The sequence below is a fragment of the Winogradskyella flava genome (assembly GCF_014243395.1).
GTDB classification, from domain to species: domain Bacteria; phylum Bacteroidota; class Bacteroidia; order Flavobacteriales; family Flavobacteriaceae; genus Winogradskyella; species Winogradskyella flava.
This window is the reverse complement of sequence record NZ_JACLCP010000001.1, coordinates 173,014-288,356: the sequence shown is the minus strand read 5'-3', so window position 1 is coordinate 288,356 and position 115,343 is coordinate 173,014. Positions and strand designations below refer to the sequence as shown.

The window sequence follows — 115,343 nt, the reverse complement described above, 5'->3', positions numbered from 1 at the left end:
AAACTATAGTTTAGGACATTTTACAATAACGATTCCAACATTCCTCAGTAAAAAAAAGCTTCCTTTATCAAAATTCTTGTAAAAGAATACAAATATTCTACTTTATAACAAATTATAGAAGTATCAAATTTTAATCTTTCAAAATGAACAAGTTACAAACAGTATTTTTTTCGGCAGTAATTACATGTTTTAGCATTATATTTTCGAGTGATGCACAATCAAAATCAATACAATTTGAAGATTATGCTGGTTTATGGAAAGGAAATGTACCTGACTATAATCCATTTCAAGTAAATATTACCATAGCTGATTTAGGAAATTCAAAAGCTTCTTTTGTTTTATCAAACGATAAAGAACTCATCCGTAAAGAATTTACTCTAAAAGACACGCTGCATATTGAGCTTGATAAAAAACTATATTTTGAAGGTGTCGTAAATCAAGATAAGTCTCAAATTAATGGTTTTATAAAACTTGGTAATGATTTTTACCCTACACAACTTCAAAAAAAGAATAAAGCATATAAAGGCATATTAAACCTTTCAGCGAATCATTTCTTACAACCTGAATCACATTACTTAGAAATAAGAAAAGTTTATAATTCTGTTGAAGGATATGGAGCCTATCCACTCTTAGGTGCTTGGGTAGATGATTTAAGAATAACGAATAACAATATTTATTTTGAAGAATTTAAAACAGGATTAATATTTCAAGGTGAACTTAAAGAGTCTCAAATTATCTTGAGCGTAGGTCTAGACTCTATAGAATTCGCTAAAATAAATTACATAAAAGTAGATAAAAAAGGAAAAACAGAAACAATAGAAATAGAAGACGGTTGGACTTATGCAAAAGACAAACTCTCACTTAAAGACTTGGAACATGATATCGATCAAAATTCACTAAAAGGTGTTGAAAGTGTTTTAGTAGCACAAGATGGTAAAATACGCTACGAAAACTACTTTAATGGTTCAAATAGCACAACAACTAATGATTTACGCTCGGCAGGAAAAAGTATTGGTTCCGCTATAATTGGTTTAGCTATAGATGATGAAATCATAACGAGTACTCAAGAAAAAGTATATGATTACTTACCTCAATCATACCAATACACCAAAGACGAAGAAAAATCTAAAATTACAATTGAACACCTCTTGACCATGAGTTCTGGTATTGGCGTTTATGAAAATGATTATCAAGAAACGGACGATTGGCTAAAAACTGTTTTAGAACCAAAGCTTAAATATAAGGCTGGTGAACGCACTAATTATATGTCCTCAGATCCATTTTTATTGAGTGTAAACTTGAGTGAACGTTTATCGTATCCCTTAGAGTTTTATATGGAGAAAAAATTGTTCGGTCCTTTAGGGATTACTAACTATATTTTAAATACCGACGATAAAGGAAATCCTTATTTCGCTGGTGGGCTTTGTATGACACCTAGAGATATGCTAAAATTTGGTCAATTATATTTAGATAAAGGAGTGTGGAATGGCAAACGCATTCTTTCCGAAAAATGGATAAACACTTCTTTTAAAAAACACACTAATTTAGAAAACACGTCTAAAAAGAATGCGTATGGGTACTTTTGGTGGCACGATACCTATACAGTTAATGGGAAATCTATTTCTACTATGGAAGCTAGAGGAAACGGAGGACAATACATTAGTATTATTCCTGAATTAAATACTGTAATCGTTGTGACCACTGAAAACTATAATAAAAGAGGAGCTGCCCAACAAACAGAAAAAATCATCGAAGCATACGTGCTTTCTACTTTAATGGAAGAGTAAATTTAGGTTACATATCACAAATTTTGGTGTCTCGAATTGTAATAACTCTTCTAATTTGAAGGTTGTATAATCTCTCTTATTGTTGCCCATCCTGTTGGGCTATCGGCATATTTTATATAAGTCACTATCGTTCTTCCGGAAAAAATAAAAGACTCACCTCCTTGTTTTGGTGTTCCTTTTATTGAGAATTTGGTTTGTTCAATGGCTATATTGCCTTCAACTAAAATATTTTCAATCTCGTTTTCTATAAACTCTAAATTGTAATTTGACAGCGTGTCTCGTAATGAGCTTACAACAGCTTCTCTTCCATTTTTTATATCATTATAGCCTAATGCTTTGATAACTTCGGGATGATGCAGAGACCTTATTGTTTCAATATCTGCTTTAGAAAATGCCTCTCTAATTATTTCCCCATGTTTTAAGACTTCTCTTTTTATATCATCCCCAGGTACTTTAACACGAATAAAGTTGCCAGCATAAAACAAACCAGTTGGCTTATCATTTTTATCGAATTGTTCAGATTTTAACTCGTACTCATCATTAGTAAGCCATGTATATGTATAGACTCTATAAGTACCTTTTGGTTCTCCTTCAAAAGACAATTTTAATCTTAGGTTTCCATTATCATCAATAGTTCCTTTACCATGCCCAGCCCTTATGTCTCCAAAGCTAGACAGATGGTATACTTCTTTGGTATTTGGATTATAGGACCAAAAGATATGACCATTTGGTTCAGGACCATCAATTATGGATATTAAAGTATTCTTAGTATTGATTCCGGCTGAAACCGTATGATGCTTTGGAATTTTAATATATTCCGTTTCCCCTCCCCAATTTTGACGCCAATCATCATCCTTTAGCGTCCATTCTCCAAAAAATTTTGCAAATGGATTGCTTGACCTTAGAGTCGTGGTTTTTCCGTTGGATTCATATTTAATTGAAGCTTCTTGCGCATAAATACTAATTGATGTGAATACCAAAAAGAAAGCTATTAGCAAAAGATATTTTTTCATTTAGATTGATATATTTATTAAAGAATAAAGTTCAATTTAATACAAAACGCCACAACAAACACTTTAATAGCGTTAATTAACTTCCTCTAGAATCTTATGGGATAATTCCTTTCCATTCTCGTCAATAGAAACAAACCAAACACTAGTAGTACAGGTTCTATTAAAAACATCTGTATTGGAAGTGCAATTTTGAATGGTTCCTTTTATTAAATATCCTGAGTTAGTCTTTTCAGCTAAATAACCATATTCATTGTAGAAGTTTCCATAAGTGTTTTGCCATAGTTTTTTTCCTTTTTTATCGGTTTTAATGACAAACATATCATAGTTGCCATTTCCGTAAGAGCTTGTAGAACCTATAATGAGATAGCCATCTTCCGTTGCTAGAATAGAGCTGGCCTTATCATAGCTATTTCCACCAAATTGTGTGGACCAAATTTCATTGCCACTAGGGTAGTTTTTAGTTAATAAAATGTCTGAAGCATCACCATTTCTAGATCCAATAGTCGTCACTTGAATAGAGCCATCTTCTGTTTTTATTTTTGGTTGAAATTTTAAATTTGTTTTCTTTTTAAACCTATTATTTTTAGCTCTACCTAAACTTAATAGTATGTCAGTGACTCTATCGAATTGATCTCTTTGAACTTTCATAATAAAATTAGAAGCTAATAATTCATTTCTATTGAACACTTCTACATCCAATTCGCCTTTTCTATTCGATGAAGACACTAGAAGTTTATTTTCTGCGGTTAATCTAAGTTCAAAACTCATATCTAATTCACTGCTTTCGTAGGAGCCAACTAAAGCTTCTAAATCAGCATAAGAAGCAGGTGGTGTTGAACTTCTTTTATATATGAATATTTCACCAGATGGTTCAAATAAAGCCATTTCTCGGTCATAAAAGACCAACTTTGATTTAGAGTCATAATCGAGATGAAATTTGTTCTTTGCTTCTGGAATGAGTTCAATACGAAGATTTTGTCCTTGTCTAAAATATGTTTTACCCTCTTCCTTTACAATTCTTGTTAAATAACCACTTTTGCTATGATACTGCCCTATTATTTGTGCTTTGCCAGTGCTATTTATGGTTTCAAATAGTCGACTATTATATTGGCCTTTCTGCTTTATTTCAGGAAGAAGAACATGTGCAATTTCTTGAGTAATTACGTTAGTTGAGATATTACCATTATTACTCATCGCAAAAATGGTTAATTTTTCATCTAGAAATCGAACCATTTGAGAATTATATCCGCCAGTTCCTCCGCTGTGATGTACTGCTTTTCTGTCTAAAAAATTATCGAGTTTTAGCCCAAAACCATAGGTTTTTATTTCACTATTAAGAATAGATTGTTGACTTTTAATTAGTAGAATATTATTGTCTTGATTTGCATTTTGTATTGCTTGTTCAAAAATTAATTGATCTTTTAAGGTCGTGTATAAAAAGCCTTCTCCAGCAGTTTTTGTTACTGTCGGTGTTTGTAGCCAAACGCCATCTCCCCAATCAGCATAAGGTTCTGCTCTATAGGGAATCACACCAGCGTAACGTTCAATAAATAATGTTTCTTTCATTCCTAAATCACGGAAAAACTGTTTTGAGTAATCTGTAAATTTTTGTCCAGAGACTCTCTCTATGATTTCTGCCAGTATATTATAACCTGAGTTACTATATGTGTATTGCGAGCCAGGTTTAAAAGCTAAATCTTCTTGTTTTTCTAACAAGTCAATAATATCATCATTTTTTAAACCTACTTGTTTCCACCATACCTTGTTTTGTAAACTCATTAATTCGACATAGTCTCTAATGCCGCTGGTATGATTAAGAACGTGCCTAATTTTTATTTTTTCTTCCACTTTTTTATAAAGTGTAGGAAGATATGTTCTAATATCGTCTTCTAAGTTTACTTGATCTTTTAAGGCTAAATCCAAAATCATTAATGCTGTATATTGTTTGGCAATAGACGCAATATTAGACTTGGTCTTTTGGTCCATTTTCATTTGATATGGTAAATAAGCTAGTCCACGATATTTTTCATAAATGATAGTTCCATCTTTAACAATGCCGATCATTAAACCAGGATCGTTGTCTTCAATCTTGGAGTTAACAATTGAGTCGATTATTTGTATTTTATTTTGTGCGAAAAGAGAAGCTGAAATAACTGAAATAAAAAGAGCAGCTAAAGCAATGCGTTTTTTCATGATGATTAATAATTTGAATCAAAAATGAAGTAAAAACTTATAAAAAACGCTTCAAATCTTGATTTGAGACCTCTTTTAAGATAATTTTTCGATATAATCTTTAGGTGAAAGTGATGTACTTTTTTTAAAGGCTCTATTAAATGTAGCCTTGCTATTAAAGCCGCAATCTAAGGCGATTCCTAAAAGGGTAGAGGTGTTTTGTTCGCCTTTTTCTAACTTGTCTTTTACGGCTTCAATCCTGTAATGGTTCACAAAATCATTAAAATTCATGTTGAAACCAGAATTGACAACCGAAGATATGGTTTTTGTAGTGGTGCCTAATTCACCAGCAACATCAGAAAGTGTCAAACGCGGATTTTCAAATAGGTGTTTTTCAGTCATTAATCTAGAAAGTTTGTCTTTCCAAATTGACGTATCGAACTCAGTAGTAACTGTCTTAGTATCATTACTTGAAATTGAATACTCATCATCAAAAACATTAACGACCTTTAGCTTTTCACTCCTTAACGTTGTTTGCTTTATAACATTACTATATCCAGTTATCGCGATGTAGTAGAAAACAAACGAAAACGCAATATAGTGCCAAAACTGGCTTCCAAAATTACCCCATTCAGGATTCAATATAAAGAACAAGACTCTTAAAATTAGAATGCTTAAAAATGCAACCATAAAATTACGAATCCACTTGAACAATAATGTGTCTGCATAACTTACCTTATCAAATACTAATTTTCTGTATTCAAAATAATAGCGCAGACTTAAAACCAAGTAAAATGCCATAGATACTAAGCCTGTTGCTTGATACCAATTTGCTAAATCTTTATCTCTATCATCTGCATAGAAATAAAATTCATCTAAAATTAATTTATCGGTAACAAAAACAACCAAACTATATAGCGTATATAATAGAGCTGGGATAAAATGAATACAGTCTTTTTTTGAAACTTTGAAACTAGTATTTAATAAGCTTTTGGTATAAAAGTAAACTACTGGCCCAATCAATAAAATCTGCATAAAGGGAACAAAAAAAAGAATTTCTTTAGTTAATTTTTCTGCATACCAATTTGCATAACCTAACATGTAAGGTGTAATATACATGGCGTAAAGGAAAAGTAATAGACTTAACCATTTACTTGCTTTATTATTATGAATTATGCTCTTCCGCAATAGTAAGTACGAAAAGACTATTCCATGAAAAAAGAATATTAATAATAAAGAACTTTTTTGACCAAAGCTAAATGGAAAGTCAAATATTGAATTGATGAGTCCAGGTGTTTTTTTACGATTTAAATGTAATACTATTTTTGATTTTGATTTATTACTTTAAGAAAATCATTTATCTCTTTTTCGCAGTCCTTAAATTTCTTGATTTTTAAATCTAGTGCAAAGCGATAAGTAGATAAGGCATTTGAAAATGTCTTTGAATAATAAATTTCAGGGTCTTGGACCATACTGGTAACTAAATCAAAATTCTCCTTTACATAGGGAAAAAAATCATCAAAGTATGCCGCTCTGCAACCTTGGTCTAGGGATTCTGTCCAAGTATAATATTCATACATGTTAATGATGTTTTTCTTTTCCTCGAATGACTTTATAAAACGGATATCGCCAGAATTAACCAAAGAATTGTATGCATTTCTCCTTATGTATAAATAACCCACATTAAATATTTCAAAAGAGAGTTTATTTATGGTTGAAACATCACCCTTTTTTGAAATTAAATTTATGATAGAGTCTATTTTTGCAAAGTTAGATTCTGATAATTGAATACTATATTTAAGATTTAAGACATTGAGCCTTGTTTCTTCCTTTATATAGTTTACATGTTCATCAACTAGCTTTTGCTTGTTGTTATCTGATGCACAACGGTCTAGCTGAAACGCTAATAATATACCAAAGACAACGACTACAAATTCTCTGATATGATTTTTCCAATTAACCTTTGCCATTTTATTTAAGATTATACTTCTAAATATAAGAAGTTTTTAAAACTTCTTATACTAAAAAGGAAGCATAATAAAAAAGCCTCAGATAGTTTTAAAACCAAATGAGGCTCAACCATTTCAACCATTTAAATTTAGATAATAATCTTTTTTGTTACTTTTTTATCATTTTGAACGCAATGCAATATGTATGTGCCTTCATGCCAAGTTGATGTTGATATATTTAAGGATAATTCAGAATCATCTATCGTAAAGCTTTTTTGATATATAATCTTTCCTTTAATATCTATTATTTGAATTTCTAATGGATCGAGAATGTTTAACTTCATTTCTATTTTTAGATTGTCTTTTACAGGATTAGGAAATGCCTGAAGTTTAAATGAGTCTGCCGTAAAATCTTCTACAGATAAAAAAGCGTTTTCTATGATTCTAAGATTTTTAACAGGACCAGAACTACCAGCATCTGACACATAGATTTTACCTGTCGATTCATCTACAATGATGCCATTAGGGCCATTGAATGTTGCTATTGAAATTTCACCATCTTGCCCACCTTGACTAGACCCTGCGAACAAATTGACTTCACCTGTCATTGGGTTAATGGTATATATTGAATTTAAGCCAAAATGAGTAGCATAAAGGAGTCCATTTGCAGAAGTTAAAAATCCTAAGAAATCAGTTTGAGGATTGTTACTGCTTGGAAGTTGGGCAACTTCAGTTAAAATACTATTTTGAAATCTAAATATTTTACGATCGTTAAAATTAGCGATATAGGGAGTGTCTCCAATAAATGCAATACCTGCGGGTCCGTTAAGAGGCGCTCCTGAAAAAAGAGTGGTTACAGTACCATCTGCTGACAACTGTTTTATTTTTCTACCAGTATTATTATTGTATTCAACAACTAACATATCTAAGGTATTTGGTATGGGTTTAATGCCAGCTGGAGTAGTAAATTGCCCTATGGTTGTAGTCATTAGTAAAGTGCCGTCACTCGAAAACTTCTTAATATTATTTGCAAAATGATCACATACATATACTTCATCTTGACTATTAATGCCAATACCATTTGGACTTACAAATCCAGTTGCGAAAACAGTTACATTTCCACTAGTATCATATTTGTAAACATTTTTTATAGGATTAGGAAAAGGAGCAACAGGAGGAAAATCTGATCCATAAACGTTGCCTTGGGAGTCTACAGCGAGGCCATCATGAAAATTGCCTTCAGTAACTGTAGATACGGTTTGTGAAACGATGCTATAAGAGCATAGAATAAGAGATAAAAGTAAAACTTTTTTACACATAGTTTTTTATTTAAGATTTAAGTAAAACTATATGGTATAAAAGGGTTAATCGACTAATTGTATACTATCAGACTTATTTTTAGAAATAGTATTTTTTATATAATTTACTGGTGTGTCATTTACAATAGTTCTAAAAGATTTATTAAAGGTAGATTTTGTATTAAAACCAACCTCGAAAGCTAAAGCAAGTAAAGTTTTTTCTTGATGTTCGTTATTCTGTACTTTTTTAATAAAGGCGTTTATTCTGTGTTCATTTATAAAGCGATAAAACGTTTTATTTTCAATTTTGTTTAAGTACCATGAAAGATTATTAGAGGATGTATTTGCATATGTTGCCAACATTGATAAACTTAAATTTGGTTTTAAATATAAGTTCTCTTTGTTCATTGCAACGATCAACTTAGATTTTAAGTCCTCAATATCTCTTTCAGACATTCGATCTCTTGCTGCTTTTCTAACGGTTAATTTAATTGGTAATCTAAAAATTTCTGGTTGTGTTAGGCTATAAAAACCAATAAAATACATGAAAATTGAAATAGATAGCCACATCATGTTATAGTTAAATAATGGGTGATAGTACCTAAAAATATATCCAGATACAAAACTAAACACCCAAATACTAATAAAAATGCTAATAGCAATTATTATGCGCTTAATATAGTTGGTAATATTTTGATTATAAGCAATTTGAGATTGTTCGTATTTTTTGTAAGTGCTTGTTAGTTGTGTTAGTTTGTAGGTGTAAAATAGCATTGAACAAAGCCCTGTTAATTCAATTAAAAGAAATAGTTTTCGTAAGTCTCCGTTGTTAAGATTTGTTTTAATCTCATCTTGGCTTAGAGTAAAGGTCCATACCGCATAAATCCCAAAAAGACAAATAAGTATATAGTGTTTGAAGGATAATTTATAAGCTTCCTTATCTCTAAATAGTAAACGTCTAAAATAAAGGTAGAGTAGAGGTCCAAATAAATAAATGGTGCCATCTATGAGTGTGCCAATTCTTAAAATAAGAAATGAGTTATATTTATATGCTAAAACCCGACCTGCACAAATTACAGACGCAATTAATAAAATAACAGAAAGTACATTATTGGCAGTTTTATTTCTTTTAGGTATTAGTTGTAAAACAATAGCTAAGAATAGGCCTTGACTTACTATAACAATAAGAAGTATATCGAATAAAGAAAAGCTCATTTTTATTTTCAAAAATAAGGTATTGATGAGCTTAAAAGGACAGTTTGGGTACAAAAAGACCCTTTGTTGAAGAGTTTTAACGTAATTTTATATATCATTAAATTATGGCGCAACACAACGAATTAGGCAAAAAAGGGGAACAATTAGCTGTAGAGTTTTTAATTAAAAATGGTTATGGAATTCTACAGCGTAACTACCGTTTCGATAAAGCTGAAGTAGATATTATTGCTCAAAAAAATGATATTCTAGCGATTGTTGAGGTAAAAACGCGCTCTAAAACAGATTTTGGTAATCCGCAAGATTTTGTGAAGCCAAAGCAAATTAAAAACCTTGTAAAGGCCGTAGACGAATACGTGACTGAAAGGGAGTTAGATGTAGAGGTTCGCTTTGATGTTATTGCGATAGTAAAAGAAAAGACAGGCTTTGACATAGAGCATTTAGAAAATGCGTTTTATCATTTTTAATAATTTTTGTCATTCTGTCCAGAATGACACTATACTATTTATAAAAATTCATTTCATCGACATATTCCCAAACATGCTCAGGTAGCATAGGTCGAATATTTTTTCCCGCTTTAATAGATTTTCTAATGAATGTAGAAGACAATTCCATTATTGGTGCATCGACATGATGTATTTTAGGATGGTCATTAAATTGTGTTTCAATCTTCCCTTTAGACAATCTAGGATATACGTAAATGTTGTGATTGTTTAAAATCAACTCATAGTTTTTCCACTTGTGGAAACTCTTTAAATTATCTTCTCCCATGATTAATGAAAACTCATATTCAGGAAATTTCTCTTCAAGATAAGTTAAGGTATCGATAGTGTAGTTCGGTTGTTTTAAACCAAATTCTATATCACTAGGTCTTAATTTTGTATAGTCTTTTGTAGCGCGATAGACCATTTCCAAACGTTGATGATCATCCAGCAGTGTGCTTTTCTTTTTAAATGGACTTTGAGGCGTAACTACAAACCAAACTTGGTCTAAATCACTATGTTCTGCCAGATGATTAGCAATGGTTAAATGGCCAATATGTATTGGGTTAAAAGTGCCAAAATACAATCCGATTTTCATAACTAGTCGTTTATAAAATCCGAAACTAACCTATATGCATTCTCAAGAGCTTCTTCTAAATTAGAATTAACAACAATTTCATCAAATAAAGGTGCAGTCGCCAATTCAGCTGGTGCCTTAGCAACCCGCATACTAATTTTTTCTTCGCTTTCCTCGCCACGATCTTTCAGACGCCTTACCAATTCATTCAAGTCTGGAGGTTTTACAAAAATAGCCAAGGTTTGCTCAGGGAATTTACGCTTTATACGCAATCCGCCTGAAACATCTATATCGAAAATAACGTGCTTTCCTTTTGCCCAAATACGTTCTATTTCGGTTTTTAAAGTACCGTAGAAATTATCTCTATATACTTCTTCCCATTCTAGGAATTCATCGTTCTTTATTTTGTTTTTAAACGCTTTTAACGACAGATAATAATAATCCTTACCGTCAACTTCATTACCACGTTTGTCACGAGATGTTGCGGAAATGGAAAATTCTAAATTGAGCTCTTCTTGTTTTAGTAAATGACGCACTATAGTTGTTTTTCCTGAACCTGAAGGTGCAGAAAATACAATAAGCTTCCCTGGTTGTTTTATTTCTGTTTCTGACACAGCCTCTAATTTTTAACTAAAGCACATTCAATAACTGTTCCTTAATTTTTTCAAGTTCATCTTTCATCTGTACGACCAACTTTTGCATAGGTGCATAATTAGATTTTGAACCTATGGTGTTGATTTCCCTTCCTATTTCTTGAGAAATAAAACCAAGCTTTTTACCATTGGAGTCTTCCGAATTTAAGGCTTTAGTAAAATAATCTAAATGATTGTCTAGTCTTACTTTCTCTTCGGTAATATCAAATTTCTCGATATAATAGACCAATTCTTGTTCAAAACGATTCTCATCTACTTTTTCCTTGATATCTGCTATACCTTTTTCCAATCGTGCTCTTACACCATCAATACGATCTGGGTCCATTGCTATCACGTCCTCTAACAAACGCTTTAGTACAGTAATTCTATCTAAGAAGTCTTGCTTTAAGATAGCGCCTTCATCTTTTCGGTAGGTTAAAATTTTAGAGACGGCTTCATTAATGCCATTATAGATTAATACCCATTCTTCTTCATCTATATCATCACGTTCTGTAGCAACAGCATCAGGTAACCGAATGGCCATTTTTAAGAGCTCCGTAGTATCACCATCGACAACGTCCTTAAGTTGTTTAATATACTCATTAACAACCGTTTTATTGATTTTAGAACTTGTGTCTTCACCAGTGATTTCAACATAGAGCGAAAAGTCTATTTTCCCTCTCACCAAATGTTTTGCTAGCAGTTTTCTTATATCGAGTTCTTTAGCGCGATACATCGATGGCATACGAGCGTTGACATCTAAGTTCTTACTATTCAGAGATTTTAGTTCTATTGATATTTTTTTGGTTGGGAGCTGAAGTACAGATTTCCCGTAACCAGTCATGGACTGTATCATTAATACGACGTGATTTAAGTTGCGCAAAGGTACAAAAAGGAATGGTTACCCTTTGTTTAAATAGTTTCAAAAGCATGGACAGGACATCATGGACTTTTATAACTTTACATTTCTCATTTTGAATATAACTATGTACAAGAAACAATTTGAAATCCGTTGGAGCGATGTTGATGCTAACGGTCATTTGGCCAATTCGGCTTATACTAACTTTATGAGCCACGCTAGAATGTCGTTTTTTAGCGATAGAGGATTTTCTATGCCAGAAATAAGAAAATATAATGTAGGTCCTGTGGTCTTTTATGAACACATGTATTATTTTAAGGAATCATTTATTGGAGCTCCAATTACCGTGACGATCGAAGTTTCTGGCCTTAGCGAAGACGGAATGCTCTTTAAGTTTGAACATAATTTTTATAACGAGAAAGGAGATAACTTAGCCTATTGCGAAATGCAAGGTGCCTGGATAGATTTAAAAACCAGAAAGTTGACCAGCCTGCCCGAATCTTTATTGCAGCTAGCTAATAAATTCCCAAAATCTAAAAGTTTTAAAGTTCTAACAAAAGAAGATACTCGAAAATACGGTGTACGACCAAAGCCATTAGAAATCTAGACTCTATTTAAAAGGCCGATGCTCTTTAAATGATTTTATTTGTACATTTTTAATAAATGGCTTTAGAATTTGGTTTGGCAAATAATGCTTGTGCTTGCAGTAGCATGTTAAAGTTTTTGGTTGTGCGCCAAGGGTGCTCTTAATTTCTGAAGCAGTTCTGCCTAAATTTATCTGAGTGGATTTCGTTTTGATGCCTAAGCGGACATAATCATTTAAAATTCTGGGATAGATTGCATATTCTTTATTTTTTGAATAGTCTATACCTATAAAATGTGCATCAAGGTGCGTGTCGTTTTGCATAGCAGATAGGAAGCCAACAAGCTTGCTTTCAAGAAAATAACCTTTTACTATAAATTTATCTTTAAACGTATTTTTAAGATGAATATAAGTGTCTAGATTTAGAATTTGGGCGTTAAAGTCGGCATTGTCAATAGTATTTTGATACAAGGCTTGAAGCCCATCCTTGTGACAAATAATATCTTCTTCGGTAAAAATTTTTGCATCAAGATGATTACTTTTAGTATCTGCTCTGTTGGCTTTTACCCTATACTTAGATTTTAATGCTTCAGTATAGTCTTCAAATGATTGCCATTCGGCTTTAAGAGAGATAATCATATTTGGTTCGACATGCATTGAAGCATAGTCAAATGACTTTAAATGATCGGTGATGTAGAGCGATTCGTCTTCAAAATCCTTAACAAATATAGTATGCAGTCGCTTACATCTATATAGTTTCTTCACGGCTTTTGCAATGGCTTTAAAAGTTTCAATTTTTGGTTCGCCATCTTTTAGAAATGTGCCATATTCTCCACTTAAAAACACATTACCGCAAAACAATACTTTTATACTATTGTTACAAAACATGCTATTGACAATTTGCCTAATCTTACTAGACATTTTTATGTTTTTGGTAATTGTTTCGATACCAACAGTAACAATTTGAGTATTAGCAAAAGCAACAGCTTCGTCATTTTTTAAGATAAAGATGTAATTGAAATCTATATCCGTGTTTGACAATTCGAAAGCTCTTAAGAATTCTGGAGAATAGTAGATGTTTGAGGTGCAATTAAGACTTTCCCAATACCTTTGCGGAATTTTATTTACAGCTTTATATACTTCAGAATTGAGATCCAAATTAGTTGGCCTTTTTTGGTTTTTTTATTACGAGATACACTCCTAAAAATATAAATAACATCGCTCCAATTTTAAGCGCGTCAATAAAATCTGCCCCCATGGCCAAGGCAAAAAGTCCGGCTATGACTGGTTGAAGATAAATAAATATACCAACTGTTGAGGCTTTTAACTTGTTTAGGGCCAATGGATTCAAAAGATATGTACCAAAGGTTGCTCCAATAATTACAAATAGTACAGAAAAGGTAATGTAAGGTGTAAACGATTGCCATTGTACCTCTTTCAGATCATTAAAACCAAACGGAACTAATATAATTAGCCCAAACAAAAAGAGCCATTTAATAAATGAAAACGGATGATATTTTGTAGTTAATTTTTTAATCAAGACCACATAGATGCTATAAGATATGGCATTTAGAAAAATAAGTAAGTTACCTAATGGCACATTATCTCCAGCCCGTGCAGATTTACCATATATGGTTAGAACCAATGCGCCAATCAAACCCAAAATAACACCGATAATTTTTAGTGATGTCACCTTTTCTTTTAAGATATAGGCTGAGAGGATTAAAATAATTATTGGCGTAATGGTCATTATTGCAGAGGCATGAATAGGCGAAGTAAACTCTAAGCCTTTAAAGAAGAATAACATATTTATGACAACACCAAATAGAGCAGCTACAAAGAGTTTTAAGAAATCTCTCTTTTCAATCTTTTGTTGAGGAACTATGAGACTTACAAGCCAGAATAAAAGAGTTGCTCCCGCTACCCTTAATAATACAAAACCAAAAGGCTTTATATAGTTCTCGTTCATAACTGCTTTTGCTATGGTATAATTAAGACCGTATAACAATTGTACCATGAACAACGCGAAAATGGCAAAGCCTCTACTATTCATGTATAGCTTTTTTAGCGCCTTCAATTGTTTTTTTTGAGTTACCTATAAAAATTTGGTCATTGCAGATAACTACAGGACGTTTTAAAAAGGTGTAATGCTCTAAAATATAGTTTTTATAATTGTCTTCCGAAAGTGATTTGTCCTTCAGTCCAAGCTCTTTATAAAGTCTAGCGCGTTTGCTAAAAAGGCTTTCATAACTATCTGTTAAGCTTCGCATGTGTTCTATTTGATATTTTGATATTGGTTGTGTTTTTATGTCTTGTAATTCAAAATCGTCGGATAGGTTAAGCGAATGCATTATGCGCTTACAGGTGTCGCAAGTACTTAGGTAGTATATTTTTTTCATCTATAATTATATGATTAATTTAATCACTACAAAGTAACCGCATTTGAATTGAAAATTAGTTACATTTAAGAAAAATATAATTGCATGGAGTACTACTCAATCGCTACGATTCTAATCGTTTTATCAGGTGTTTTTGGATATATAAATGTGAAGTTTATAAAATTACCGATTACTATTGGTTTAATGGTAATTACTATTATGTTTACTGCCATTGTGGTTATTATTGCCCAGTTTGATGATACTTTACTGGTTCAAGAAAGGGCATTTATAAAGAGTATTGATTTTGAAACCGTACTCCTGGATATTATGCTAAGTTTTCTGCTTTTTGCGGGTGCATTGCATACTAACTTTCAACAATTAAAAATCCAAAAAGGACCAATTTTAGCATTTGCCACTTTAGGCGTTCTTATGTCTACATTTCTGGTTGGAATTATTATGTTTTATGTATTACAATGGATGAATTTAAATGTTGAATTTATTTACTGTTTATTATTTGGTGCCCTAATATCACCAACAGATCCTATTGCAGTTTTGGGCATTTTAAAGAAAGCAGGAGCTCCTAAAAAATTAGAAACAAAAATTGTGGGTGAATCACTTTTTAACGATGGTGTTGGCGTTGTTGTTTTCTTAACCATTTTTGCTATTGCAGCTAAACCAGATGCAGCAATAGAGTTTTCGGATATAGCAACATTGTTTGGCCAAGAAGTTATTGGCGGTTTGGTTTTAGGTTTGGTTTTAGGTTGGATAACCTATCGTTTAATGAAATCTATCGACAACTATGAAGTAGAAGTTATTATGACTATTGCTACCGTTATGGGTGGCACTATGTTGGCTCATAAATTTCATTTATCAGCACCTTTAGCTATGGTTACGGCAGGATTGATCGTTGGTACTGATACGGTTAGAAATACGGCTATGTCTGAAACAACAGAAGCTTATGTGGACAAATTCTGGGAACTCATTGATGTACTTTTAAATACCGTTTTATTTGTGATGATTGGTATGGAAATGCTCGTGTTGACTTTAGAGGGAAAATATATTTATGCAGGGCTTTTGGCTATTCCAATTATATTAATGTGTCGTTATATTTCATTATGGTTACCAATAAAGTTTTTTGCAAAGCGCCTAGATTTTGTACCTAAAACCAATTTAATTATGACTTGGGGAGGATTGAGAGGTGGCATATCAATAGCATTGGCATTGAGCCTAACGCAGGAGATGCATAGAGAGTTGTTCTTGGTAATAACTTATATTGTAGTTATTGTGTCTATAGTTGGGCAAGGTTTAACGGTAGAGCCAATTATTAAACGATTGACCAGGAAATAAACTAATGCACTTTAAGAAAAGATGAAGCTTCTTCAAAAGGAATTACAAACTCGGTATAACCTTGGTCATAAGATGCCACTTCATAAACATTATATAACAAGACCAAGCCATCATCAGTAAAACCAATATTTTCTGGTAATTGAAATGGCTTACCAAAGAAAAAATCTTCCATTTTTATTTGATCATTCTCCTTGTCAATTGATTTTATAAAATGTGTTTTCGCTAGTGTTTTAAAGTCAGCCAAATTTTCAATAATGGCATTTTGATTCAGGATTTCACCAGTTTTAGTATTAAGATTTAAAAACTTGATTTTATCATTACCATGAGCACCACCTTTGTATTCATAAGTGCTTATGGCAATAGTTATGACATCTTCAGATTGATAGGTTTTTTCAGTTTCAATATGTAATTCCCATTTAGGCTCTGAAGCATCTGGAAAATCATTTTTAAATTTAAGATACTCCATGTTGAAATCTTTCAGAATGGATTCCAAACTTGTTTTTTTAGTAGCATCACTTAACGTTGTGATTATTGCTTCTTCAATCTTAAAATTTAGGGTTTTGCTTAATTTGTCATTCCCAATTGCTGTATCATACATAGCAGTAATTTCAGCATCGAAAGATGACTCTATTTCGGTAGTCTCAAAAGCTACAGGTTTGACCTCCGAAGTGCATGAGTTAAGTGAGATAAGAAATACTAATTGGAAAAATATACGTTTCAAAAGAAGTAGTATTCGTTAAACATTAGATAAAGGTATTATATAGATTTAAATACAACGAATTATAAATTAAATTTGTTACATCAAAAGCCTTTATGAAAAAATACTTACAAGTATCATCTAAAAAGCTTAGCTAAAATTTACAATATGAAATTTAATACAAAAACGATACATGGAGGGCAAGAACATGATCCAGCTTATGGTGCTGTAATGCCACCAATCTATCAGACCACAACATATGCGCAGTCTGCTCCAGGAGGTCATAAAGGCTATGAATACTCAAGAACGCATAACCCAACTCGTAATGCACTTGAAAACGCTTTTGCTAGTATTGAAAATGGGAAATACGGTTTGGCATTTAGTTCTGGTTTAGCTTCCATTGATGCAGTTTTAAAATTATTACAACCTGGAGATGAAGTCGTTTCAACCAACGATCTATATGGAGGCACCTATCGTTTATTCACAAAGATTTATGAAGATTTTGGAATAAAATTTCATTTCATCGGAATGGGTAATACTAAAAAAATCGAAGAATATATCACTCCAGATACTAAGTTGATTTGGGTGGAAACACCAACTAATCCAATGATGAACATTATAGATATAGTTGCCGTTTCTAAGATAGCGAGAAAGCATGATGTTTTGTTGGCTGTTGATAATACGTTTGCAACACCGTATTTACAAAGGCCATTGGATTTAGGTGCTGATATCGCTATGCATTCGGCGACTAAATATCTTGGAGGTCATAGCGATGTAGTTATGGGAGCCTTGGTGGTTAAAGATCAAGGATTAGCCAATCGCCTCTATTTTATACAAAATGCAAGTGGCGCAATCTGTGGCCCACAAGATGCATTTTTGGTTTTAAGAGGAATTAAAACTTTGCATGTACGCATGCAACGCCATTGCGAAAACGGAAAAGCCGTGGCAGAGTTTTTGGCTAAGCATCCTAAAATTAAAAAAGTGTATTGGCCAGGTTTTGAGACCCACCCAAATCATGATATTGCAAAATCCCAAATGGATGATTTTGGCGGTATGGTGTCATTTACAACAAAAGAGAATAACTATGAAGAAGCAATTAAAATCGTTAAGAAGTTAAAGGTTTTCACACTTGCTGAATCTCTTGGTGGTGTTGAGTCCTTAGCTGGCCATCCTGCGAGCATGACGCATGCGAGTATTCCGAAAGAAGAACGCGAAAAGACAGGAGTTGTAGATGCTCTTATACGCCTGAGTGTTGGTATAGAAGATAAATTCGATTTGATTGAAGACTTAAAAATGGCAATAGAATAGTCTAATCTATATAATAGATATAACCAAAGTTAAGCCATACCAACCAGTCATTATTTTGATTCGAGGGCAATTGATGATTAAGACCGTCTGTCCAGTCACTGAACATGTACTGAAATCTTAAATCGATCATTAAATCAGATAAAATGGATAATTTATATCTTGTTCCAATGCTTCCTACAATAGACCATGTAGTGCCGCTTTGATCAGATATAGAACCAGGTTCCCATAATTGGTAAAAATTGTTTGGATCTTCAATATTACCCACATCATTTGGATTTAAAGGATCTGAACTCACATAGGTGGTAGTGACGCTTGGGTTGTAAGATACATAGTGAGCACCAAGACTCGCAAATGGAGCGAACTTATAAACGCCAGCTGAGAAACCTCTAATACTCCTAGGGAAAAACTCTAATTGCATTCCGATATCCCAATTTTGAGCTTCTCCAGAATGTGTTCTTAAACGTTCCGCATTTTCGGTCAGCTGGTCTTCAGCAACAAATTCGCCAAAATGTTCAAGTTTAGTCTTATTCCATGAAATTTCACTTCTTAACTTAAAATGGTCATTAAAATACTTCTTCGTAGTGTAGCAATTACAATCTGATCTATAAGAAAAATTAATGTAGTGAACTATTCCAATACCAAAGCCTGCATTTCCCGAGTTGGTTTCAAAATCTGATCTGACTCCGAAGTCCGATTGATATGCTACGGGTCCAACAATAACACCTAGTTCGTGAGAAAAACCCAGTTGGGAATAACTTAATTGCATTGCAAGAATAAATACAAATGCAGCGTAAAGTTTTTTAGTGTCTATTGCCATATAGCTTGAAGATAATTCTATGTATTAATGGACAAATATAAAAAATATCGACGAAACACCAAATAAAACGGATAAAATGCATTTTTATTATTAGATTGAAGAATTTTAGCTCAAATTTTGTTTTAAAATCTAATTGAGAATATGAAAAAAATGAAGGCTTATTTTTACAGATAATGTATCTTTGTACCCAATAAATCACAATTTCTTAACAATTTTTTATATGAAAGACAAAATTGAAGCTTTTTTAGATCTTGTAAAGGAGCGCAATGGGCACGAACCTGAATTTCTGCAGGCTGTACAAGAGGTAGCAGAAACGGTTATTCCATATATTGTAGAGCACGATATATATCATGGTAAAAACATTCTATTACGAATGGTAGAGCCAGAAAGATTGATTTCTTTTAGAGTATGTTGGGTTGACGATAGTGGAGAAATACAGGTCAATAGAGGCTATAGAATTCAAATGAACTCGGCTATAGGTCCATATAAGGGAGGTCTTAGGTTCCATCCGACGGTGAATGCTAGTATTCTAAAGTTTTTGGCTTTTGAACAAGTATTTAAAAATGCCTTGACTACTTTACCCATGGGTGGTGGTAAAGGTGGTTCTGATTTTGACCCTAAAGGAAAATCAGATAATGAAATAATGCGATTCTGTCATTCGTTTATGAGTGAATTGTCTAGACATATTGGTCATAATACCGACGTGCCAGCAGGAGATATTGGAGTAGGTGCAAGGGAAATAGGCTTTATGTTTGGAATGTATAAAAAATTAAAAAATAGTTTTACAGGTGTACTAACTGGAAAAGGACAATCTTGGGGTGGATCGTTAATAAGACCAGAAGCAACAGGATATGGAAACGTTTACTTTGCAGAAAACATGCTGAAAACCAAAAATGATTCCTTTGATGGAAAGAAAGTCGTGATTTCTGGTTCTGGTAATGTTGCGCAATATGCTGCCGAAAAAGCTATTGAATTAGGTGCGACTGTTTTAACATTCTCTGATTCAGGAGGGTATATTTTAGATGAGGAAGGCATAGATACTGCGAAACTGGAATTTGTTATGCATCTTAAAAATGATAAACGTGGAAGAATAAGTGAATACGTAGAAAAATATCCTAATGCTAAATATTTTAAAGAAGAAAGGCCCTGGTCTGTTAAATGTGATATTGCTTTACCATGTGCCACTCAAAATGAGTTAAATGGCGATGAAGCCAAACAATTAATAGAAAATGGATGCATGTGTGTTTCTGAAGGAGCCAATATGCCATCTACACCAGAAGCAATTCATGAATTTCAAAATGCGAAAATCTTATTTGCACCAGGAAAAGCGTCAAATGCAGGTGGCGTTGCAACCTCTGGATTAGAAATGAGTCAAAACTCACTTCGTTTAAGCTGGTCAAGAAAAGAAGTTGACGAAAGATTGAAAGATATCATGGAAGATATTCATGACTCGTGCGTAAAATATGGAAAAAGTGAAGATGGCTCTATTGATTACATCAAAGGAGCTAATATTGCTGGCTTCGTTAAAGTTGCTGATGCCATGCTAGCTCAAGGTGTTGTGTAACTGTAATTATCATTAATTCATATAAGCTCCCATGTTTTCATGGGAGTTTTTTTATATCTATTGCATATGATAAATAATATATTATCGTTACTATTAGATATATTTGAGCTACAAAAATTATTAATGAATAAAGCCACTTTTAAAATAATAGTATTCCTTTTGGGATTATCTCTTAAAAGTTATTCTCAGGAATTTTCATCCTTATGGACAGCTCATTACTCTTATAATGATATAGTAGACGTTGTCAGTGGCGATAACAAAATATATACAGCAGCACAAAATGCAATTTTTCAGTACGATGTAGGGACTGATGAACTCAAAACAATTACTACTGTTGATGGGTTGTCAGGAGAGCAGATAACCACCATATACTATAGTGAAGTGTACCAAAACCTACTAGTTGGTTATGAAACCGGCTTAATAGAAGTGTTTTCTGAGACTGACGAATCTGTCTTATCTGTCGTAGATATTTTGGAGAAAGAGAATATTACACCAGCAAACAAGAGAATCAATCATTTTTATGAATATGACGGCTCAGTTTTTATATCTACAGATTTTGGAATTTCAGTTTACGACTTAGATGCCTTAGAGTTTGGAGACACTTATTTTTTGGGTAATGGAGGCACTCAAATTAAAGTGAATCAAGTGGCGGTTTTAAATGAGGAGATATATGCGGCTTGTTCAAGTAATAATGGATTAAAAAAAGCAGACTTAAATAACCCAAATCTTATTGATTTTTCTCAATGGCAAACAATTTTACAAGGTAATTTTATAACAACCACTGCCCTTATTGATAAAGTTTATGCCATAAGAGACAATAGGGCATTGTTTGAAATTGACGGTTCTGTTTTTAATCAATTATTGGTGTTGGATGTATTGCCAGAAGACGCTGAGGTGAATAATTCGAATTTGATTATATCCACTTCAAATACAGTTTATATTTATAATGAGGACATTCTCCTAATTAATAGTTACCAGCCAACCTCAGACTATGCCACAAACTTTACTTCAGCTGCTCAATTGGGGGATTTTGTTTATATAGGTACTCAGGATTTTGGAGTGTTGAGAAGTTCAATTAATGACAATACGTTTTATCAAGAGATAAAACCAAATGGCCCCCTGTTTAATGAAATTTTCAGGATCAACGCAGAGACTGAAACGGTCTGGACTAGTTTTGGAGATTATACAGAATCCTTTAATCCTTCACCAGTAAGGAATAGAGGTTTGAGTTATTTTCGAGATGATGAATGGACTACAATTCCTTATGATAGTGTTTTAGGTGCAAGCAATCTTTCTGAGATTTCTACGAATCCTTTTAATCCAAATCAGGTTTTTGTAAGCTCATTCTTAAATGGCATATTGGAAATAAATGATTTTGAACCTTCAATACTGTACAATCAACAAAATAGTGGTTTAGAGCCCATATCAGACCAAAACTCTAGTATTAGGGTTTCTGCAAATACTTTTGATAGAAATGGGGTACTATGGTCTTTGACATCTCGTGCTCCTAATCCTTTAAAATCGTATGATCCTATTTCTGGAAATTGGCAAGGGTATAATTTTTCTGCTATCATTGAAGATAGTGGAGATGAGTTTGGTTTTTATGACATAGATATAGACAATAATGGTACTAAGTGGATTGGCGGTTATTCTAATGGGCTTTATGCCTACAATGAAAATATTACTGATAGCCCTCTTAGAAATATTTCGTCCGAAGAGCAGAATTTATCATTCCCAAGAGTTACCTCAGTAGCAGTAGATAATAGAAATCAACTGTGGGTCGGTACATTTTTTGGTTTAAGAGTATTATTTAACACTTCTGGATTCTACGATGATCCCAACCCGACATTGAGTTCAATCATAATTTTAGAAGACGGCATACCAAAAGAACTATTAGAAGGACAAACCATAAGGGATATTGAAGTAGATGGTTCTAACAACAAGTGGGTTGGCACTGTGGATTCAGGTGTATTCTATTTCTCACCAGATGGACAAAGAACTATCTATCATTTTACAACAGATAATTCACCCTTACCATCCAATCGAATCAACGACATATCCATAGATCCAAATAATGGAGTGGTTTACATTGCAACCACCAAAGGACTGTTATCATTTAGAGCTGGAGGTTCCAAGCCAGAGGATACCTTAGAAAATGCTTTTATTTATCCAAACCCAGTGCGACCAGAATATGATTTACTTGGATTTAATGATCTGAATGATGTAAACAAAGGTATTAAGATTAGTGGTCTCACAGATAGTGTCAATATAAAGATCACAGATATTGAAGGAAATTTAGTGACCGAAGCACAATCTAATATTAACTTAAGGTCATCTAGTGCTAATTACAATTTTGCCATTGATGGTGGTACTGCTGTTTGGAACGGCAGGAATCTTGCTAATGCTGTGGTAAGATCTGGCGTGTATCTAGTAATGATTTCCGATTTAGACTCTTTTGAAACTAAAGTGCTCAAAGTACTTATAGTAAGATAAATATGCTTACGGAAAACAATATTATCGTACTTTCAAAATTGAAGTATAGAGATTACGATTTAATAGTAAAATGCTACACTCAGAAAAGAGGAGTAGTTAGCTACATATTAAGAGGTGTCTTAAAATCAAAAAAAGGCCAAACAAAAACTGTATATTTTCAGGCTTTATCTCAGTTACAGATAGTAGAAAATTTCAAACCCAACCAGTCTCTTCATGGAGTAAAAGAAGTAAAGCCTAATTACATCTATAAAAGCCTACATACAAATATCTACAAAAGTGCTATCGTATTATTTTTAGCCGAAATACTTTCTAATGTACTCAAGGAAGAGGAAAATAATGATGGACTTTACAACTACATTAAGACGGCCTTGCAATATCTCGATAACGAAGAGCAGTACTCAAATTTTCATTTGTTGTTCCTACTAAAATTAACCCAATATTTAGGATTTCAGCCAGAAAAAAGAACGTCTAACCTTTCTTATTTTAATTTGGAATCTGGCGTTTTTGAAGCTGTTAACACAAGTATATATTCAATTTCTGGGCAAAATTTAACACTATTAAAACGCTTGTTGGGCATAAATTTTGATGCATTACATACTATAAAAGTAAGTGCAAAACAAAGACGCGAGTTTTTAAATATGTTATTGCATTATTTTGAATTACATTTGGATGGTTTTAAAAAACCAAAATCATTACAAGTACTTAATGACGTATTTCATTAAGCAATTCTACGAATAGATTTTAATGAAGATGTGCATAAAATCAAAATGCAATACGATATTTAGCCTTGCTTTATTTCTGTTCTTACAGATTGGGTTTTCTCAGACGGTTACTGTGTTTGAGGGACAGACTAATGAACCAATTCCAGGAGTTACACTATATAATTTTAATAAGACCAAATCTGTTGTTACAGATTTGAATGGTAAAGCAAAATTAGATAGTTTTAACGATAGTGAAACCATCTATTTTCAGAACTTGTTGTATGAAAAAATTCAATTGAAAAAGTCTGAAATTGCTCAAAGAAATTACATCATCTATCTAAGACCAAAAGTGGAGGGTCTAAAGCAAATAGTTATCTCTGCAAGTAAATTCGAACAAAACAAAAGAGATGTTCCGCAAACTATAAAGAGTATAAGTGCCAAAGAAATAGCATTAGCTAATCCACAGACTAGTGCAGATTTGTTGGAAAATACGGGAAATATTTTTGTCCAGAAAAGCCAGCTAGGTGGTGGAAGTCCAATGATTAGAGGTTTTTCTACTAATAGACTTCTAATTACGGTAGATGGTGTTAGAATGAACAATGCTATTTTTAGAGGTGGGAATTTGCAAAATGTCATATCAATTGATCCATTGTCCATAAAAAACACCGAAGTGACCTTAGGCGCAGGTTCTGTGGTTTATGGAAGTGATGCTATTGGTGGTGTTATGAGTTTTTACACTAAGAAACCGCAACTATCTTACAAAGACGATTTATATTTAAATGGTAGTGGCTTAATGAGGTATGCTAGTGCTAATCGAGAGAAAACCGGACATTTTGACCTTAACCTTGGCTATAAAAAATGGGCATTTTTAACCAATGTAAGTTATACGGACTTCAATGATTTAAGAATGGGAAGTCATGGCCCAGATGACTATTTACGAACAGCATATGTCGTTAGAGAGAATGGAGAAGATCTTATTGTTGCCAATTCAGATGATAAATTACAAACACCAACTGCATACAGCCAGATTAACTTGATGCAGAAAGTACGTTATGAGCCTTCCGACAATCTTAATTTTGATTTAGGATTGTATTATACGACAACTTCAGATTATCCAAGATATGATAGGTTACTGAGGCCCCAAGACAATATGCTCCGTTCTGCGGAATGGGAATATGGACCGCAAGAATGGTTTATGGGAAACTTTCAGGTGACCAAAACAAGCAGTAGCTCTAATCTTTACGATAAAATACATGCAGCTGCAGCATTTCAAAATTTTCAAGAAAGTAGAAGTGATAGAGATTTTCAATCACCATTGCGCGAAGTTAGAGCGGAAAATGTGGACGTTATTTCTTTTAATCTCGATTTAGAAAAAAAACTTAATCCAAAAACTAGTATTTTTTATGGCTTGGAATATTTGTATAATACCGTTGGTTCCGAAGGCAAAGAAGAGAATATTGAAACTAATACATCTATTCCCAACGTAACTCGATATCCAAATGGAGCAACTTGGCAATCTTTAGCTGGTTATGCAAGCCTTAAGTATAAGCCCAATCCAAAATTTGTGTTTCAGTCTGGTTTAAGATATAATCAAGTTATCGCTAAAGCAGATTTTACGGAGAACAATACGTTTTTAAATCTACCATTCAATGATGCAGAGATAAATACAGGAGCGTTAACGGGTACCGCTGGTATAACTTGGTCACCAAGTGACATCATGCAATGGAAGTTAAATGCATCAACAGCTTTTAGAGCTCCTAATATAGATGATATAGGTAAGGTGTTTGATTCAGAACCAGGTGCAGTCGTCGTACCTAATAAAGACTTAAAGGCTGAATATGCTTATGGTGGTGAGTTAGGTCTTAAGCTTAATTTTAATGATAAGGTCATTGTAGACATGGCCACTTACTATACTTTTTTGGATAATGCGTTAATTCGCAGGGATTTTGAACTTAACGGGCAAACAGAAATTATTTATGATGGCGAATTGAGTACGGTACAGGCCATACAAAATGCTTCCAAAGCTTGGATTTACGGTTTTGAAGCTGGTGTAGAAATCAATTTTTCAAAAAAACTTAAGTTGAGGTCGCAATACAATATTATAGGTGGCACTGAAGATAATGATGGCCTAGAAGTGCCTATAAGACATGTCGCTCCAAATTTTGGAAGAACTCATTTTATTTGGAAGAATGATAAACTGCTGTTTGATGCTTTTTTAGTTTACAATAACGAATTATCATTTAATCAGCTGGCACCATCAGAATTGTCAAAAGACTATTTGTATGCTAAAGATGAAAACGGAAATCCTTATTCACCATCGTGGCATACTTTAAATTTTAGAACGCAATACAATTTTAAAAATAAATTTACTATTACGGCTAGCTTGGAAAATATTACGGACCAACGCTATAGACCTTATTCTTCTGGTATCGCAGCCGCAGGTAGAAACTTGATTTTAGCACTAAAGTATTCATTCTAAAAAAACCTCACATTGAGGCTTCTAATTATAATATTAGGGATACTATAAAGCAAAGAGCGTAGTTCTTGTTATAGGGATTAATTAACTAAAAACTAATTACAAAGATATATTAAATTCGTTGTTAATCAGGGAGTTGTAAGGTGAGAAATTATAATCAAAATGTTATACTTTCGTACTCATGAATCCGCAAAAAACCTATACTGTCGATGAAGCACAAAAAAAGCTCGAAAATTACTGTGCTTATCAAGAGCGTTGCCATAAAGAGGTGAGGGATAAGCTTTGGGGCATGCGAATGATTCCTGAAGCTATAGATAAAATCACTGTACACCTCATTCAGAACAACTATCTCAATGAAGAACGGTTTGCCAAGGCTTTTATAAGAGGTAAATTCAGGATTAAGAAATGGGGAAAAAATCGTTTGGTTAGAGAACTAAAGTTTAGAGAGATTTCTAAATATAGTATCGATAGTGCTTTAAAAGAAATTGATCAGGGCACTTACCAACAAACCCTTGATGAACTTGTGAGAAAACGTATATCACAAGTGAAAGAAAAAAATATCTACAAGAAAAAAAGAAAAGTAGCCGACTACCTGCTCTATAGAGGTTGGGAGTCTCATTTTATTTACGAAAAACTCAATGAGTATTTATGAAAAAAGCCTTTCCAAATTAATGAAAAGGCTCTAATATCATAGTTGCTTTTAAGTGCTGTTATAGGTTGAAAGTAGCACCGATATTTAAAGTAAACTGGTTATATATATAATAACCAACGTCTGTTTTGTCATCATCATATTTCGCTAATGGAAATGCTGCTTCCGTATATATTCCAAAGCCTTCAGAGAAGAAATAACGTGCGCCTACATGACCGCCAAAATTCTTTAAACTTAAGCTGAGGCCAGGATAAAAATCGAAATTCTCATCAATATTCAATACGCTCCCTAAGTTGGCATTAAAACGACCTTTAATATCAAAACGGTCTCCAAAATCTGCATCCAAACGGTCATCGATACCCAGTGCATAAGAAGAGGATACACCAATGGAAATATTTTCGCCTAAGCCATAGTCGTAAGTGACATTGATTCCTGTGGCTTCATCTTGAAAATTCGCACCAATCTGGAATTTTTGGTCTCCTTTGCCCTCAAACGCTTGTGAGTTGCCAAAACTAAACGCCAATAATGCTGCTATTATAACAATTTTTTTCATGTTCATGATTTTTAAAAATGTGGGCTAATATACAAATTTTAGATTCCTGACGTCATAGCAATTAGAAAGAAATTAAACGAACCTATTCGTGTTGATTATTGCTTTTTCGTTCTTCCAATCGATCCATTTCTGTCCTTGAACGCGTCGCATTAAATTGTCATAATTGCGCATTAAAAATACATTATACAATGCTTTTCCTAAGTTCTTAGGATTTCTAGCTATAGCTCTAAGGCTCATAGAGAAGCCAGGTGTGATATAGCGCATATAATGCCAATAACCCTCTGGCATATATAATACTTCACCATGTTTTAAGTCACAAATCCAACCTTTGGCATGTTTAAGTGCTGGCCATTTTTTAAAATCTGGATTGGCAAAATCTATATCTTCTCGTGTGATTAATGAATGTGGAACTTTATATAAATAGTTGTTCTGTTTCTGATCGAAAAGAATACATTGTTTTTTGCCTTCAAAATGAAAATGAAAGATATTGGCCAAATCAATATCATAGTGCATGAAAGTATAGGAATCTGTACCTCCGAAAAAGAGCATAGGCAAACCTTTCATTAACCGAAGCCCAAAATCTGGATAGCTAAAATCTTTTTGAAGCTCTGGGACCTCCTTTAAAATATTCCAAAGGAAAATCCTGAATTTTGTGGGTTCACGTTTTAATAAATCCACATAGTCACTCATTTTCATGGTAGCATGTGCTTCATTAAAACCATCTTTATAGTCTACAGGCCTATTGTCATAAAGCGGAACAGTTTTATCACCTGCTACTTCCCTCATATACTCCAAACTCCATTTAGAATATGCTGGCCAATGATCTATAAAATGTTCTATCACCACAGGCTTTTGTGGTTTAAAATAGTGTTTTAAAAAATCAGCTTTCGTGATGGTTTCAACACGAGGTATATCTTGAAGATTTAATTGCAATTTCGATTGATTTACTAAGTCAAAGTTAATAAAACGATATAAATGTTAGCATATTGTTATATGAATTAGATGAATGATTAGCTTTTTATTTTAGATTATATTTGACTCAGCCTAAAGTAATTTTAATGAATAGATTCAAAGTTTTTTTAAAAGATCCCAATAAGAAAAGTTTTTTAAAGATTATTAAAGAAGTCGTCATTCTGATTTTTATTAAAAAGGAGATTCCTTTTTATTATTTTAAATATTTGTATCGACAGAATGTGGATAATTATTTAGATTACTTAAGTCTGAAAGAACAAAGAAAACTTCAAGACCATAAAAGGTTACATAATCCCGAATACGTAGAAATTCTAGACAATAAGCTCAAGTTTGCTTTATTTGGTAGATCTAATGACTTAGCAGTACCAAAGATGGTTGGGTATAACTTGAAATCAAAATTATTTTGTGATGCTGCTGAACATCAAATATCTGATTTAAATCAACTGATACTATCTTATAAGAAGTTGTATGAAGATCATAAAGTTAATCAGCTTTTTTTTAGACCACTTTCTGGAAGTGGTGGCAAAGGATGTTTTAAACTTTCAAAATCTAATTTAGAAAGCGAGTTGAAACAAAAAGGCGATACCATTTTAAATTCAGAATATATTTATACTAAAGTAGTTGCGCAACATCAATCCATTAATCAAATACACGAGAAATCCATAAATACCCTAAGACTAGTAACTTTGATAACTTTAGAGGGTACTTGTGAAATCATAAGTGCTTTTATGAGATTTGGTATAGGAACAAGTGTTGTAGACAACGCTTCTTCAGGCGGTTTTTTTGTGGGTATAAATCACGATGATGGGACTTTAAAACCTAAGGGCCATTTTTTACCACAATATGGAGCGCAAGAAATTTATGAGCACCCTGACAGTGGTTTTAAATTTGAAGGTTTTAAAATTCCATTTTATAAAGAAGCTTGCGAAACGGTTATAAATGGAGTTAAAGCCTTACCAAATCGATTTATTGGCTGGGATGTAGCTATAAGTGATAAGGGACCTGTGATTATTGAAGCTAATACAAAACCTCATATGCAAATGAGTAATATCGCTGAAGGAGGTATGCTAAAGAACAAGCATGTAAAAAATGTAATGGCAGAATTATCTTAAAGCTTTTGCATTTTGCTTTGATTCTTCACAATAAGGTCAAACTTATGCTCTTGGTCGCAACAATGCTTGATATTTCGAATCTGACGTCCAACTGTTTCTGGCTACATTTTTTTAACGAATGGTTTTGATCTTCTAGAGGTGTACCGTCAATAGCTACCAAAGAATTGATCGGAACAAATTCTCGTTGTGGGTTTAAAGTTGTTAGCAACTACTAACATGCCTGCTCTTTCCTTTTCTCTCATACCAATTATGCTTCCAGAACAAACCCATCGGGTTTACGGACATTATCAATAATTTTAGTCAGTCATTAAAGCCACATATTGAAATTGCTTCTCCATAATATTTTCCTTAAGAATCTAAATTGTGATTATAATTATATAAACTAGCTTCAGCTAAATGTGGTGCCTGATTTACGGTAAGTTTTAATGGATAATAACGTCGATACTTAAATCATGTTTTTAATCAAGATATTTTCTATGAATTTATGCATTTTCATGGAGTGATTCCATTAAAGATTTTTAATTTATGTTTAGAATTTTTCTTTAGCCCAGTTGCATCTTACTTTGCCTTTATAGGCTCATGTCTTGGTATAGCAAAAATGGTTACAGCCATTTAGATTCTCGCTCCGTGGCATCTAGGATGTCTATATTTAATATAGATGCTATTTCTTTTGCTTTTCTAAAAGCATCATCAACATCATACGTGTTATAGGCTTCAATTTTTTGATTGGTATTATAAAATAAATTTAGTTTTATAATTTGGTTTGTGACATTGGCCTCAGCCGACAACTGTCTTAGGGTGGTGGTTTCATTTGTCCGAAATACTGAAACATATTCAATATTTGGGATAGGTTTCCATTTTCCAAAAGATATCCCTAAAATTGATTTTATCTCACGATACCTGTTATTTTTGAAATCAAATTCAGAACCCTCAACCAAAAGAAAGAAGACGCCCATACCCATAAGAATAAAGCCCTTAAAACTAGATAAAAGAGAGATTATTCCAATTGCTAATGCGGTGCAGCCAAGTATTAACTTCCAAACAGGGAGCTTTCTTTTAAAAATAAATTTGTCCATCTACTATCCAATAGGAAAAGCCCACCATTACAGTGAGCTTTTTCATTTTACTTATCATTTGATTTTTCAATTTCAGCATCATCTGCATCAATCTGTCTTTTGTCTTTACCTTTTAAATACTCAGGTAAATCCATACCAGCCATATTAAACATTTCTTGCAAAGGTGGTACTGACTTATACATGCCAGAGATAAAGTTAGAAGTCGATGATTTGCCATCTTTTCCTCCGCCATTCTCCCAAACGGTTACCTTATCAATCTTAATATTCTTAATAGCTTCTGCTTGAGTTTTCACTAACTCTGGTAATTTATCTGCAATTAATAAGAGTACGGCATCTTTAGAATTGTTACCTGCTGCCTTCACGATTTCATCTAAACCAGCAGCTTGCTTAGTCAAGACTTCGTAAAGTCCTTTTGCCTCTGCCTGAGCTTTGAATAATATAGCATCGGCTTCACCTTTTGCACGTCTTCTAATGCGCTCTGCTTCAGCTTCAGCATCGATTTCTACCTTCTTTTTGTCAATTTCTGCAGGTACAATAACATCAGCCATTTGTGACGAACGCTCACGCTCTGCTCTTGCCAATTCCGCTTGTTGCTCAGCAGCATAAGACTCTTCTAAGGCTTTTGCAGACTGTACTTTCTCTGCTGCAATCGCAACACGCTCAGCTTCAGCTTCGCGCTGACGACGAAGGGAATCTGAATTCGCCACTGCAATTTTCGCTGTATTTTCACCTTCAACGGCCTGCGCATTTGCGGCTGCAACCTGGGTGCGCTCATCTTGCACAGCATTAGCTTCACCAATAGAACCATCTCTTGTTTTTTCGGCAACCGATTTACGTGCTGCATTAATAGCGTGAGCAGCAGCTTCTTTACCAAGCGCCTCTATATAACCAGACTCGTCAACAATATCCGTGATATTTACGTTAATCAATTTTAAACCAACTTTCTTCAGCTCTGATTCTACAGACTGTGAAATATTAGCTAAGAATTTGTCTCTGTCCGAGTTAATTTCTTCAATATCCATAGAAGCCACAACTAAACGTAATTGTCCAAAAATAATTTCTTGAGCCAAATCTTGTATTTCGTTTTGTCCTAAGCCTAATAGACGCTCGGCAGCGTTTTGCATAACGCCTGGCTCAGTAGACACACCAATTGTAAAACGCGATGGTACATTAACACGAATGTTTTGTTTTGATAGCGCATTGACCAAATTCACTTCAATAGAAATGGGTGTTAAGTCCAAAAATTCATAGTCCTGAATAACTGGTAATATAAAAGCCGCACCACCATGTATACATTTGGCAGATTGTCCGCCACCAACTTTACCATAGACGACTAAAATTCGGTCTGAAGGACAGCGTTTGTAACGTTTTATTAAGATGATAATTGTTAAAATAATAAATAAGGCCACAAAAATGAGTAGCATTGGTCCGCCAAAGCCTTCCATATTAATGTTTTCTTGAATGAGTAAGTTGATCATAGGACTTAGATTTTAATAGTTAATATTCAGTATTTTAGTTAGTTTTTTTGATTATTCGTTGCTTAATAGATGCTTTCCGCCTTTATCTAGTTGTTTATTTTGAGACTGATTGGGTTCAATGGGTTTACGCGTATGGTCGACAATGAGAATTCCGTTGGATGTGACATCAACCACTTTAATGATAGTACCTGATTTTAGCTCAGTCATAGCATCCGTGAGGGCGTCGAGTTCGCGAACGGTTCCCTGAACGTTAACACTTACTTTTCCCATTCTAGAGCGATCTGGACCTATTGTTAAATAAACTTCTCCAACGGCATCTAATGCATTTTTATAGTTTAAGGTGCCACTATCCGAGAGTTTATGAATAAAGTAGAATAGTGTTGCCATAATTAGCATCATCAATAAACCACATACAACGGATATGATAATGGTTAATGGTTTTGATAGACCAGCATCGATGCAAGCAATGCCACTCCAGCCAAATATGGTAAAAAAGCCAACGAGATTTTTAAAGCTTATAAATTGAAATCCAGCACCGACATCACCATCAAAATCGCCATCAACATCACCTATATCGTCTGCATCGCCACCAGCAAAAGCCATGAGCATCACTATTATAAACACCAATGAGCCAACAAGAGCAATTGCCCAATATATTTTGGATAAAAATTCTAAGTTTGAAAACCATTCTGCCATAACAATGTAGATTTATAATGCGTTAATAAATATACGACCATTGTAAGAAATCACCACGTAATTTCTGAAAGTAAATCGGACACAAAATCACCACCAAGAAAGACGTTTTAAGTCGTGGTTTTTGAAATCTTTTTTTGAACTATGATTGTTCAAATTAGGAATGTCAATTTGTACTATGATGGTTAGTGTAAAGTACGGTCGTTTCTATACTTTTTTCATCAAATAAGATTTGATATTTGACCTACTTTCAATATATCAGTAGTGATTGAAAGAATTTTGTTACAAGAAATTTAAAATATTTTCTACTAGAAATTATAACGCATTCCGAATAGAACATTACTAGGTGGCATTGGTGTAAACCCAGTTTCAATATAGTCAGCATCAAAAATATTACTCGCTGTAATTGTCAATTCCATTTGTTTTAATCTCCAGACTAATGATGCATCCCAAACATTATAGGTTTGTCCAGTAGTTCGTTCGGCATATTTATAGACAATATTCTGACGCATGTTTTTAAATAGTTGCGTACTGAAGCGCGTTATGTATTGGTGCTTTAGCGTATTTAAGGAATAACGTGACAATTCCTCGTTTTGATCTAAAATATTATCGTCTAAGTTGGCATAACCGAAGGCAAGTGTTTGTGTGAAACCGTTTAATTTAAAGTTATAAGCAGCGTCAAATTCTAACCCTTTAGTATTTACTTCGGTTATATTGGTAGCTGTAAAAATAGTTTCCGTAGCATTAGGTCTAATATAATCTATGAGGTTTTTAGCATCTCTGTTAAAGACAGCAAGAGTAGCTCTAAATTTGGGTGTAATGTACTTGATACCTAATTCTTGGGCGAAAGCTTCTTCAGGTTCTAAATCTGGATTACCATTAGTTCGTGGGTCGCTATAATATAAATCTGTGTAGGTTGGTATTCTGTAGGTATATCCAATATTTCCATAGGCTTTTAAATTTGAAGAAATATCAAAACCAATATCTAAACCAGGAAAGGCATGAAATTTAAAATCTGAAAAGTAAGTCAATGCCACACCAGGCGTAATATCTAATTTGTTTTCTAAAAGAGAGAATCGATGTTCGAGAAAGACGTTAGTCATAAACCGATTTCTATTTCCTAAATTGTTACTTCTCAAATAGATTTTAGATATATCTACGCCAAAGCCTGTAATACCCAATTCTGTAGTGTAAGATGCATTGGCTTCGGCCCCAATTTTATCTGAAATATGAAAGTTTCTAAAAAAGTTAGGTTCAAAACGTTTTAGCAAGAACATATCTTGATTACGCTTCCAATATACTCTTGGTTGAATTTTCAATTTATTCGTTCTGAACGTTGTTGTTAATGCAATGAGGCTATTTTGGGTTTCTTCGTATTCATTCCAATCTGGATTGGTAGTGTAGAAATTTTCAGCACCAAATTTGCGCTCAAAAAATGTAGCTATCATTTCAATGGGCTGTTCTTTCTTGTTAAAAACGCTTTTTAGGAAATAATTTGAATTATCATAATCTGAATTATTTCTGTAACCCTCGGAAGTTACTCTCCCAACATGTACAATATGTGATGAATTTTCCAATGCCGCACCAGCAGTTACATTCCCGTTGAGCTGGCCAAAAGAGCCCGTTTCGACATTTGTTGAGACTGTATTATTCAAGTTCTTCTTGGTGACAATATTAATAGCTCCAGTAAATGCATTTTGTCCAAAAACTCTGGCTGCAGGTCCTTTTATAATCTCTATACGCTCAATAACTTCTATAGGCAGAGCAGCATTCATAGTGTGATGGCCAGTTTGTGCGTCATCCATTTTAATACCATCAATGAGTAAAAGTGTCTGGTCAAAACCACCACCTCTAATGTGTAAATCGGCTTGGCTTCCACCTGTACCACGACGTCTTATATCTACACCTGCCACTTGCTGTAATAAATCAGCAACATTTACTGCAGCACTGTTTTTAATATCAGCTGCTGTGATAATATTTATAGTTCTTGAATTTTCCCTAAAAGGCAAATCGATGCGTGTACCAGTTAATGTAATAGAGTCTAGATCCTGTTGTGGAATATCTTGTGCATTGAGCTGAAAACTAAGTGCAAAAAGTAATGTGGAAAGGCAATATATTTTTCTCATGATATGATTAACGTTTGAATAGGCAAAAGTCGTAACTTTCCGGACGATTTCAATAGGCCACTTTAAAAACGTTGGATAGTCCGGTTAATAACATACTAAAACAACTGATATCATTTGATAAATCCTTGGTGCAACCTGTCTATGTCCAAGTCGCTCAGCAAATTATAAATGCGATTCAACGTGGTTATGTATCAAAAGGCAATAAATTACCAGGTACACGAACCTTAAGCAACTTATTAACTATACACAGAAATACAGCGGTAGCCATATATGATGAGCTAGCATCTCAAGGATGGGTGGATATTGTAGCAAATAAGGGCACTTTTGTTTTAGAGCCAGAGCAGACCACAGCAAAGATAACGGCTACTGGTAAATCCGTGAATCAAGCTTATTCGTATCCTTCGGAAGCTGGTTTTCCTTTTCAAGAATCATTTCATTTGGCGTCTACAGTCCAAGAAACAACTGCAACATTTGTAATGAATGATGGTAAGCCCGACTTACGATTGCATCCAACACATCAGTTTTCGAGATGGTATAGTGCAGCTATGAAACGTAAGTCTTTAGTGCATCATTGGAATCGATCCACTGCTACAACAACTTCAAATTTTAAAGCACAGCTTTGTAATTATTTAAACGCTACGCGGGGATTTCATATACATCCAAATCATATAATGAGTACGCGAAGCACAGAAATGAGTCTTTATATAGTATCTCAATTATTGATTAAACAAAATGATGTGGTTTTGGTAGGGCAATTAAGCTATTATGCTTCAAATACCATTTTTCAAGAGGCTGGTGCAATTATAAAAACAATTCCTGTAGACGAGCATGGTCTCGACGTTGATTATATCAAAAAGCATTTTATTAAAAATAGTATTAGATGTGTTTATGTATGTGCGCATAGACATTATCCAACGACAGAAACTTTAAATGCAGAGCGACGACTGCAGCTATTGCAATTGGCAAAGTCTTATGGCTTTGCAATTATTGAAGATGATTATGATTATGATTTTCAATTTGAGGGTTCTGCTATGTTGCCTATGGCAACTGCAGATGCTGACGGTATGGTTATTTATCTAGGTAAAATGGGTCAATCATTATTTACAAGTTTTCAATCAGGTTTTGTGGTAGCACCAGAAAATCTAATTTCTGAAGCCAATAACTACCTGAGCTTACTCGACGAACAAGGCGATTTAATACAACAGCAAATGTTAGCAGAGTTAATTTCTGAAGGTGAAATTTATAGGCTAGTCAAAAAAAACAATTTGATATATAAACAACGTTGCAACTATTTGTGTGAGCAATTAGAACATTATTTTGAAGACATAGTAGCGTTTAAAAAACCTTCGGGTGGTTTGGCGATTTGGTTACAGTTTCGTAAAACCATTTCACTAGTAAGATTCGCTGAGGAAGCCGAAAAAATCAATTTGTTTCTTCCTAAAACGATTCTTTATCAAGATAAAAGCACTTGTGCTATTCGCTTAGGTTATGGCCACTTAAATGAAGAGGAACTAGAAACTGTCGTGATAAAATTGAAAAGAGCCTATGATAGTGTTGCTAGTCTTCAGTAGTAACTATAGTATCGCAATCGTCACACTTATATTGAAAACGTGCGCTGATAGGCAAAGTTCCTGTAACGAAACCAATTATAAAAGAGAAAAAAGATTTGAAACCAGTTATTGTTGAATATAGGTTCACACTATTGTTATTGCAATTTGGACAAGTAATGGCATTTCCATCGTCATCTAAAGCATAGGTTTTAATAGATTGTAGAATGGCTCTCGCTTGTGCTTCATCCTTGGCAAGCACTTTTAATTTTACGCCACCAATGGCTTGACTTACTAAAGGATCTGTGTCTATAGTAATATTATCTCTCAGAAAAACTTCAATACCATCAGCCTCTAATCGGCCTTTTACAATTTGGGCTTCAGTAGAATATGGAAATCTTGCTATAGTAACGAATGTGTCTTGCATATATCAAAGATAATTAGAGCTATTGGGTTTATAAAACTTAATAACACAGAGTTTTGAAATTACTTATTACAATAAAAAATTATTGTTTATCAATAATTTTTATATATTTGTTATTGTTAAACAATAATAAAATGAAAAAAATTAAGTTCCTACATTATTTTGTGATTGCTCTTCTTTTAATTAATATCATTTGGTTTTTAAGGTATATTTATTATCAACCAAAATTTCACAAACTGTTTTTCAATATAGCGGAGGTTCAAAACTATGCGCCATATAAGGATGTTAATTTTCTTGTAGATATGTTTTTTTATCTATTAACAATAGTTGGTCTTTTTTTTATCCATCTTGGGCTATATGACTTTATTAAGAAAGGATTTTTTAATACTAAAAGCTACTCTAGGTCTAGAAGAGCAGCTTTATTATTTGTTATTTCTGGCTCTTTCAACTTTGTTTTTCATGTAGTGAATCCACTATTTAAAGGCAGAAATTTTTTCGAACTCTTTATTGGAAACGACTTTCTTATTTTGGTTTTGGGTATTGGGCTTTACGTTTTGGCAGATCTTGTCCAAAATGGAAATGTGTTAAAACAAGAAAACGACCTAACCATTTAACAATATAATTATGAAAGACAATACAAAACTATTAACCATCATTACTTATGCTATTTTATTAGGTGCGGTTTCAGTCCTTTTAAATGATATGCGTGAGTTTGATTTTAACCAATTTGAGAAATTTCAAAATTGGGCAAAAACGGCAGATAAAAGTGAACATTGGTTCACTTCAAAAAACGCCATTGAATGGAGTTATTACGCTATAAGCGCGGCTATTTTCTTTTGGCGAGGCTACCTTATATATGGCTTTAGTTATTTCCTGTCTATTCTAAAAGAGGTTGAAAACGGAAATTACTTCAGTGATAAGAATATTAAATACTTCAAAAGGATTGGAAGTATTTTTATCAATTATACAATAAGCATACTAGTCTTAAGGTTTCTCTTAACCGCAATAGATGGCTCTACGTTTAAATTTATTAGAGAGCTTAAAGGAGAATTCACATTTTTAATTCCAGCGGGATTGGCATTTTACATTTTGGCTAAAATTTTTGAAAAGGGTAAAGCAGTAGAAGAAGAAAACGATTTAACTATATAGTTATGCCAATAGTAGTCAACCTAGACCTTATGTTAGTAAAGCGAGACATGAAGAGTAAAGAACTTGCTCAAATTATTGGTATTACCACGGCTAACCTATCTATCTTAAAATCAGGAAAGGCTAAAGCAGTGCGCTTTTCTACTTTAGAAGCTATTTGCGAGGCATTAGATTGCCAACCAGCTGATATTTTAGAGTATGTTGAAGATTGATCTATTAAATTTATATTTGTAAAAAATAAAATATTAAGTGAAAGACTTTATTACAGTGTTAGTTCTAATCATTTCAATATCTACTTATTCTCAAAAGAGAGATTTTAAGGATGATATCGATACTTTGGTTTTGAAAAATGGAAAAGTTTTAACAGGTGTCGTTACAAAATTAAAAGGTGGACGTGTTGGAATTAAGGAAGGAAAAACAAGAAAAGACACGAAAAAGAGTGTTGAATACACCAATGATGAGATAGAGAGATTTGTTATAGGACATACGGTAAGTTTTAAAAAAAGATTTTATTTACAGTTTAAAGAAGAAATAAAACCATATAATTACTACATTCTTGGTTTTAATGACCCTGATAAATATAGGTTGGTTAGTGCTTATATAATACATAAAGGTGAAAACTACGACTTTTACGCTTACAATGTTAATTTTCAATCAACAACGTGGCATTTTTATGTCATTACTAAGAAAAATAGTAAGGAGGCTTTATATAGATATAGAGACAAGGGAAAGAAGAAAAATTTGAAAGCTATTATAGAGAAGTTTACTGATTGTGAACAAATGAAGAAAATATTGGAAGATAAAAGTTACAAGAAAAAAGATTTCAATTTATACAAAGAAATTGATAATCATTGTATTTGAGTAAATCTTCATATATAAATATATTTTAGAGTATGTTGAAGATTGATCTACTGATGTCTATTCGCCAATAAAGGAGGCGGTTCGCCATTAAAAGGGTTCCAACGACTAATCGTTTTAGCTTCCATACCAGCAGCACTCATCACAACCCTATCGCCATAACGTTTACGCATCTTGTCCATGGCATTTGCTAAATTGAGATGCATCTCGTTGTCTTCAAAAAGGTTGACTTGATGACCACCTTCTACCAAATGACTAAACTTTACACCAATTAATCGAACCAATAATCTGCGATTATATAGTTTTTTAAATAGTCCTAAGACCACAGGAATAATATTGTGGTCCATGGCACTATATGGAATTCGCTGTTGTTGTGTGTAGGTTTGAAAATCAGAATATCGAATTTTAAAGGTGACACAAGCTGTGAGCTTATGACCACGACGCAGCTGGAAAGCCAAATTTTCTGCCATAGCAATGACCAAGCCTTTAAGCTTATGCATATCTGTAGTGTCTTGCCCAAAGGTGCGCTCTGTAGAAATAGACTTACGCTCATGGTATTGTATTACAGGACTATTATCAATACCGTTGGCTTTTTTCCAAATAGAAAGGCCGTTTTTACCAAGAACTTTATGCATTAATTCCATGGGCATGTCCTGTACGGTTTTAATACGTTTCACGCCTAAATCGCATAAAGCTTTGTAAGTCACATTACCAACCATTGGAATCTTTTTCACCGAGAGTGGTGCTAAGAATGGCTTTTCGGTACCAGATATAATTCTAATCTCATTATTGGGTTTTGCTTCACCTGTTGCAATTTTTGAAACGGTCTTATTTAATGACAAACCAAATGAAATTGGTAATCCGGTTTCTTTAATGATGCGTTGCCGTAATTCTGAAGCCAACTTGTGGCAACCAAAGAATTTATCCATGCCTGTTAAATCTAGATAAAACTCATCAATGGATGTCTTTTCGTAAAGTGGTACACTTTCTTTTATTACATCTGTGACTTCATTAGAGAATTCGCTGTATAGCCCAGAATTTCCTCTAAGTACAATGGCTTCAGGACATAATTGTTTTGCCATACGCATTGGCATAGCAGAATGGACACCAAAAGTTCTGGCCTCATAACTACAAGAAGCAACAACACCTCTATCACTAGTGCCACCAATAAGTATAGGTTTGTCATTTAGACGACTATCCTTACGTCGTTCACAAGACACAAAAAAGGTGTCTAAATCCATGTGTACTATAGAGCGATTATTATTCATATTGTGCTTTAAGGTCCTTAAAACTTTTCTTCCTTTGAAATGTTGGATTCAAAGAATTGATAGCGTAACGTGGATCTTCAATAATAGCCAAACGTTCTAGCTTTGAAACTTCAATATTCACACAATCAAATTCTACCATCACTTTGCCTATAACTTCATAAATGCCTTTTCCTCTAAATGGGTATTTTACTGCTATAGGAGGAAAGTGAACCGTATCTATAAAATCACCATCACGATCTAGAAACGTCCCAAAGTGCATGAGCTTTCCATTTGCGGTTTTTGTGTTTTTCGTTGTTACTAAATACCCTTCAATTTTTATAAGCTTTCCCTCTAGCTTCAGTAGATGTTTGGCACGTAATCTACTAGTAGATGGTTGCTCTAATAAATAAAACGGATTGCAGAGTGGAAAGCCTAATAGCTCTATTTCGTCAAAAGCATTTTCTAATGCTGTACTTGGTAATTTTGGCGTACTGTAATTAATGCGCTTGGTTTTAAATAGCGTCACAATATGTTCTTGGATAACGGTTTTACTGATTTTTAGATGTGCTTCCCATAACAGCTCACGTTTATTAATTTTAGTAAAGCGAAATGCATTTATTTTTATAAGAATGGTAATCTGTTCTACAGAAATAGGAACACGCTCTATAAAATCATCGAGAGATTTAAACAATCCATAACTTTCGCGTTCCTCAAGAATACGCTCTATGGTTTTAGATTCTAAAGATTGTAAAAACATAAAGCCTAAAAAAATAATGTCACTATTGATAATGGCTTGTGCAAAACTAGTGTTTATACAAGGCGCTTCAATTTTCCCGCCATGCATTCTAGCTTCATGAATATAAAGCTCTGTTCGGTAAAATCCACCAAAATTATTGATAGTGGCCGTCATATATTCCAAAGGATAATAGGCTTTTAAGAACAGGCTTTGATAGCTCTCCACGGCATAGGATGCCGAATGCCCTTTTGCAAAGGCATAGCCAGCAAAACTTTCAATTTGCCGCCAAACGTCAGCCACAAATTCATAGGGTTTTCCATCGTTTATACAGTTATCAAAAAATTGTTGTTTCACTTTTAAAAATTCGTCACGCGAACGAAATTTACCAGACATGCCGCGACGTAACATATCGGCTTCACCCAAATCCAAACCGCCAAAGTGATGTGCCACTTTAATCACATCTTCTTGATAGACCATAACGCCAAAAGTTTCTGGCATCAGTTCTGCTAATACAGGATGTGCCTCTTGTCGTTTTTCGGGATAGCGATAACGTAAAATGTATTGACGCATCATGCCACTTTTGGCGACACCAGGACGAATGACTGAACTTGCAGCTACCAAACCCAAATAATCATCTACTTGTAATTTTTTTAATAGCATACGCATAGCAGGCGATTCTACATAGAAGCAACCAATGGCTTTGGCATTTCGCAATAGATATTTTATGCGTTCATCTTGTTTAAAACGCTTAATATCATGAATATCAAGTTTGGGTTGATGAGGATGGTTATAAGCCACAATGTCTACGGCATCTTTAATTTTTCCTAAGCCGCGCTGACTTAAAATGTCGAATTTGTAGAGGCCAATATCTTCTGCAACGACCATATCAAACTGTGTCGTGGGAAAACCTTTAGGAGGCATAAATGTCGCACCATAATAATGAATTGGCTTTTCTGAAATTAAAATACCACCTGCATGAATGCCTAAGTAGTTAGGAAAACCCTCAATGTATTGGCTGTATTTAAGAACGAGTTGTGAGAGTCTATCCAATTGGCTCACATTAAACTTACCTCGTGTTAGCATATCCATTTCAGACTTTGGTAATCCAAAAACCTTACCTAATTCGCGTACAGAAGCCTTGAATTTAAAAGTGTTATAAACTGTTATTAAAGCTGTGTTCTTGAAGTTGTCGAAAATGAAATGTGTAATATCATCTCTATCTTTCCATGAAAAGTCGATATCGAAATCTGGCGGATTTTGTCGAAAGAGATTGATGAAGCGCTCAAAATACAGATCTAGCTCAATAGGATCTACATCTGTAATACGAAGTAAATACGCAATAATACTATTGGCACCACTTCCGCGACCAACATAGAAATACCCTTTACTGCGTGCGTATTCCAAGATTTTCCAGTTGATTAGAAAATAGGATACAAAGCCTTTCTCTTTTATAATATGAAGTTCCTTGTCTATACGTTGGTAAATTTCTGGTCTAGCATCATTACCATAACGATAAGTGATGCCGTCGTAGGTTAGTTTTTCTAATAGGGCATAGTCTGAAGCTACATTTTCAGTTAGACATTTTTGATTTTTGGGTTCGTTGTTTTCAAAATCGAAATCAATGGTACAATCCTCCAGAAGTTGCTCTGTATTATGTATTAGCTTTGCAAATTCGGAATATGTATGACACAGTTCGTCATAAGGCATCATCATATCATCTGGGTTACCCTCTTCAGTTTTTGGTAGTTTACTCAACAAGGTGTTATTATCAATAGCGCGTAGTAAGCGATGTGTATTAAATCCTTTCTTATTTTGAAAAGAGACCGTTTTCAAGACTACTAATTTATCTCTAAATTGATTCCATTTCGAAAATTTCAAATGATTAAGGTCTTTAGGAGCAATACCTAAAAACTCATTAGGTTTTAAGTTGAAATTCTTGCCTTTTTGGTAAGGATAAATCACGAAACAATCTTCTAAAATAACCTCAGGTCGTTCAGGAATTTTTAAATCACGGTTATGAAGAAATTTAGACAGATAATCATTGATATTTTTAAATCCATTGTTGTTTTTTGCAATGAGAATAAATTCTTGATGCGCCTTGTTTCTAAAATCGACACCAAGAACAGGTTTTACTTTATATTTTTTAGATAGGCGCACAATATCCAAACAGGCTGAGGTGGTATTAATATCAGTAAGCGCTAAAGTCTGAACACCATTTTCTGAAGCAATAGCAAGCAGTTTCTCAGGTTTTATAGTGCCGTAGCGCAGGCTGTAATAGGTGTGACAGTTTAAATACATAGGATTAACAAAATTAGCTATCATATGTAGTTTTTGTTGCTTATATTTGTAGCAAATATTGTTAAATATGAATTTTGATGAAGCCTATACAAGCCAACATAAAACACCTTAGAACTTTAAAGCAATTATCCCAAGAGCGTTTTGCAGATGATCTTAATTGGACACGTTCTGTCGTTGGATCTTATGAGGAGGGAAGAAGTGAGCCACCTATTGAGCGGCTAATAGATTTATCCAATTACTTTGATATTCCTATAGATATTTTGGTGCGTAAAGATTTGCGAAAGGCCAAGGACACCTCGTTTATTGAAGTTGGTAACAAGCGTGTTTTGTTTCCGGTTACGGTAAATGAGAATAACGAAGATCTTATAGAGATTGTACCAGCAAAAGCTTCTGCAGGTTATTTGTCTGGCTACGATGATCCAGAATATATAGAGCAACTCCAAAAAATTAAATTACCGTTTTTACCAACGGGAACGCACAGGGCATTTCCTATAAAAGGCGATTCCATGTTGCCAGTTAAGGATGGATCTTTTATAGTAGCAAAATTTATAGAAGATATTCGCGATATTAAGAGTGGGAGAACTTATGTTGTCTTGACTAAAAATGACGGTTTGGTTTACAAGCGTGTTTATCGTCCTGAAAATGACGAACAGCATCTATTGTTGAGTTCGGATAACAAGGCATATCAACCTTACTTGGTTGCTAAAGACAGCATATTGGAACTTTGGGAATTCACCTGCTGTATCAATACCCAAGAGTACGACGAAAAGGAATTAAAACTCAGTAGCATCATGATGATGTTTCAAGAATTGAAAGTAGAGTTGGAAGCTGTAAGGCAGTTGTAAATTAAATAAATAATTCCATCTCAAACTGATCAACAGTATTTTCCAATCCAACAGCTTCAACAGCTTTCAGTTTATGGGTTAATCTGTCATCAATATTATTGATTCTGATATTTCGATTAACGGATTTGATAGCAGAAAAAAGTATAGTCCATTGTTTAGCTGAATCCTCGAAAACTTCAAATTGTGCTACATAACCACTTTCAGAATTCATAATGAAATAAGATTGTATCTTGTCTTTAATCCACACTTGGTAACAGTCAAAATGTCCTTTTGCTATGCTTTCCTTTTGGTTGTCCCAAGAATAGTAATCTTGATTTGATAATGCATCCCAATCCATATCTTGATGGTTAACCTTTTTTAAGATGAAGTCATTATCAATTTCTGTTGTAACCATACCCTTAAAACATTTGTAGTGTTTACGGATTTTAAAACCAATACCTTGGTATGATTTTATGGCTTTCTCATTTTCTGTAATAACTTCGAGTTGGCACTTTGTAACGCCATGTTCAACTAACTTTGGAAGCGCGTAATCGTAGATGGACTTCACAATGCGTTGTCCTCGATATTCAGGAATAACACCTGTGCCAGAATTATAAGCGGTTAAATGACCTTGACGTTGATCTATGGCACTAATGATAAATCCAACCAATATATCTTCATCAAACATACCAAAAGATAAATCATATTGTACGCCAGCCGCTTTCCAACCTCTCCGATAAAATTCATGATCTGTTGGCATTTTCACAAAGTAATTGTCGAATGCAGAAAGAAAGCATTTCATAATCACATCAAAATTGGTATTGCCTAAATGCCGAACTTCCATTATTTATAGATTGAAATATCTTCTTGTCCGTTAGAAGATCTACAAGCACGATACATACCTTCCGTATTAAAAGGCATTGCTATATTCCCATTAGCATCTACAGCAATCAATCCACCATCACCATTAATCTCTAGAATACGTTTATAAATAACCTCATGAGAGGCTTCCTCCAAAGACAAACCTTTATGTTCCATTATGGAAGACACATCATAAGCCACAACACCACGTATAAAAAATTCACCACTTCCAGTGCAACTTACGGCACAAGTGTTATTATTGGCATAATTCCCTGCGCCTATCATTGGCGAATCGCCAACACGCCCCCATTTTTTATTGGTCATACCACCTGTTGAGGTCGCTGCTGCAACATTACCATATTGATCGCAAGCAACAGCACCAACCGTTCCAAACTTTCCATCTTTTTTTACGGAATGGTCCAACTGAAAACTATCACTATCCTTTATGCCTTGCCATTGTCTATAACGCACCTCGTCGTAAAAATAGTCAGGAGACTCAATTCCATGACCGTGATCTTCTGCAAATTTCATGGCACCTTCTCCTGCTAAAAACACATGATAGCTTTTATCCATAACATCTCTAGCTAATGACACAGGATTTTTGATACCCGTTACAAGTGACACTGCTCCAGCATTTAGTGTTTTTCCGTCCATAATGGCAGCATCCATTTCGTGTGTGCCTTCTGCCGTAAAAACGGAACCTTTCCCAGCATTGAATAAAGGAGAATCTTCCAATAGTTTTACAGCTGTCTCAACAGCATCTATAGCGCTTGCTCCATCTTCTAAAGTGCGATAGCCCTCATCCAAAGCAAGTTTAAGTGCGGCTTTATATTCGTTTTCTAGTTCGGCCGTCATTAATCCTTTTACTAAGGTGCCTGCACCACCATGTATGGCTATTGAGAATGTTTTCATATTAAAAAATTGATTGTGGAAAATTACAAATTGCTTTTCAAATAAACCCTTAAGTTTTCGTAGTTTTATAGACTTCAAAATTTTATTTCATGTCAGACCAAAAACGACTGTTTCTCGTAGACGCTTATGCTTTAATTTTTCGTGGCTACTACGCTTTTATAAAAAACCCAAGAATCAATTCCAAAGGCGAAGATACTTCGGCCATCATGGGGTTTATGAACTCACTTTTGGATGTAATCAAACGTGAGCGGCCAGACCATTTAGCCGTTTGCTTTGATAAAGGTGGGAGCGTCGATCGTGTAGAAATGTATGAAGAGTACAAAGCCAATCGCGATGAAACTCCAGAAGGCATAAAAACAGCCATTCCTTACATCCATGAGATTTTAAAGGCTATGCATATTCCAATTATGGTTAAGGAAGGTTATGAAGCAGATGACGTTATAGGAACCTTATCTAGGCAAGCAGAAAAGGAAGGTTATAAAGTATTTATGGTCACGCCAGATAAGGATTTTGCACAGTTGGTTACGGATAATATTTTTATGTATCGTCCAGTCTTTGGTGGTGGATATGAAACTTGGGGGATTCCTGAAGTACAAAAGAAATTTGAAGTGACTGAGCCAATGCAGGTGATTGACTTTTTGGGTATGATGGGAGATTCATCCGATAATATTCCGGGTCTTCCTGGAGTTGGTGAAAAAACGGCAAAGAAGTTTTTAGCACAATTTGGTAGTATGGAGGGATTGTTGGCCAACACGGATCAGTTGAAAGGTAAAATGAAAGAGAAAGTCGAAGCTAATGGCGAACTTGGATTATTATCTAAGAAATTGGCGACTATAATGCTCGATGTTCCTGTTGAATTCAATGCTAAGAATTTTGAACTCGATCATCCTGATGTCGAAAAAGTAAAACAAATTTTCCAAGATTTAGAATTTAGAAGACTTACCGATAATTTCTTGAAAACGTTTGCCGCAGATACAACATATGATGTGGCTCAAACAGCTGAAAAGAAAGAAGCTCCTAAATCGCCGCCAAAAGAACAAAAATCAGCAGGTGCTGGTCAGTTTTCATTATTTGGTGGAGAGGATGTAACAACTACTGAAACTACATCTGAATATACAAGGAACACAGGTAAAACTACATCGCATTTCTATCAAAGTGTGGCTTCAGGGATGGCAACTAAACTCTTTGTAAAAAATTTACTGAATCAAACTTCGGTATGTTTTGATACAGAAACAACAGGACTTAATCCGCTAACTGCAGAACTTGTAGGTATTGCATTTTCTTGGGAAACAGGGAAAGGATTTTATGTGCCTTTTCCGGAGGATAGAGAAGACGCGCAATTGCTTATTGAAGAGTTAAGACCATTCTTTGAAAATGAAAACATCGAAAAAATCGGACAGAACTTAAAATACGATATCAAGGTTTTGGCAAAATATAATGTTGAGGTAAAAGGCAAGCTTTTTGATACCATGTTAGCGCACTATTTGATTAATCCAGATATGCGTCATAATATGGATGTCTTGGCGGAAACGTATCTCAATTACACACCTATTTCGATTACAGAACTCATTGGTAAAAAAGGAAAGAATCAACTCTCAATGCGAGATGTACCTTTGGACAAGCAAACCGAATATGCAGTTGAAGATGCCGATATCACCTTGCAACTCAAAGAACATTTTGAAAAGGAATTAGGAGAGGCCAATACACAAAAACTATTTAATGATATTGAAGTGCCATTGCTTCGTGTTTTGGCAGCTATGGAATTGGAAGGCATCAATTTAGACAAGGACTTTTTAAATTCACTTTCTGAAGAACTCAATAATGATATTGCCAATCTTGAAAAGAAGATTTATGAAGCGGCAGGAGAAGAGTTCAACATTGCATCGCCCAAACAATTAGGTGTGATTTTGTTTGAAAAATTAAAATTGGTTGACAAACCGAAAAAGACGAAAACTGGACAATATTCAACAGCAGAAGATGTCTTAAGTTACTTAGCTAAAGACCATGACATCATTCAGAATATTTTAGACTATAGAGGACTTTCGAAATTAAAAAGCACGTATGTCGATGCACTTCCATTACAAGTGGAAACATCCACAGGACGCGTACACACGGATTACATGCAAACCGTTGCTGCAACAGGTCGTTTGAGTAGTAATAATCCAAACCTACAGAATATTCCAATCCGAACGGAACGTGGTCGTCAAGTACGTAAAGCCTTTGTTCCTAGAAATGGGGATTACACTTTACTAGCTGCTGATTACTCGCAAATAGAATTGCGAATTATTGCCGCATTAAGTGAAGAGGAAACCATGATTGAAGCGTTTAAAAATGGAGAGGACATTCATGCCTCAACGGCTTCAAGAGTATTTAATGTTCCTATTTCAGACGTCACAAGAGAACAACGTAGCAATGCAAAAACGGTCAACTTCGGAATTATTTATGGTGTTTCCGCATTTGGTTTGAGTAACCAAACCACTTTATCACGTTCTGAATCCAAGGAATTAATAGACACGTATTATGCGACGTATCCTAAACTAAGAAATTACATTCAGGATCAGGTAGATTTTGCTAGAGACAACGGCTATGTTCAAACTGTTTTAGGTCGCCGTCGTTATTTAAAGGATATCAATTCTAGAAATGCGGTTGTTCGTGGAGCTGCAGAACGAAATGCCGTTAATGCACCTATACAAGGTAGTGCTGCTGATATTATTAAAATAGCTATGATTAATATTCATAAAAAATTAAATGAAGGCAGCTACAAAACAAAAATGCTTTTGCAAGTCCATGATGAATTGGTTTTTGACGTATATAAACCTGAATTAGAAGGCTTAAAGAATCTCATAAAAACCGAGATGGAAAATGCTTATCAACTGTCAGTACCCTTGGATGTAGATTTAGATATTGGAAATAATTGGTTGGAGGCGCATTAAGGAGCAGTTTTTTCGCGTTTTATTTTAAATAGAGCTGCACTGAAAATTAAAATTATTGACGCTAATAAAACATAATATACTATGTTAGAAGTTGTATTCACGATAGCTTTATCCTCACCATAAAGTACAAAACCTGCCCAATAATAAGGTTGTTCTAATTTGGTATTTGTATGCTTGTTTTTATAATCGTTTTTTGCATTACTTAATGCTAAAGATTTTGTTTGTCCGTCTTTTAAGTTTTTATAAAAACTGACCATAATTTCCTTCGTAGATTTATCTGGAACTTCCCAAAGACTGGCGACTGTCGCAGGAACACCTGCAAAGGTAAATGCGCGTTGAAAAGATTCAAAACTAACATTTGACTCACTATTATCTACACCTGTATTACAAGCACTCAACACCGCTAAATCTGCATTTAATCTTAAACCGTAGAGCTCTTCTAAATACAAATCATCATTTTGAGACGTTTCATCACCAAACAATAACCGACTTATACCAGATTCCTTTTCATTAATCATGGTATGCATGGCTAAATGCAAAACTTTGTATTTCGATGCTGTTTTAATAAAATCTTGTTTTTTTAAATCTTTTCCATTGTAAAGATTAGATTTGAACAATTGACTAATAAGTTCAGATTCTTTTTGTGCGCCTTCTAAAAAAGTGGATTGACTTCGTACTGATAATTCTCGATTAGAATTAGAATATTCTGGTGCATAAATAGCCAATTCATTGGAGTACTGACCTTTATTGATTTTAGGCATCACAAATACCAAATTAGACGTATAACTAATACTATAGGTTTGCGTGAGAAGTTGATTGTTTTTTGACAAAATCTCAAATGCCAATTTATTTAGAACTGCATCTGGATTTATTATAATATGCTCGATATTATCTTCTATATTTGGAAGTAAAAGATTAGCTATCTCATTAGCTTCTTCAATATTGAATTTTTGAGTCTTTATATTATTAATAAACGTATTTATGCTATTACCATCAGATTTACTCAATGGTTTTAAATCAACTTTTATGGCATTCTGTGATATACTATAAATTGCTATTTGATCTTCAAATACAATATATTTTAGGATAAGCTGATTAGGTTTTAGCTGTTTCCTTAAATCTTCTATTTTAAAACTACTCGTATTAAATAAGCTTAAATTTGGTATTGTTTCTTTTGTGAATTTTTCTGTTTGACTTAACAGTATTTGTAATGAATCTTCAACACTAACTGCTTGTTCTGCTTTAGCACCTGCAATTAAACCTCGTAATCTATAAGTCCGCAATTGCAATGAGTCTAATACTGGAAAACTATTAATCTGTCTATTTTCCTTAAATTTCTGCCATGCCAATAAGTTTTGAATGTTTTCATAACGATTTAAAATGTTAGTTGGGCTTAAATCCTTATTATAACCTAGTTTTTTTGTTTGAAGAACTCCTTGAACAATCTGTTTTAAATAGGTTTTTTGAGTTTTGTTAAACTTTCGCTTATCGTAACTATTTTCAAACTGTAAAAACGCCATTGGATACAATCTCGCCACTAACTTTTTTACGTGTTTATCTTTTGGAAAATACTTTCGTAACTCTTCGGCTATTCTCAGCAACAACTTGGTATGTCCGTAAGTTAAACTTGGCTTAAAATTTTTAAAATCTTGAGTTAATTTAATAGAGTCTGAATGTACCTTTTCAACAGCTTTATAAAAAATAGCAAGAGCACTATCTTTTTGTTTTTGCTTTGCTTTTATAAGTCCTTTTTGTGCTAAAAAAAAGGGTTTCCTACCGTCTGTTTCTGATAATGGCTTTATAAGTCCAGACATTAAAGCTTCAGCTTTATCTAATTCATTAGATAGAACAAGTGCTTTAACCTTGTTGTACTTAAATGTGGATGCGCTTCCCTTATAATCTTTATTTTCAATTAAATCTAATGATTTATCTATGTAATAATGAGCTTTTTCTAAGTCTTGTATTGCAGTTTCTGCTTCGGGTTTATGACTAGCGTACCAATCACCTATATGGTTTAATGCTGTTGTATAATATACGCCATCATGCTCTTTATGAAAATCTGGCATCTTATGTAATACTTCAAACTTATCTATACTTTTTTCTATCTCAATACTATCCTCTACGGTTTTTCCATATTGGTATAGTTGATATATCTTGCTATACAATAATATGATATCATATTTGAACCTGTAGCCGTCAGGTCTTGTAACAGCTACATCAACTTCTTTTTTATTATTTCTATAAAGTGCTTCTGCCTGTCTTAAATACTGTTTAGCGTCATCGAAATTACCATGATAAGCACATTGCTCAGACAAATATCTGTAAGAGGTAATGAGATAATCATAATCAGGTTTTTTAACGCTCCTTAAATATTTAATAGCGTTTAAAGTTGAATTGAAGGTAGCCTTGTCTTTTTCCGTATAATTATAGGCAGATGCTTTATCAGAATATAATTGTCCCTTTAGTAAGCGCCCAGCTTCTGTATCGTTGCAAAATTTAATTGCCTTGTCTAAAACCTTAAGACTCTCCAAATACTCTTCGAGTTGGTAATGCGCTTTATTTTGGTATTTGTAAAGTTCGGCAATTTCTAAACTATCTATTACTGGTACTTTTAAAAGTTTTGGAATTTCTGTTTTGCAAAAAGCAATTAGTTCCTCTTTTTTACCAGATTCTAATAATTGACTTGCTTTATAGCTTGGTTTAATTACTAGTGTGTCTTGTTGAAATTTAAGAGAACTTTTTATTGTAACAGCAGATACTGAACAATTAATAAGTACTACTAATAACAGGGTTAACTTAAAATTCAATGAGGTTATATTTAGGAATTTAAAAATAGGATAATAAGAGCGTTAGTACAAACGCTCTTACTAGTTTATTATTTAGTTTTTCTGTTTTGAAGTAATTTAAATTACTAAATTTTAGTTTGTGCTGAACGAAAACTCTACGGGTTCTACAGCACCTTTAAAATCAACAGACTTTACAGTTAATTGTATTGAATATTTTCCATTTGGCATAACACCCTGATTTCCTTTCTCTTTAGAGATTGATGCTAATATTGCTATAAAATCAAAAGCTTCTGCAGGAATGAACATTTCGCCTGGAAAATATGGTATTGGTTGTTTACGTATTACATTTTTAACAAGTTCACCATCTTTCTTTATTGTGGTAATAAATTCAAAAAAGACAATCTTTTCTTTGTAAATATTGGTCGGAATTTCTTTTCCTTTAAAACCGAATTTTATTTGATATTTTCCTGTTTTAAACTCTTTAAATAATTGCACTGCAGAATTAGATTCTAATTTCAACTCAGTTTCAGATTTTCCGTTTAATGTCAAATTACCAGAAATAGATTGTGCATTACAAAATGAAGAAAAGACTATAAGTAATAGAAGTGTTTTTAAAATTTTCATAATAAGTTGTTTTAAAATAGATTAGTACTTTTTGCAATTGCAATTGCTATATCTTTAACATCAGTGTTATTATCGATTTGATTTTTACCAGACATTTTTGGCGGAACTGTAATCATAGCATCATAGCCTTTCATTTTTATTTCTAGCTTTCTTTGTTTACCATTCCAGATGGCGGCCATTCCTAAATTTTTTACGTATTGAACAGACTTGAAGCGTTTTTTCTTCATTTCCCAACTTTCCTCCCAATTAGCACTATTAGTATTTTCATTAATAAATATTGAGCCCATTATATATTGACTTTGGTCATTAAAAAAGACAACATTAAACTGGCAGTTTTTATTCCCAAAAGAATTTTTACCATTAAAACTTACTGAAGTAGCATTATCGTAACCTTTTAAAATTGAAGCTTCATCCAAAAATTGACATAAGTCTTTTGGTAATTCTGAAAAGTCCTTTTTGTTTCCTTTATAGTTTTCGTTTACAAAACTTGTGTCACCAAAGTCTTCACCAATAATGGTTTTTTGATCGCCAAAACAAGATGTAAGGCAGGTACTAAATGCAAGTACATAAATTGTATGTTTTAAAAATTTCATTTTTTTAGTTTTTAGTTAATAAATCCTGAAGCTTTTACCATTGCAATTGCTATGCTTTTATAGTCTCTATTTTTGGAAGTCTCGGCTTTATTTAATCTGTTTTTTAAGGGATAAACATTAAGTGTATAGCCTTTAAATTTTATTTTAAGTTCTTTGCTTTTATCATTCCAAAGTGCTGCCATACCTATATTTTTAATCCATTCAGAAGATTTAGAAATAGATTTATTTATAGCCCAAGCTTCTTCCCATTCCTCACCATTACCAGCTGCTTTAGCAACGTCGTAGGCAGTTTCGTTTTTACCAATTTCGGGCTGCACATTCATAGAACCTCTTAACCATTCAAAATCACTAGCGCCATCTTTAAGATAAAACATGCATGTTGGTAATGAGTTTGGTACTCTTCTGTCTGATTTTGAAATGTCCTCAAAGACAATCATACTCTCAGAAACATTATATAGTGAGGCAATATCACTGGTGGACATAGTCTCGCAAGCACTCATGTCTTTTGAGTAATTAAGAAGGTTGCCTTTGAAGTTTTTATTGACGAAACTATTATCGTTCATTTCAGCTATGTTTGCTCCTTTTTTATCACCTAAACAAGACGATAAAACAATTGCAATAAGACTAAAGCTTAACATATTTTTAAATTTCATAATTATTATTTATTTGATTAATAGCTTTTTAGAAATGACTGAATTTTCTGTTTGTATTTGAAGAGTATATAATCCTTTAGAAAGGTCTTCAAGATTTAGTATATAAGATTGTTGATTAATACTTTTTATAGTACGAACTTCTTTGCCTGCGATATCAAATAATGACACACCATCAATGTTCGAATTTACTTGAATATTAACCTCTGTATTTGCTGGATTTGGAAATAACGTTATCTCTGAATTTAATGTGTTATTATCAATAGAGAGTGTTGAGCTATCTACCACCTCTATATTAAAGTCACCTACTAGATTAGTGTTTTGTTGCGAACGTCCGTTTGGATTTCCACCTATCCAAATTTGTAGGTAATACGTTTCTCCTGGTACTAAGTTAGTAACCTCAACCGTGCCTGAATCGCAACTAATTGGTTCGACTTCATTACAATTATTATATATGGCAAGATTGATATTTAAACTACTTAAAATAGTACTTGCCACTGCTGTTATAGCTCCTGAACTTGGTGCGGTAAATTGGTACCACACATCAATAAGCACTATAGTATCTTCTTGACAACTAGGGAAGTTAGAAGACGACGTTGCGCTGAACGTAGTTCCCGAAATAAGTGTTGCCAATGTTAATGTACTAGCCTCCAAACAGTCATCATTGGTAGGTGCACAATCGATACCAAAACTAGTTTGAGCATCAAAATTGAATTGTGGTTCTGTATTTAACCAATTTGTATCACTATAATTAATATCATCTACAGTAATGCAGGATAAATCAATATTATTTTGCGCTTCAAAATTTGAAAAATTAGTGTTGTTACCATTATTTACAATTAAAGAAACTAAATCATTATCATTGCAAAAAAGTGAAGTAACATTAGAGTTTTGACTAATATCTAATTCTACAATATTATTAAAACTTAATCCTAAATTCTGAAGATTTACAAGCATTGAAACATCTACTGCATCTAAGTTGTTTTGATTTAGAAATACTTGTGTTAATAGAAGATTATTAGATAAATCAATCTCTTCTAAATTATTCTCATTTAAGCTTAAACTAACAAGGTTAGGATTGTTAAAAAGATCTATTTCGCTTAAATTATTTAAGGCTAAAAGTAGGGTTGTTAATTCTTCATTTTGACTCAGATCTACTGCATTTAAATTATTGTTAAAGGCAGTAAGTACTTCGAGATCCGCAAAAAACTCAATTCCTGAAAGATCAGAAATATTATAACTATTGACATCTAAATCCGTAACACCAAGTGCATCACTCTCTAGCATTTGTCCATTAACAATGCCATCTGAATCGATGTTTAAATCGATTAAAGCTTGCTCAAAGTTTGGATCGGGAATATTAAAATTAGGCAACGAACTACAGTCCAATTGGTCATCTGTGATCGACCAATTATTAGGTGCGGACGTCAGTATTGTTCTAGCAGTATCTGCATTACAATAAATTAAACCGTCTGCACTTAATGAAATCTCAGAATTCACGGTTTGTGCAGCCCAGCCAATCAACGTCGCATCATAATTTGTTACAGTAAGCATTGTATTTGATAACATGCCAAACATGTCTACAACATTATTAATGTCCCAGTTGCCCAGATTCTGGTTAAATACAACTGCATTATTTAACATAAAAGACATGTCAGTGACACTTAAAACATTCCAATCTCCAATATCTTGATTAAACAAAAGAGCATCTGAAAACATAAATGACATATCTAAAACATTACCGACGTTCCAATTATTAATGTTGTTATTAAAGGGTGTCTCTCTAAACATCTCCGACATATCTTGCACATTTCCCACATCCCAGCTACCAATAGGTTGATTAAATACTGGGTTTCGTAAAAACATGCTATTCATATTAGTTACACTACCTACATCCCAACTTCCTATATTTTGATTAAATACTAATGCCTGCTCAAACATCTCACTCATGTCTGTAACATTAGATACATTCCAATTGCCAATATCTTGGTTAAATACAAAAGCGCGTCGAAACATACCGTTCATATTGGTTACGTTACTTACATCCCAAGTTCCTATATCTTGATTAAAAACAGCGGCTTGATAGAACATCCTAGACATACCTATGACATTAGAGACGTCCCAACTACTTATATCAATATTAAAACTATTTGCCTCGCTAAATAGTGAATTCATTTGCGTTACGTTACTTACATCCCAACTGCTAATATCACTATTAAAATTACTTGCTTGATTAAATAATGAATTCATTTGTGTTACATTATTTATGTCCCAATCGCTAAGATCACCTGTTAAATTTGTTGCTTTAAAAAACATGAGACTCATGTCTGTTACCTGACTCAAATCTGGGTTATCTGTTGCAGTTACTGTTAAAAAAGAACATCCAGAAAATGCGTTATTCATACTTAACCATGAATTTGTCCCCCATTGTTCAATTGTTTTAATTCGATTTCTATTAGCTGCTAAGGTTGGGTTAAAAGGACCTGCAGAATTAAAATAGATTGCTGGGAATAATCCTGATATTGATACCGTGTAGGTACCTGAATCAGCGTAAGTATGTTGGGCGTTACCTGTTTCATTTGTTGAAGTTGTTCCATCTCCCCAGTCAATATCATAATTATAGGTATAAACTGAATTAGTTGGTATAATTATAGACTGGTTATTACTTGTAGTTTCCCAAGTTGTGATGAATTGTCCAAAACTTAGCTGAATAGAAACAAGAAGAAAAATTGTGAATATTTTTAATTTCATTTGATTATTTTTTTAAAACATCTTTCGATATTCCTTGGGGTTTATAGTTTTACTGATATTGTCATTTATAGCTATGGTTTCGCTTGTCATATTTCCGTCTTTAGACACAATGGTATATTCCATAATATGTCCCTTGAGCACCTCCCGATTTTGAATAAACCAGTTGGGTAGATTTACCTCTGGCGCAACCCAAAGGTTCATTTTTACATCACTATCTGACATTGTATATTCATAACATTTTGCGCCAAGGATGGTTTTAGTTTCCCCTGTTTTTTCAAGATTTGTATAATCGTAATTTTCCATTTGGTCAGTAGGATTTTGCATTTTTTGACCTCCCATCATATTCTGTGATATTTGCATTTTCATACCTTGCGTTTCTACAAAAATGTGAGAATTACCTTTGTCCATTATTATAATAGATTCGCCAGCAATTTCTTCCTCTGAATAAGCCCCCATATCCACCTTTAATCCAATATACTTTTCACTAGGATTTAACAAATAAGACATGTCATATGAGCGATTTTGCTCTGGGACTGTAACTTTTACTTTAGTTTCAAAAGTGAATTGATAGGTGTCAGGCTCGGCAGTACTAATTGGTGCTTCATTTACAGTATAACCAATACTGTTTTGTGCAGAATCCTCTTTCTTTTTTACTGTTGTGTTATTAATAAACTGTGGTGATGTGCCATCAATGCCACCTTTAATACTAGCTTCATAATAGCGTTCTGAATAGTCTTCAGAATTGTTACTGAGTCTTACTATTTTCCTAAGACTCACACGTCCATTAAACGAAATCTGAATAGCATCTTCGGACAACACATCAATAGTAACTTCTCCTTTTGAAACATCATAAGTTTGGTAGTCATCAGTAACTGCCCTTTTGTAGTCCTCTTTATTTTTATCGTAATGAGGTAGTAAAGGATCGTATGATAGTTTTAAAGTTGCCTCTTCTGGAATTTTAAAAGTTCGTTTAACGGCTTTGTCTTCATTTCTATCGTGCCGTAAATCTTCTGTAGTTTTTACAGAAAGATAAAACCCATCTTGTATGTCGGCATCGTGAGACCACCATGATGTACTAAAATTATAAGAGTCGTTAGTTTGTTCTGCATTTATTTTTTTAACTTCAGGTATATCTACGGATCCATAAATATTAGAATGTGTTAAGAAAACACTACCGAAAGTTGGATTTTTCTCAACCTCTTCTTCAACATTCTTTTTACCAGAAATTACTTTTTCAGCTTTCTCTTTTAGCCTCTTAAATATTTGAGCTTCAGAACCTTGAATAGAACCAAAAATTAATAGAATTAGTAAGAATTTTAAAAGTGTTTTCATTGTGATTTTTAAATTGATTACACCTTTTGTTCTTTCATCTTTTAAAATGTTAACACGTCATCTTAAAAAAATTTATCTTTGACTTTCTTGTTAATGTTTTGCCCTTTTAAATAACTAAATGAAAAACACGGTTAGTGACGACCAATTACAAAAACGTCTTAGAGCTGATGATAAAAAAGCTTTAGAAGAGATTTATGTGGCGTATAAGTCAGAGTTTATAAATTACTCGAAACGCTACAAAATTGAAACTTCGGATGTTTTAGATATTTATCAAGATGCTATTATTGCCATGCATCAAAATTTTGTAATGTCGCGAATTGAATTAAAAACTAGTACTATAAAAACTTATTTGTTCGGTATCGGAAAGAATAAACTATTTAAGAGATTAAAGGAAAAACAACGCTTATTAAGAGTAGAAGTTGAACAACAAAAAGACGAATACACAGAAATAAAACTAGAAAGCAATTTACCTACAGAAAACCAATTGAAACTAGCCAAGCGTTTAAATGAAATCTCGGGAACATGCAAAAAACTTTTACAACTCTTCTATTATAGAAATTTAACGATTGAAGAAATTGTAGAATTAACCCATTACAAGGATGGCAATACAGTGAGAAGTCATAAATCACGATGTTTAAAAAACTTAAAAACGTTATTTAAAGTTAAGTAATGAATAATGAGGAACTCATACAAGATTATATAGCAAATAGGCTTTCTGAAAAAGAAAAAGCTAAAGTTGAGCGTCTATTAGAAACAAATTCAGGTTTTAAAACAGCATTTGAATCTCATAAAGATATAGCAGTGGCTTTTAAAGTTTCTGAGGCTGATAAATTAAAAACTTATTTTAAGCAATTAGAAGATAATCCTGTAAACTCAACATCACTTTTTAATAAATTTAAGTATGTTTATTTAGCAGTTGCAAGTATTATTGCCATTGGTTTTTTCTATAATTCATTTAATACGGTATCTGGTAATGAATTATTCAATTCAAATTTTGAAATTTACCCTAACACCTATCAGCCTGTTACTAGATCTAATGAATCTAGTGCTAATAATGATGCTTTTGTAGCTTATGAGAAAAATGATTTTATAACCGCTGAAAGAGACTTCGAAACACTTTTAAAAACATCAGAGAATCCTAATATTCGATTTTATTATGCATTATCCTTGTTGAATCAATCTAAATTTGATTTGGCCCTAAAGCAATTTGAAATACTTGATGGTAAAGAATATGATTACATAGAAGAGTCACTTTGGTTTTCTGCTTTAATTCAAGTTAAAAAAGAAAATGATATTAAAGCAAAAGAAAAACTAAATCAATTAAAAATACTTAAATCTGCATTTAAATCTGAAGAAAGGAAACTTCTTTTACAGAAATTGAACAATAGATAAATATTAATATTTCTAAACTTAAATGTAAGTGCTTAATATGGTTATGGTGTTTCTAATACTACAATAAGTCTCTAGAGTCAGTAGAACTAAGAATTAATTTGCCATTTCTTATCTTTACACTACATAATTTGAAAATACTTATGGGACAGTTCAAACCCAAAACCTGTGAGCATCTCAATACTATTGATGATGTGAAAAAGTCGAAAAATTATCATTGCGACGACTGTATAAAAACCGGAGATTCTTGGTTACATTTAAGAACTTGTCAAACCTGTGGCACAACATTATGTTGCGATAGTTCACCAAACAAGCACGCAAGTAAACACGCTTCAACGCAAAATCATCCTGTCGCCAGTTCTGCCGAGCCCAATGAAAAATGGCTATGGTGCTATGAACATAAATCTATAAAAACGTATTAAAATTGAAAGACCCAAGATTTCCTGAATTAACACATAATCAAGTTACCAAGCTTAAAGATTATGGCTCCGTAGAAGATTATAAAGATCCTACAAGAGTATTTGCACTTGGTGACAATCTTTATGACTTTTTTGTTATACTTAAGGGAGCCATCAATATTAATGATCCATATAATAAAACCACTATTGTTACTCACGGTAAATACGAATTCTCTGGAGATAGTGGCATGTTATCCAATAGAGCGGCCCAATTTCATGCAGATACCATAGCGAATACGAGCTTATTACGAATAAAACCAAATCGGTTGAAAGAAGCTATATCGAAGAATAGTGATATTAGTGATGTATTATTAAATGCATTTTTATTGCGTCAGCAAACCGTTTTGTCTGAAATATCTGGTGGATTAAAATTAGTAGGGTCAGCCAAATCTAATGCGACTTATGAAATCCGAGATTTTCTTGAAAAGAATCACATTTGGCACAATTTCATTGATACGGATTCTGAAGATGAAGCTTTGGAACTTTTAAAAAGTTTTGATTTAACTGAGCAAGATTTACCAATTTTAATCAATAGTGAATCTAAAGTATGCAAACAACCCTCTGTAGACGAGGTTGCGAGGTACAGCGGTGTTTTAATGGACTTTGAAGATAAAATTTTTGATGTCTTGGTCATTGGAGCAGGCCCAGCAGGATTAGCAGCTAGTGTTTATGCAGCTTCTGAAGGGCTAGAGGTTGTCACTATTGATAGTCAAGCACCGGGGGGACAAGCTGGGAAAAGCTCAAAAATTGAAAATTATTTAGGTTTCCCGACTGGCATATCAGGAGGGGATTTAGCCAACAGAGCTTACATACAAGCGCAAAAATTTGGATGTAATATTTCGATACCACATCGTGCAAAGCGCTTAGAATATAATCAAGATCATTTTATAGTTTATGCAACAAATGATAAGGTTATAAAATCTAAAACCATCATCGTGGCAACTGGTGCTGCCTACAGGCGTTTGCCACTTGAAAATATTGAGGATTATGAAGGAAGTGGCATATATTATTCTGCCACTGGGATGGATGTTAGTAATTGCATTGATCAACCCGTAGTAATTGTTGGTGGTGGAAATTCGGCAGGCCAAGCGGCCATGTTTTTATCTAATCATGCCAAAATGGTTTATGTAATGATTAGAGGAAATGATCTTGGAGCAAAAATGAGTGATTATTTAGTGCAACGTTTGGAAGCTTCTGAAAAAATAGAAATTCTTAGAGAAACAGAAATAACGAAGCTTAGAGGTGACCATCATCTAGAATCCATTACGATTTCGACAAATGGCGAAAATAAAGATATGGAAGTGTCCAATGTATTTTCATTTATTGGTGCGCAGCCCAATACTAGATGGATGGATGGTATAGTAGTAACTAATGATAGAGGGTTTCTTTGTACTGGTACTTCTTTGATTAAAAAGGACTTAACTAAATGCGATATCTATTCTAAGCGCGAACCACAAGCTTTGGAATCGAGTATACCTGGCATATTTGCCGTTGGTGATGTGCGTGCCGACTCAGTGAAACGCGTAGCGTCTGCAGTTGGAGAAGGTTCGGTTGTTGTGAGTATGATTCATCGTTACCTTAGTGAATTGTCATAGATTATTACAGTTTTTTGAAGTAATATTGCAGTCTATTTAGACAATGGGTATTATTTCAAAAAACATATCAAAGGCTGTTACACTTCTTAACAATGAAGAACTAGTTGCCATTCCAACCGAAACGGTTTACGGATTGGCAGGTAATATCTATTCTGAAAAAGCAATCAAATTAATTTTTGAAACTAAAGAGCGTCCGTTTTTTAATCCGCTTATTGTTCATATACCATCAGTGGATTACTTAGAAAACATTGTAGATGAGATTCCTGAAAAAGCAAAGTTGCTGGTAGAAGCCTTTTGGCCAGGACCAATTACTTTGGTCTTAAAAAAGAAGGATATAATTCCTGATTTGATTACTGCAGGAAAAGATACAGTTGCGGTGCGCATGCCTAATCATTCAATGACATTAGAGTTGTTGAGGCAACTCGATTTTCCGTTGGCAGCACCAAGTGCTAATCCATTCAACCGAATAAGCCCAACCAAACCAGAACATGTTGAGCAATATTTTAAGAATAAAATTAAAATGGTTTTGGACGGTGGACCATGTGTGAGTGGTATTGAATCTACTATAATAGGTTTTGAAGATGACCAACCTATTATTTACAGGTTAGGCTCCACACCAATTGAAGTTATAGAAAACGCTATTGGGAAAATAAAAGTTAAGAATAAAAAAGACATATCCCCAAAGGCTCCTGGAATGCTAGCGCGCCATTACGCACCAAAAACAAAAACAATACTTACTAAGTATCTCCTTGAATCTATTAAAGAACATCAAGGAAAACGCATTGGCCTTTTAATTTTTAATGACAATTTTAATATTGAAAATATTGACTTTAAAATTGTATTGTCTCAAGAAAATAATCTTCAAGAGGCGGCATCAAATCTGTATGATGCACTTCATCAATTAGATGAACAAGAATTAGACATCATCATTGCCGAACGTCTGCCAGATTACGGTTTAGGCAAGTCCATAAACGATCGATTAGAGCGTGCCACAAAATAATCTAATTTTTAATCAGTAGTTTTTAACGTTGAGTTGTTCTATATAAAACAACGTATAAAATTATAGTTAAAATATTATTTTTTGACAGCAATAGTAAAAGAAACACCATTATAAATGTCGGTTTTTTTCATCGAAATGTCGGTTTTTTCTGCCTAATTGAAATTATTATGACTTATTTTTATAAAAAATGCTCCAATAGTTAATGAATGCTCTAAAAGTCATCATCTACTTTTCAATCTTTAAATATCCTTTAAAAAAAGAGGAGATATTTTCATTTTCATCTGCAAAAATTATTCAAGATATAGAGTTCGAACTTCGAGAATTAGTTGAAAAGGGTATTATTTTTAAGCATGGTGATTATTATTCAGATGTTAATGATACATCCCTTGTTGAGAGACGGTTAAAGGGTAATAAAATGGCAGAGGAGATTATGCCTAAAGCATTAAAACGCGGAAAATTCATAGCATCATTCCCTTTTGTTGAATCTGTAGCAATATCAGGAAGTTTATCTAAGGGCTATTATGACAATGATGGCGACATTGACTTTTTTATTATCACTAAACCGAAGCGTCTTTGGTTTGCAAGGACACTATTGATTCTTTACAAAAAAATATTCCTGTTAAATTCAAAAAAGTATTTCTGTGTCAATTATTTTATAAGTTCTAGTCGTTTAAATATTTCTGAACAAAACACCTTTACCGCTACTGAATTATTGACCTTGGTGCCAGTTTACGGCAAAATGGTATTTAATGCTTTTTTAGAAAAAAATAAATGGGCGCATGACTTTTACCCTAATAAATTTATAAATAAGGAACATTTACTAGAGCGGAGAAAAAAGCCTATATGGAGTAAAATAATTGAAGTTTTATTTAACAATAAATTTGGCCAAAATATAGAGGTTGTACTAAAAAACCTAACGTTAAAAAAGTGGAAATCTAAATTTAAACATCTCAATAAAGATAATTTTGAAGTTGCTATGAAATCGACTAATGATGTTTCCAAGCATCATCCTCAAGATTTTCAAAATAAGGTAATTTGCAAACTTAATGAATGCTATGACGATAAAAACAAAGCATTCAACCTCAACTTAACTCTAGAAAATGCTTGATGTTGTCTTTTCACATTCATACTATTATAAGTTCGATTCCAAGCAGTGGAAGAACAAAACACCCTATCCACCATTAGGCACTTTATATGCTGCGTCATATCTTAGAGAAAATAATTATAAGGTTGGTGTCTTTGATGCTAATCTTTTAGATAGTCCTTTAGAGATACGACCATATTTAGAAAATACAACACCTAGTATCTTTGTATTATACGATGACGGCTTTAATTATCTCACAAAAATGTGTCTTACAACAATGCGCGAAGCTGCTTTTGAGATGATTAAAATTGCCAAAAACATCAATTGTAAAGTCATAGTTTGTAGCTCTGACTCCACAGATCACTATGAGAAATATTTAGACGCTGGGGCAGATTTTATTATCCAAGGAGAAGGCGAAATTTCTTTAAAAGAACTTGTTGATGCTTTATCAAAAAATGAAGATACTAGGTTAATTAAAGGAATTGTTTTTAAGGATAATGAGGAGATAATAAAAAACCCAAAACATCCTGTTCTAAGAAATTTAGACGAATTACCAATGCCAGCTTGGGACTTAATAGATCTAGAACCTTATCGCGAAATTTGGAGATCAGGTGGCAATGAATTCACGCTAAATATTGCAACAACAAGAGGTTGTCCTTTTAAATGTAATTGGTGTGCAAAACCTATTTACGGAAATAGGTATAACTCGCATTCGCCAGAATATATTACAAGACACGTAAAATACCTTTCAGAGACTTATGGAGTTAATCGTTTTTGGATGTGCGATGACATTTTTGGACTAAAACCAAATTGGGTTCAGAATTTCAACAAGGAACTTAAGAAAGAACAGCTGAATATTAGGTATTATATACAAAGTCGGGTTGATTTATTACTAAAAGAAGACACAATTGAAGCTTTGGCTGAAAGTGGCTTGGAAGAAGTATGGGTTGGTGCAGAGAGTGGCTCACAAGCTATTTTAGATGCCATGGACAAGGAGACAACTGTTGAGCAGATTTATCAAGCAACTAAACTTTTAAAGGAGAAAAATGTGCGTGTTGCTTTTTTTATCCAATTTGGATATCTAGGAGAGACCAAAGCAGATATAGACAAAACGATTGGTATGATTAAGGAATTAGTTCCTGATAATATTGGTGTTTCGGTATCATATCCTTTGCCTGGAACTAAGTTTTATGATAAAGTAAAAGATGATCTTAAATTAAAAGCTAACTGGACAGATTCAGATGATTTGGCTATGATGTTTAAAGGGACCTATAATACAAGCTTTTACAGAAAATTACAGCGTTACGTCCATAAAGAATATAGAATTAGTCAGGCATATGATAATTTAAGAACGTTTTTTAAAAATCCTTTAAAACTATCCAAGCATCAATATAGATCACTTGCTTTACTATGCTATTATTTACCATCGGCATTTTTAGATAAAATGCTCCTAAAAACCATGCAACAAAATAATGACTAATGGTTTTGATATCGCCTCTGTTCAATATGATACCGCTTTCACATTTTCGAAAATTGGTAAAGCACAACGTCAGAGGGTTTTTAAATATCTACGGACAATTATAAATACAACTGAAAAACTATCAATTTTAGAATTAAATTGTGGTACAGGTGAAGATGCTATACAATTTGCTCGATTAGGACATAAAGTCTTAGCAACTGATGTTTCTACTGGTATGATTAAAGTAGCTAAAGCCAAATCACATTCTAAAAATATAGAGTTTAGAATTCAAGACATTAATACCTTAAATGAGACTAATTTTGAAACAAAATTTGATATGGTCTTCTCTAATTTTGGTGGATTTAATTGCTTATCTAAACAACAGCTAGAGGCATTTTTCAACAACATATCTCAACTACTGAACGAAAAAGGTAAAGTTATCTTAGTCATAATGCCAAAACATTGTATATGGGAGCAAATATACTTTACATTAAAAGGGAGATTAAAAAAGGCTAAAAGAAGACATACAGAACAAAGTGTTCCTGCAAATGTTGATGGTCTTACGGTAGATACCTGGTATTACAATCCTGAAGATATTGTATCTTTAGCAGAAAAGGATTTTTTTATTAATCAGATAAGACCAATAGGTTTAACCATACCGCCTTCTTATCTTGAAAGTTCCTTTTTGGCCAATAAACTGTTTGTTTCTATTTATAAAGGTATTGACTCTATTTTGACCAATTCATTTTGGTCTAAATATGCAGATCATTTTCTTATAGAATTAACCAAGAAATCGTAAATGAGTATTCTACTAACACATACCTACTATATTTATGAAGATGTTAAGGAACAATCCATTATGAGGCCATATGCGCCACTTGGTTTGCTCTATATTTCAGCGTATTTAAATGAACACAAGGTAGAAAATCATGTGTTTGATTCTACATTTTATTCAAAAGAAGAACAACTAAATTTTATTAGAGAAAAGCAGCCTAAAGTAGTGGCGATATATACCAATTTAATGACTAAGATCAATGTTATTAAATTGATTAAAACCCTTAAATCTGATGGGCAATATGGCTTTCCTAAAGTCATTCTTGGTGGACCAGATATTACATATAATTGTGAAAACTATCTCAACACTGGTGCAGATTTTTTAATTATTGGAGAGGGTGAGCAAACCACCTTAGAATTGTATTGTGCCATTTTTAAGAATGAGGATTATTCAAATATCACAGGTGTTGCGTATTTGGACAAAGGTAACGTTATCAAAACAGCACCTCGTGTAAAGATGAAAGATCTGTCTGAACTGCCTCTACCAAATAGAGAGGCGATTCCTGTAGAAAAATATTTAGACACATGGAAAACCAATCATGGCATGAGTTCTATGACTGTGAGCACGCAACGTGGTTGTCCTTACACCTGTAAATGGTGCAGCACAGCGGTTTATGGACAAAGCTACAGAAGACGACCTGCTGAAATGGTAGCAAAAGAGTTACGGTTATTGAAAGACACTTATAATCCTGATAGTATTTGGTTTGTAGATGATGTCTTTACAGTGAGTCATAAATGGGTGAAAAGTTTTCATGAAGAGGTTATAAGACAAGATGCTATTATTCCTTTTGAATGTATTACTAGAGCAGAACGTTTAAATGATGAGGTTCTACAATTATTAAAAGAAGCTGGTTGTTACAGAATATGGATTGGTGCAGAAAGTGGTTCTCAAAAAATCATTGATGCTATGGATAGACGTGTTGATGTCGATGTAGTAAAAACAGCTATTCAAAAGACCAATAATTTGGGCATTGAAACAGGTACTTTTATCATGGTAGGTTATCCAGGCGAAGACGAAAAGGATATTAACCAAACCATTAACTATCTTAAAGCTGCGAACCCAACTCATTTCACGATTACAGTTGCCTATCCAATTAAAGGGACATCCTTGTATACTGACATCGAAGACAAAATCACTGTTCAGCCCAATTGGGAAACTTCAACGGACAGAGACATTGATTTTAAAAGAACTTATTCTCGCAAGTTTTATGATTATGCTGTTAGGAAGGTGGTTAATGAAGTGAATTATAGCAAGGAGAAAACAGGTAAAAAGAACATCAAAAAAATGATAAGCTTTAAATTAAAATCTACCTTAGCTGGTACTTTAATGAAATTGTCTAAATAGCATGAAATCATTTCTTAGCGCTTTATGCTTTATCCTTTTTGTAATCTCTTTATCATGCAGCCCTAAAGAAGATTATGAAATTAAATTAAAATGGAATAAAGCCTACCCAGAAGATACATTTGAAAGAAGTGTCACTGGTTTAAAGTGGGCATTATCATATTTAGGGTCTACAATTGCAAACGATTCAACATTAATTAAGTTTAATCCTCAGGATTCCATTATTAATTTAGATATTAAAGTCTTAGGCTTTTCAGATGATGCCAGTAAAACATTGGCTAAGCTTCAATATACATTTAAAGAAACTGAATATTACAAAGAAAATAACAGTTATGATTTGGGGAGATATGTTGCTTTAACTTTCGGGAATCCTAATCATTATTATGCCATTACGGATATCTCTGAAACGTTCAAAAAATTTCATCAGAATTATACTTTTTCTAGTGCAAAAGGCTACATCAATAATTCTAGTGTGTCAAAAGTGCACCGTATTCTTTCTTTCACAAATATATCTGAAGACAATAGTCAAGCTTTTTTATCCGTTGAAATAGACTCTATAACCAAGGATACTTTAGAATATGAAACCACGGAAAGAATGCCTAATGGACAATTAAAATTTGGTATTTATGATAAGGATGGAAAATTGAAGAGTGCTGCCAGTAGCATAGTTACCAAAGCAGGAGCACCGGCAAAATGTATTTGGTGCCATGAAGTTGTCGTACAGCCATTATTTAGAACACAACAGAACTATAAAGGTTACTTAGACTATTTTAAACTTGATGATACCTTGACGTATTTTAATAGAAAACTTCAAAAATATCAGGATTCAATATGGATTGATAAAAGTCTGTCTAATAAAAAGCTCCATACAGAACTAGAGTTGCTTTATATTTCTTTTATGGAACCTTCGGCTGAACGTATCTCAAGAGAATGGAATATGCCCTTAAAGGATGTTAAACAAAAATTATCTGGTTTAGAAACCCATATTTACGAGGAATTTCCTTTTCTAGGAAATCTATATCATAGACAGGATATCGATGCTCTTGCGCCTTATACTGTTCTCGAAGTCTCAGAAAGTATTAGGGAAAAATCCAATAATGATGTCAACCTCCTAAAGTAATGCTTCATCAAAAGAAAATAGTGGTTATTCTTCCTGCCTACAATGCTTCTAAAACATTAGAACAAACGTACAAAGAGATTCCTCTCGATATTGTAGATGATGTTATACTTACTGATGATTTTAGTAGTGATAATACAGTCGAAGTCGCGAAACGCATAGGTATAAGTCACATTATTGAGCACAATATAAATTTAGGATATGGCGCAAATCAAAAGAGTTGTTATGATAAGGCTATTGAACTTAGTGCTGATGTTATTATAATGCTACATCCAGATTATCAGTATAACCCTAAATTAATACCGGCAATGGCTGATTTAGTTGCTAACAACGTTTATGATGTTGTATTAGCCTCTCGTATTCTGGGTAAAAGTGCGCTTTCGGGCGGAATGCCTTTATATAAATATATATCCAATCGCGTATTGACCCTTATCCAGAATTTATTAATGAATCAAAAGCTGTCAGAGTATCATACTGGTTATCGTGCATTTAATGCAGAAGTTCTGAAGTCAATTCCTTTTCAACACAATTCAAACGATTTTATTTTTGATAATCAAATTTTAGCGCAGTGCTGTTACAAAGGCGTTATCATTGGTGAAGTCTCTTGTCCTGCAAAATATGAAAAGGATTCATCTTCTATTAACTTTAAGAGAAGTGTAATTTATGGTTTGGGTGTATTAAGGGTGTCTTTCTCATACTTTTTACATAAACTTAAACTATACAAATTCAAACTGTTTAGATCTATTTCATAATACGATTTTTTAAAATTGAAATTGATTCAACTAGATTATTTGGACTTGATATCTTAAGGGCTTTAGCAATTCTTTTTGTTATATACCAACATGCAGGAAACTATCTGCCTATAGTACTAAAAGAAAAATATAATGTCTTTGTTTTTGATGGCGTATCCATATTTTTTGTTTTAAGTGGGTTTCTAATAGGGAGGATTCTTATTCAACTTTACAGTAAACCTAATTTTAAAACCAAAGATCTATTAGTATTTTGGAATAGGCGCTGGTTGCGCACATTGCCCAATTACTTTTTAGCATTATGTCTTTTAATACTGTTGAATTTCGCTTTTAATCCAAGCTTTACAATAAGAAGTATAACAAAGTATTTATTTTTTCTTCAAAACTTTAATTCACCTCATCCTAGCTTTTTCCCAGAATCTTGGAGTTTAAGTGTAGAAGAGTGGTTTTATTTTATTATCCCGATTGGTCTTTTATTTTTAACTAAAGGCTTAAAATTGAACACTAGAAAATCGGTATTATTAATAGTATTTACCTTAATAATCTTTACTACACTTTTTAGATATTATAAGTTTGCGACTCATGAAATATCTAGTTTGGGAGATTGGGATTTGCTGTTTAGAAAACAAGTCTTAACAAGACTAGATAGTATAATGTACGGTGTTCTTGGATCGTACTTTTTTTATTATCATTCAAAAAATTGGTTTAAGCATCGCTTAAAACTCTTTTGGGTTGGACTACTGTTGATATTATCTGCTAAAATTTTAAGCATTTTCAACTTAAAACCTACCCTAGGAGTCTACAATTTTGTATTTTCTTTTTCGGTATTCGCTATTGGTGTGTTAATGATAATCCCTTATTTGAGCAGTATTAAAAGTGGAAAAGGATTTCTGTCAAAGATAATAATTAGAACAAGTGTCATATCTTATGCTATGTATATTCTTCATTTATCTCTTGTTCAATTTTGGATTATAGATAGAATAAATTGGCAAAATTCATATCTAAATTCAAACTTAATTATAACTGTAAAGTTTCTCTTGTTTTGGGTCTTGACCTTCTTTCTGTCTCATATACTTTATAAGTATTTTGAGCGTCCAATTATGAACTTAAGAAAAGCTAAAACATCTTAATCTTTCAACCACTTTTTAATAGCTAGTTTTCTTTGGATTTCAGTGAGAAAATGTTTGGCGTATTTAGAATTGTAGCATTCTTCAAGATAAGCTTTGTCAAACCTGATAAACTCTTTAAATCTTCTGTACAACTCGCCTGAAGTTCTATTAGCAGTGATATTAGTATTTACAAGTTTGAATTTTGATATCTCACAAAATTTACCAATTAATTTTTCCTTTAAACTATCCTCTAGATAACAATTCATAATCAAGACTTCTATTCCATCTTGGTGAATTATAGTATGGCCTATTTCCGCATTAAACGAATATTTATAAACATCTATTTGGGTGTCATTATGGAAATTATCATCAAACCATTTTAGTGGATATGTATAAGGCAAGTGCTTATGAAATAGATATTCCAAATGTTCTAAATCACCTGCATAAACTTCTGGCTTTGTACCTGCATATAATTCAAAGGCATCAAAAAAAGCTGAAATATTTCGTTCAATGGGGTCTCTAAACATAGAAATAATTTTGTAATCCCTTTGCTTAGAAATAATCTTATCATGAATTAAAGACACTGGACTTCGACTTCCAGGATATATTCCATTATCAAAACAATAGGTGACATCTTTCTTAGCAACTTCAACATCTAAACTATGGGTGTGAAAAACCGACGTTTTTGGCATCAGTCGCTTTATAGAATTATAAACACTCAATGAGCCCACTTTTGCCATAGTATGCACAATGATAGGTGTGTTATGCTTCCAAATATTTAACTGAATTGCTTTTTTACTTAGAACTAGTCTATCATAAATGTGATATTTAAAAAAACGTTTCACTTGTTATTGTTACAGATATTCAATTTCTTAATAGTAAACGCACCTCTTCGAGAGTTGGAATCTGTAAGGTAATACACTTCACATCCATTTACTAAAACCGGCTTTTTCTTTAATGCAGGTGTATTTGTAATCTGCTTACGTTTCATCACGATTTGATTATTTTCAACTTTACATGCTACAACATCAAAACTAGTAATAGCAATCTCTGCATTAACAACTTCGTCACCATTTTTCCCAATTGCACTGTAAACTAACATATTATTTTCAACGTTAAAATCATAAATCATAAAGTGATTTTTATGATCTAGAACATAGGTTGAAGCATGCTTTTCAGGAGTAAAAAACATATCGCGATGCAATGGTAAAAGCAATAAAAATCCTAGAGTAATATACTTATAGTTAATTTTCTTTTTAAAGCTCGTGTAAAAGAGTAGGGCTAAAATTAATGACAACCATAATCTAGAAAATTTAAAAAATAACGGCAATGCTTCTAAACTAGATATTGGGAGGTTGCAAACTAAAAATAAGACACCAAGAAATAGAACTTTTCTGATTAAAGGCAGCGTTGAGGATATCATATAAAATGCTGGAATAATCCATAAAATTTGAGCATAAGTTGCCGTTCTAGATTGAATTAAAAACAGGGTTACTACCCAAATAGAAAGTACTTTAAAGAGTTTATCCTTATGAGAAAAACTTAATGAAATGGCTATACCAACAACCACGGATTTAAAAATCCATTTTAAAGCATAATACCACCGTGCGTTATTAAAAATTGCGTCTGGGTTGTAGTAGGTGTCTTTTATAAATAGGGTCTTTAGGAAGACATCCATAGATTGTGCATTGTACTGAAAATTTACAGTGCTTTTGTTTTTAATGGCATTAGGTATCACATCAAAAATGTAGGCTTCCCAAATAGAAGTACCTGATACCAATAAAGACAGTGACAGCAATGTAATTCCAATGAATATGATTATTATTACCGTTTTCCATTCTTTTTTAAAAAGTAAAGGAAATCCATAAGCAACAGGAAATACTTTTAATAAGGCTGCTATCGCTAACAGACTACTTCCTGAAATTTTCTTATGTTTTTCAAATAATATATAGCTAAGCACTACTAAGGCAAAAACTAAAAAATAAGTCTGCCCAAACAATACCTGATTTCTTAATGGCGCATAGCATATTATAGGAATAGCTACAACTAACCATTTTGATTTCCTGCCATAACGCCTTGCCAAATAAAAAATGGCTAATAAGAACAACACGCAGCTAATAATCGTATAAATAGATTTTGCCAAGTAAGCATCTTCTAGTTTAGCGAAAGGATAGAAAAAAGTCGCATTAAATGGACTATTAAGATAAAAATCTGCTAAAACCTCATCATAGCCTAAATCCCAGATATACTTATTAAAGGCATAAATATCAAATAGCGTTTCCTCTGGTTTATTATCATTAGTAGCGATATGTGCAGGAAAATAACTATTTGAAAAATCGTGTAAAGGAAAAGTTAGAGATTTCCAAAACAAATAGACTAGGATGAGCCCTAATGGTATAATATAAATTAGAGTGTTTTTATTTTGTTTGAAAAAATTTTTCATTGCTTTTGATAAAAGTAATATTAATCGTCGATATAGATTGAATTGTTTTTCAAATAACTTAAATTGTAATTATACTTATAAAACAATAAAATTAATATGGAGTTATATTAAGTAAGTTGTTATATAGGTAACACTGTAAGTATATTAGTTTTTAAACTTGAGAGAAACCTATTCAAATAATTACACGTCTAAAGCTAGAAGTAGAATTTTAGTTAGAGCCTTATTGGCTATTTACAATACTGGTAGAAGATTATTAGTCTCAGCCTTTAGTCTGTTGCTAAATTTTATTTTGATTAATTATTATCCTGAAGATGTCCTAAACACATATGTTTATTTTGTTAGTATTTATGGGTTATTTTATGTGTTTACAAATTGGGGAAGTAAATTTTTTATAACAAAACAGATTAGTAGTAGTCCAAAGGATATTAAACATCTTGTTACTGGTTCTATATCGAGTAAATTACTTTTATGTGTGCTTGCAAGTTTAATTATTATTGTCTTACCTCTAGAACTTGGAGTAAAAATATTAATGATTCTATTTCTTCTATTAAAATCCCTAACACCTATTTTTAATGGTTTAATAATCTATACTAAAACAAGCCAAACAGTTTTTATAGTTGAACTATTTTTTAACGTTCTATTCCTTGCTTATATTTTTTTTAATCAAAATACGATTAGTCCGTTTACGTTTATTCTTTTCTTTGTATTATTAGAATTACTTAAGTCTTTATATTACTTCTATAAATTTTGGGGCGAGTTGTCACTCGAAGTATCTTTACAAAAAGGCCTAACAGTTTTAAAAACATCTATTTATTTTTTTGGTGTCTCTTTTGCAGGTTTTATTGCGTCAAAGTCAGATTTTTATATTGTTGGTATTTTAATTGACCAGAGCACAATGAGTCATTACTTCATTATTTCAAGTTTATCTGCTATTTCTATGGTTATTTATGCATCATTAATCAATACTTTCGAAACAAGTATTTATCGATTTAGTAAATCTGTATTTAAAAAGTTAGAAGACACGCTTAGGAGTTTTGGAATGTTTTTTTCGATACTGTCAACAGCAGGGTTCTATGTGGCTATTAATTATTTCTATAATATTCCCGTAGATATAAAGTTTACGATATTGTTTTTAGTCAATATTTATATTTTCACTCTATTGAATTTTGAAATGTATCGATTTACTAAATTAGAGAAACAGAAGATAATTTTATTGATACTAATATTTGCTGGTATAATTAATCTAGGTCTTTCATTTATCCTAATTAAAAAATATATTTTATTTGGTGCTTTTATGGCCAATACTATTAGTCTACTATGCAACTACGTACTTCTAAGATTATATCTTAAAAAATATCTATGTAATGAAGTTTAGCATTATTACTATAACATATAATAGAGCACATTTAATTGCTCAAACTATTGATAGTGTTTTAAATCAAACTTATCAAAACTATGAGTTAATAATTGTTGATGACGACTCTACGGATAATACTGAAGCTGTTGTTAATACATACCAAAATGAGAATCCAAATAAGATAAAATATATAAAAACCAATAGATTAGGAGCCCCAAGTAAGTTACGGAATATAGGTCTGAAAGCAGCTAAGGGAGATATTATTTCAGTGCTAGATTCTGATGATTTGTGGTTAGAGGAAAAACTAGAAGAAATGCATGCAATTTTCTCAAAGCATAATGATGTAAATTTCATTATGCATAATCTTCAGCGTTTTTCAGAAATTGACAGATTAAATAAGCCATATTATAACTTCAAAACTTCATTTTATAAAGATATAATGCAAGAATTACTAATGTGCAAAATTTTAGCCTTTCCCGTATTTTCAATGCGGATTTCTCTGCTAGATGAGATTGGGTTTTTTGATGAAGAGATTGTTGAGGGACAACATGATTATTATTTGAAAGTGGCATCAAAGCACAAAGTATTTTATTTAAATAAACCCTTAACATTAATGAGGCGACATAAAGGAAACTACACTAAAAGTTACGATGTTATACATTGTTTAGATGCCATTAAATCTTATGACAAATTGTACCATCTTAAAAAATTAGACTTGAAACAGTACAAAGTAGCTTCAAACTTTATGAATTTTAAAATAGCTAATTTTTACTATCAAAATAACGAAAAAGAAAATGCTCGGATATACATCAAACATATTTTAAGTAATTCTTCATTTTTAGATAGATGGTATATTAGAGCTAATCGGTTAATGCTAAAAAATCAGATGAATGAGCGTTTCAGTATTTAAAAGAGTAAACAAGAAATATTTTCCTTCAAATTATATTTTCAATCCAGAGTGGATTGTTCTTGGTGTAAACAATGTTTGCAATCTTCATTGTAAAATGTGTGATGTTGGTACTAAAAATATGGAAAGCAATTTTGCTCAAAATCTTGTAGGTACTCACCCTATAAATATGCCATTAGAGCTAATAAAAAAGATAATCAATCACACCGCTAAATATTACCCTAAAACAAAACTGGGATATGGCTTTACAGAACCACTTGTTTATCCATCATTAATAGAATCATTACATTACGCCAACACAAAAAACTTATTTACTTCAATAACTACGAATGCTTTAACCCTTAAACATAAAGCCAAACAACTTGTTGGTGCCGGTCTTAATGAATTGTATATATCTTTGGATGGGCCGCAAGATATTCATAACGAAATAAGAGGGCATAAAAAGTCCTTTCAAAAAGCATTAGAAGGTATTGAGGAGTTATTAAAATATGAAAACTCACCTAAGATTTCGGTTTTTTGCGTTATTACAGAGTGGAATATTGGTTATTTAAATGAATTTTTAGAGGTTTTCAAAACATATCCATTATCGCAAATTGGATTTATGCATACAAACTTTACGCCTCAAGATATTGCGGATAAACATAATGAAATTTGGGCACATTCTTACCCAGCTACGTCTTCTAATATGGACGAAATCAATATTGATAATTTTGATTTAGAATTACTTTGGGAAGAAATAAAAACTATTAAAAACAGTACTTACAAATTCCCTATTACATTTTCTCCTGAAATAGACTCAAAAGAAAAATTAATTGAGTTTTATCATAGACCTGAAAAAATCATTGGAAGGATGTGCAATGATATTTTTTCTAACATTATGATTAAATCTGATGGATCTGTTATACCAGCTCATGGTCGATGCTATAACATTGATATAGGTAATATTTATGAAAGTAGTTTAAAAGACATTTGGAATGGACAGATTATTAAAAGGTTTCGATCAACTGTATCTAAAAATGGAGGATTTTTACCTGCATGTAGCAGATGCTGTAGTGCATTTAATTAATTTATAAATATGGCAAATAACAAAATCATCATATTTAATCCTCGGAGTGCTAATGCAAAGCATCGCATACCAAATTCTATTTTACAAGTTGGTGCTTCAATCTATGGGCAATTTGATTTTGCATTTGTAGATGGTAATTTAGAAAAAGATCCTTGGAGAAAAATCAGTTCCTATTTTAAAACAGGAGAATATAAATATTTCTGCAGTACGGTTATGCCAGGTCCCCAATTGCGTCAGGCTATTCCATTTACAAAAAAGATAAAAGAAGAATTCCCCGGCACAATAACTATTTGGGGAGGTTATTTCGCATCAAATCAATACAAGGTATCCATTGAAGCACCTTATGTAGATTACATCGTTAATGGCCCTGGTGACGTTACCTTTCCGGAATTATTAAAGACATTAGAGTCTAATAAGTTAAAAGCGTTGCCCAATATTATGAATCTCATCTATCAAGATAAGGATGGTGTAATTATTCGCACTAAAAAGGAGAAATTGCTAGATCAAGATACTTTACCGCAATTGCCCTATACACATTTAAATTCGTTTTATAATCTTGAAAGTTATTTAAGTAAGACGTTCTTAGGACAAAAAACATTCTCTTATCATTCTAGCTTAGGTTGTCCTTTTACATGTTCATTTTGTGCTGTTGTGCCAATTTATGAAGGACGTTGGAAAGCCAAGTCAGCACAAACCGTTTATAATGATGTGAAATACTTTAAAGATAATTATGGTATTGACGCTATAGAATTTCATGACAATAATTTCTTTACGTCTCGAAAACGTGTAGTAGAATTTTCAGAGCTAATCAAAGATGATGGTATTACATGGTGGGGAGAAGGTCGTATTGATACCATTAATAAATATTCTGATGAAGACCTAGAACTCATGAAAGACGCAGGTTGTAAAATGATTTTTCTTGGAGCTGAAACAGGGAATGATGAGATCCTTAAACAAATGAATAAAGGAGGAACGCAAACTGGTCAGGGAATTAAAGATTTTGCTGCACGTTTGTATCCTATAGGCATTATTCCCGAATTCTCTTTTGTCTTAGGCATGCCTGCTGATACATCAGAACAAGTTATGAAACAGATAGAATGGGATATTAATTTTATCAAGGAGATTAAAGAGATCAATCCTGATGCGGAAATTATTATTTATCTATATAGTCCTGTAGCTACTGAAGGCTCTGAGTTGTATGAACAAATTCAAAAGGCTGGCTTTAGTTTTCCAAAACAATTAGATGATTGGTTAGATCCTGCTTGGGAGAATTTTGATTTACGTAAAAACCCGCTTACACCATGGCTCACCCCTAAAATGGTAGACCGTATTATGAATTTTGAAACGGTTTTAAATGGTTATTATCCTACAGCTTCAGATTTTAGAATAAAAGGATTTAAAAAGAAAGTATTGCGATCGATTTCTAGGTTACGCTACAAAACTGGTATTTATAAATATCCTTATGAAATTAAGGTACTACATAAAATTTGGAAATATAGACAACCAGAAATTCAAGGTTTTTATTCAGAATGATAAGAAAAATACTTAAAAAACTCACGCATCCATTTTTAAAATATGGAACAGGAAAGTATTTTTCTAAACCAAGACCTTATAACTATGAAAGTATTGAGGTCATGGTAATGCCAGAAGTTTTTCCGCCACACTATACCTTGAGTACTAAAATACTCTTAGACTATATAAAACCATTAAACTTAAAAGACAAAACAGTCTTAGAATTAGGCTGTGGTTCTGGGATTATTGGATTATTTGCAGCATCGAAAGGAGCAGAAGTAATAGCTTCAGATATTAATGAAGTTGCCATAAAGACTCTAAAACAATCGGCATCCAAAAACAAGTTAGATATTACTATTATTAAATCTGATTTGTTTGAACAAATATTCAAGGATGACTTTGACTATGTTATTATCAACCCACCGTATTATCCTAAAACCCCTAAAAGTGTTAAAGAACGAGCTTGGTTTTGTGGTGAGAATTTTGAATACTTTAAAATACTATTCAAACAGCTCTCAATGCGAAAAGATCATTACATCCTAATGATATTATCTCAAGATTGTGATATAGATAAAATTAGAACTATTGCTACTCATAATAATCTTGAATTTATTTTAGAGCAAGAACGTATGGCTTTAGCCGAGCGTAATTTTATTTTTAGAATTAATAAGAAGTAAGACTAATTTTATCATATTCAAACGATCTAGCAACTTCTCCTTTTTTTAGCCTTAAAAAAACTCAGCTAAGGTTTGTCAATCCAATAGTTTATCGTAAATTTGCAAACTCTTTTTTAAAGAGGAATGTATAATCTTTTGCGCTTTAAAGTGCAATATTAAATCAAATTAGTGTGGATACATTAAGCTACAAAACAGTTTCTGCTAACAAAGCTACCGTTAATAAGGAGTGGGTTTTAGTTGATGCTGAAGGACAAACTTTAGGTCGCTTAGCTTCGAGAGTAGCAATACTTTTAAGAGGTAAGCACAAGCCTAATTTTACGCCACACGTTGATTGCGGTGACAACGTTATTGTTGTAAACGCAGAAAAAATCAACTTAACTGGTAACAAATGGACAGATAAAAGTTATATCCGTCACACAGGTTATCCAGGTGGTCAAAGAAGCTTGACTGCTACTGAGATGTTTGAGAAAGACCCAACCAGATTAGTAGAGAAGTCAGTAAAAGGAATGTTACCTAAGAATAAATTAGGCGCTGTTCTTTTTAGAAACTTAACTGTTGTTGCTGGTACCGAGCACGCTCATGAAGCTCAAAAGCCAAAGGCAACTAATTTAAACGAAATTAACTAATGGAAGTAATTCACAAAATTGGCCGTAGAAAGACGGCTGTTGCTCGTGTGTACGTTGCTAAAGGAAAAGGCAAAATCACAGTGAACAAAAAAGACATGGCGGAATACTTTACTACTGCACCATTGCAGTACAAAGTAAACCAACCTTTAACCATGACTAACAATGATGGCAACTTTGATATTACTGTTAACGTATATGGAGGTGGTATCACCGGCCAGGCAGAAGCAATACGTTTAGCTTTATCCCGTGCAATGTGCGAGTTAGATGCTGAAAACAGACTAGTATTAAAGCCAGAAGGTCTATTAACAAGAGATCCAAGAATGGTAGAGCGCAAGAAATTCGGACAGAAAAAAGCGCGTAAGAAATTCCAGTTCTCTAAACGTTAATATCCAACAACACTTAATTCAGAATCTGAACATTCAGATTCTGAATTATTTTATTTTATTGAAATCGTCGAATAGTTCGGCATAATTAAAACCAGTTATTGTTGTCCACAATGGAAACATTGGGATTTAGTTTAGCATCTAAATGGTTAAGGCAATTCGCTTAATGTGAAGACCACTTAATCATTGCTAATTCAACAGAACGTAAACTATTACAAACATGGAAAAAGTAGAAGTTAAAGAACTACTAGAAGCAGGTGTACACTTCGGTCACCTAACACGTAAGTGGGATCCAAATATGGCTCCTTACATTTATATGGAGCGTAACGGTATCCATATCATTAACCTTTACAAAACAGCAGCTAAGATTGAAGAGACTTGTGCGGCATTAGCAAAAATTGCAGCATCAGGAAAGAAAATCTTATTTGTAGCTACTAAAAAGCAAGCTAAAGACATCGTTGCTGAAAAAGCGGGTGCTGTAAATCAACCTTATATTACTGAGCGTTGGCCAGGTGGAATGTTAACCAACTTCGTCACTATTAGAAAGGCTGTTAAGAAAATGGCTTCGATTGATAGAATGAAGAAAGACGGTACATTCAACTCTTTATCAAAGAAAGAACGTTTGCAAGTAGATCGTCAGCGTGCGAAGTTGGAAAAGAATTTAGGTTCTATTTCTGACATGACACGTTTGCCTGGGGCTTTATTTGTTGTGGATATTAAGCGCGAGCACATTGCGATAAAGGAAGCTCAAAAATTGAACATTCCAATCTTTGCAATGGTAGATACTAACTCTGATCCACGTCAGGTTGATTATCTTATTCCTTCAAATGACGATGCTTCTAAATCCATTAATAAGATTTTATCTATTGTTGCTTCATCTATCCAAGATGGCTTAGACGATAGAAAAGCAGAACGTGCAGAAAAAGACGGAAAAGCTGAAAAGACGGAAGCAAAAGCTGAGGCTAAACCAGCAAAAAAAGCTGAAAAAGCTCCAGTAGCAACGCAAGAAGAAGAATAAATAACATTTATACAATATTAAAAGTCATTTAATTCTTTTCAACTCGAAAATTAATTGAATGACTTTTTAAATTTTAAAAACTATGGAAAATACTGTAAAAATTACAGCAGCAGAAGTTAACAAGCTAAGACAAGCAACTGGTGCTGGTATGATGGATTGTAAAAAAGCTTTAGTTGAAGCTGGTGGTGATTTTGATAAAGCCATTGAAGTTTTACGTAAGAAAGGACAAAAAGTTGCAGAAAAGAGAGCTGACAGAGATTCATCTGAAGGCGCTGCTGTTGCTAAAATAAATGCAGATAACACTTCTGGTGTAGCTATCGTTTTAGGTTGTGAAACTGATTTCGTTGGTAAAAACGAAAACTTTGTGAATCTTGCTAACGAGTTGGGTGAGGCTGCATTAAACTATAACACAAAAGAAGAATTTTTGGCAGGTGATTTCGGTGGAATGACTGTTGCAGAAAAGTTAACTGAACAAACAGGTGTTATTGGAGAAAAATTAGATATTACTGCGTTCGAAAAGTTAGATGCGCCTTTTGTAGGCCAATATGTTCATATTAATAAGATTGCTGCTCTAGTAGGATTATCTGCAAAAGTAGATAACGCTGAAACTTTGGTAAAAGACGTAGCAATGCAAGTAGCTTCTATGGGAGCAACAACGCTATCTTACAAAGATTTTGATCCTGCATATGTGACTTCTGAAACTGAAGCACGTATAGCAGTTATTGAAAAAGATAATATCGAATTAGGACGTTTAGGTAAGACCTTAAAGAATGTTCCCAAATATATCTCTATGGCACAATTAACGCCAGAAGTATTGGCAGAAGCTGAAGAAGCTGCGAAAGCGGAGTTAAAAGCTGAAGGTAAGCCAGAGCAAATCTGGGATAGAATTTTACCAGGTAAAATGGAGCGTTTTATTTCTGATAATACAACTTTAGATCAAGAACAATGTTTGTTAGATCAGAAGTTTATCAAAGATGAAAAGCAAACCGTAGCAGAATATGTTAAAACCTATGGTAACGTTGAGGTTACTGGTTTTAAAAGGGCTACAGTAGGATAATATTCAATAATATAAAATTTAAACCTCCAAGCTAACGTTTGGAGGTTTTTTATTTAATAAGAGTTTGAACTAAGCAAGTATATTCCTATTTTCGTCAAACAACTGAAAGCCATGGAAAAGAACAATAATAAATCGTTTTTAGAAAAATTATGGACTCGTAAAATTCCACAGTATTTAGGGACTTATTTAGCGGTTGGTTTTGGTTTATTTCAATTTATCCAAAGTGTTATTATCCAACGTTATGGCATCAATGATTTATGGCAAGACAGATACTTGTTCATTTGGCTAATTTTGACACCCGCGGTTTTTGTTTTGGTTTATTTTGGATATCAACCAAATGGAAAAGAAGTTTATGAAAAAAAGAAATGGCCAAAATATTTTATAATCACTAATATTATTCTAGGCCTAGGTGCTGGTTTGTTCTTAATAAATGGCAAGGATAATATTACGGATAAAGAAACTGAACTTATCGCTTTGGTAGATGAACAAGGTAAAGAAGTTAAAGCTATAGTACCTGACTTAAGAAAAGTTAAAAGTATTGCTCTATTTCAATTTGAAAACTTAACTAAGAATAAAGAACTAGATTGGATGGGAGTTGCCATGTCCACTCTCCTCGATTTTAATTTGGAGCAACGCCCTGAGTTTTATGTCTCTTCGAGTTTTGAATTAAGCCCACATTATCAAAGATCTGGTGTACCCTTATTTACAGCACCAAATATTGGTGTGCAACGCAATATTGCTAAAAAATCGAGAAACGACTATTTTACCAAAATTTCTTTTGAAAAAACAGATGGTATTTATACATTTTCAGGCGATTTGTACCAAACAAAAAACAATAAAAGTGTTTTAAAAATAAATGTCACTAACGCTGATATATTTTTGGCCCTAGATGCTATAAGGGACCAAATATTTGAGTCTATTTCAACGGATTATGATATAAAGGATAAAGATTTAGCCAATTTTGACAGTAATTTTACGCTTCCTGCATCTGCCTTAGTTACTTCAAATGTAAAAGCATTAGAACATTATATTAAGTCTAGTATAACGCTATTTAAAAATCCAAGTGCTTTAAATGAACTTATTGCAGAAGGTAAAAAGGCTATAGAACTAGACCCTAACTGCTCTATGTGCTATTTGAGTGTTGGTGGCGCATATTTTGGACAAGGAAATCAGACGGAGTCCTTAAAGTATCTTAAAGATGCCATAAAATATGGATCGGCTTTACCAAAGCGTATGCAGTTTTATCCTAAGCAACTGTTTTATAGTTTACAAAACAACAGTGATGCTTTAATGAAGTTATTAGAGTTTCATAAAGACTTATATCCTTACGATTTTAACACCTATAAACTATTACTAACACGCTATACAATTAATGGTGGTGTTGAAAAAGCTAAGGCTTTAATGCAAGAAGCAGTTGAAAACGGCAATAGAGAGCTTGGTCTTCTTGAATTATATAAAATACAATTAAGTAATAATAACTTTGCCGATGCAAAGGGCTCTTTAGATCAACTAACTAAAGAATTTCCAGAACGCGAGCAAAACCGATTACTATATGCCGACTTATATGAAGAGCAAGGAAAAATTAAAGAAGCCAAAACCATTTTACTAAAAGAAGAATCCTTAGACCCTTTTAACACTAGTATTCAAAGACGAATTGCCTATTTAGATTTCATAAACCTTAATTTTGAGGACGCTTTAAAGAGAATAGATAAAGGTCTGTCAGAAGCTACATCTTTATCTGACAGTTTAAGCTATATGAGGTCTAAATACGGTTATGCGCATAGTATGGGCCAAGTAAAGAAGGCTTTAGGTCTTATAAAAGACTATGAAGAATTAGCGATTAAGCAGCAACCCATTATTAATGTAATGTTTTCAAATTATACAAAAAAAACACTACTTTATCAATCTATAGGACAATTAGAAGGTGTTGAGGAAGTTCTAGAGCAGTTAGGGACATTTATGCCTAATAGCTATGACAACTTTAGGTGCGGTATTAATCTCCAAGCTATATATTATGGTTACCCCTTAGTTGGTGATAATTCAGATTATCTTTTGTGTAAAGATTCTGTATTTAAAAGTCAAGGCGAAGGATTTGTGGATTTATTTGATCTTTCTAAAGCCTATATAGAGAAAGACTACTCAAAATGCATTGGAGTTTTTGAAAACAGTAGTGCTGATTTAGAAAAGCTTATAGGCTTTAAGTTTTTTATCGCTGACATTTTTCACAAAAGTGGTAATTCAAAAAGAGCTTTAGAAATAATGAAAAATGAAGTCGCAAAAAAAACTCAAGACCCATTAAATTATCTAAAGCTCGCAGAAATTTTGGAAAAAGAAGACAAAACAGAATCTAAGAAATATTTAGATATAACCCTTGGGTTTTTGGCGAATGCAGATGCTAACTATATTCCACTTAAAAAAGCCAAAGCTTTAGAGAAAAGACTGGCTGAATAAACCTTAAAGTTTGGCGTTTTTTTCACTTTTACGGATGCTAATAATTATGTAGTTTTGTTAAACTTTCAAATCGACTGATGAAATATAAAAGAATACTACTGAAATTGTCTGGTGAAGCTTTAATGGGAAACCGACAATATGGTATTGACCCAGAACGCTTAGCTGAATATGCAAAAGACATTAAAGAAATCACTAATCTAGGCGTAGAAGTTGCTATAGTCATAGGTGGTGGAAATATTTTTAGAGGTGTTGCAGGCGCTAGTAATGGTATGGATCGTGTGCAAGGAGATCATATGGGTATGCTGGCCACGGTAATTAACGGTCTAGCTTTACAAAGTGCTCTAGAAGATGCTGATATTCCAACACGTTTGCAGACCGCTATTAAGATTAATGAAGTAGCTGAGCCCTTTATAAGACGCAAGGCTATGCGGCATTTGCAAAAAGGTAGGGTAGTAATTTTTGGTGGAGGAACTGGTAACCCTTACTTTACTACGGATTCTGCTGCGGTTTTAAGGGCTATTGAAATCGAAGCAGACGTTATATTAAAAGGCACTCGTGTTGATGGAATATATAATGCTGATCCAGAAAAAGATAGTACAGCAGTAAAATTTGATCATATTACTTTTGATGATGTGTTACGCAAAGGACTAAAGGTTATGGATACGACAGCGTTTACACTCAGTCAAGAGAATGAATTGCCAATTATAGTATTTGATATGAATAAAAAAGGGAACTTACTTAAAGTAGTTTCTGGAGAAGCAATAGGAACGGAAGTTAATCTTTAAAAATTTGGTATAACCTTTGATAATTTTCAACTAAAGTTTTAAAATTATGGACGAAATTAAGTTTATTATAGATACATCGAAAGAAGCCATGGATGCTGCCATTAAGCATCTAGAAAAACAATTAGTTAATATTAGAGCTGGTAAGGCAAGTCCTGCCATGTTGGGAAGTGTTATGGTAGATTATTATGGTTCTCAGACACCTCTTAATCAGGTCGCTAATGTTAATACACCTGATGGTAGAACTATTTCCGTGCAGCCCTGGGAAAAAAGTATGCTTCAGGAAATAGAGCGCGGTATCATGTTAGCTAACTTAGGTTTTAATCCTATGAATAATGGTGAAATGATTATTATCAACGTACCACCATTAACGGAAGAACGCAGAAAAGATTTAGCGAAGCAGGCTAAAGCTGAAGCCGAGGACGCAAAAATTGGTATAAGAAATGCGCGTAGAGATGCCATGCATGATATTAAAAAATCTGATGTTTCAGAAGATTTACAAAGCAATGCCGAAATTGATGTACAAGAACTTACAGATTCTTACGTTAAGAAGATAGATCATATTCTTGATGTTAAAGAAAATGAGATCATGACGGTATAGAATAGCTTTTGTAATTCTGAATTTATTTCAGAATTACATTACATATAAAATTTAAAAACCTGAAACAAGTTCAGGTTGGCAACTTAAGATGTTTGTTCTTCTGTTTTAAATTAAAAGGTTTTATGCTAAAACATCTGCTTGTTGTTCTTCTTCTTTGTTTTGCAACAAATAGCTTTGCACAAAAGCCTATTCTGAAAGAAAAGGATTCTACTGAAAGAGCCCAAGACTCTATAAAGAAAATTAAATATCTAAAGCAACTTGGGAATGGTTTTCTGCCCTTTAACTACTTTGATGCGGATATGCGTTATCTCATTAAGTTTAATCAATACGAGGGTATTAGAACTGGTTTAGGAGGTGTAACCAACAAGCGATTTTCTGAACGCTTCAGATTAAATGGCTACATTGTTTACGGATTTACGGATAAACGCCTCAAATTCAGCGGAGGAGGAGGTTTTAGAATAAATGAAACTCATAATACTTGGGTCAATTTCACCTACACTGATGACCTCATGGAAACTGGGAGTTCTACCTTTTTAACGGACAAACGTTTTTTTACTTTTTTTGAACCTCGACTTTTAAATATAGACTTATTTCATAGGCATATTACGAAGTCTGTAGCACTAGAACATCGATTTTCCGATAATTTCTTATCTGAAACACAATTGGCTGTGAGCGATATCAATCCTACCTATTTCTATAATTTTTTGATAAATGATAAAAGTTACAGTAATTATGATCTTAGTACTTTGCGAATAAGCTTGCAATGGAGCCCATTCAATGAAGTCAGCACTATTGATGGTAAAGAGAAAGTCAAGGAAGGCTATCCAAAGTTTACTGCACAATTTACTCAGAGTTTTAAATCTATTTTTGGCAGCGATTTTAATTTTTCAAAATTAGATTTTAGAACCATACAGCAATTCAATCATAAAAATAATTCTAAAACGAATATTACCTTGGTTGCTGGTATTGCAAGTGGTGAAGCACCGCTCACACATTTGTATCATGCCTATCCCAATAATATAAATAAAGAAACCATATTACAACGGTTTTCTGTGGCAGGTTTAAACAGCTTTGAGACGATGTATTTTAATGAGTTTTTTAGTGATAAATTCTCTACTCTACAACTAAAACATTTTTTTAGACCTTTTAATATTTCAGAACGGTTTAAACCGCAATTAGTATTGATTTCCAGGTATGCTATTGGCAACATGAATAGTATAAACAGACACCAGGGTATAGGTTTTGAAACTTTAGAGAAGCTCTACTCAGAATCTGGTTTTGAAATCAATAAATTGTTCTTTGGCTTCGGCTTGAGTTTTGCATATCGCTATGGTAGTTATCACTTGCCAGAATTTGGAGATAATATTGCATTTAAGTTTACTTTTAATATTTCACTGTAAATCAAATTATAATACTGTTAATTGCATAGCAAATCCTTAGGTTTTTTCTACCTTTGCGGCTCATTTCGTTTAAGTAATGAGTGTCAACTAAATGACAAGGTAATTCAAGTATGTTTAAACTATTAACCACAGGATTTTGGGAAGCTATTGCGAGGCTTATTCTTCGCAATAAAATCTTTATTCTAATAGCTATAATTGCGGCTACCGTATTTTTTGGTTTACAGTGGAAACATATGCGCTTTACTTACACAGAAGCCAATATGTTACCTGATGAGCATGAAGTAAACCTTACCTACAAGGACTTCTTGAAAGTATTTGGGGAAGAGGGTAATCTTATAGTGCTTGGAGTGAAAGATTCAACGTTGTTTACTGTTAAACAGTTGAATGCTTGGAATCGACTTGCGGAATCCTTTAAGTCTTACGACGAGGTTGAAACGGTTCTATCTATTAAGGACCTCCAAAAATTAGTCAAGAACACAAAAAAAGAACAGTTCGAAACAGAACCTTTTATTAAGGATTCTATTTCGAGCTTAGCAGAGATCAACACACTTCAAAACGAACTATTTAAAAAGTATCCGTTTTACGATAACTTTCTATTCAATTCAGAAACAAAGACGATTCGCACTGCGATTTATATAAAGAAAGATATCGTAAACACTTCAGCTAGAAAAGACTTTATTATTAATGTCCTAGAGGAAAAAATCGAAGACTTTGAGACAGCGACAACTCTCGATGTAAGAGTTTCGGGAATGCCTTACATTAGAACACTCAATTCTCAAAATATAGTAGACGAGATTCCAATCTTTATTGGCGCTGCACTTTTTGTAACGAGTTTAATTTTCTTTTTATTTTTTAGGTCGTTTAGAGCTACTTTTATATCGCTTATCGTGGTCTGCGTTGGTGTGATGTGGACGTTTGGTATCCTTGGTTTACTTGGTTACGAAATCACAGTTCTCACGGCACTTATCCCGCCTTTGATCATAGTTATTGGTATCCCAAATTGTATTTTCCTAATCAATAAATATCAGCATGAGGTTAAGTCGCATGGTAATAAGGTAAAGTCTTTGCAACGCGTTATCACAAAGATTGGGAATGCTACCTTGATGACAAATGTCACTACGGCTTCGGGTTTTGCAACATTCATCCTTACAGAGAGTAAATTACTTAAGGAATTTGGTATCGTAGCATCGTTGAGCATTTTGGCTATTTTCATTTTATGCCTATTAATTATTCCAATAATCTATACATTTTTACCATACCCTAAGCAACGTCATTTAGAGCATTTAAACAAACGTTGGATAGGTGGTTTTGTTGACTGGATGGAGCGTATGGTAAAGCATAAAAAAATCACCATTTATGTTACGGCATTGATATTGATTATTGTGAGTATGATTGGTATGAACCAAATACGAATTTCAGGAAGCTTAATAGAAGATATGCCTAAAAACAAACAGTTTTTTAAGGACATTCGTTTTTTTGAAGAAGAATTCAATGGCATTATGCCTTTGGAGATTATGGTGGACACCAAGCGTAAGAAAGGCGTTATGAAATTGGCGACATTAAAACGCATCAATCAACTTGAAGAACTTATTGAAGAAACTCCTGAGCTTTCCAAGCCCATTTCAGTTGTAAGTTTAGTTAAGTACAGTAAGCAGGCTTATTACAATGGCAATCCAAAATACTATCAGTTACCAACAAGCCAAGAGAATAGTTTTATTTTGTCTTATGCCAAAAACTCATCTTCAAATGTAGATATGCTAAAGAATTTTGTGGATAGCACAGGTCAATATGCACGTATTACAACATTCATGAAAGATATTGGCACCGACAAAATGGAGCGTATTCAGGAAAATCTTCAAAATAAAATTGATAAGGTTTTTCCGGAAGAGCGTTACGAAGTTACGATGACAGGAAAAGCCTTGGTATTTCAAAAAGGGACAAAATATTTGGTGAGGAATCTAGTGATTTCATTAACCTTGGCTATTTTCCTTATTTCGTTATTTATGGCATACTTATTCCGTTCTTTTAGAATGATTATTGTATCGCTCATTCCTAATTTGTTGCCGCTTTTGGTTACAGCTGGTATCATGGGGTTTATTGGAGTGCCTATAAAGCCATCAACTATATTGGTGTTTAGTATTGCTTTCGGTATTTCGGTAGATGATACCATTCATTTCTTGGCCAAATACAGACAGGAATTGCAAGCCAACCATTGGAAGATTAGAAAGTCTGTTTATGCAGCATTGCGAGAAACAGGAGTCAGTATGTTTTATACATCAATTGTATTGTTCTTTGGATTTTCGGTATTTACAATCTCCAGTTTTGGAGGTACAGTTGCATTAGGAGCTTTGGTTTCAATAACCCTGTTGTTTGCAATGCTTTCTAATTTATTATTATTACCGTCGCTACTTTTATCATTAGAACGAAGTATTGCCAATAAGGAGGTTTTACGTAAACCAACAATTGATATTATTCCAGAAGAAGATGATTCTGAAATGGATTCAGAAAACGAACTATAACATATATCTTAGCATTTCAAAATAATTAAAAATGACAACAAAAACTGTAGCAGAATTATTATCGCAAGATGTCACCTTGCAAGACGTTACCGTAAAAGGATGGGTAAGAACATTTAGAGCAAATCGTTTTATAGCTTTAAACGATGGTTCTACAATTAATAATATTCAGTGTGTCGTAGACTTTGAAAATTTTGATGAAGCACTTTTAAAACGAGTTACCACTGGCGCTGCAATCCATGTTACTGGTGAGTTGGTAGAAAGCCAAGGTAAAGGGCAATCTGTTGAAATTCAGGTGAGAGAACTCGAAGTTTTAGGAGATTCTGATCCTGAGACATATCCAATACAACCAAAGAAACATTCTTTTGAGTTTTTAAGGGAAAATGCGCATTTACGAACCAGAACCAATACATTTAGTGCGGTAATGCGAGTAAAATCAGCGTTATCTTTTGCTATTCATAAATATTTTACTGAGAATGGTTTTTATAATATGCATACGCCTATTATAACAGGAAGTGATGCTGAAGGCGCTGGTGACATGTTTCGTGTTACCACTTTAAATGCTAAAAATCCACCATTAACTGAAGATGGTGAAGTGAACTATAAAGAAGATTTTTTTGGCAAAGAAGCTAACCTTACGGTTTCGGGTCAATTAGAAGCAGAAACTTATGCGATGTCATTAGGGAAGGTCTATACATTCGGACCAACATTTAGAGCAGAAAATTCAAATACATCTCGCCATCTGGCTGAGTTTTGGATGATAGAACCTGAAGTTGCCTTTATGGATTTAGCCGGCAATATGGATTTGGCAGAAGATTTTTTAAAGTCTGTTCTTGGTTACGTTTTAGAACATAACGAAGAAGACCTAGAGTTTTTGGATAAGCGTTTACAAGATGAAGAAAAAGGGATGCCACAGGCGCAGCGCAGTCCAATGAATCTCATTGATAAGATTAAGTTCGTAGTAGACAATAATTTCAAACGAGTTAGTTATACAGAAGCTATAGAGATTTTAAGGAACTCTAAACCTAATAAGAAGAAAAAATTTCAATATATCATTGAAGAATGGGGAGCAGACTTACAATCGGAGCATGAACGCTTTTTGGTAGAAAAACACTTTAAATGTCCTGTAATTTTGTTCGATTATCCGGCAAATATCAAGGCATTCTACATGAGATTGAATGAGGATGGCAAAACCGTAAGAGCAATGGATATTCTTTTCCCAGGTATTGGTGAAATGGTAGGAGGCTCTCAACGAGAGGAACGTTTGGATGTGCTTAAAGAGAAAATGGCTGCCCTAGATATTCCAGAAGAGGAATTATGGTGGTATTTGGATTTAAGAAAGTACGGAACAGCGGTACACTCTGGTTTTGGGCTTGGTTTTGAACGTTTGGTTATGTTCTCCACAGGTATGGGTAATATTAGGGATGTGATTCCTTATCCTCGTACACCTCAAAATGCAGAATTTTAGATAACTATAAAACCTGTTGGGTTTGAAAACCTTACAGGTTTTTTTTAGTATTTTTATATATATTCGGAATTTATAATATGGCCCTAAAACAGTATTTACAATTTAAACTATCCCAGAAGCTATCGCCTCAGCAAATACAGTTGATGAAGCTGATACAATTGCCTACTCAAGCTTTTGAACAGCGTTTAAAGCAAGAGTTGGAAGAAAACCCAGCATTAGATACTGGAAAAGAATCAGAGGCAGCAGAAGACAGTTTTGACGAATTTGACAATACAGAAGAATATAACGATAGTGAAAAAATAGAGGCTGAGGACATCAATGTAGACGAATATCTTAGTGATGATGAAATACCAGACTATCGTACTCAAGCCAATAACTATAGTTCTGATGACGAGGAGAAAAGTGTACCCTATGCAGCTGGTACTTCTTTTACACAGCACTTAATCAATCAACTCAATACGTTTAGGCTTTCTGAACAGGAAGAAGAAATTGCCTATTTCTTGGTTGGTAGTGTTGATGAAAGTGGCTACATACGTCGTTCATTATCTGATATTACGGATGATTTGGCCTTTACTCAAAACGTATTTACCACAGAAGAGGAAGTCCAAGAAGTACTCAAGGTAGTACATCAACTCGATCCAGCAGGTGTTGGTGCTAGGAATCTTCAGGAGTGTTTAAGTATTCAATTACAAAGAAAAGAACCAAATCCAGATGTGGAATTGGCACAAAAAATAATTGATAAGGCGTTTGAACAGTTTACTAAGAAGCATTATAAGAAGTTAATGCATAAGTTCAATATTGATGAAGAGGAATTAAAAGATGCCATTGAAGAGATTGAACGTCTTAATCCCAAACCAGGTGGTTCTTACGCTGGAAATAATAAAATTGTTGAGCATATTGTACCCGACTTTGCTATTAAAATTGTGGATGGCGAACTAGAGCTTACGCTTAATGGTAGAAATGCACCAGAACTTCATGTATCTAGAGAATATAACAACATGTTAAAAGGCTATAAAGATTCAAAAGAGAAATCTAAAGCACAAAAGGATGCCGTTATGTTTATAAAACAAAAACTAGATGCAGCTAAATGGTTTATTGAAGCAGTAAGACAACGTCAACAAACTCTGTTTGTAACGATGAGTTCTATTATGGAATATCAAACAGAGTATTTTTTAACAGGAGATGAGCGCAAGTTAAGACCTATGATACTAAAGGATATTGCTGACGAAATTGAAATGGATGTATCCACAATTTCACGTGTGGCAAATAGTAAATATGTCGATACGCCTTATGGTACTAAATTGATTAAGGAGTTTTTCTCTGAGTCTATGACTAATGATCAAGGGGAAGAGGTGTCTACAAGGGAAATCAAAAAGATTCTTGAAACCGTCATTGAAGAAGAGAATAAAAAGAAGCCTTTGACGGATGAAGCACTTTCAAAAATCCTTAAGGAAAAAGGCTATCCTATTGCTAGAAGAACAGTGGCAAAATATAGAGAGCAATTAGATATTCCTGTTGCGCGTTTAAGAAAAGAACTATAGAATTTCTGGATGAAAAATCATATTCTTAAAGGTATCTCATTTGTTTTTCATCCTTTGATCATGCCACTTCTTGGTGTCTTGTTCTATTTTTCTAAAACGCCACGTTTTATTCCAGAACCTGTAAGAAATGCCAAGATTTTTTCAATTGTGATTCTCACGATTATCCTACCAATTCTCTTATTCTTTTTACTAAAGACTATAAATAAAGTTAATAGTATCTATTTAAGAAGCACACGAGAGCGCTTAATACCATTATTTATTAATTGTGTCATTGTCCTGTTAATACTTCTTCGTGTACTTCCATCAAATGAAATATTTGAATTGTACTACTTCTTTTTAGGTATTTTATGTTCTACCCTTGCTTGTTTTTTTATGGCTGTTTTTAAAGTAAAAGCAAGCATACACATGATTGCTGCTTCAGGTTTTTTTATGTTTGCGGTAGCTTTGGGTATCCACTATCAAATTAATATTAACGGAACAATTGCCTTAATGATGATTGTTCTAGGTGCTATAGCAACATCTCGTTTGCATTTAAAAGCCCATACCAATCAAGAATTAATAATTGGTATGCTTACTGGGCTATTTCCGCAGTTGTTATGTATGAACTATTGGCTATAGGATATAGAATATTAGCCCTATTTTAAACGATGATAGATCAATAGAGTTTCCCTCTAGTTTGGCTGAATCATCAAATATAGGGTTTAGGCCATAATACATATGAAAATTCCAAGTACCATAGCCAACACTTAATGTTAAACCATACTGTAGTTTGTTAAAAGCGTCGATATTAGATAATCTTTCATTACCAATATCACTTTTAAACTTTGAAGAATTATAGAACAGATAGCCAAATTTAAAACCAGAATAGATGCGCCAAAAGTTGTAGTCAGTTGCTGTTGAGGTCCGCCACCTATATTCTAATGGTACTTCTACCAAGTAGGTTGTAAATTTATTTTTTGAAACATTAATTTCGCTCCCATTGATGACTTCATATACAAAATCACCATTAGTTTCAAGAATTGAAACATTTTGATTGTAGGAATTGGTAGAGAGCCCTAGGCCTAATCCAAAAGCTTTATTCCTACGTTCATTAATGGGCATATCCCTAATAAAGCCAAAATGGAACCCAGAAGAAAATCCATTCTGATTGACGTCTTCGGGTTTATTATTTAGAAGATTATAAGTAACTGAAATATAAAATTGATCTTCCCTATACTTTTTATATAGCTCTGATTTGTCTCTATCCTCGTTTTGCGAATAACAAGTACTACCTACCAAAGTTATCAAGCCAAGTAAAAAAATCTTCATAAGTTAAATCTACAAAATCTTTTAAATGCCTAGTACAAAAAAACGTCCTGATTTCTCAAGACGTTTTAGAAATTATAAAATTAAGAATGTTATTGCTTGGATTCGACGTTTGTAACGTACATTACTTTAAGCGTATTTGCTTTTCTAAGTTCTTGTTTTACATCTGAAACTAATCCAGCATGCGTCTCTTTATCAACTTTAAGACCAACAACAAATTTAGGTTGCAATTCTTCAGTTAGTGCTCTCTGAGCTTCCAATACGCTAGGTTGAACTTCATCAACATCAATAAACTTGTCATTAAATTGAATACGTGGTTCTTCTCCTAATTGTTTATATTGACTGCTTGGTTTACCAGCATAAATGAACGCTGTTCTATCTTTTTTTAGCTTTTCTACCTGATCAGCGCTAGGTAAGATGTTTTCAATCATTAAACTACTATCACGCATTACTGTCGCTACCATGAAAAAGAAAAGCAACATAAATACAATATCAGGTAAGGATGCCGTCGAAATCGCTGGCAATTCGCTTTTACCTCCTTTTTTAAATTTTGACATAATTGTTACTTTTTAATTATTTATCAGGTTCTGCCTCAGATAATTTCAAAGGAAAGAGCGTTTTAATCACAGTTATTTGTTCATTAAGTTTCTCATCCTTATTAAATTGGTTCTTTTCTTTTTCCTCTAACATTGATTGGAAGCTTCTATTGTATAAACGTTGCGCCTCTCTTTCTCTCAAGAAGTTGTAAGCTGCGACAAGTTCATTTTGCACTTCTATGTACTTCTCGTAAGAGGTTTCCCTATCATGTTTCATGGATATAATTGCCTTGTCAGGATGATCAGATGAGGTTTCATCTCGCTTACCTTTACAATACGTACAACTCTCTCCAGCTGCATTAGTTCCTCCGCCATTATCTAAAAAATCTATAGCTGCTCGTCTTAAGTCTTTTAATTCCATTAACTCTTCTTCAACCAATAGTTGGTTATCACGACTTACAAGAACTGTAAATAGATTCTTTTGCTTAATAATAGGTGGTTCTACCTCTGTATCGTCAATAGGTGGCAAACTTCTTAGTAGTCCCTTATCCTTTTCTATAGTTGTTGTTACTAAGAAAAAGATAAGCAATAAGAAAGCAATGTCAGCCATTGAACCTGCATTTACTTCTGGTGCTGCTCGTTTTGCCATGCTCTATTATTTACTAATTACTTTTTTAACTCCTGAGAAAATCATTGTTAATGCTGCCACAATAATCAAAATATAAAATGCTGTTAAGCCAGCACCTACCATTTGAGATTGTCCGTCTGTAGCAATGCCGTCTTGCAATTTATACTTCATTGTATCGCCACCAGCGGTAACGTAAGAAATAATCAATACTGCAACAAATGCACCTACACCTATTAACGTGTTTTTAAGACCTGAAGTATTTGTGAATAGATTTTTAAGTACAAAAACCACCACAAATAATAAAACTAGTCCCAAAATAATATATGCAATGATTGCCATTGGTTCAACAATAGAAGTGTCACCCGCTAGTGCTGCTGCTTTAATTTCGTCATCGCCCTCTGCTATAATCCTTCCAAGAAAGATGATACCAGCAACGCTGAGTACTAAAGCTACTATTTTTAATATTTTATGTAACATAATTTAATGTGGTCTTTTATTTTTTGTGTCTTACTAATAAATCCATTAATGTAATGGATGCATCTTCCATATCATTTACAATACTGTCAATTTTAGCAATAATGTAATTATAGAAAATTTGAAGAATAATAGCCACAATAAGACCAAATACCGTTGTTAAAAGTGCTACTTTAATACCACCAGCTACTAACGATGGTTGCATGTCACCAGCTGCTTCAATTTTATCAAAGGCCTGAATCATACCAATTACCGTACCCATGAAACCAAGCATTGGTGCCAAAGCGATGAATAACGAAATCCAAGATACATTTTTCTCTAACTGTCCCATTTGTACTCCACCATAAGCTACTACAGCTTTCTCAGCAGCATCGATATCTTCATCTGCTCTGTCTAAACCTTGATAGAATATGGAAGCAACAGGTCCTTTAGTATTTCTACAAACTTCCTTAGCAGCCTCGATACCTCCTGAGTTCAAAGCATCCTCTACATTTTGGGTTAATTTTTTAGTGTTTGTTGTTGAAAGGTTTAAAAAGATAATTCTCTCTATAGCAATTGCTAGTCCAAGAATTAAACATAATAATACAATTCCCATAAAACCAGGGCCACCTTCAATAAAACGCTTCTTTAATTCTTGATGGAAACTCAATTCTTCTGCTGGAGCATCATCTTGAGTTACACTTGTTACAGTTGCTGTTGTGGTAGCTAAAGTAGTTGCATTAGCATTAACAGTTCCGATAGCCATTAAACATGTAATGGCGAGGATAGAAAATAATCTTTTCATTGTTCTTAATCTTAATTTTATTAGTTAAAGTGTTAAAGATAAAAAAAATAATGTAACCATAGCCTAAAATATAAGCAGAGAGGAAGGGATTCGAACCCTCGATACCCTTTTGGAGTATACACACTTTCCAGGCGTGCGCCTTCGACCACTCGGCCACCTCTCTGTAAATTCTAGTAAAAAATTACAGAACGCCAAATAACGAAAAAAACTTTAAACGCTAAAATTATAGTCGTTAATTTTAGGACATTTCGCCGCGTAAGGACTTTTCGAAGTAAAATTGGAATTCTTCAGGCTTAATATTGTAGCCAACCAGATACATTAATTTTGCCACCGCAGCTTCTGTTGTAATATCCTTACCAGAGATTACTCCTATGGATTTTAATTGAGAACTTGTTTCGTATTGACCCATCGTAACACTGCCTCCAGGACATTGTGTTACATTGATGACATACAATCCATTCTTAATAACGTTTTTCAAACTCTGAATAAACCATTCTTCAGTTGTTGCATTACCAGAACCATAAGTCTCAATGATTAATCCTTTTAGATTTTGAGAACCAATGACGGCCTCAACAAATGGTTTTGAGATACCTGGAAATAATTTCAAGATACCAATATTGGTGTCCATTGCTGTCCTTACAATAAGGTCCTCTTTAAATGTTTCATGTCGCAAAAATTCGTGATTTACCTTAAGATGTACACCAGATTCCGCTAGCGTTGGGTAGTTTGGAGAATCAAAAGCCTCAAAATGTTCTGCGTTAATCTTGGTCGTTCGATTGCCTCGGTATAATTTATATTCAAAATAGAGGCAGACTTCCCTAATTATAGGTTCGCCATCTCTGTGTAATGATGCAACTTGTATGGATGTAATTAAATTCTCTTTGGCGTCTGTACGTAAATCTCCTATAGGCAACTGAGATCCCGTGAAAATGATTGGCTTTTCTAGATTTTCCAACATAAAACTTAAAGCAGAGGCCGAATAGCTCATGGTATCACTACCGTGTAAGACAACAAAACCATCGAACGCGTTGTATTTGGATTCTATTATTCTCGCAATAGCTTCCCAATAGGTAGGATTCATATTGGAGGAATCTATGGGCTTGTCAAACGAAACGGTTTGGATATCACAGTCTAATAGTTTTAGCTCAGGAATCTTATCTAATAAGCTGTCAAAATCAAAAGCACGTAAGGCACCAGTGTCGGCATCTTTCATCATACCGATGGTTCCACCTGTATATATTAATAGAATATTAGGTTTTTGCATATATTAAATTCCAAAGACTTGTTTCGAGTTTTCAGTTGTTATTTGAGCGATGTTTTCTTCACTCATTTGGTAAAGTTCGGATAATTTTTCTAATACTTTCATTACATATGAACTTTCATTCCGTTTTCCACGATATGGTTTTGGTGCTAAATAAGGAGCATCGGTTTCTAAAACTATATACTTAAGGTCAATTTTATTGATGAACTGATCTATTTTACCATTTTTAAAAGTCACAACGCCACCGATCCCCAATTTCATATTATAAGATATGGCTTTATGCGCTTGTTCTAAATTACCCGTGAAGCAATGAAAAATACCATACAAATCTTCAGATTTTTCATCTTCCAATATTTGAAAGATTTCATCAAAAGATTCCCTGCAATGGATTACAATAGGAAGTTTATATTGTTTTGCCAAATTGATTTGACGCCTAAAAGCTTCAATCTGAATATCCAATGTGCTTTTATCCCAATAGAGGTCAATACCAATTTCGCCAACGGCATAAAACTTGCGTTTGGCAAGCATTTCTTCGACGTGTTTTAATTCTTCCTTGAAATTTTCTTTAACACTCGTTGGATGTAAGCCCATCATTAGAAAAACATGATCAGGATAATCTTTTTCGAGTTGCAGCATGGATGTCGTGTAGTTTGAATCAATGGCAGGAATAAAAAACCGTTCTACGCCAGCATCCAAGGCTCTGCTTATCATTTCTGCTCTGTCTTCATTAAAAGCTTCACTATATAAATGTGTATGTGTGTCTGTAACAATCATGGAGCAAAAGTAATTGTTTGTCGTATTATTCGTTTATTATATTTACACAAATTCTATAAATGGAAACACTAACAGACTTTCTTATAAACAGAGGATATTCAAAAGTTAAACTGAAACTGACCAAAACCAATCACTTTGAGATTAAGGCTAGTATTAATGGTGTCAATGGACGTTTTATTTTAGATACTGGTGCCTCAAGTAGTTGTGTCGGTTTTGAAGCCATTGAGCGGTTCAATCTTAAAGTAAAGGATTCTGAAATTAGGGCTGTTGGTGCAGGTGCATCCGATATGTTAACACAAATCTCTAGCAGCAATGATCTTAAAATTGGAAAATGGAAGAAGAGGAGAGTCGCCTTAATACTATTTAATCTTTCGCATGTCAATAATGGACTTGTTAACCATAATGCAGATCCTGTAGATGGTATTATTGGAGCAGATATTCTCAAAAAAGGAAAAGCCATTATAGATTACGAGAAGAAATATTTGTATTTAAGAATGAAAGATATTTCCAAACCAAAAGATTCTTAGTATCTTTAAGTCCCTAGTAGTTGAATTAATAGCAAAATGAGCCCAACCATCATCATTGCAGATGACCACCCTCTGGTCCTCAAAGGTCTTGAAGAATTTTTACTTGAAAAGCAGTACAATGTTTTAGCAAGTGCAAAAAACGGTAAGGAAGCCTTGGCACTGATAAAAGCCCATTCTCCAGACATCGCTATTTTAGATATTAAAATGCCATTTTACACAGGTTTGCAGATTGCAGAAAAGTGTAATGTGAGTAATTTACCCACTAAGATTATACTCATCACTTTTGAAAAGGACGAAAAAATCTATAATGAAGCTAAATCTCTTGGCGTCTATGGTTATGTCTTAAAAGAGTTTGCCCTAGAAGAAATAGAAAATTGTATTTCAGCTGTCTTGAAAGACAGACCTTATTTCAGTCCTGAACTTATAGAGTTTATAGAAATAGATCGATCTCCTGAAGGTTTAAGTTCTTTAACCAAAAAAGAGCTTAATATTTTAAAATTGATCACAAAAAATAAGACAGCAAAAGAAATTGCAGAAGAATTATTCATCTCTCCAAGAACTGTTGAAAAACATAAGAGTAATATTATCAGAAAGTTAGGGATTGAAAGAACGCCTAATAGTCTACTTATTTGGGCTAAAGAGAACCAACGTCATTTATTTTAAAAATACGTAAGGTTACGTATATTCTCATATTGATTTATTTATCAAATTTGCATAACTGATTTAATGGTTACATTGAATCAATGTTATTAATTAAGGGTTAATAACAGAGCTATTAATTAGTTCTTAGGGGATTTTAAAGGCCTTGAACATTTGTTCAGGGCTTTTTCTTGAAAAAAATGAAAAAATACGTAAGGTTACGTATAGTATGGCATTATAATAATTTGCAATTTTACACCAGCTATTAGTCAACGCCTCAGATTTTTAACTATAAGGGCTCTGAATTAGCTTATGATCCAGAGCCTTTTTTCAAAAAAACGAACATTATGGAAACCATGAAAGATAACACCGCAAAACGAGATAGAATCTTTATGATACTCTTAATTGTCAGTTCTATTGTCGTAATCTCGGCGAACATCGCCGTTAATTTTTTTAGTTAGTTTTAGTTAGTTGCACTCTTGTTAGTTAGGAGTAAAAAAGCGCAATTCATACGAATTGCGCTTTTTTTATTTTACATATAAAATGGGTTGCTGTTACATCTCCAAAGCTTTCTTTGGATCGTTATTCATTAAGAGTTCAATAGGGTTTTCTAGGGCTTCCTTAACGGCAACCAAGAAACCAACAGATTCCTTACCATCAATAATTCTATGATCGTAGGACAATGCCACAAACATTATTGGTCTAATTTCCACCTTACCATCAACGGCGACTGGTCGCTCCACAATATTATGCATTCCTAAGATGCCACTTTGCGGAGGATTGATAATAGGCGTTGATAACATACTACCAAAAACACCACCATTGGTTATGGTAAATGTACCACCTGTCATTTCATCAACGGTGATTTCGCCCTCTCTTGCTCTAATGGCTAATCGTTTTACCTCAGATTCAATACCTCTAAAGGATAAGTTTTCTGCATTTCTAATCACAGGAACCATTAATCCTTTCGGTCCTGATACTGCAATACTGATATCAACAAAATCATACGTCAACATTTCCTTGCCATCTATCATGGAATTGACTGCAGGATACATTTTTAATGCTCTTACTACAGCTAGACTAAAGAAACTCATGAATCCTAAGCTTACGCCATGCTTGGCTTTAAAGTCTTCTTTGTATTGCTTACGTAGATCAAAAATAGGAGACATATCAACCTCATTAAATGTGGTTAACATTGCCGTTGTATTCTTAGCCTCTACTAAACGTTCTGCCACTTTACGACGTAACATGGACATTTTACTTCTAGATGTTCCTCTATTACCTCCAGTAGGAGTTCCCATTGATGGTACTGCATTGACAGCGTCATCTTTAGTAATACGGCCATCACGTCCAGTACCACTTACCGAGCTTGCTTCAATTCCTTTTTCATCTAAAATTTTCTTGGCCGCAGGACTAGGGGCACCAGTAGCATAAGTTTTAGATGCAGTAGCAGTTGGTTTTAGCTCTTCTTTTTTTGGAGCTTCTTCCTTGGCTGCTGAGCCTGTCGAAGTATTTTCTTTAGCAGGTGCGGCATCACCTTCAGGTTTTGATGCGCCAGTATCTATTAAGCATACCACAGCACCAACGGCAACGGCATCGCCTTCTTCGGCCTTAAGCGTAATTGTTCCACTTGCTTCTGCTGGTAATTCTAAAGTTGCTTTATCACTATCTACTTCTGCAATGGCTTGGTCTTTTTCCACATAATCTCCATCTTCTACTAACCATTCTGCAATTTCTACTTCTGTAATTGATTCGCCTGGCGAAGGCACTTTCATTTCTAAAATCATGCTTGTTGTTTTATTAAGCTCTAATTTGAGTTGTTTTATTTCTTTCTTTGATTGTTTTTGCTCTTATCAAAAACGTAATCTATAACTTGTTGATGTCTAATTTTTGAGCGCACAGAACTACCTGCCGCAGGAGCACCGTACGGTCTTCTTGTTGCTGCTCTCCAATTTTTGGCATCGTCAAAATGCATTAACATATGACTGTAAGCTCCCATATTACGTGGCTCTTCTTGTGCCCAAACTATATCATCTGCATTTTTATATTTTTTAATCGTATTTTCAATAGCTTTACTTGGAAGCGGGAACAATTGCTCTATGCGAACTAAGGCCACATCATCTCTTTTGAGCTCTTCTTTTTGTTCTAATAAATCGTAGTAGAATTTACCTGTGACGAAAATTAGTGTTTTTATCTTGTCAGCTTTAGCGATTTCGTCATCAATCAACATTTGAAAGCTGCCATTAGCGAATTCTTCTACTTCAGACACTACCTTTGGATGACGTAACAAACTCTTAGGAGTAAACACAATTAAAGGTTTTCTGTAATTGGCTACCATCTGTCTACGGAGTAAATGAAACATGTTCGCAGGTGTTGTGCAATCAGCTATAAACATATTATCCTTAGCACACATTTGTAAATAACGTTCCATGCGACCAGAAGAGTGCTCAGCACCTTGACCCTCATATCCGTGAGGTAATAGCATTACTAGACCGTTTGATGTTTTCCACTTGTCTTCACCTGAAGAAATATACTGGTCAATCATAATCTGGGCACCATTGCTAAAGTCTCCAAATTGTGCTTCCCAGATGGTTAAAGTGTTTGGACTTGCCATAGCATAGCCATAGTCAAAACCTACAACACCATACTCTGACAATAACGAATTAAAAATATTAAACTGCCCTTGATTTTCAGCAACATTTTTAAGTAAGATAATTTCTTCCTCACTATCCTCAACTTTTACAACCGCATGGCGATGCGAGAATGTACCTCTTTCAACATCCTGTCCTGAAATCCTCACATTATAACCTTCGGCTAACAGTGATCCATAAGCTAAATGTTCTGCCATGGCCCAATCTAATCTATCTTCATCAAACATAGTTTGTCTAGACTCTACTAAACGCTGAATTTTTCTAATGAACTTTTTATCTTTTGGAAGATTAGATATGACTTTAGTTACATCTTTCAAAAGCTTTTTGGAAACCTTTGTATTGGTAGGCTCCATCATTGCAACTTCAGTCACCCGTTCTAAACCTTTCCACTCTTCCTGCATGAAAGCAGTAATCTCTGTCTTATCCTCCTTACGGGAATCTTCGAGGTTTTCCTCGAGTTGTTCTTTGTACTTCGTTTCGATATGTTTCACATAACCTTCATCAATCACACCCTCAGCAATAAGCTTTGCTGCATAGATATCCCTTGGGTTTTTGTGCTTTGAAATAGCTTTGTATAGCAGTGGTTGAGTGAATTTAGGTTCATCACCTTCATTATGACCGTATTTCCTGTAACCTAATAAGTCTATAAATACATCACGCTTGAATTTCATTCTAAAATGAAGGGCAAAAAGTGCTGCATGAACTACGGCTTCTGCATCATCTGCATTAACATGGAGTACTGGTGATAAGGTTACTTTTCCAACATCTGTGCAATAGGTACTTGACCGACCGTCAAGATAATTTGTAGTAAAACCAATTTGATTATTAACTACAATATGAATGGTTCCATTAGTTTTGTAACCATCTAATTTTGCCATTTGTACAACTTCGTATACTAAACCCTGACCAGCAATAGCTGCATCACCATGCACCACTATAGGTAGGACTTGAGAAGCATCGGAAATATCATCTTTGTCTTGCTTGGCCCTAGTAATACCTTGGACTACGGCGCCAACAGTTTCCAAGTGAGATGGATTAGGTGCAATATTTAAGTTTATTCTTTTCTCGTTATAAGTTTCACGATTACTGGTCCATCCGAGGTGATATTTAACATCTCCATCAAAAATTTCTTCTTCGTAATCCTTTCCGTCAAACTCACTAAAAATATCCTTAGCAGACTTTCCGAAGATATTAGTTAATGTACTCAAACGACCTCTGTGCGCCATTCCCATAACAAACTCTTTCACACCTTCATCTGCCGCTCTCTCAATTATCGCGTCAACAGCGGGAATTAAAGATTCGTTACCTTCTAAAGAAAAACGTTTTTGGCCAACATATTTTGTATGAAGAAACGATTCAAACGTTACGGCTTGATTTAGTTTTTTAAGTATGTATTTCTTTTCGTCTGTAGTGAAATTGCTGTGATTATCATTGATATTCAGTTTTTTCTGAATCCATTCAATCTCTTCAGGCTTTCTAATATACATGTACTCAATCCCGATAGAATCGCAATAAATACGTTCTAAATGGTCAATGATATTTTGTAGTGTTGCCGTTTTAAGACCAAGGATCTCACCAGCGGAAAACACAGATTGTAAATCGGACTTCGATAATCCAAAATTCTCAATTTCCAACGTAGGAGCATACTTTCGCCTTGCTCTAACAGGATTAGTTTTAGTAAATAGATGCCCTCTATTTCTGTAACCATCTATAAGTTTCACAACCTGAAATTCTTTTTGGATTTGCTCCGGAATTTGTGTTGAAACACCTTCAACAATTTCACCGTCCATTCCATAGTTTTCAGAGCCAAAATCATAACCTTGGAAAAAGGCACGCCAACTAGGTTCTACAGAATCAGGATTTTTTAGGTATTGGTCATATAAATCAGCAAAGTATGCTGTGTGCGCTGCGTTGAGAAAGGAATATTTATCCATTATTTTTACGAGACGTTGTCGTTTCAACAAAATTTCTTCAAAAATACAACTTTTAGTAGATATAGTAACGGTTTTATTATATTTATAACAATTATAGATTTAAGAATTATTAAGATGACAAAATTTAGAATAATCAGTGCTAAAAAAATAATTATTAGCTGTTTTCTTACGTGTTTTTTTGTGTTTTCTGTAAGCGCACAAGGCACAGATGGTAGTAATAGTTTTTGGCAGAATGTACAATTTGGTGGAGGCATAGGTCTTAATTTTGGAGACGGCTTTTTTAGTGGCGCTTTGGCACCAGCCGCTCTGTATAGGCATAATACTTACGTGTCGACAGGAGTTGGTCTAAATTTTCAATATAGCTCTCAACGTGACGTCTTTAAATCGACTGTTTTAGGTGGAAGTATTATTGGTTTGTTTAATCCATATAGGGAATTACAAATATCTACTGAGTTTGAACAGCTTTATGTGAATAGAGATTTTGACGAGCAATTTGTTGCCAATGTGGATGATAGTTATTGGTATCCTGCATTGTTTCTTGGTGCGGGGTTTAGAAGTGGTAATGTAACGTTTGGCATTCGATATGATGTCTTATATGATGAAGACAAAAGTATACAGAATCAAGCTTGGATGCCTTTTGTTAGGTTTTGGTTTTAAATAGAGTTACTATTATTTTTATACCAAACCTTTTGCCATTCGCGCTGTAAAATTAAAAATGTGACTGCCTCAGAGAGCTGAACCATCTCCTCACCATCCAAAGATCGAATCTTTAATTCGGAAACATCTACTTGATAGAGCAGATTCAAATAATCTGAAAACTTATTTTGAATAAGGTGAATCACCGTGTCTTGAAGTACAAGCTTTAAACTCGTTGGAAGTGTGTCTTTATCAAATTCCAAATCTATGTTTGCCAACACTAAATCCTTATTGAGCTGTGAAACAAGTTTCTTATAAAGCTGAAGCTGATTGGCCTCGAATATTAAATCTTCAAAAGTTGTTGGCAGAGCCATTATACGCGTCTATTCATTAATTGCTCTCCGAATAATTTCAAAACCTGTTTTTTGTCATCCGAAATATTCAGAGTTTTGAGTAATTCAAATGCTTTTCTCGTATAATCCTTAACGGCTTTTTGAGTGGCGTGTGACGCGCCAGAATCATTGAAGAGTGTTTTTACTGAGGTAATCTTTTCTTCATTTGAAATCATGTCATTAGACATGATTTCAACCAGTTTAGACCTATCGTTTGGTGAGCCTAATTCTAGTGTTTTTAGGTATAAATACGTCTTTTTATTTTCCAAGATATCACCACCTACTTGCTTACCAAAGGTCTCCGGATTTCCAAAAGCATCTAAGTAGTCATCTTGTAATTGAAATGCAATGCCTAAATAACGTCCAAAATCGTAAATTGCATTTTGATCCTCTAGAGAAGCTTGTGCTACTATGGCTCCCATTTTCATAGCCGCACCAACCAAAACCGCAGTTTTATACTCAATCATTTTAAGATATTCTGGTATGGTGACATCATGTCGAGTTTCGAAATCAATGTCATATTGCTGTCCTTCACAAACCTCCAAAGCCGTTTTACTAAATAACTTTGCCAAGGCTTGAAAGGTAGCTGGCTCATAATTTTCAAATAGCTGATAAGCCAAAATCAGCATAGCATCACCTGATAGAATTCCAGTATTTAAGTCCCATTTTTCATGAACCGTTTCTTGTCCTCTTCTTAGAGGTGCGTCGTCCATAATATCATCATGTATCAATGAAAAATTGTGAAACACTTCTACTGAAAGGGCTGCATTCATAGCGTCGTTGGCATTACCATTAAACACTTCTGAGGTCATTAAGGTTAGGACAGGTCGCAAGCGTTTGCCGCCAAGTTTAAGAATGTAATTAACAGGTTCGTAAAGATTTTTAGGCTCCTTGTCCACAGCAAAATCCTCTAAGTAAGCTATGAAGGACTTTTGGTAGGTTTCGATGTTCTGCATGGCACAAAAATAAGACTTTCAGCAAATTAAAAACTAATGTTGCCAATGTTAAATAATTATTAAAACTTTGGAAACTTTTATTGTTTTTAAAGTTTCCATGCTTAGATTTGCAGTAGAATTATGAAAAATAAAATCATACATAAATCAACGGAGCTATTTCTTAATCTTGGTTTTAAGAGTGTGACCATGGATGATATTGCCAGTGAAATGGGCATTTCAAAAAAGACCATCTATGTGCATTTTAGTAATAAGACCAAGTTAGTAGAAGCCGTAACCTTCTATTTGTTTGATACCATTTGCGATGGTATAGATGATATATGCGAAAATGCACCGAACCCTATAGAAGAGCTATATTCAATTAAGATGTTTGTGATGCAACATTTAAAAAATGAAAAAACATCACCACAGTATCAATTAAAAAAATACTATCCACAGATACATGCACAGTTAAAGTTTAAACAGTTCGAGAAAATGCATAATTCTGTGCAAGAGAGTTTACAACAAGGTGTTGATACTGGAGTTTTTAGAGACACTATCGATGTGGACTTTATATCGCGAATGTATTTTACAGGTATGACCGGTATTAAGGATAACATGTTTTTCCCTCCTGAGCAATATCAAATGGAATATTTAATGGAGAGTTATTTGGAATATCATCTACGTGCTATTGTAACCGAAAAAGGATTTAAAATACTCAATCAATTTATAACAAAGAACCAATCTTAAAATAGAATGAAATACCTATCAACTTTCATTTTTCTAATGTGTTTTATTTTAGGCTTTGCCCAAGACACTCCTGCAAGTTTCACTTTACAAGAGGCTATAGATTATGCACTAGAAAATAACAGAAAAGCTAAAAATGCGGCAAGAGATATTGAAGCGGCAAAACAGCAAAAATGGGAAACCACTGCGACGGGTTTACCTCAACTCAACGCTACAGTGAACTATCAAAACTTTTTAAAGCAACAAGTATCACTGTTGCCAAATGCGTTTTTTGATCCTTTTAGTCAAGTTAGAAATCTAGACGAGTACTACGATGAACTTTCTGCACCATCAGGAATTCCTGATACTGAACCTGGATTTACCGAAGTTATATTCGGAACAAAACAAAATGTCAATGCTACGGCTACGCTCAGCCAGCTACTTTTTGATGGCTCTTATCTCGTAGGCTTACAATCGGCGAAAGTGTTCTTAGAGATTTCTAAAAATGCTAAGGATAAAACAGATTTAGAAGTAAGAAAAGGTGTTATTAATGCCTATGGAAATGTTCTTCTTGCTGAAGAAAGTGTTATTATTTATGAAAAAAATATTACTGTACTTCAGAAGAATCTAGATGAGACTACTAAAATTTATGAAAATGGACTAGAAGAAGAAGAAAGTGTAGAGCAATTGCAAATTACATTATCAAATCTTCAAAGTAGTCTTAATAATGCCAAACGTTTGAGAGGTATCGCCTATCAAATGTTCAATATTACTTTAGGAATTGATTACAGTACAAATATTAGACTAACAGAAAATTTGGAAAATTTAACGGTGAAGAACATCTCATTAGAAGCCCTTGAGCTAGCAAATGATGTTACTACGACTATAGATTATAAAATAGCAGAAAACGACAAAAGATCCAAAGAGCTGTTATTGAAACTAGAGAAAAGTAAGGCATTGCCACAGTTAAGCGCTTACTTAAATGGTGGTTATTTAGGTTTTAGTGATGATTTTTCTTTTTTGAATAGTGATCAAGATTGGGCAGGCTTTTCTTCGTTTGGCTTTAACCTCAATTTACCAATATTCAGTTCTGGAGGAAGAAGTGCCGCAACACAACGTGCAAGAATTAACTTAGAGAAATCTAAAGATGACCTTACGGAAACTGAGCAGCGCTTAAAACTTCAAATTGAAACTGCAAAAAGTAATTACAGATTCGCTACTGAAGACTATAATAACAAAAAACAAAATTTATCACTTGCAAAACGTATAGAATCTAAAAACCAAACTAAATTTTTTGAAGGTGTGGGTTCGAGTTTTGAACTAAGACAAGCTCAAACACAATTATATACTGCTCAGCAAGAATTATTACAAGCCATGCTCGATGTTATCAATACCAAGGCAGAACTTGAAACCATTACAAATACTACAACCAACTTTTAAAAAACAATCATCATGAAAAAAATATATAGTCTAACCATTTTAACCTTAGTGCTTTTAGCATGTTCCGGAGAAAAGGAACAATCCGTTGAAGAGCTTGTAGCCACTGATAATGCAGAGGGCATTCAGAAAAAGAAAGATGAATTGGTCAATCAACAACAAGCGCTAGCCGTTCAAATCAAACAATTGGATGAAAAGCTTCAAAGTATTAGTCCAGATCGTAATGTGCCATTGATCACCACGATTATGGTGAACAATGAAGAGTTTAAACATTATCTGGAACTCCAAGGAAGTGTAGAAACCAAACAAAATATAGTTGTAACTCCAGAAACAGGAGGAATTATCACTCGTATTTACGTTAAGGAAGGTCAAAAAGTATCTAGAGGACAATTACTGGCCTCAATTGATGACGGAGGCTTGAGTCAACAAAAAGCACAGTTAGAAATTCAAGCAGATTTGGCCAAAACCACCTATGAAAGACAAAAACGTCTTTGGGATCAAAAAATTGGAAGCGAAATACAATATCTACAATCGAAATCCCAATACGAAAGTTTACAAAAAGGTATTGCTCAAATCAATCAACAGTTAAGTAAAAATAGTGTTAGAGCTCCATTTTCGGGAGTTATTGACGATGTTATAACAGAACAAGGAAACGTAGCGGCACCAGGTCAAACGCAGTTGATGCGTTTGGTTAATCTTAGTGACATGTACATTAAAACAGATGTCCCGGAAAGCTATATTACAAGTATAAAAGAAGGTAAGACAGTAGAGGTTGAATTTCCAGTATTAGGAAAAAGTATCACATCAGAAATAAGGCAGACTGGGAATTTTATCAATCCTGCTAACCGAACTTTCGATGTTGAAATTGCTGTACCGAACAAGGACAGATCTATCAAGCCAAATCTTACTGCACGTTTAAAAATCAATGATTACACAAACGATAAGGCCATACTCATTCCGCAAAGTATTATTTCAGAAAACGCAGATGGACAGCAGTATGTTTATGTACTCTCAGATAAAAAAGAAGATAAAGCTACGGCTAAACAAGTCGTTATAAAGACGGGTAGAACCCAAGGTGATAAAATTGAAGTACTTTCTGGTCTTGAGGAAAACGCTGAGGTCATAAGAGAAGGTGCGCGCAGTGTAAAGAATGGGCAAACCGTTAAGATAATTAGTTCTAATAATTCTAACGCCTAAAAAACACCAACCAATGGCTAAAAGAAAAATAACAAAAAAGCAAGTCGATAAGGAATTTGGGCTGTCGTCTTGGGCAATAAATAACAAGACCACCATGTATGTGGCTATTGCTTTAATTCTGTTTTTAGGCGGTTCAGCTTATTTTAGTATGCCTAGAGAGAGTTTTCCAGAAATTCGCGAAACCAAAATCTACATTAGCTCGTTATTTCCTGGAAATACGGCAGAAGATATAGAAAAGTTGATTACGGATCCTCTTGAGGATAAGCTAAAAAATGTGAGTAATGTTGTGGAGATTACATCAACATCTCAAGAAGATTACTCCATGGTAATTGTTGAGTTTGACGAAGATATTTCAGTCGACGCAGCTAAGCAAAAAGTAAAGGACGAAATAGATTCAGAAACGTCTAGCGAAGATTGGCCAACCTTTAATGGTGCTAAAGTAGAACCAAATATTTTTGAATTGAGTCTTTCTGAAGAAATGCCGATTCTGAATATCAATATTTCTGGCGACTATACAGTGGAACGTTTAAAAGAATTTGGAGAATATCTTGAGGATGAGATTGAGGATCTTGAGGAAATCAAAAAAGTAGATATTAGAGGCGCTCAAGAAAAAGAAGTTGAGGTAGCAGTAGATGTCTATAAAATGATGGCGTCAAAGGTTAGTTTTCAAGACATCACTGGTGCTATCGGTAATGGTAATATGACCATGTCGGCAGGAAATCTTATAGCGAGTGGACAACGACGAACCATCCGAATTCTAGGAGAAATAGAAGATCCTGATGAACTCAAAAATTTCGTTGTAAAATCCGAAAATGAGAATCCTATTTATCTTAAGGATATCGCGACTATTTCCTTCAGACCAAAAGATAAAACTACATACGCAAGAGAATATATTCCAGAAGCCAAAAGAAGTGATGCTGTTGTCATGTTGGACGTTAAAAAACGATCTGGTAAAAACATGGTCGCAGCTGCAGAAAAGATAGAAAAGATTGTTGCAGATGCTAAGGCCAACGTTCTGCCAACCAATTTAAGAATTACAATTACCAACGATCAATCTTCAAAAACAATAGGGCAAGTTGATGATTTGGTAAATAATATAATTTTCGGAATTATACTGGTAGTAACCGTATTAATGTTCTTCCTTGGATTTAAAAATGCACTATTTGTGGGGTTTGCTATACCAATGTCCATGTTTATGTCTTTAATGATTTTAAATGCATTGGGTTATACTATGAATACTATGATCCTCTTTGGTCTGATTATGGGACTCGGGATGTTGGTAGATAATGGAATTGTGGTTGTAGAGAATGTCTATCGTCTTATGGAGCAAGAGGGTATGTCTCGAATTGAAGCAGCCAAAAAAGGTATCGGTGAAATAGCTTTCCCAATAATTATATCCACAGCAACTACGGTGGCGGCATTTATTCCATTAGGTCTATGGCCAGGGTTGATGGGTCAATTTATGATTTATTTTCCTATTACCCTATCCGTTGTACTTGGTTCATCGCTCTTAGTTGCTATTTTCTTTAACTCGGTCTTGGTATCTCAATTTATGACTACAGAAGACAAGGATATGCCACTAAAGAATATCATTTCTATTTCTGCTATTTTAATAGTTGTAGGTCTATTGATTATTTTCTTCGGTGGGACTTATAAAGGTTTAGGAGGCGTCATGGTATTTACTGCAATATTGCTTTGGGTCTATAGACTTATTCTCAGAAAAGCAGCTAATAGATTTCAAACAAAAACCTTAGTACGTTTAGAGAATTTTTATGAAGGTGTACTTACAGGTTCTCTTAAAGGTTGGAAACCACAACTCATTGCATTTGGCAGCTTGTTATTGTTCTTTATAGCTTTTGGTAGTTTTGGAGCTTCAGTTGCAAGTCAACGTACAAAAATCGAGTTTTTTCCAGATAATACGCCCAACCAGATTATCGTTTACATAGAGTATCCTGAGGGTACAGATATCGAAAAAACCAATCAAATTACCAAAGAGATAGAGGCTAAAGTCTACGATATACTTTATGATGATGAATATATTGCTGATGGAGAGAATTTTCTAGTAGAAAGTTCGGTATCCCAAGTTGGTGAAGGTGCTGGAAATCCACAAACCGATGGTGGCTCAGCTGCAGAAATGCCGCATAAAGGAAAGATCACGGCTTCCATGCGAGAGTACAAATACAGAAAAGGAAGAGATAGCAAAGTATTGCGTAAAAAAGTTCAAGAGGCATTGACAGGTCTCTATCCAGGGGTATTAATTTCTGTTGAAAAAGATGCCAATGGACCACCAATAGGGCCACCTATAAATGTAGAGTTAGAGGGTAATGATTATGACGAACTTATTGCTGTGGCAGAGCGTATGCGAGAGTTTATCAATTCAAAGAATATTTCTGCTATAGATGAGCTAAAAATCGATGTCAACAAAGACAAACCAGGCATGCAAGTCCTTGTTGATCGTGAAAAAGCAGGCGAACTTGGTGTAAGCTCTGGACAAGTAGGTCAGCAACTGCGTAATTCTTTATTTGGTGCTAAGGCAGGTATCTATAAAGAAGATGGCGAAGACTATGATATCTATGTGCGCTTTAATGAAGACTTAAGATACAATACGAGTGCGCTTTTTAATCAAAATATGGTGTTTAGGGACCAGGCTTCTGGCAAGGTCAAAGAAATTCCTGTTTCTACCGTGGCTAAACAAAGAAATAATTCTGGGTTTAGTGCCATTAAGCACAATGACACGAAGCGCGTCGTAACGGTATATTCTGCTTTAGCACCTGGTTATGTTGATGCAAGTGCAGCAGTAAATCAGATTAAGAACGAAATGAAGAATTTTAAAGACTTACCTGCAAATATCAAAATTGATTACACAGGTCAGATTGAAGAACAGACAAAAGAACAAGAATTCTTGATGGGAGCATTCTTTACTGGTCTTGGATTGATTTTCTTAATCCTTATTTTTCAATTTAACTCAGTCTCAAAACCTGCTATTATTATGATTGCAATCTTCTTGAGTTTAATAGGTGTTTTTGGAGGTATAGTAATATCTGGAGATTCTTTTGTTATTTTAATGACCATGATGGGAATTATTTCATTAGCAGGAATTGTTGTAAATAATGGGGTGGTATTGTTAGATTATGCACAGCTACTAATAGATAGAAAGAAGAATGAACTCGACCTAGATATCTCTGAGTATTTACCAAAAGAAGAATTGTTAAAGCAGATCATTAGAGCTGGTAAAGCACGTTTAAGACCAGTATTGTTAACTGCAATAACAACTATTTTAGGATTAATTCCGCTAGCGATAGGGTTAAATATCAACTTCTTTACATTTTTCAGTGAGTTTGATGCTAATATCTATTTTGGTGGAGATAATGTGATATTTTGGGGGCCATTGGCCTGGACTGTAATTTATGGACTTTTCATAGCGACGTTCTTAACGTTGATTGTAGTCCCTGTATTATTCTTTTTGTCCATTCGTTTAAAGGTATGGCTCAAATCAAAATTTAGTTCTGTAGAAGAAGAATTTGAAACTTCAGATAATGAAACTCTTGTACTTGAATAGGAGTACTTAGGTTAATAGCAGAAAAGCCTCAACAATTGTTGAGGCTTTTTATTTTTTATCCTTGAAGTTGCTTAAATTTGCACCCTTAATAATTTCTTATGTACAGAAGTCATACTTGTGGTGAATTACGAGCCGCACACAATAATACAGAAGTTACACTTGCTGGTTGGGTGCAAGGTGTTAGGGATAAAGGATTTATGGTCTACGTAGATGTGCGCGACCGTTATGGTATCACGCAGCTTTATTTTGATGAGGAGCAAACGTCCAAAGACTTATTGGAGCAAGCTCAAAAGCTTGGGCGTGAATTTGTGATTCAAGTTACAGGAAAAGTGCAAGAACGTGCCTCTAAAAACCCGAATATTCCAACAGGAGATATCGAAGTTTTAGTTTCAGACTTAACTATCTTGAATAATTCACTAGTACCACCTTTCACTATAGAAGATTCTACCGATGGTGGTGATGACTTGCGCATGAAGTATCGGTACTTGGATATTCGTCGTAATCCTGTAAAAAAGAGCTTGATTTTTAGACATAAAGTTGCACAGGCAGTTAGAAATTATTTATCGAATGAAGACTTTATTGAGGTAGAGACACCGTATTTGATAAAATCTACGCCAGAAGGTGCTCGTGATTTTGTGGTGCCGTCTCGTATGAACGAAGGGCAATTTTATGCACTTCCGCAATCACCTCAAACCTTTAAGCAACTGCTTATGGTTGGTGGTATGGATAAATACTTTCAGATTGTAAAGTGCTTTAGGGATGAAGATTTACGTGCTGATAGACAACCTGAGTTTACACAAATAGACTGTGAAATGGCTTTTGTGGAGCAAGAAGATATCTTAAATACTTTCGAGGGCTTAACGCGTCATTTGTTAAAAGAGATTAATGGTGTTGAGGTAGAGAAATTCCCGAGAATACTATACGATGATGCTATGCGCTTATACGGAAACGATAAGCCAGATATCCGTTTTGGAATGGAATTTGGAGAACTAAATGCGGTTGCTCAGCACAAGGATTTTAATGTTTTCAACTCAGCAAAATTAGTTGTTGGTATTGCAGTTCCTGGAGGAAATGCATACACTAGAAAAGAAATCGATAAGCTTATTGATTGGGTAAAGCGTCCACAAGTTGGTGCCTTAGGTATGGTCTATTGTCGTTGCAATGATGATGGTACTTATAAATCTTCTGTAGATAAATTTTATGATCAAGATGATTTAGCAAAGTGGGCAGAAGTCACCGGCGCCAAAGCTGGCGATTTAATTTGTGTACTTTCTGGTGAAACCAATAAAGTAAGAGCGCAATTAAGTGCATTGCGTATGGAACTAGCTGAACGTTTAGGGTTACGTAAACCAAATGAATTTGCACCACTTTGGGTCCTAGATTTTCCACTTTTGGAATGGGATGAAGACACAGAACGCTATCATGCCATGCACCATCCGTTTACGTCTCCAAAACCTGGACAGCTAGAATTATTAGGTACGAATCCAGGCGATGTGAAAGCTAATGCATACGACTTAGTTTTAAATGGCAATGAAATAGGAGGGGGTTCTATTCGTATTCATGATAAAGAGACGCAAGCTATTATGCTAAAGCATTTAGGTTTTAGTGAAGAAGAAGCAAGAGCACAATTTGGATTTTTAATGGATGCTTTTGAATATGGTGCACCACCACATGGCGGTATTGCATTTGGATTGGATAGATTAGTTGCGATTTTAGGAGGTCAAGAAACTATTAGGGACTTTATTGCGTTCCCTAAAAATAATTCAGGTCGAGATGTCATGATCGATGCACCAGCACCCATTGACGAAGAGCAGCTGACAGAATTAAATTTAAAATTGAATTTAAAATCATAACAACTAAAATCCTGCTTCTTGCAGGATTTTTTGTTAGATTTAAGCTATGCCAACTAAATCTAATTTTTTTAAAAGTATTCTTATTTGGAGGTATAAATACATCTCCGAAAGAAACTTCCTGTTTTTATTGAGCATTGTAATTGGGTTGTTAGCGGGATTAATCTCGGTTTTCATTAAAAATATCACTTTCGCGATAGAGGCCATTTTTGAAAAAGGCATCATACTTTCTGAAAATAGCATCTATTTTATTTTACCCATTGTAGGTCTATTTCTGGTGTATTTGTTTGTTAAGTACATTTCCAAAAAACCAAGTGGACATGCAATTCCGTCTATTCTTTTTGCTTTATCTAAACGCGATGGTATAATTAACAAACGCAACATCTACTTGCCATTAATTACTGCGCCATTAACTGTTGGTTTTGGAGGGTCTGTAGGTTTGTTAGGACCAGCAATTGCTTCTGCTTCAGCCTTAAGTTCTAATCTAAGTCGCTTATTACATATAGATCGTAAGACAAGGAGTTTGCTGATTGCTTGCGCAGCTGCAGGAGCCATTGCATCTATTTTTAAGTCACCAATTGCTGCAATAATTTTTGCCATTGAAGTTTTTAGTTTGGATTTAACGTTTGCGTCTTTATTACCATTATTGATAGCGTCAGTATCTTCTGTTATAACTTCCTACTTTTTCTTGGGTGATAGTGTGCTTTTCGACTTTAATGTCACAGATAAGTTTGCTATTAGGGATACCCTCTTTTATATCCTTTTAGGTGTGGGAACGGGCTTTGCGTCTATTTACTTTTCAAAAATATATTTCGGGATTACGTCATTCTTTAATCGATTTAAATCTGCAAGGCATAGACTTATCATTGGGGGTTTGGCTATTGGTATCATGCTGTTTTTTATTCCACCACTCTATGGTGAAGGTTTTGGTTTCATCAATAATTTAATGTTGGGCAATGATCTTGATGCCATTGGAAGTTCATTATTTGATGATTACCTAGATAACATTTGGGTAGTCATAGCTTTATTGTTTGGTATTACGGTATTTAAGGCCATAGCAATGACCACTACTTTTGCGGCTGGTGGAACAGGTGGAATTATCATTCCAACTTTGGTAATGGGCAGTGCTCTGGGTAATGTGGTTGCCAAAGTGATTAATAATTGCGGATTGGGATTTTCTGTTTCGGAAGCTAATTTTACTTTAATAGGCATGGCTGGTCTCATTGCTGGTGTACTCCATGCGCCTTTAACGGCTATTTTCTTAATTGCAGAAATAACAGGTGGCTATGAATTATTTGTGCCGTTAATGATAACGGCTTCGATGTCTTTCATCATTAATAAAAATGGATTGGATCATACTATTTATACCAAAGAATTGTTAGAAAAAGGTGCGCTCTTAACTCAAAATAAGGATAAAAATGTGTTGACCTTAATGAAGTTGGATTCGGTTATAGAGCAAAACTTTATAGAATTGCATCCAGATATGACTTTAGGAGAAATGTTAAAGAATGGTGTCTCTAAGTCCAATAGGAATTTGTTCCCTGTAACGGATAATCATAAAAATTTTATTGGAATTATTTTATTGGATAATATTCGGTCCGTAATGTTTGATCAATCACTTTATAGTTCTACAT

100 protein-coding genes, 1 tRNA gene and 1 pseudogene (1 of these 102 running past the window's edge) are annotated in these 115,343 nt (G+C 33.8%); 56 read left to right on the top strand and 46 right to left on the bottom strand.

All coding sequences use genetic code 11. The features are described 5' to 3' along the window. Positions 1-143: 143 nt before the first annotated feature. The gene (locus tag H7F21_RS01165) at positions 144-1,787 is read left to right on the top strand and encodes a serine hydrolase domain-containing protein (protein WP_185787409.1); all 1,644 of its coding nucleotides are present in this window, start codon (positions 144-146) and stop codon (positions 1,785-1,787) included. A 50-nt stretch (positions 1,788-1,837) separates the two neighbouring features. On the opposite strand, the gene H7F21_RS01160 is transcribed toward H7F21_RS01165, so the two are convergent. The 6 genes from H7F21_RS01160 to H7F21_RS01135 all read right to left on the bottom strand — a co-directional run bounded on the left by H7F21_RS01160 (position 1,838) and on the right by H7F21_RS01135 (position 9,434). Further along, positions 1,838-2,800 carry a YybH family protein gene (locus tag H7F21_RS01160; protein ID WP_185787408.1) on the bottom strand — a complete coding sequence of 321 codons (963 nt, stop codon included), beginning with the start codon at positions 2,798-2,800 and terminating at the stop codon, positions 1,838-1,840. A 72-nt stretch (positions 2,801-2,872) separates the two neighbouring features. Then, positions 2,873-4,993: a serine hydrolase domain-containing protein gene (locus H7F21_RS01155; RefSeq protein WP_185787407.1), complete on the bottom strand. Its 2,121-nt coding sequence runs from the start codon at positions 4,991-4,993 to the stop codon at positions 2,873-2,875. 75 nt (positions 4,994-5,068) lie between these two features. After that, positions 5,069-6,160, bottom strand: a complete 1,092-nt coding sequence (locus H7F21_RS01150) for a helix-turn-helix domain-containing protein (protein ID WP_246431394.1) — start codon at positions 6,158-6,160, stop codon at positions 5,069-5,071. A 131-nt stretch (positions 6,161-6,291) separates the two neighbouring features. Then, entirely contained in the window at positions 6,292-6,942 is a 651-nt protein-coding gene (locus H7F21_RS01145) for a hypothetical protein (protein ID WP_185787406.1), read from the bottom strand. A 128-nt stretch (positions 6,943-7,070) separates the two neighbouring features. Next, entirely contained in the window at positions 7,071-8,240 is a 1,170-nt protein-coding gene (locus H7F21_RS01140; protein ID WP_185787405.1) for a T9SS type A sorting domain-containing protein, read from the bottom strand. Between the two features lie 45 nt (positions 8,241-8,285). Continuing rightward, the gene (locus tag H7F21_RS01135) at positions 8,286-9,434 is read right to left on the bottom strand and encodes a helix-turn-helix domain-containing protein (protein ID WP_185787404.1); all 1,149 of its coding nucleotides are present in this window, start codon (positions 9,432-9,434) and stop codon (positions 8,286-8,288) included. 104 nt (positions 9,435-9,538) lie between these two features. On the opposite strand from H7F21_RS01135, the gene H7F21_RS01130 reads away from it, so the two are divergent. After that, positions 9,539-9,898 (top strand): YraN family protein, encoded by a 360-nt coding sequence (locus tag H7F21_RS01130; protein WP_185787403.1) that lies wholly within the window; start codon positions 9,539-9,541, stop codon positions 9,896-9,898. A gap of 34 nt (positions 9,899-9,932) precedes the next feature. Here the strand turns inward: H7F21_RS01130 and nadD are convergent, their stop codons facing one another. Genes nadD through H7F21_RS01115 form a run of 3 tightly spaced genes read right to left on the bottom strand, consistent with a single transcriptional unit; the run spans position 9,933 to position 11,978 of the window. Beyond that, entirely contained in the window at positions 9,933-10,511 is a 579-nt protein-coding gene (gene nadD, locus H7F21_RS01125) for a nicotinate (nicotinamide) nucleotide adenylyltransferase (RefSeq protein ID WP_185787402.1), read from the bottom strand. Positions 10,512-10,513: 2 nt separating this feature from the next. Then, positions 10,514-11,104 carry a guanylate kinase gene (gene gmk / locus H7F21_RS01120; protein WP_185787401.1) on the bottom strand — a complete coding sequence of 197 codons (591 nt, stop codon included), beginning with the start codon at positions 11,102-11,104 and terminating at the stop codon, positions 10,514-10,516. 16 nt (positions 11,105-11,120) lie between these two features. After that, complete coding sequence (locus tag H7F21_RS01115) at positions 11,121-11,978, bottom strand: YicC/YloC family endoribonuclease (protein ID WP_185787400.1); 858 nt, start codon at positions 11,976-11,978, stop codon at positions 11,121-11,123. Positions 11,979-12,108: 130 nt separating this feature from the next. Between H7F21_RS01115 and H7F21_RS01110 the strand changes: the two genes are divergently transcribed. After that, positions 12,109-12,588, top strand: coding sequence for an acyl-CoA thioesterase (locus H7F21_RS01110; RefSeq protein WP_185787399.1), 480 nt, complete (start codon positions 12,109-12,111; stop codon positions 12,586-12,588). Positions 12,589-12,591: 3 nt separating this feature from the next. On the opposite strand, the gene H7F21_RS01105 is transcribed toward H7F21_RS01110, so the two are convergent. Genes H7F21_RS01105 through H7F21_RS01095 form a run of 3 tightly spaced genes read right to left on the bottom strand, consistent with a single transcriptional unit; the run spans position 12,592 to position 14,963 of the window. Then, the gene (locus tag H7F21_RS01105; protein ID WP_185787398.1) at positions 12,592-13,722 is read right to left on the bottom strand and encodes a peptidogalycan biosysnthesis protein; all 1,131 of its coding nucleotides are present in this window, start codon (positions 13,720-13,722) and stop codon (positions 12,592-12,594) included. A gap of 1 nt (position 13,723) precedes the next feature. After that, entirely contained in the window at positions 13,724-14,617 is an 894-nt protein-coding gene (locus tag H7F21_RS01100; RefSeq protein ID WP_185787397.1) for a DMT family transporter, read from the bottom strand. Next, positions 14,610-14,963: an arsenate reductase family protein gene (locus tag H7F21_RS01095; RefSeq protein ID WP_185787396.1), complete on the bottom strand. Its 354-nt coding sequence runs from the start codon at positions 14,961-14,963 to the stop codon at positions 14,610-14,612. The genes H7F21_RS01100 and H7F21_RS01095 overlap by 8 nt, the downstream gene beginning before the upstream one ends. Before the next feature lie 84 nt (positions 14,964-15,047). Here H7F21_RS01095 and H7F21_RS01090 point away from each other — a divergent pair, with 84 nt between their 5' ends. After that, a complete protein-coding gene (locus H7F21_RS01090) occupies positions 15,048-16,289 on the top strand; it encodes a cation:proton antiporter (RefSeq protein ID WP_185787395.1) in 1,242 nt (413 codons plus the stop codon). Position 16,290: 1 nt separating this feature from the next. On the opposite strand, the gene H7F21_RS01085 is transcribed toward H7F21_RS01090, so the two are convergent. Then, on the bottom strand, positions 16,291-17,010 hold the full coding sequence (locus H7F21_RS01085; RefSeq protein WP_185787394.1) for a DUF3298 and DUF4163 domain-containing protein: 720 nt from the start codon (positions 17,008-17,010) through the stop codon (positions 16,291-16,293). A gap of 144 nt (positions 17,011-17,154) precedes the next feature. Between H7F21_RS01085 and H7F21_RS01080 the strand changes: the two genes are divergently transcribed. Then, positions 17,155-18,294, top strand: coding sequence for a cystathionine gamma-synthase (locus H7F21_RS01080; protein WP_185787393.1), 1,140 nt, complete (start codon positions 17,155-17,157; stop codon positions 18,292-18,294). Position 18,295: 1 nt separating this feature from the next. Here H7F21_RS01080 and H7F21_RS01075 read toward each other — a convergent pair whose 3' ends face one another. After that, positions 18,296-19,111: a THC0290_0291 family protein gene (locus H7F21_RS01075; RefSeq protein WP_185787392.1), complete on the bottom strand. Its 816-nt coding sequence runs from the start codon at positions 19,109-19,111 to the stop codon at positions 18,296-18,298. A 220-nt stretch (positions 19,112-19,331) separates the two neighbouring features. On the opposite strand from H7F21_RS01075, the gene gdhA reads away from it, so the two are divergent. The 5 genes from gdhA to H7F21_RS01050 all read left to right on the top strand — a co-directional run bounded on the left by gdhA (position 19,332) and on the right by H7F21_RS01050 (position 26,997). Beyond that, positions 19,332-20,675, top strand: coding sequence for an NADP-specific glutamate dehydrogenase (gene gdhA / locus H7F21_RS01070; protein WP_185787391.1), 1,344 nt, complete (start codon positions 19,332-19,334; stop codon positions 20,673-20,675). Between the two features lie 123 nt (positions 20,676-20,798). Then, the gene (gene porZ, locus H7F21_RS01065; protein WP_185787390.1) at positions 20,799-23,168 is read left to right on the top strand and encodes a type IX secretion system anionic LPS delivery protein PorZ; all 2,370 of its coding nucleotides are present in this window, start codon (positions 20,799-20,801) and stop codon (positions 23,166-23,168) included. Positions 23,169-23,170: 2 nt separating this feature from the next. Beyond that, positions 23,171-23,890, top strand: a complete 720-nt coding sequence (gene recO / locus H7F21_RS01060; RefSeq protein WP_185787389.1) for a DNA repair protein RecO — start codon at positions 23,171-23,173, stop codon at positions 23,888-23,890. Positions 23,891-23,912: 22 nt separating this feature from the next. After that, positions 23,913-26,348, top strand: a complete 2,436-nt coding sequence (locus tag H7F21_RS01055; protein ID WP_185787388.1) for a TonB-dependent receptor — start codon at positions 23,913-23,915, stop codon at positions 26,346-26,348. Between the two features lie 178 nt (positions 26,349-26,526). Then, on the top strand, positions 26,527-26,997 hold the full coding sequence (locus H7F21_RS01050) for a regulatory protein RecX (RefSeq protein ID WP_185787387.1): 471 nt from the start codon (positions 26,527-26,529) through the stop codon (positions 26,995-26,997). Between the two features lie 58 nt (positions 26,998-27,055). On the opposite strand, the gene H7F21_RS01045 is transcribed toward H7F21_RS01050, so the two are convergent. Further along, positions 27,056-27,547, bottom strand: a complete 492-nt coding sequence (locus tag H7F21_RS01045) for a DUF6646 family protein (protein ID WP_185787386.1) — start codon at positions 27,545-27,547, stop codon at positions 27,056-27,058. Positions 27,548-27,619: 72 nt separating this feature from the next. Then, entirely contained in the window at positions 27,620-28,480 is an 861-nt protein-coding gene (locus H7F21_RS01040) for a cupin-like domain-containing protein (RefSeq protein ID WP_185787385.1), read from the bottom strand. Positions 28,481-28,605: 125 nt separating this feature from the next. Between H7F21_RS01040 and H7F21_RS01035 the strand changes: the two genes are divergently transcribed. Further along, the gene (locus H7F21_RS01035) at positions 28,606-29,631 is read left to right on the top strand and encodes a sugar-transfer associated ATP-grasp domain-containing protein (RefSeq protein WP_185787384.1); all 1,026 of its coding nucleotides are present in this window, start codon (positions 28,606-28,608) and stop codon (positions 29,629-29,631) included. A 124-nt stretch (positions 29,632-29,755) separates the two neighbouring features. Here H7F21_RS01035 and H7F21_RS17315 read toward each other — a convergent pair. The 5 genes and pseudogenes from H7F21_RS17315 to H7F21_RS01015 form a co-directional block, all read right to left on the bottom strand. Then, positions 29,756-30,051, bottom strand: a pseudogene (locus tag H7F21_RS17315) (biotin synthase BioB); the annotation flags it as partial. Between the two features lie 182 nt (positions 30,052-30,233). Continuing rightward, positions 30,234-30,707, bottom strand: a complete 474-nt coding sequence (locus tag H7F21_RS01030) for a hypothetical protein (protein WP_185787383.1) — start codon at positions 30,705-30,707, stop codon at positions 30,234-30,236. Between the two features lie 47 nt (positions 30,708-30,754). Next, positions 30,755-32,185, bottom strand: a complete 1,431-nt coding sequence (locus H7F21_RS01025; RefSeq protein ID WP_185787382.1) for a flotillin family protein — start codon at positions 32,183-32,185, stop codon at positions 30,755-30,757. Between the two features lie 51 nt (positions 32,186-32,236). Further along, positions 32,237-32,881 carry a hypothetical protein gene (locus tag H7F21_RS01020; protein ID WP_185787381.1) on the bottom strand — a complete coding sequence of 215 codons (645 nt, stop codon included), beginning with the start codon at positions 32,879-32,881 and terminating at the stop codon, positions 32,237-32,239. 305 nt (positions 32,882-33,186) lie between these two features. Further along, positions 33,187-35,004, bottom strand: coding sequence for a TonB-dependent receptor plug domain-containing protein (locus H7F21_RS01015; protein ID WP_185787380.1), 1,818 nt, complete (start codon positions 35,002-35,004; stop codon positions 33,187-33,189). A 71-nt stretch (positions 35,005-35,075) separates the two neighbouring features. On the opposite strand from H7F21_RS01015, the gene H7F21_RS01010 reads away from it, so the two are divergent. Then, positions 35,076-36,575 carry an aminotransferase-like domain-containing protein gene (locus H7F21_RS01010; RefSeq protein ID WP_185787379.1) on the top strand — a complete coding sequence of 500 codons (1,500 nt, stop codon included), beginning with the start codon at positions 35,076-35,078 and terminating at the stop codon, positions 36,573-36,575. Here H7F21_RS01010 and H7F21_RS01005 read toward each other — a convergent pair. Next, positions 36,562-36,978: a putative signal transducing protein gene (locus tag H7F21_RS01005; RefSeq protein WP_185787378.1), complete on the bottom strand. Its 417-nt coding sequence runs from the start codon at positions 36,976-36,978 to the stop codon at positions 36,562-36,564. The genes H7F21_RS01010 and H7F21_RS01005 overlap by 14 nt on opposite strands. A 131-nt stretch (positions 36,979-37,109) precedes the next feature. Between H7F21_RS01005 and H7F21_RS01000 the strand changes: the two genes are divergently transcribed. The 4 genes from H7F21_RS01000 to H7F21_RS00985 are packed head-to-tail and all read left to right on the top strand — an operon-like array spanning position 37,110 to position 38,982. Beyond that, positions 37,110-37,589 (top strand): DUF2975 domain-containing protein, encoded by a 480-nt coding sequence (locus tag H7F21_RS01000; protein ID WP_185787377.1) that lies wholly within the window; start codon positions 37,110-37,112, stop codon positions 37,587-37,589. Positions 37,590-37,599: 10 nt separating this feature from the next. Further along, positions 37,600-38,124, top strand: a complete 525-nt coding sequence (locus H7F21_RS00995) for a DUF2975 domain-containing protein (RefSeq protein WP_185787376.1) — start codon at positions 37,600-37,602, stop codon at positions 38,122-38,124. Between the two features lie 2 nt (positions 38,125-38,126). Beyond that, positions 38,127-38,333, top strand: coding sequence for a helix-turn-helix domain-containing protein (locus H7F21_RS00990; protein WP_185787375.1), 207 nt, complete (start codon positions 38,127-38,129; stop codon positions 38,331-38,333). Between the two features lie 37 nt (positions 38,334-38,370). Further along, entirely contained in the window at positions 38,371-38,982 is a 612-nt protein-coding gene (locus H7F21_RS00985; protein WP_185787374.1) for a hypothetical protein, read from the top strand. 47 nt (positions 38,983-39,029) lie between these two features. Here the strand turns inward: H7F21_RS00985 and dinB are convergent, their stop codons facing one another. Further along, positions 39,030-40,247: a DNA polymerase IV gene (dinB, locus tag H7F21_RS00980; protein WP_185787373.1), complete on the bottom strand. Its 1,218-nt coding sequence runs from the start codon at positions 40,245-40,247 to the stop codon at positions 39,030-39,032. Next, positions 40,240-43,284, bottom strand: a complete 3,045-nt coding sequence (locus tag H7F21_RS00975) for a DNA polymerase III subunit alpha (RefSeq protein ID WP_246431393.1) — start codon at positions 43,282-43,284, stop codon at positions 40,240-40,242. The genes dinB and H7F21_RS00975 overlap by 8 nt, the downstream gene beginning before the upstream one ends. Before the next feature lie 53 nt (positions 43,285-43,337). Between H7F21_RS00975 and H7F21_RS00970 the strand changes: the two genes are divergently transcribed. Beyond that, positions 43,338-44,105 carry an XRE family transcriptional regulator gene (locus H7F21_RS00970; protein ID WP_185787372.1) on the top strand — a complete coding sequence of 256 codons (768 nt, stop codon included), beginning with the start codon at positions 43,338-43,340 and terminating at the stop codon, positions 44,103-44,105. Position 44,106: 1 nt separating this feature from the next. Here H7F21_RS00970 and H7F21_RS00965 read toward each other — a convergent pair whose 3' ends face one another. Both H7F21_RS00965 and H7F21_RS00960 read right to left on the bottom strand, forming a co-directional pair. After that, positions 44,107-44,928: a GNAT family N-acetyltransferase gene (locus H7F21_RS00965; protein ID WP_185787371.1), complete on the bottom strand. Its 822-nt coding sequence runs from the start codon at positions 44,926-44,928 to the stop codon at positions 44,107-44,109. Further along, the gene (locus H7F21_RS00960; RefSeq protein ID WP_185787370.1) at positions 44,928-45,857 is read right to left on the bottom strand and encodes an isoaspartyl peptidase/L-asparaginase family protein; all 930 of its coding nucleotides are present in this window, start codon (positions 45,855-45,857) and stop codon (positions 44,928-44,930) included. Before H7F21_RS00960 ends, H7F21_RS00965 begins: the two co-directional genes overlap by 1 nt. A gap of 89 nt (positions 45,858-45,946) precedes the next feature. Here H7F21_RS00960 and polA point away from each other — a divergent pair, with 89 nt between their 5' ends. Continuing rightward, positions 45,947-48,790, top strand: a complete 2,844-nt coding sequence (polA, locus tag H7F21_RS00955; protein WP_185787369.1) for a DNA polymerase I — start codon at positions 45,947-45,949, stop codon at positions 48,788-48,790. Here the strand turns inward: polA and H7F21_RS00950 are convergent. From H7F21_RS00950 to H7F21_RS00925, 6 genes are all read right to left on the bottom strand, one after another. Continuing rightward, the gene (locus H7F21_RS00950) at positions 48,787-51,597 is read right to left on the bottom strand and encodes a CHAT domain-containing protein (protein ID WP_185787368.1); all 2,811 of its coding nucleotides are present in this window, start codon (positions 51,595-51,597) and stop codon (positions 48,787-48,789) included. The two genes, polA and H7F21_RS00950, sit on opposite strands and share 4 nt — an antisense overlap. A 111-nt stretch (positions 51,598-51,708) precedes the next feature. After that, positions 51,709-52,200, bottom strand: coding sequence for a hypothetical protein (locus H7F21_RS00945; protein WP_185787367.1), 492 nt, complete (start codon positions 52,198-52,200; stop codon positions 51,709-51,711). Positions 52,201-52,211: 11 nt separating this feature from the next. Next, positions 52,212-52,793, bottom strand: coding sequence for a hypothetical protein (locus H7F21_RS00940; protein WP_185787366.1), 582 nt, complete (start codon positions 52,791-52,793; stop codon positions 52,212-52,214). An 11-nt stretch (positions 52,794-52,804) separates the two neighbouring features. Beyond that, positions 52,805-53,446 carry a hypothetical protein gene (locus H7F21_RS00935; RefSeq protein ID WP_185787365.1) on the bottom strand — a complete coding sequence of 214 codons (642 nt, stop codon included), beginning with the start codon at positions 53,444-53,446 and terminating at the stop codon, positions 52,805-52,807. 9 nt (positions 53,447-53,455) lie between these two features. Next, positions 53,456-56,194, bottom strand: a complete 2,739-nt coding sequence (locus tag H7F21_RS00930; RefSeq protein WP_185787364.1) for a BspA family leucine-rich repeat surface protein — start codon at positions 56,192-56,194, stop codon at positions 53,456-53,458. Positions 56,195-56,206: 12 nt separating this feature from the next. Next, positions 56,207-57,526 carry a DUF4412 domain-containing protein gene (locus H7F21_RS00925; RefSeq protein ID WP_185787363.1) on the bottom strand — a complete coding sequence of 440 codons (1,320 nt, stop codon included), beginning with the start codon at positions 57,524-57,526 and terminating at the stop codon, positions 56,207-56,209. A gap of 118 nt (positions 57,527-57,644) precedes the next feature. Between H7F21_RS00925 and H7F21_RS00920 the strand changes: the two genes are divergently transcribed. The 12 genes from H7F21_RS00920 to H7F21_RS17595 all read left to right on the top strand — a co-directional run bounded on the left by H7F21_RS00920 (position 57,645) and on the right by H7F21_RS17595 (position 69,683). Next, positions 57,645-58,196, top strand: a complete 552-nt coding sequence (locus H7F21_RS00920; RefSeq protein ID WP_185787362.1) for an RNA polymerase sigma factor — start codon at positions 57,645-57,647, stop codon at positions 58,194-58,196. Next, complete coding sequence (locus H7F21_RS00915; RefSeq protein ID WP_185787361.1) at positions 58,196-58,918, top strand: tetratricopeptide repeat protein; 723 nt, start codon at positions 58,196-58,198, stop codon at positions 58,916-58,918. The genes H7F21_RS00920 and H7F21_RS00915 overlap by 1 nt, the downstream gene beginning before the upstream one ends. Positions 58,919-59,058: 140 nt before the next feature. Beyond that, positions 59,059-59,337: a UBP-type zinc finger domain-containing protein gene (locus tag H7F21_RS00910; RefSeq protein ID WP_185787360.1), complete on the top strand. Its 279-nt coding sequence runs from the start codon at positions 59,059-59,061 to the stop codon at positions 59,335-59,337. A 2-nt stretch (positions 59,338-59,339) separates the two neighbouring features. Continuing rightward, complete coding sequence (locus tag H7F21_RS00905) at positions 59,340-60,968, top strand: FAD-dependent oxidoreductase (protein WP_185787359.1); 1,629 nt, start codon at positions 59,340-59,342, stop codon at positions 60,966-60,968. Between the two features lie 43 nt (positions 60,969-61,011). Continuing rightward, positions 61,012-61,968: an L-threonylcarbamoyladenylate synthase gene (locus tag H7F21_RS00900; protein WP_185787358.1), complete on the top strand. Its 957-nt coding sequence runs from the start codon at positions 61,012-61,014 to the stop codon at positions 61,966-61,968. A 202-nt stretch (positions 61,969-62,170) separates the two neighbouring features. Then, positions 62,171-63,076, top strand: a complete 906-nt coding sequence (locus H7F21_RS00895; RefSeq protein WP_185787357.1) for a nucleotidyltransferase domain-containing protein — start codon at positions 62,171-62,173, stop codon at positions 63,074-63,076. Further along, positions 63,069-64,532, top strand: a complete 1,464-nt coding sequence (locus H7F21_RS00890; protein ID WP_185787356.1) for a B12-binding domain-containing radical SAM protein — start codon at positions 63,069-63,071, stop codon at positions 64,530-64,532. Before H7F21_RS00895 ends, H7F21_RS00890 begins: the two co-directional genes overlap by 8 nt. After that, complete coding sequence (locus H7F21_RS00885) at positions 64,525-65,310, top strand: class I SAM-dependent methyltransferase (RefSeq protein WP_185787355.1); 786 nt, start codon at positions 64,525-64,527, stop codon at positions 65,308-65,310. Before H7F21_RS00890 ends, H7F21_RS00885 begins: the two co-directional genes overlap by 8 nt. Continuing rightward, positions 65,311-66,690: a B12-binding domain-containing radical SAM protein gene (locus H7F21_RS00880; RefSeq protein WP_185787354.1), complete on the top strand. Its 1,380-nt coding sequence runs from the start codon at positions 65,311-65,313 to the stop codon at positions 66,688-66,690. 1 nt (position 66,691) lies between these two features. Then, positions 66,692-67,807, top strand: coding sequence for a hypothetical protein (locus H7F21_RS00875; protein ID WP_185787353.1), 1,116 nt, complete (start codon positions 66,692-66,694; stop codon positions 67,805-67,807). Further along, positions 67,807-68,556, top strand: a complete 750-nt coding sequence (locus H7F21_RS00870; protein WP_185787352.1) for a glycosyltransferase family 2 protein — start codon at positions 67,807-67,809, stop codon at positions 68,554-68,556. Before H7F21_RS00875 ends, H7F21_RS00870 begins: the two co-directional genes overlap by 1 nt. Then, a complete protein-coding gene (locus tag H7F21_RS17595) occupies positions 68,544-69,683 on the top strand; it encodes an acyltransferase family protein (RefSeq protein WP_185788520.1) in 1,140 nt (379 codons plus the stop codon). Before H7F21_RS00870 ends, H7F21_RS17595 begins: the two co-directional genes overlap by 13 nt. Here the strand turns inward: H7F21_RS17595 and H7F21_RS17540 are convergent. Both H7F21_RS17540 and H7F21_RS00855 read right to left on the bottom strand, forming a co-directional pair. After that, positions 69,680-70,507 (bottom strand): putative capsular polysaccharide synthesis family protein, encoded by an 828-nt coding sequence (locus H7F21_RS17540; protein WP_185787351.1) that lies wholly within the window; start codon positions 70,505-70,507, stop codon positions 69,680-69,682. The two genes, H7F21_RS17595 and H7F21_RS17540, sit on opposite strands and share 4 nt — an antisense overlap. Beyond that, on the bottom strand, positions 70,504-72,105 hold the full coding sequence (locus H7F21_RS00855; protein WP_185787350.1) for a glycosyltransferase family 87 protein: 1,602 nt from the start codon (positions 72,103-72,105) through the stop codon (positions 70,504-70,506). The genes H7F21_RS17540 and H7F21_RS00855 overlap by 4 nt, the downstream gene beginning before the upstream one ends. Positions 72,106-72,262: 157 nt before the next feature. Between H7F21_RS00855 and H7F21_RS00850 the strand changes: the two genes are divergently transcribed. The 17 genes from H7F21_RS00850 to H7F21_RS00770 all read left to right on the top strand — a co-directional run bounded on the left by H7F21_RS00850 (position 72,263) and on the right by H7F21_RS00770 (position 92,085). Then, on the top strand, positions 72,263-73,480 hold the full coding sequence (locus H7F21_RS00850; RefSeq protein ID WP_185787349.1) for a lipopolysaccharide biosynthesis protein: 1,218 nt from the start codon (positions 72,263-72,265) through the stop codon (positions 73,478-73,480). After that, the gene (locus H7F21_RS00845; protein ID WP_185787348.1) at positions 73,470-74,372 is read left to right on the top strand and encodes a glycosyltransferase family 2 protein; all 903 of its coding nucleotides are present in this window, start codon (positions 73,470-73,472) and stop codon (positions 74,370-74,372) included. The genes H7F21_RS00850 and H7F21_RS00845 overlap by 11 nt, the downstream gene beginning before the upstream one ends. Continuing rightward, entirely contained in the window at positions 74,353-75,435 is a 1,083-nt protein-coding gene (locus H7F21_RS00840) for a radical SAM protein (protein ID WP_185787347.1), read from the top strand. Before H7F21_RS00845 ends, H7F21_RS00840 begins: the two co-directional genes overlap by 20 nt. A 9-nt stretch (positions 75,436-75,444) precedes the next feature. Beyond that, entirely contained in the window at positions 75,445-76,968 is a 1,524-nt protein-coding gene (locus tag H7F21_RS00835) for a B12-binding domain-containing radical SAM protein (RefSeq protein ID WP_185787346.1), read from the top strand. Then, a complete protein-coding gene (locus H7F21_RS00830; protein WP_185787345.1) occupies positions 76,965-77,624 on the top strand; it encodes a methyltransferase in 660 nt (219 codons plus the stop codon). Before H7F21_RS00835 ends, H7F21_RS00830 begins: the two co-directional genes overlap by 4 nt. Positions 77,625-77,794: 170 nt before the next feature. Beyond that, on the top strand, positions 77,795-78,250 hold the full coding sequence (gene rplM, locus H7F21_RS00825) for a 50S ribosomal protein L13 (protein WP_185787344.1): 456 nt from the start codon (positions 77,795-77,797) through the stop codon (positions 78,248-78,250). Continuing rightward, entirely contained in the window at positions 78,250-78,636 is a 387-nt protein-coding gene (gene rpsI, locus H7F21_RS00820; protein ID WP_185787343.1) for a 30S ribosomal protein S9, read from the top strand. Before rplM ends, rpsI begins: the two co-directional genes overlap by 1 nt. Positions 78,637-78,853: 217 nt before the next feature. After that, a complete protein-coding gene (gene rpsB / locus H7F21_RS00815; RefSeq protein WP_185787342.1) occupies positions 78,854-79,651 on the top strand; it encodes a 30S ribosomal protein S2 in 798 nt (265 codons plus the stop codon). Positions 79,652-79,733: 82 nt separating this feature from the next. Next, positions 79,734-80,708, top strand: a complete 975-nt coding sequence (gene tsf / locus H7F21_RS00810) for a translation elongation factor Ts (RefSeq protein WP_185787341.1) — start codon at positions 79,734-79,736, stop codon at positions 80,706-80,708. A 111-nt stretch (positions 80,709-80,819) separates the two neighbouring features. Further along, a complete protein-coding gene (locus H7F21_RS00805; protein WP_185787340.1) occupies positions 80,820-83,159 on the top strand; it encodes a tetratricopeptide repeat protein in 2,340 nt (779 codons plus the stop codon). Between the two features lie 77 nt (positions 83,160-83,236). Further along, the gene (gene pyrH, locus H7F21_RS00800) at positions 83,237-83,944 is read left to right on the top strand and encodes a UMP kinase (RefSeq protein ID WP_185787339.1); all 708 of its coding nucleotides are present in this window, start codon (positions 83,237-83,239) and stop codon (positions 83,942-83,944) included. Positions 83,945-83,990: 46 nt separating this feature from the next. Continuing rightward, the gene (gene frr, locus H7F21_RS00795) at positions 83,991-84,542 is read left to right on the top strand and encodes a ribosome recycling factor (RefSeq protein ID WP_221892415.1); all 552 of its coding nucleotides are present in this window, start codon (positions 83,991-83,993) and stop codon (positions 84,540-84,542) included. A gap of 122 nt (positions 84,543-84,664) precedes the next feature. After that, a complete protein-coding gene (locus H7F21_RS00790; protein WP_185787338.1) occupies positions 84,665-85,942 on the top strand; it encodes a DUF5686 family protein in 1,278 nt (425 codons plus the stop codon). 110 nt (positions 85,943-86,052) lie between these two features. Beyond that, positions 86,053-88,461 (top strand): efflux RND transporter permease subunit, encoded by a 2,409-nt coding sequence (locus H7F21_RS00785; protein WP_185787337.1) that lies wholly within the window; start codon positions 86,053-86,055, stop codon positions 88,459-88,461. A 31-nt stretch (positions 88,462-88,492) separates the two neighbouring features. Beyond that, positions 88,493-89,926 (top strand): asparagine--tRNA ligase, encoded by a 1,434-nt coding sequence (gene asnS, locus H7F21_RS00780; RefSeq protein WP_185787336.1) that lies wholly within the window; start codon positions 88,493-88,495, stop codon positions 89,924-89,926. Positions 89,927-90,003: 77 nt separating this feature from the next. Further along, the gene (gene rpoN / locus H7F21_RS00775; protein WP_185787335.1) at positions 90,004-91,467 is read left to right on the top strand and encodes an RNA polymerase factor sigma-54; all 1,464 of its coding nucleotides are present in this window, start codon (positions 90,004-90,006) and stop codon (positions 91,465-91,467) included. Between the two features lie 9 nt (positions 91,468-91,476). Beyond that, positions 91,477-92,085 (top strand): hypothetical protein, encoded by a 609-nt coding sequence (locus tag H7F21_RS00770; protein ID WP_185787334.1) that lies wholly within the window; start codon positions 91,477-91,479, stop codon positions 92,083-92,085. Here H7F21_RS00770 and H7F21_RS00765 read toward each other — a convergent pair. The 8 genes from H7F21_RS00765 to H7F21_RS00730 all read right to left on the bottom strand — a co-directional run bounded on the left by H7F21_RS00765 (position 92,080) and on the right by H7F21_RS00730 (position 97,229). Continuing rightward, positions 92,080-92,775 (bottom strand): porin family protein, encoded by a 696-nt coding sequence (locus H7F21_RS00765; RefSeq protein WP_185787333.1) that lies wholly within the window; start codon positions 92,773-92,775, stop codon positions 92,080-92,082. The genes H7F21_RS00770 and H7F21_RS00765 overlap by 6 nt on opposite strands. A gap of 89 nt (positions 92,776-92,864) precedes the next feature. Next, positions 92,865-93,329: an ExbD/TolR family protein gene (locus H7F21_RS00760; RefSeq protein ID WP_185787332.1), complete on the bottom strand. Its 465-nt coding sequence runs from the start codon at positions 93,327-93,329 to the stop codon at positions 92,865-92,867. Between the two features lie 16 nt (positions 93,330-93,345). After that, positions 93,346-93,957 (bottom strand): ExbD/TolR family protein, encoded by a 612-nt coding sequence (locus tag H7F21_RS00755; protein WP_185787331.1) that lies wholly within the window; start codon positions 93,955-93,957, stop codon positions 93,346-93,348. 6 nt (positions 93,958-93,963) lie between these two features. Continuing rightward, positions 93,964-94,413: a hypothetical protein gene (locus H7F21_RS00750; RefSeq protein WP_185787330.1), complete on the bottom strand. Its 450-nt coding sequence runs from the start codon at positions 94,411-94,413 to the stop codon at positions 93,964-93,966. 16 nt (positions 94,414-94,429) lie between these two features. Further along, complete coding sequence (locus H7F21_RS00745) at positions 94,430-95,194, bottom strand: MotA/TolQ/ExbB proton channel family protein (RefSeq protein ID WP_185787329.1); 765 nt, start codon at positions 95,192-95,194, stop codon at positions 94,430-94,432. 75 nt (positions 95,195-95,269) lie between these two features. Further along, positions 95,270-95,357: transfer RNA gene (locus H7F21_RS00740), tRNA-Ser, on the bottom strand. Between the two features lie 75 nt (positions 95,358-95,432). Beyond that, a complete protein-coding gene (locus H7F21_RS00735) occupies positions 95,433-96,458 on the bottom strand; it encodes an asparaginase (RefSeq protein ID WP_185787328.1) in 1,026 nt (341 codons plus the stop codon). A gap of 3 nt (positions 96,459-96,461) precedes the next feature. After that, on the bottom strand, positions 96,462-97,229 hold the full coding sequence (locus H7F21_RS00730; RefSeq protein WP_185787327.1) for a TatD family hydrolase: 768 nt from the start codon (positions 97,227-97,229) through the stop codon (positions 96,462-96,464). 59 nt (positions 97,230-97,288) lie between these two features. On the opposite strand from H7F21_RS00730, the gene H7F21_RS00725 reads away from it, so the two are divergent. Both H7F21_RS00725 and H7F21_RS00720 read left to right on the top strand, forming a co-directional pair. Beyond that, positions 97,289-97,756 (top strand): retropepsin-like aspartic protease family protein, encoded by a 468-nt coding sequence (locus tag H7F21_RS00725; RefSeq protein WP_185787326.1) that lies wholly within the window; start codon positions 97,289-97,291, stop codon positions 97,754-97,756. Between the two features lie 36 nt (positions 97,757-97,792). After that, complete coding sequence (locus tag H7F21_RS00720) at positions 97,793-98,419, top strand: response regulator transcription factor (protein ID WP_185787325.1); 627 nt, start codon at positions 97,793-97,795, stop codon at positions 98,417-98,419. 530 nt (positions 98,420-98,949) lie between these two features. On the opposite strand, the gene odhB is transcribed toward H7F21_RS00720, so the two are convergent. Both odhB and H7F21_RS00710 read right to left on the bottom strand, forming a co-directional pair. Beyond that, complete coding sequence (gene odhB / locus H7F21_RS00715; protein WP_185787324.1) at positions 98,950-100,182, bottom strand: 2-oxoglutarate dehydrogenase complex dihydrolipoyllysine-residue succinyltransferase; 1,233 nt, start codon at positions 100,180-100,182, stop codon at positions 98,950-98,952. A gap of 35 nt (positions 100,183-100,217) precedes the next feature. Further along, positions 100,218-102,980: a 2-oxoglutarate dehydrogenase E1 component gene (locus tag H7F21_RS00710; RefSeq protein ID WP_185787323.1), complete on the bottom strand. Its 2,763-nt coding sequence runs from the start codon at positions 102,978-102,980 to the stop codon at positions 100,218-100,220. 180 nt (positions 102,981-103,160) lie between these two features. On the opposite strand from H7F21_RS00710, the gene H7F21_RS00705 reads away from it, so the two are divergent. Continuing rightward, the gene (locus tag H7F21_RS00705) at positions 103,161-103,637 is read left to right on the top strand and encodes an alpha-ketoglutarate decarboxylase (RefSeq protein WP_185787322.1); all 477 of its coding nucleotides are present in this window, start codon (positions 103,161-103,163) and stop codon (positions 103,635-103,637) included. On the opposite strand, the gene H7F21_RS00700 is transcribed toward H7F21_RS00705, so the two are convergent. Then, positions 103,634-103,990, bottom strand: a complete 357-nt coding sequence (locus H7F21_RS00700) for a hypothetical protein (RefSeq protein ID WP_185787321.1) — start codon at positions 103,988-103,990, stop codon at positions 103,634-103,636. The two genes, H7F21_RS00705 and H7F21_RS00700, sit on opposite strands and share 4 nt — an antisense overlap. After that, positions 103,990-104,964, bottom strand: coding sequence for a polyprenyl synthetase family protein (locus H7F21_RS00695; RefSeq protein ID WP_185787320.1), 975 nt, complete (start codon positions 104,962-104,964; stop codon positions 103,990-103,992). The genes H7F21_RS00700 and H7F21_RS00695 overlap by 1 nt, the downstream gene beginning before the upstream one ends. Positions 104,965-105,084: 120 nt before the next feature. Between H7F21_RS00695 and H7F21_RS00690 the strand changes: the two genes are divergently transcribed. The 6 genes from H7F21_RS00690 to H7F21_RS00665 form a co-directional block, all read left to right on the top strand. Beyond that, positions 105,085-105,690, top strand: a complete 606-nt coding sequence (locus tag H7F21_RS00690) for a TetR/AcrR family transcriptional regulator (RefSeq protein WP_185787319.1) — start codon at positions 105,085-105,087, stop codon at positions 105,688-105,690. A 6-nt stretch (positions 105,691-105,696) separates the two neighbouring features. Continuing rightward, positions 105,697-107,106: a TolC family protein gene (locus H7F21_RS00685; protein ID WP_246431392.1), complete on the top strand. Its 1,410-nt coding sequence runs from the start codon at positions 105,697-105,699 to the stop codon at positions 107,104-107,106. Positions 107,107-107,118: 12 nt separating this feature from the next. Continuing rightward, on the top strand, positions 107,119-108,300 hold the full coding sequence (locus H7F21_RS00680; RefSeq protein ID WP_185787318.1) for an efflux RND transporter periplasmic adaptor subunit: 1,182 nt from the start codon (positions 107,119-107,121) through the stop codon (positions 108,298-108,300). A 13-nt stretch (positions 108,301-108,313) separates the two neighbouring features. Further along, positions 108,314-111,859 (top strand): efflux RND transporter permease subunit, encoded by a 3,546-nt coding sequence (locus tag H7F21_RS00675; RefSeq protein ID WP_185787317.1) that lies wholly within the window; start codon positions 108,314-108,316, stop codon positions 111,857-111,859. A 98-nt stretch (positions 111,860-111,957) separates the two neighbouring features. Continuing rightward, positions 111,958-113,712 carry an aspartate--tRNA ligase gene (gene aspS / locus H7F21_RS00670; protein WP_185787316.1) on the top strand — a complete coding sequence of 585 codons (1,755 nt, stop codon included), beginning with the start codon at positions 111,958-111,960 and terminating at the stop codon, positions 113,710-113,712. A 46-nt stretch (positions 113,713-113,758) separates the two neighbouring features. Next, positions 113,759-115,343 carry the 5' portion of a chloride channel protein gene (locus H7F21_RS00665; protein WP_185787315.1) on the top strand. Its footprint extends 197 nt past the window's final position, so the window shows 1,585 of its 1,782 coding nt (coding positions 1-1,585); its start codon is at positions 113,759-113,761; its stop codon lies beyond the right edge, outside the window.

What these genes read in the sequence shown, in the direction of transcription:
- H7F21_RS01165 (WP_185787409.1), top strand. Translation starts at nt 144, where the DNA reads ATGAACAAGTTACAAACAGTATTTTTTTCGGCAGTAATTACATGTTTT.
- H7F21_RS01160 (WP_185787408.1), bottom strand. Translation starts at nt 2,800, where the DNA reads ATGAAAAAATATCTTTTGCTAATAGCTTTCTTTTTGGTATTCACATCA.
- H7F21_RS01155 (WP_185787407.1), bottom strand. Translation starts at nt 4,993, where the DNA reads ATGAAAAAACGCATTGCTTTAGCTGCTCTTTTTATTTCAGTTATTTCA.
- H7F21_RS01145 (WP_185787406.1), bottom strand. Translation starts at nt 6,942, where the DNA reads ATGGCAAAGGTTAATTGGAAAAATCATATCAGAGAATTTGTAGTCGTT.
- H7F21_RS01140 (WP_185787405.1), bottom strand. Translation starts at nt 8,240, where the DNA reads ATGTGTAAAAAAGTTTTACTTTTATCTCTTATTCTATGCTCTTATAGC.
- H7F21_RS01135 (WP_185787404.1), bottom strand. Translation starts at nt 9,434, where the DNA reads ATGAGCTTTTCTTTATTCGATATACTTCTTATTGTTATAGTAAGTCAA.
- H7F21_RS01130 (WP_185787403.1), top strand. Translation starts at nt 9,539, where the DNA reads ATGGCGCAACACAACGAATTAGGCAAAAAAGGGGAACAATTAGCTGTA.
- nadD (WP_185787402.1), bottom strand. Translation starts at nt 10,511, where the DNA reads ATGAAAATCGGATTGTATTTTGGCACTTTTAACCCAATACATATTGGC.
- H7F21_RS01115 (WP_185787400.1), bottom strand. Translation starts at nt 11,978, where the DNA reads ATGATACAGTCCATGACTGGTTACGGGAAATCTGTACTTCAGCTCCCA.
- H7F21_RS01110 (WP_185787399.1), top strand. Translation starts at nt 12,109, where the DNA reads ATGTACAAGAAACAATTTGAAATCCGTTGGAGCGATGTTGATGCTAAC.
- H7F21_RS01100 (WP_185787397.1), bottom strand. Translation starts at nt 14,617, where the DNA reads ATGAATAGTAGAGGCTTTGCCATTTTCGCGTTGTTCATGGTACAATTG.
- H7F21_RS01095 (WP_185787396.1), bottom strand. Translation starts at nt 14,963, where the DNA reads ATGAAAAAAATATACTACCTAAGTACTTGCGACACCTGTAAGCGCATA.
- H7F21_RS01090 (WP_185787395.1), top strand. Translation starts at nt 15,048, where the DNA reads ATGGAGTACTACTCAATCGCTACGATTCTAATCGTTTTATCAGGTGTT.
- H7F21_RS01080 (WP_185787393.1), top strand. Translation starts at nt 17,155, where the DNA reads ATGAAATTTAATACAAAAACGATACATGGAGGGCAAGAACATGATCCA.
- H7F21_RS01075 (WP_185787392.1), bottom strand. Translation starts at nt 19,111, where the DNA reads ATGGCAATAGACACTAAAAAACTTTACGCTGCATTTGTATTTATTCTT.
- gdhA (WP_185787391.1), top strand. Translation starts at nt 19,332, where the DNA reads ATGAAAGACAAAATTGAAGCTTTTTTAGATCTTGTAAAGGAGCGCAAT.
- porZ (WP_185787390.1), top strand. Translation starts at nt 20,799, where the DNA reads ATGAATAAAGCCACTTTTAAAATAATAGTATTCCTTTTGGGATTATCT.
- recO (WP_185787389.1), top strand. Translation starts at nt 23,171, where the DNA reads ATGCTTACGGAAAACAATATTATCGTACTTTCAAAATTGAAGTATAGA.
- H7F21_RS01055 (WP_185787388.1), top strand. Translation starts at nt 23,913, where the DNA reads ATGAAGATGTGCATAAAATCAAAATGCAATACGATATTTAGCCTTGCT.
- H7F21_RS01050 (WP_185787387.1), top strand. Translation starts at nt 26,527, where the DNA reads ATGAATCCGCAAAAAACCTATACTGTCGATGAAGCACAAAAAAAGCTC.
- H7F21_RS01045 (WP_185787386.1), bottom strand. Translation starts at nt 27,547, where the DNA reads ATGAAAAAAATTGTTATAATAGCAGCATTATTGGCGTTTAGTTTTGGC.
- H7F21_RS01035 (WP_185787384.1), top strand. Translation starts at nt 28,606, where the DNA reads ATGAATAGATTCAAAGTTTTTTTAAAAGATCCCAATAAGAAAAGTTTT.
- H7F21_RS01030 (WP_185787383.1), bottom strand. Translation starts at nt 30,707, where the DNA reads ATGGACAAATTTATTTTTAAAAGAAAGCTCCCTGTTTGGAAGTTAATA.
- H7F21_RS01025 (WP_185787382.1), bottom strand. Translation starts at nt 32,185, where the DNA reads ATGATCAACTTACTCATTCAAGAAAACATTAATATGGAAGGCTTTGGC.
- H7F21_RS01020 (WP_185787381.1), bottom strand. Translation starts at nt 32,881, where the DNA reads ATGGCAGAATGGTTTTCAAACTTAGAATTTTTATCCAAAATATATTGG.
- H7F21_RS01015 (WP_185787380.1), bottom strand. Translation starts at nt 35,004, where the DNA reads ATGAGAAAAATATATTGCCTTTCCACATTACTTTTTGCACTTAGTTTT.
- H7F21_RS01005 (WP_185787378.1), bottom strand. Translation starts at nt 36,978, where the DNA reads ATGCAAGACACATTCGTTACTATAGCAAGATTTCCATATTCTACTGAA.
- H7F21_RS01000 (WP_185787377.1), top strand. Translation starts at nt 37,110, where the DNA reads ATGAAAAAAATTAAGTTCCTACATTATTTTGTGATTGCTCTTCTTTTA.
- H7F21_RS00995 (WP_185787376.1), top strand. Translation starts at nt 37,600, where the DNA reads ATGAAAGACAATACAAAACTATTAACCATCATTACTTATGCTATTTTA.
- H7F21_RS00990 (WP_185787375.1), top strand. Translation starts at nt 38,127, where the DNA reads ATGCCAATAGTAGTCAACCTAGACCTTATGTTAGTAAAGCGAGACATG.
- dinB (WP_185787373.1), bottom strand. Translation starts at nt 40,247, where the DNA reads ATGAATAATAATCGCTCTATAGTACACATGGATTTAGACACCTTTTTT.
- H7F21_RS00975 (WP_246431393.1), bottom strand. Translation starts at nt 43,284, where the DNA reads ATGATAGCTAATTTTGTTAATCCTATGTATTTAAACTGTCACACCTAT.
- H7F21_RS00970 (WP_185787372.1), top strand. Translation starts at nt 43,338, where the DNA reads ATGAAGCCTATACAAGCCAACATAAAACACCTTAGAACTTTAAAGCAA.
- H7F21_RS00965 (WP_185787371.1), bottom strand. Translation starts at nt 44,928, where the DNA reads ATGGAAGTTCGGCATTTAGGCAATACCAATTTTGATGTGATTATGAAA.
- H7F21_RS00960 (WP_185787370.1), bottom strand. Translation starts at nt 45,857, where the DNA reads ATGAAAACATTCTCAATAGCCATACATGGTGGTGCAGGCACCTTAGTA.
- polA (WP_185787369.1), top strand. Translation starts at nt 45,947, where the DNA reads ATGTCAGACCAAAAACGACTGTTTCTCGTAGACGCTTATGCTTTAATT.
- H7F21_RS00945 (WP_185787367.1), bottom strand. Translation starts at nt 52,200, where the DNA reads ATGAAAATTTTAAAAACACTTCTATTACTTATAGTCTTTTCTTCATTT.
- H7F21_RS00940 (WP_185787366.1), bottom strand. Translation starts at nt 52,793, where the DNA reads ATGAAATTTTTAAAACATACAATTTATGTACTTGCATTTAGTACCTGC.
- H7F21_RS00935 (WP_185787365.1), bottom strand. Translation starts at nt 53,446, where the DNA reads ATGAAATTTAAAAATATGTTAAGCTTTAGTCTTATTGCAATTGTTTTA.
- H7F21_RS00930 (WP_185787364.1), bottom strand. Translation starts at nt 56,194, where the DNA reads ATGAAATTAAAAATATTCACAATTTTTCTTCTTGTTTCTATTCAGCTA.
- H7F21_RS00925 (WP_185787363.1), bottom strand. Translation starts at nt 57,526, where the DNA reads ATGAAAACACTTTTAAAATTCTTACTAATTCTATTAATTTTTGGTTCT.
- H7F21_RS00920 (WP_185787362.1), top strand. Translation starts at nt 57,645, where the DNA reads ATGAAAAACACGGTTAGTGACGACCAATTACAAAAACGTCTTAGAGCT.
- H7F21_RS00915 (WP_185787361.1), top strand. Translation starts at nt 58,196, where the DNA reads ATGAATAATGAGGAACTCATACAAGATTATATAGCAAATAGGCTTTCT.
- H7F21_RS00910 (WP_185787360.1), top strand. Translation starts at nt 59,059, where the DNA reads ATGGGACAGTTCAAACCCAAAACCTGTGAGCATCTCAATACTATTGAT.
- H7F21_RS00900 (WP_185787358.1), top strand. Translation starts at nt 61,012, where the DNA reads ATGGGTATTATTTCAAAAAACATATCAAAGGCTGTTACACTTCTTAAC.
- H7F21_RS00895 (WP_185787357.1), top strand. Translation starts at nt 62,171, where the DNA reads ATGAATGCTCTAAAAGTCATCATCTACTTTTCAATCTTTAAATATCCT.
- H7F21_RS00890 (WP_185787356.1), top strand. Translation starts at nt 63,069, where the DNA reads ATGCTTGATGTTGTCTTTTCACATTCATACTATTATAAGTTCGATTCC.
- H7F21_RS00885 (WP_185787355.1), top strand. Translation starts at nt 64,525, where the DNA reads ATGACTAATGGTTTTGATATCGCCTCTGTTCAATATGATACCGCTTTC.
- H7F21_RS00880 (WP_185787354.1), top strand. Translation starts at nt 65,311, where the DNA reads ATGAGTATTCTACTAACACATACCTACTATATTTATGAAGATGTTAAG.
- H7F21_RS00875 (WP_185787353.1), top strand. Translation starts at nt 66,692, where the DNA reads ATGAAATCATTTCTTAGCGCTTTATGCTTTATCCTTTTTGTAATCTCT.
- H7F21_RS00870 (WP_185787352.1), top strand. Translation starts at nt 67,807, where the DNA reads ATGCTTCATCAAAAGAAAATAGTGGTTATTCTTCCTGCCTACAATGCT.
- H7F21_RS00855 (WP_185787350.1), bottom strand. Translation starts at nt 72,105, where the DNA reads ATGAAAAATTTTTTCAAACAAAATAAAAACACTCTAATTTATATTATA.
- H7F21_RS00845 (WP_185787348.1), top strand. Translation starts at nt 73,470, where the DNA reads ATGAAGTTTAGCATTATTACTATAACATATAATAGAGCACATTTAATT.
- H7F21_RS00840 (WP_185787347.1), top strand. Translation starts at nt 74,353, where the DNA reads ATGAGCGTTTCAGTATTTAAAAGAGTAAACAAGAAATATTTTCCTTCA.
- H7F21_RS00835 (WP_185787346.1), top strand. Translation starts at nt 75,445, where the DNA reads ATGGCAAATAACAAAATCATCATATTTAATCCTCGGAGTGCTAATGCA.
- H7F21_RS00830 (WP_185787345.1), top strand. Translation starts at nt 76,965, where the DNA reads ATGATAAGAAAAATACTTAAAAAACTCACGCATCCATTTTTAAAATAT.
- rpsI (WP_185787343.1), top strand. Translation starts at nt 78,250, where the DNA reads ATGGAAGTAATTCACAAAATTGGCCGTAGAAAGACGGCTGTTGCTCGT.
- rpsB (WP_185787342.1), top strand. Translation starts at nt 78,854, where the DNA reads ATGGAAAAAGTAGAAGTTAAAGAACTACTAGAAGCAGGTGTACACTTC.
- tsf (WP_185787341.1), top strand. Translation starts at nt 79,734, where the DNA reads ATGGAAAATACTGTAAAAATTACAGCAGCAGAAGTTAACAAGCTAAGA.
- H7F21_RS00805 (WP_185787340.1), top strand. Translation starts at nt 80,820, where the DNA reads ATGGAAAAGAACAATAATAAATCGTTTTTAGAAAAATTATGGACTCGT.
- pyrH (WP_185787339.1), top strand. Translation starts at nt 83,237, where the DNA reads ATGAAATATAAAAGAATACTACTGAAATTGTCTGGTGAAGCTTTAATG.
- frr (WP_221892415.1), top strand. Translation starts at nt 83,991, where the DNA reads ATGGACGAAATTAAGTTTATTATAGATACATCGAAAGAAGCCATGGAT.
- H7F21_RS00790 (WP_185787338.1), top strand. Translation starts at nt 84,665, where the DNA reads ATGCTAAAACATCTGCTTGTTGTTCTTCTTCTTTGTTTTGCAACAAAT.
- H7F21_RS00785 (WP_185787337.1), top strand. Translation starts at nt 86,053, where the DNA reads ATGTTTAAACTATTAACCACAGGATTTTGGGAAGCTATTGCGAGGCTT.
- asnS (WP_185787336.1), top strand. Translation starts at nt 88,493, where the DNA reads ATGACAACAAAAACTGTAGCAGAATTATTATCGCAAGATGTCACCTTG.
- rpoN (WP_185787335.1), top strand. Translation starts at nt 90,004, where the DNA reads ATGGCCCTAAAACAGTATTTACAATTTAAACTATCCCAGAAGCTATCG.
- H7F21_RS00770 (WP_185787334.1), top strand. Translation starts at nt 91,477, where the DNA reads ATGAAAAATCATATTCTTAAAGGTATCTCATTTGTTTTTCATCCTTTG.
- H7F21_RS00765 (WP_185787333.1), bottom strand. Translation starts at nt 92,775, where the DNA reads ATGAAGATTTTTTTACTTGGCTTGATAACTTTGGTAGGTAGTACTTGT.
- H7F21_RS00760 (WP_185787332.1), bottom strand. Translation starts at nt 93,329, where the DNA reads ATGTCAAAATTTAAAAAAGGAGGTAAAAGCGAATTGCCAGCGATTTCG.
- H7F21_RS00755 (WP_185787331.1), bottom strand. Translation starts at nt 93,957, where the DNA reads ATGGCAAAACGAGCAGCACCAGAAGTAAATGCAGGTTCAATGGCTGAC.
- H7F21_RS00750 (WP_185787330.1), bottom strand. Translation starts at nt 94,413, where the DNA reads ATGTTACATAAAATATTAAAAATAGTAGCTTTAGTACTCAGCGTTGCT.
- H7F21_RS00745 (WP_185787329.1), bottom strand. Translation starts at nt 95,194, where the DNA reads ATGAAAAGATTATTTTCTATCCTCGCCATTACATGTTTAATGGCTATC.
- H7F21_RS00735 (WP_185787328.1), bottom strand. Translation starts at nt 96,458, where the DNA reads ATGCAAAAACCTAATATTCTATTAATATATACAGGTGGAACCATCGGT.
- H7F21_RS00730 (WP_185787327.1), bottom strand. Translation starts at nt 97,229, where the DNA reads ATGATTGTTACAGACACACATACACATTTATATAGTGAAGCTTTTAAT.
- H7F21_RS00725 (WP_185787326.1), top strand. Translation starts at nt 97,289, where the DNA reads ATGGAAACACTAACAGACTTTCTTATAAACAGAGGATATTCAAAAGTT.
- H7F21_RS00720 (WP_185787325.1), top strand. Translation starts at nt 97,793, where the DNA reads ATGAGCCCAACCATCATCATTGCAGATGACCACCCTCTGGTCCTCAAA.
- odhB (WP_185787324.1), bottom strand. Translation starts at nt 100,182, where the DNA reads ATGATTTTAGAAATGAAAGTGCCTTCGCCAGGCGAATCAATTACAGAA.
- H7F21_RS00710 (WP_185787323.1), bottom strand. Translation starts at nt 102,980, where the DNA reads ATGGATAAATATTCCTTTCTCAACGCAGCGCACACAGCATACTTTGCT.
- H7F21_RS00700 (WP_185787321.1), bottom strand. Translation starts at nt 103,990, where the DNA reads ATGGCTCTGCCAACAACTTTTGAAGATTTAATATTCGAGGCCAATCAG.
- H7F21_RS00695 (WP_185787320.1), bottom strand. Translation starts at nt 104,964, where the DNA reads ATGCAGAACATCGAAACCTACCAAAAGTCCTTCATAGCTTACTTAGAG.
- H7F21_RS00690 (WP_185787319.1), top strand. Translation starts at nt 105,085, where the DNA reads ATGAAAAATAAAATCATACATAAATCAACGGAGCTATTTCTTAATCTT.
- H7F21_RS00685 (WP_246431392.1), top strand. Translation starts at nt 105,697, where the DNA reads ATGAAATACCTATCAACTTTCATTTTTCTAATGTGTTTTATTTTAGGC.
- H7F21_RS00680 (WP_185787318.1), top strand. Translation starts at nt 107,119, where the DNA reads ATGAAAAAAATATATAGTCTAACCATTTTAACCTTAGTGCTTTTAGCA.
- H7F21_RS00675 (WP_185787317.1), top strand. Translation starts at nt 108,314, where the DNA reads ATGGCTAAAAGAAAAATAACAAAAAAGCAAGTCGATAAGGAATTTGGG.
- aspS (WP_185787316.1), top strand. Translation starts at nt 111,958, where the DNA reads ATGTACAGAAGTCATACTTGTGGTGAATTACGAGCCGCACACAATAAT.